The organism is Kineosporia rhizophila (assembly GCF_021277265.1).
GTDB classification, from domain to species: domain Bacteria; phylum Actinomycetota; class Actinomycetes; order Actinomycetales; family Kineosporiaceae; genus Kineosporia; species Kineosporia rhizophila.
The window spans coordinates 1-110,673 of the sequence record NZ_JAJSOH010000019.1; the positions used below are offsets into that span (position 1 = coordinate 1).

Here is a 110,673-nt window from a genome sequence, read left to right on the forward strand (position 1 = left end):
CGGCTCGGCTCGGCTCGGCTCGGCTCGGCTCGGCTCGGCTCGGCTCGGGCGACCGAACCAGGCGATCCTGTGCGGTTCGGGTGCGCGGCCAGGATCACGGTGACACCGGTGTCGCGCAGGTCCGAACCAAAGGGCGAGGGTGGCCCGGACCCGCTATTTTCGGCAGATAGACGGGCGGGTCCAGCTCGCGCCTCCGAGGTCCACCACAGTCAGGTATCACGATGCTGAACCAGCTACCGCATTCGGCCTCGATCAGCCCGGCCACCCTGAGCAGCAGGCCAACGCCAACCGGCAGCGACGCGGCACTGCTCCGGCGACGGGTTGCCCCGGCGCCCGGGTTCTCGGTCACCGGTTGCCCTGCCGTGAACTGGAACCACGGGTGATCGATGCCGGTGGGGACAAGGGTGGGGACGGTCTGCGCGAATCGGAGTTGCCGTTCGAGGAGGGGGTCGGCAGTGATCGGGTGCGCTCAGCAGCCATGCATCAGCTGCCGTGGTACGTCATTGTCTACGAAGGTCCTGAGCACCGGGTCGCGGCTCTCAACAGGGAGTTCCTGAGCATCCTGGACGGGTTCAATCCCACAGGTATGCGCGCTGTCGACTACCTGGGCGGCAGCGAGGCGCAGGGAATCATCGAGATCTTCGACCGCGCCTACGCCGGCGAGCAGGCTGTGTTCCATCGGATGCGGATCGGGGTGGTGACACCGAACGGGCACCAGCAGGAGATTGTCCTGGACTTCGAGGTGAGCCCGTTCCGGGACCGGCACGGTCAGATCGTGGGTGTCCTCGGCGCCGGGCGCGACGTCACCGTCGCCGTGCGCCGAGAGAAGGCCGACGCCGCCGCAGCTCTGGAGCTGGGCCGACGCTACCGGCGCGCCACCGACGTGATCGCGGAGGTGCAGCACGCACTGCTGCCGACGCGGTTGCCCGTGCTGCCGGCCGTGCAGGTCGCGGCCAGCTACGTCGTCGGCGGCACCGAGCAGGCCGCCGGTGGGGACTGGTTCGACGTGCTACCCCGCCCGGACGGGCAGGTGGCCGCGGTCGTCGGGGACGTGGTCGGGCACGGGGTCGCGGCTGCGGCGGTGATGGCCCAGCTCCGCGCGGTCGCCCTGGAGCGCCTGAACGCCGGGGTCGGCCCGGCCCAGACGGTCGAAGCGCTCGACCGGTTCACCCGCGTCGTGCCGGCGGCCCGCTCGGCGACGGTGTGTGTGCTCGTGCTGGAACCGGGTGAGCGCACCGTGACGTACTGTGCCGCGGGCCATCCTCCTCCGCTGGTCCTCGACGGCCGAGGGGGCGCTCGCTTCCTGGACCCCAGCGGCGCCCCACCCCTGAGCCACACCGTCCAGGACGCCCACGGCAACGCCATCGTGCGCGGCGTCCTGAGCAGCACGCTGGGCCCTGGAGAACTGGTGCTGCTGTACACCGACGGCATCGTCGAACGCCCGGGCGTGCCCGCCACCACCGGCACTGTGGAGCTGTCCCAGACTGCGGCTGCGGCCGCTGCCGATGACCTGATGCCGGTGTTCACCCTGCCCTCGGCCGTCGATCGCGTCACTGCGCAGACGCTGGAACGGCTGACCCGCGCCACCGGCTCGGTCGACGACATCACGCTGCTGGCCATCCAGCCCACCGACGTGCTGCCCGACCTGCACGTGCACACCCAGCTGAACCGGGCCGGTATCCCGGCGGTACGCGCGCAGCTGCGGGGCTGGCTGGGCACCGACCGCGCTGCCGAGCACGCCGTGAACCAGCTCGACGAGATCCTCGGTGAGCTGCTGGAGAACGTCGTCGAACATGCCTACGGCGACTCGGGGGCCTCCACCGACGGCTACCCCCGCCCCGACGGTGGGGGCGCGGTCACCGTCCGGGCCCACCTCGACGAGCTCGGGACCATCACGCTGATCATCCGTGATGAGGGCTCCTGGGTGCCCCGGGGCGGTCATCCCGTCCCCGGCCGGGGTCTGGGACTGGCCATCGCCCAAGACTTCGCCGACCAGGTACAGGTCGACCACTCACCGGACGGCACCACGGTCACGGTCACTTTCACGCCCTGGAAGGACTCCCACGGCTCCACCGCCCAGTCCCCCCGGCCGGTGCCGGGCCTCTTCGACACCTACACCCAGCACCGCGACGAGCAGGCCATCATGACCGTGCTCGGACCGGTCGATGCGGCCTGTGTGCCGGAACTGGATGCGCAGCTGGCACTGAACATCGTGCCCGGCGTGGTGCCGTTGGTGGTGGACCTGCAACAGGTGACCGTGCTGTCCAGCGCCGCCATCCACGCCCTTCGGCGGCGCCTGGAACAGGCCGGGAAGGCCGGAGTCGCGGTGCAGGTGGTGAGCAGTCCCGGCACGGTCGCCCACCAGGTCCTGAGCCTGGTCGGTATCGACACGGCGGCGGGGCACTGACGGTTCCTGTCGGCGGACCTGGTCCCGACCTGCCGGCCGTGAAATCGGAAGGCGCCGCTTGGACGGAACGTCGAGGGCGGAGGAGCTGTACCGGCCGGTCCTCGAGAACGCTCCCGCCGGAGGTGCTGTGTATGCCGAGCAGGACCAGGGGTCACGTCCACGCTGGACATCCCCGCCTCCGGCCAGGCCACGCAGGATCTCCTGACGTGATGCCCGACGCGGCCAGGACTGCTCGGGAACCTACGCGAGGCAGAAGTCTGGTCTGACTCTCAAGAATTTACTGATGGCTTGGGGGGTCGTTCGCTAGGACCTGTCTGAGGACGACAGCACGGCGCATCCACGCAGCGTCAACTCAGCCAGGTGATTTGAATGATGATGATCCGCTCCCCACGGATGTCAGTGAGGTAGGTGAGCATCAGACGGCCCCGGCTCTCGATTTGTAAACCTGGGCCCGTACCGGTGTAAGCGGCGCCGTCCTGGTAAACCATCGAGTCGCGAACGGCGATCTCACCGACGAGCCGTTCCACTTCGTGGCGCACGGCGTCTTCAAGGTCGTCGAGGAGGTCTTTCGGGTCGCAGTCCCAATGCCAGTCAGCCACCGGCTACCACACGGTGAGCAGCCCGGACGATCTCCCCCGCCTCCCTGATGGCCTGAGCGCGGATCTCCGGGTCCGGGTCGTCGATCGCGTGTTCGGCAGCATGAAGCCGAGCAGCAGTGTCAGGGTTTCGCTCGATTTCGATCACGACGCCCCACTGGCGATAGAACATGCGGATCGGAACCACACTGTCCTCCTCGCCGGCCCGAACAAAGGCCGCCTGCATGTTCTCGAAGAACTCAGGCAGGCGGGAGGGGACCAGGGTTGCGACCGCTTGCCGGAGAGCAGGCAGAGACAGCTCGGGAAACGGTATGAGCGGTCCGCCGCTGGCGGCGTGCGACATGGTCATCGACTGCATCCCTTCCGAGCGCTCTTCAACATTTGGCCGGCGCCCGGTCTGTGTGGCACCGCAGCCTGAGTCTAGGCCAGTGTGGTAGTCCGGTCCGCCGCAAGGCCGCTTGTTCACAGCGGCAAGTTACGTATGCGACACAGTGGTTCATACCAACCACCGCAGCGCTGTCACGCTCCGCAGCGGGCTCTCTAGCCCCTTTCCCCAGCCATCCGTAAGGCCCGGCCAGACCGATCCCCGAGCTGAGCTCCCTCGACACCGGGGTGGCGATCCGACCAGGGATACTGGACTTGGCGCCCGGGTCTGCCGCGTGCCGGTTACGGCCAGGATGATGACGTCGCTCTCGGCACCCTTCTCAACCGCGGCCGCACCGGCCCAGATGTTGAGGACCTCGGGTGAGACGGCCTTCAGTCCACTGCGAGTGGCGATCAGCGAGCAGATATCGCCGCCGTCGCTCACCTGCCAGGGGTACATCGCCACAACCCACGAGTCCTCCGGGCAGCTCAGCGCGAAGGCAAGGCCCGCCCTCAGACCCGGGCCGGGACCTGCTGCTGCCCTCTGGGTCTCGAGCGCCCTCATGGCCCACAAGTCCTCCCGGACCGGCCTCAGGGAGTTGATCCGGACCGGTTGGGCGACCTGAGCAAGACGCACGCGATGCCCCTACCGTGACGGTCGTTCGGCGACCGCAAAAGGTTGCCCCGGACGCCGAGAAATTTCTGACTGAATTTTGTTAGCCCGTAGCAACATTCAGTGAGCAACCATGTCTTGCCGATGCCCGGAGGCCGTGGAACCATTCGCGTATTGCTTGCCCAACCTGCATGACTTCCATGCAGGTCGTCAAAGGAGACGACAACGGCCAAGAACGTGACTATGGCGAGAGTTGCCGCGGAAGCGGGCGTTTCTCCGGCCACGGTCTCTCGGGTACTGACTGGTTCGGCACAGGTGAGCGCCCTGACGCGGCAGCAGGTGTATGCGGCGGCCTCGCGCCTGGGATACCTGCGCCGTGGTGAGCGTCCCGGCGACAGCCGGCACCCGCCGGTCATCTCAGCGGTGATCTGCGAGCCCACCACCCGGCTGTTCAACGACCCCTTCTTCGTGCGTTTCGTCAGTGGGGCGGAGACTTTCCTGTCCGGGCGCGGGGTTCCGCTGCCGCTGATCTCAGCGCCGGGCCCGGTCTTCGCGTCGACGGAAAAGCACCTGCTCGGCGGGGGTTCGGACGGGGTCCTGCTGGTCTCCGTGCACGGCCGGCATCCGCTCGCCCTGACCCTGGCCGGAACCCGGTTGCCGATCCGCGCGGCGGGGCGTCCGGTCAAGGAGGTGCAGCTGCCCTTCGTCGACGTGGACAACCGCGGCGGGGCCCGGGCCGCGGTCGAGTTGTTGCTGAGGACCCGCAGACGGATTGCCATGATCGCCGGGCCTTCCGACCTCCCGGCCGCCCGGGACCGGCTCAACGGCTACCTCGAGGCCCTGGCTGCAGCGGGTCGGCTGCCGCTGGTCGCGGCCGGGGACTTCACTCCCCGGGGCGGCATGAACGCCATGCGGCTGCTGCTCGATCAGGCTCCCGGCCTGGACGCTGTCTTCGCCGCATCGGACCCAATGGCCATGGGCGCCATGACGGCCCTGCACCAGGCCGGCCGGCAGATCCCGGGGGACGTCGCGGTGATCGGCTTCGATGATGTGACAGCAGCCGTTTTCGCCGATCCACCGCTGACCACGGTTCGTCAGCCGGTCGAGCGGCTCGGGGCCCTGGCCGCCGAATTGCTCTTCGAACAGGTAGTTTCCGGTTCCGGCCCGGCCGACGACCAGATCCTCGACACCGAACTGGTCATCCGCTCTTCCACCTGAACCGCACCGGACACACGAAAACCCCGCCTCGACCGAGCTTCCGGTCGAGGCGGGGTTTCTTTCCGTGATTACAGCGCCGGCCAGGCGTTGGCCAGGAGCTGCCGGAACTGGGCCGAGAACCAGGCTCCGGAGACCGGAGCGTTGGGCAGGGCACCGCTCAGGCTGTTGCCGTTGCGGTCGTTACCGGTGTAGGTCGGGTCGCACATCCGGTCGAAGCCCTTGCCGCCCGGGTTGTTCGGACCGGTCGGCACCAGCGAGCTGGAGCCGTCGGACTCACCCGGAGGCTTGACCCAGGTGTAGGCGTCGATCCCGCTGGCCGGGGCCGCCTTGGGCCGTTCGCCCAGACCGGCACCGCTCTGGTTGCACCAGTTACCGGCGTGGATGCGCCGGTCGATGCGGGAGGCGTCGACGAAGGTGTTCAGGTCGGTCGAGGTGCTGGCCGCGGTCGGCCGGGCCGAGCCGCCCCAGCCGTTGCGGGAGGTGTCGATCAGCATCCCGATGTTGGAGTTGAAACCGGCCGAGACCAGCTGGTTACGGAAGGCCTGGGCGAAGGTCAGCTCGTCGGTGTACTGGTTCCAGTCCAGCCACTTCGACTGCCGCACGCTGGTGCCGTTCACACTGGTGTTGATCTTGACGAACGGCTCACTGAGGGCCGAGTAGTTGGCGGTGTTGGTGATGAAGCCGTCCACCGTGTTGACTCCGCCGGTGGCCTTCTTCGCGGTGTCGGCGAACAACTTGGCCGCCGGGGCGAAGTTGCTGTCCCAGCCCAGCCAGCCGTGGTGCGCGGCGTCGATGTAGTTGTAGGTGTTCGAGCCTGCGGCCCGCAGTTTCGAGAGGGCGTAGGCGATGCCGGTGCCGTAGTTGCCGTTGGCCAGCATGTCCCGGCAGGCCTGGGTGGAACCGGCGGAGCTGCCGGCGTTCGTGACCAGGTTCGGCAGCGAGTCGATCTCGACGATGTTGACGATCCGGATCGACTTGTACTTCGGGTCGGCCTGGATCGCGGCGATCGGGTCGATGTAGTCGCTCTTGTAGCGGTCGATCTCCGTCGGGCCGAGCTCACCGTTGGAGGCCAGGGCCGCGCAGTCCCGGCCGGGCAGGTTGTAGATCACGAACTGGGCCAGGGTCGCGTTCTGGGCCAGGGCGTTGTCCAGGTGCTTGCGCAGACTGGTGGTGTAGCCGGAACCGGCCGGGGCGTTGATCGCGGCGATGGTGTCGAGCCAGACGGCGGTCGGCTGGTTCGCGACCGCACTGCCGCCCGGCTCGGCGGCGGCCTTGGCCGACCAGTCCGGGTTCACGTACCACTTCGCACCCACGAAGGGGTTGTCGAGGTGCTCGCCCGGCTGCTGGGTGGGCTCCACCGTCGGCTCGACCGTGGGTTCGACGGTCGGTTCGACGGTCGCGGAGACCGTGGTGGTCGGCGTGGGGTTCGTGGTGCCGCCGTTACAGGCGACGCCGTTCAGGGTGAAGTCGGTGGGCTTGGTGTTGGTTCCCGAATAGGTGCCGTTGAAGCCGACGTTCGTCTTGGCGCCCGAGGCCAGGCTGCCGTTCCAGGCCGCGTTGACGATCTTCACGTGCTTGCCGGTCTGGGTCAGCGTCCCGCCCCAGGCCGAGCCGGCCGCCTGGTTGCCGGCGTAGTCGAACTCCAGCGCCCAGCTGGTGATCGGGTCACCGGAGTTGGTGATGTCGATGCTGGCGGTGAATCCGCTGCCCCAGGAGTTCGCCGTGTACGCGACCGAGCACCCGGGGGCGGCGGCGGCCGTCCCCATGGATACGAGCGACATTCCTGCGCCGGCCACTGCCACGGCCGCTGTGGCGGCCAGTACGCGTTGCGGGCGCAAATGTTTCACGCCCTGCTTGAACCTGTTCATACGATTCTCCTGATGGCTCGAACCACCGCAACGGCGAATGACCGCGTCCTGACTTCCGTTCGGCGGTACCGGGTGACGCTTGCTGTTGTGCGAGCGACAAGCGCTACGAGCAGGTTGCTGAGGCGTTTCACCCGTGTCAACGACGGAGTGCAACCGCTCGGCCACGTCCGGGAAAGCGTTACCCGCAGGAGTCCGGCTCACCCTCTCTGAGCTGGTACGAAACCCCAGCATCGCCCGGTGGGGGCCTGAATTCGGGCCCCCACCGAGTCGGATCTTCTGAAATTCATTCATCCCGTTCCGGCGCCCGGCGGGCTCGGATCACCTCAGCGGATCACCGCGACGCCCCCGGCACCGGGCCAGTGCGGCTCGGTCGCATCCAACATGGCCACCGCGACGGTGGCGCGGGAATTGGGACGGAACCACACGCGTCCTTCAATTTGATCTAACGGAACCACCCGGAGACTCCGGCTGACGGGGCCACCCGTGAGTGGCCCCGCGTGCACGACGGTGCCCCCAGCATCCAGAATGATCCGCTCAGCGTTCACCTTGTCCGGGATCTCTCTCCCGAGAGCCAGCTTCACCACGGCGCGGGAGGGCCGGTTGGCCTTGATCGCCGAGGCGCCGATCCCGAAACTGCCAAGCCAAATTGAAGGACGATTGGTGGCAGCGATCAGGGCAGTGGCCACCTTGGTCAGGAGGTCGGGTGGGCTGCCGGCGACCAGACCCACCGCCGAGACCACCACGTCCACTCCTTGGAGGGCCTTCTCCAGGGCGATCGGGTCGGTGGCGTCGGCGCCGACCGAGGCCGGATCCTCGGGGTCGGGGCGACGGGAGACGGCCACGACCTGATGGCCGCGGGCGCCTGCCTGGGCCACGAGCTCTCTCCCGGTGCGGCCGTTCGCGGCCAGGACTGCGATGCGCATGCCTCAGCCCAGCCGGGAGAGGGTGGCGACGGCCTCGGCGTGGATCTTCGGGGTCGAGGCCAGGAACCCGGTGCTGTCCAGGCTCCACGCCCGGCCGTCCAGATCGCTCACCGTGCCGCCGGCCTCGGCCACCAGCAGCGCCCCGGCCAGCAGACCGGACCGGACGGAGCTGTGCTGCCAGAACACATCCAGCCGGCCCGCCGCGAGCTGAACCAGCAGGAGGGTGGGCGGCACCGAGGCGCGGGTGACGCCGGAGACGCCCATCATGGCGGTCAGCGAGCGGCCGATCTTCTCCCAGGTTTCCGCGGTCTCCCGGGGGCTGGCCTGGCCGGTGGCGACGAAGGCTCCCCGCAGTTCGCTCTTGCCCGAGACGGTCAGCTTCCTACCGTTGAGGTAGGCACCCTCGCCGGCCACGGCCGTGTAGGTGACCTGTGCCAGCGGCAGGTGCACGACGGTGAGAACAGGCTGGTTGTCGCGCACCAGGGTGGCGGTGACGGCCCACTCGTCGATGCCGTGCACGTAGTTGATGGCGCCCTCGACCGGGTCGGTCAGCCACCACTCGCCGTCCGGCAGCGGGCCCTCCTCCAGTTCGTCCTCCACCCATCCGGCCTGCGGGCGGGCCTGCTCGAGCAGCGGGCGCAGGACGCTCAGCGAGCGCTGGTCGGCGGCTGCAATGGCGGCCACGACCTCGTCCCAGGTGGTGAGGTCGTGCTGGCCGGTGAAGGCGTCGGCCAGGTGGCGGCCGGTGGTTTCGACGGCGGTGCGGACCTGGTCCAAGAGGTTGACGTTCATTGGTTGCTATCTCCTTAGGTGGTGTGCTCCCAAGCTAGAAGCGATCAAGAGTTGTCAGCAATGACAACCTCGCTAAGAAGTCCTTACCACTGGTGTTAACTATGCGGCGTGGACCTGAACCTGCTGACCGCCCTCGATGCCCTGCTGAGCGAGGCAAGCGTGACCGGTGCCGCGCAGCGGCTCCAGGTTTCGGTGCCGGGCATGAGCCGCACACTGGCCCGGCTGCGCCGCACGACCGGCGACGAACTGCTGGTGCGGGCCGGGCGCGAGATGGTGCTCACCCCGCGCGCGCTGGCGATGCGCTCGCAGGTCACCGAGTTGTTGCGGCAGTCCCGCGCGGTGCTGTCCCCCGAGGCGGAGCTCGAACTCGCGGGGCTGGCCCGGACCTTCACCCTGCGCTGGCACGACGCCGTGATCACCGCCTATGCCGCAGACCTGACCGCCCGGGTCCACGCGCAAGCGCCCGGGGTGCGGCTGCGGTTCCTGGCCGAACCCGCCACCGACACCGGCGACGTCCGGCAGGGCGAGATCGATCTGCATGCCGGGGGTTCGGTGCCTGCGCTGGCCGACCTGGAGTCCGAACTGCTGGGCCGCGACGAGTTGGTGGTAGTCATGCGGGACGGGAACCCCCTTACTCAGGGCGATCTCACCCTGGAGCGCTTCGCCGCCGCGGAGCACGCCACCGTTTCGCGCCGGGGGCGGCTACGCGATCCGGTCGACGACGCACTCGAGGAGGCCGGCCTGACCCGGACGGTACTGGTGGCCGGGCCGACGAGTACGTCCGTGCTGCATCTGGTCTCGCGCAGCAACCTGCTCGCCGTGGTACCGCGGCACCTGACCGGGCCCGTCACCGACATGCTCGGCCTGGCGACCCGTCCCCTGCCGCTGCCCCTGCCCCCGGTTTCGCTGTTCCAGTTCTGGCACCGCCGCCACGAGCAGGATCCGGCTCACCGGTGGCTGCGCGAGACGGTCCGCGCGGTGGTCCAGGGCGTCGGATGAGCTCAGAGGGTAAGTGGGCGTGCTAGGCGACGGGTGGCCCCGGGTTTAGTAGGGTCTGTCTGGTCGCCGTCTGGGTGGCCAGGGAGGAAGTCGCATCTCATGGCCCGATACCGCAGAGTGTTGGTGAAGCTGAGCGGGGAAGCCCTCGCCGGTGATGCGGGGACCGGTGTAGACCCCGTCAGCCTGGCCAATCTGGCTCAGGAAATCCTGTCCGTTCATGACCTTGGGGTGCAGATCGCCGTCGTGGTCGGAGGCGGAAACTTCTTCCGGGGTCGGATGGCCGAGGGCTGGGGCATCGGGCGAGCCGAGGCCGACAACATCGGGATGCTCGGCACGATGATGAATGCGCTGATGATGCGCGGCGCGCTGACGGCCAGGACCGAGGCTGACGTCCGGGTCATGACGGCCGTGCCGATCCATAGCGTGGCTGAACCGTTCATCCGATTGCGTGCTCAGCGCCATCTGGCGCACAACGCCATCGTGGTGCTGGGCGGGGGCATCGGCCAGCCGTACGTCACCACCGACTATCCAGCGGTCCAGCGATCTTTGGAGCTGGAGGTAGACGCACTTCTGGTCGCCAAGCACGGGGTGGACGGCGTGTACGACAGCGACCCGAAGACGAATCCTGGTGCTCAGCGGTACGCGCGGCTGACCTACGACGAGGCACTGCAGGCCGGTCTGCGGGTCATGGACACCAGTGCCATGGTCCTGGCCAACGAGCAGAACCTGCGCATGCACGTGTTCGACGTGGCCGCGCCCGGCGTGATGCGCGACATCTGCTCCGGTTCTGACGTGGGAACGGTGCTCAACCGGAAAGCACCTTGATTCACCGATCGGGACAAACCGTGCGGCATGATCCAGCCATGTCACCGGTAGCCAAGACCCTTACGTATGACGCTGTTGCGCTCGCCCTGGCAGGCGTCGTCGTGGCATTCACTGATGGAGCGCCGCAGTACGTGGCCTGGGTAATCGGCGGCGGCACTCTCCTCAAGGCGCCTTACGACGTTTGGGAGGCACGACGCACGGGGATCGATTGATTTCCAGATCGAACGGGCGCCCCGCCCCACGGCCCGGACCGTAACGGAGGCACTGGAGTACTTTTCCTCTTCGTGGCGAATGATGCCCAAGACCGGAGCGACCGATGCCCACGCTGCCCATGACCGAGGATCACCTGGTGATCCGCACCGACTTCTCCGACCCGTCAGCGTGGGCCGCAGTTCAGGCGGACCTGGCCCAGAAGTGGGGCGAAGAGTTCGCGATCTACGTCGAGATCATCGACGACCCGGCCTACGACGGGCTCGGCCCGGAACAGTTCCTGAGCATGGCCCCGGCAGACTACCCGCACACGATCGTGGTGCTCGCCGACTCGGTGACGATGACCACGCCCGACCGTCTGTTACTGGTGGTCAGCCTGGAGGAGAGCGACGAGGAGTGGGAAGCATCCCTCCGCAGACTGGGCCAGTGGGACGAGGAGACCGCCGCCGGAGGTCGCGGCTGGGAGAACGGGTGGCCCCAGCGAGGCGGGGTTTTCCGGTCCACCGCACCCGGCATTGGGGCGATCACAGCCAACCTGTCCGTCGCGAACATGGACCTCTGGGAGTACGCCGCCGCGGTCGACGGTCAGGGTGTCTTCCGCAATTTCGAGGACAAGTGAGGCACCCGCTCCTGTCCTTGCAGGCAGTGTGCCGAACTACCTCGGCGGTGGAGAGCGCGGGCGGAACAAGGGACGCGTTCGTCCCGACTCCGTCATCCTGACGTGGGTCGGCGCAGGACCCGGGTGCTGGTGGTTGGCAGCACCCGCTTCTTCTGGACCTTGAGTCACCGGCACGACCCTTGCCGCGAGGTGGTGCGGCTGCGCCGAGACGGCTCGCCGGGGTATTTGCTGGTCGTCTTCACTACCGGCTAGGACCACTACGTCGCCGACGGCCTGCTTCACGTGGGCGCGGTCCAGCACGCAGACGGGCGAGGGCTGAATCTGAACCAACCGGGTGCCGTCCGCGCGCTGCTCGATGCTGCCCTGGACCGCGGTTGGACGAGCGAATCTGCCGGACCTTACGAGCTGGACGGTTGGGCCTTGTTCGACTCAGCAGCGGATCCCCCGACCACTTAACCCTTCTTCCGTGTGACCGGCGCTGGCAATCGGCGCAGCGGCCGCCTGCCTCGCCAGCGGTGTCAGCGCAGCCACGAGGCCTTCCGTCCATGCGGTTGGCTTCGCGCAGCTGACCAGAGCTGCGTGGCTGCTGCTGTGAAGGTCACGGCCAGAACGGTGACCACGGCATGGCCGATGCGGCCCGTGGTGATGCCTGGGGAGCTGTCCAGGATGTAGTTGGCGTAGCCGTTGGCTGCCGAGTCGCTCACCAGGACGGCGCAGCCCAGCACGAGACCGACCTTTCGCTGCCGCAACAGCAGGACGGCGGCAAGGGGATCCAGCACGGTCAGGGAGACGAAGTAGACCGCCAGCCAGTTCGGCAGTGACGGGTAGGGGTCCCAACCTCCAGCAGCCAACTGGGCGAGGTGCACGAGGGTGCCGTACATCAGGGCGACAGCGCCGACGAGGGCTATCGCCCGGGCCGGGCGTGCGGCGCCGGGCCACCAGAAGTCCACAGCACCAGCCTGCCAGACCGACATTCGGCGACGCCCAGGCGCTGCCGCCCTGTGGCTGCTCGGGAGGGAAACCATTGGCGGCCCAGAGGATTGACATCAGCGGCGTGGCCAAGGCTGGGTCTTGCATGAGGCGACGGCGCCCGAGGTTCGTCAGGTCGCCACCATTGCCCTGGCGTCAGCGGGGGTCACCTCGGCGATCGGGGCGACCCGTTGCGTGCCCATGAGGCGTGTAACGCAGCCCACTTTGCCTTTTAGACAGGTCCGTCTAATACTCGTCCTTAGACAGACCTGTCTAAACGAGGAGTGGTGTCATGAGCGAACTGACCGGCAAGACCGCCCTGATCACCGGTTCCACCACGGGCATCGGCCGGGCCACGGCCTACGCGCTGGCCGCGCGAGGGGCCGACGTCGTGGTGACCGGCCGCGACGCCCAGCGTGGGGCCGAGGTGGTGCAGAAGATCCAGGCCGACGGCGGTTCGGCCCGCTTCGTCGCCGCCGATCTGACGAACCGCGACGACGTGGTCCGGCTGGCCGAGCAGGCCGGGGAGGTGGACGTGCTGGTGAACAACGCCGGGCTGGGCAGTTTCGGCCCCAGCGCCACCATCACCGGCGAGCAGTACGACGCCATGCTGGAGGGCAACCTGCGGGCGGTCTTCGTTCTGACCAATGCCCTTGCGCCGAAGATGGCCGAGCGGGGCAGCGGCAGCGTGATCAACGTCAGCAGCGGGGCTGCCAGGATCTCGGGCGACTACAACGCGGTCTACGGCGCCACCAAGGCCGCGGTGGAGTCGTTGACCCGGGCCTGGGCTGCCGAGTACGGGCCCGCCGGCGTGCGGGTCAACGCCGTCGCTCCGGGCCCGGTCCTGACCAGCGTCCCGGCCGAGTTCTACCAGGGCTACATCCCGGTGACCCCGCTGCGGCGCATCGCCCAGGCCGAGGACATCAGCCGGGTGATCGCCTTCCTGGCCGGCCCGGACAGCGCGTTCGTGACCGGGGCCACCATCCCGGTGGACGGTGGCCTCAGTGCCGTGGAGCCCCGGCTTCCGGACTGAACATAGGATGCAGACATGACATCGGCGGCCGGTCCGGGCAGACGCTCAGCCCGTGAGCGCCTGCTCGAGACGGCCGACCGGCTCTTCTACTACGAGGGCATCCACGCGGTCGGCATCGACCGGATCCTCGAGGAGTCCGGCGTGGCCAAGGGCTCGCTGTACTACAACTTCAGCGGCAAGGACGATCTGGTCCGCGAGTTCCTGCTGCGCCAGCACGACCGGTGGGTGACCGCGATCGACGCGCGCGCGGCGCAGGAGAGCGATCCGCACGCCCGGATCCTGGCGGTGTTCGAGGCGCTGGGCGAGATCTTCGCCGATCCGGGGTACGCCGGCTGCGTGTTCCACCACACCGGGGTCGTCCAGCCCGGGAGTACCGAGGAACTGGGCATCCGGAAGTTCCGCGCCTGGCTGCACGAACTGTTCACCGTGCCGGTGCAGCAGGGCGGCTACCGGAATCCGGAACGGCTGGTCAATCAGCTGGTCCAGCTCTATGACGGGGCCAACCTGGCCGCCCAGTCCGGTGCCGGCCCCTCGGCCGCCGAGGACGCCCGCGCCACCGCGGAAGTCCTGCTCGCGGCCTCGGCCTGATCGGCGCACTGCCGACATTCCGAAAAGGACGACTTACTCTCTAGGGACGCCATTTGTTGGTGTCATTCAGAGAGGACACTTTTGAGGATCGTCTACAACAGCTGGTACGGCCGTTACTCGGACAACCCCAAGGCGATCTACGAGGCGCTGCTGCGCCGGGGCGAATCCCACGAGCACACGTGGCTGGCCGACCCGGGGCGAGAAGGCGGTTTCCCCGCCGGCACGAACACGGTGGCCATCGACTCCCCCGCCGCGATCGAGGTGCTGGAGTCGGCCGACCTGGTGGTCTCCGACGTCCACATCGAACTGGAGTGGACCAAGAAGCCCGGCGCCACCTATGTGCAGACCTGGCACGGCACCCCGCTGAAACGGGTGCACCATGACGTGCTGCTGGCCCCGGACGGCCTGCTGGACTGGCTGTCGCTCGACGTGGACCGCTGGGACGTGCTGCTCTCCCCCAACGCCTACAGCACCGAGATGCTGCGGCGGGCCTTCCGGTGGGAGGGCACGGTGCTGGAGACCGGATACCCGCGAAATGACGTGTTGTTGTCGCCGGATGCGGAGACGATCCGTACGCGGGTACGGCGTGCGCTGGGTATCGAAGAGGGGCGCCTGGCCGTGCTTTACGCGCCGACCTGGCGTGACGACACCTATTTCGAGAACGGGGCGGACGCCTCGGTCGGGGTGGCGCTGGACGGGCAGGTGGCCGAGGCGCTCGACTGCGTGTTCCTGGTCCGGCTGCACGGCAAGATCCTGGGCGGGCTGGCCGGGGCGCAGCAGGGCTGGATCGATGTGACCAGCTACCCGGACATCGCCGAGCTGTACCTGGCGGCCGACGTGATGGTCACCGACTACTCCTCCGCCATGTTCGATTTCGCGGTGACCGGTAAGCCGCTCGCCCTGTACGCCTACGACCTGGAGCGCTACGCGGCCGAGGTACGGGGTTTCTACTTCGACCTGTCCCTCGACCCGCCCGGCCCGATGGTCAGCACCCAGGACGAGCTGATCAAGCAGCTGAGCGACCTGGACCGGATGCGCAAGCAGTACGGCGAGGCGTACGAGCGGTTCCAGCAGAAGTTCTGTTACCTGGAAGACGGCCACGCGGCTGAGCGGCTCCTGGAACGTCTGGTTCCGCTCCCGGACTGATCAGCGCGCAACTGAGGCACTGCCCCAGAATTCTGGGGCAGTGCCTCAGCGAAACGAAACAATCAGCAGGGGCCGAGGTCTCGCCACTGCGCGGTCAGGCCGGGCTCGGAGCCCTGGGTCCACCAGTTCGCCTGCCACAGGTGCCCGTTGTGCTTGACCCGGTCACCCGACAGGTACACCTGCGACCAGGCCCAGGCCCGGGCCGAGGTGCAGTTGGCCGGGGTGCCGGGGGTGGTCGGGGTCACCGTCGGTGTGGCGGACGGAGTGACCGGGGGCGTGACCGGCGGGGTGGTCGGCGGGTTCGAGCAGGTCCCGGTGCCCAGCGTGTCCTCGAAGGTCTTGCCGCCGCTGCGGTAGCCGGCGGTCGCCGAGGCCACCTGGGCGGGCGTGAGCACCGTGTCCTTGCTGTGGAAGAACCAGTCCACCTGCTCCTGGTAGACGCTGTTCCCGCCGGTGTGAGCGGCCGTGTCGATGAACCACAGGTTGAAGTTCACCGACATCGACGCCCGCGGCCAGACCGGGTAGGTGCCGGTCGCGTCGTCGTAGGACTGGTCACCCACCAGCGTGCCGTCGATGTAGTACTTCACGTGCTCGCCGGACACCGTGGCCATGATGTCGTGCCATCCGGCGATGCTGGTGCGCTGCTGGTCGTGGGCGTTGCGGGCCACCCAGGGGTCGTCCTGGTAGCCGTTCCAGCTGGTCTGGTAGTTGATCGGCCCCTGTTCGCCCCAGCCGCCGTTGGGCAGGTACTCGGAGAAGTCGAGTTCGGAGTACAGCGGGTCGAAGGTCTGGGTCTGGGCCGGGCCGATGGCGAAGAACGTCTCGTTGACGTGATCGCCGTCCGGGCCGGAGACCGGGGCGTCGTGGAACTTGATCCGCGCCGCGTACGTGCCCTCCTTGAATCTGCGCTCGGCGGTGAGGAACTCGGACTGCACAGTGCCGGCCGCGGTGCCGTCGGTGCTGCTCTCCAACTGGGCCACCTTCTGCCCGTCGACGGTCGGGAAGGTGATGTTCGAGGCCTTCCAGGTGGCGCCGGGTACTCCCGGACCGCCCGCGTTGCTGCGGGCCACCCAGCCGTTGCCGGTGAACTTCGCGTCGGTCGAGGAGGCGTAGCTGAAGTCGTCGAACAGGACACCGCAGGTGCTGGCGGCCGCGTTGGCGGCGCCGCCACCACCGATCACGGCGGTCAGCACACCACCGGCCAGCAGCGCCGCACCCATCGCGGCCGCGCCGAATCTGGTTCTTCTCCAGGCACTTCCAGTCATCACAGATCTCCTTCAGGGGGCAGGGATCGTGCTCTGAGCCGGGCCGGATGCGCCCGGCGAATCGGACGAACCACTCAAACGGTGAGCTAACCACTGGTAAATGTCAAGAGCCCTTACTTTTCCTGAGCTGGAGTGATGAGTTGACCACTGGTCAGGTACGGCATGATGGGTCCCAGGAGGTGGGGATGAAACGGATCTGGGTCCGCGACCAGCTGCGCCAGCTGATCGAGGACAACCCCTCGGGGGCACTCATCCCGTCCGAGCGCGACCTCAGCGAGCAGTTCGGCGTCTCCCGGCCCACCCTGCGCGCGGCCATCGAGGAGCTGGCCCGCGACGGCCTGCTGGTGAGGCATCCCGGCCGGGGTACCTTCACCACGGCCCGGCCGGTGTCGCAGCCACTGGCGGGCCTGGACGGGTCGTCCGGGTTCGCGGTCCCACCGGCCGACGGCGCCTGGCTGAGCCGCGTCGAGCAGTTCCAGATCGCCCCGGCCGGGCCGAGACTGGGCGCCCGGCTGCACATCTCGCCCGCCACCGAGGTCCTGACCGTGCTGCGGCTACGGATCACCGACGACGAGCCGATGGCGATCGAGCACATCGCTCTGCCGGCCGGGCTGGTCCCGGGCATAGCCCCGGCGGACTTCGAGGCCGGCTCGCTGTACCAGGTGCTGCGCGAGCGTTTCGACGTCCACGTCGCCACCGCGGTCCAGACCACCGAGGCCACGGTGACCGACGTGAACGAGTCGGCCCTGCTGGGGGTTCCGGTGCACGCCCCGGCCCTGCTGTTCGCGCGCACCACGAAAGACGCCGAGGCGCGCACGGTGGAGTACACGCGCTCGATCTACCGCGGCGACCGCTACCGGATCACTGCCCAGTTGCGCTTCGACGACTCCAGTGGCTGATTGAGGACGTTTGTGAGGACGGACGGCGACCGGCTCACCTACCGGCGCGGCCGGTTACGTCAGAACCCGGCCACAGGAGTGCACAGGCCCCCAGCACGAGCGGAATCAGCAGCAGGACCCCGCAGAACAGCAGAACGACCGCTGTGAAGGTGATCCCCGCCAGGGCGCCGTACCAGGTGAGAGTGCGGGAGGGCAGCAGGCGCAGAGCCGCCGCCATTCCGGCGCAGGAGACAGCGGCCAGGCAGGCAGACGTGGTCCGCATGAGAGTGTCCAGCTCGATCTTCATGACGGTGGTGACCAGTACCGCGATGAGGCAGAACAGGAGCTGAGCGCTCAGGCTGCGCCGGGGTACGTCGCCCACGCCGCCACCTTTGGCCAGGGCCCGGGGCATTCCGCCGTCACGCCCCAGCGCCGCCCCCAGGCGTGCACCGCCGGCCAGGTAGGTGTTCACGGCGACGAAACTGAGGACGACTGCTGCGCCGGCTGCGATGGTATGCCCGGCCGGCCCGAAAGCCACCTCCAGCAGAAGACTCAGTGGGACCGACGTGGTGGCGGCCGTGTTTCCCAGCACCGCAATGGTCAGGACGGCCAAGGACAGGTAGAGCACGCTAACCAGAGCCAGGGTGAGTCCGGTGGCGAGCGGCAGTTGCCGTCGTGGGTCGCGGAACTCGGCCGACAGGTGACTGGCTGCCTCCCAGCCGGAGAAGGCGAAGAACAGGACGGCAGCGGCGGTTCCGACGGCCGCCCAGCCGTGTGGTGCGAACGGGGTGAAGTGCGCCGAGCGGCCGGCGGGTGCAGCGACGACGACCGTGAGCAGCAGGAGGACGGCCAGGGCGACGACCAGGAGGAGTTGGACCCGGCCCGACAGGCGCAGTCCCGCGTAGTTGGTGGCGAATGCGGTTGCCAGGATGGCTATCGCGATCGACCGCGCCACGGCTGGCCCGCCGCCGAGGGACGCCGCCAGGTACTCCCCTCCCACCAGGGCACCGGACAGCACCCCGACGGGTACGGCTGCGAAGAACCACCAGCCGACCGGAACGGCCCAGCGGGGCCCGAACGCCCGGGTGACGAACGTGGCCACCCCGCCGCTGTCGGGATGCCGCGCTCCCAGGGCGGCGAACGTACTGGCTATGGGCACGCTGAAGAGCAGCATCAGGATCCAGGCCACGAGCGAGGCGGGGCCGGCTGCGCCGGCGGCCAGCGCCGGCAGCACCATCACCCCGGGTCCCAGCACAGCCCCGGTGCAGAGAGCGGTTCCAGCCAGGAGCCCGAGCTGGGGTGTACCGGTCGCGGCGTGTTCCTGTGATGACTGCTGGTGTTCAGCCGAAGTAGACACAGCCGTGAAAGTAGGTCCGCACAGCGGCTTTACCCGTTCCGCTGAACAACATTCGTGAACACGGTATCCCGGACGGCCTTCGCCGAACTTTGTTCGGCTCGATGCCCGGGTGGGCGATCAATCGCTGTCGTCCAGCTGGGCCGGCTGCACGGCATGGTTCGCGGTGTGCTCGTAGACCAGTGAGGTGCGGAAGGTGATGACCTCCCGGCGCGCACTGAACCGGTCGACGAGCATGGTGTGCATGGCGTCCACGCTGGGCACGGCCACGTGCATCAGGAAGTCGTCACCACCGGCCACCACGTAGACGGCCAGCACCTCGGGCTGCTGCAGGGCGAACGCCTTGAAGTTCTGGATCACCTCCCGGCTGAGCGGCCGGATCTGGAACCCGATCATGGCCTGGACGCCCCGGCCGATCCGGTTCAGGTCGACGCGTGCGTGGTAGCCGGCCAGGACACCCGACTGCTCCAGGGCCCGGGTGCGCACGAGGGTGCTGGAGGGCGCCAGGCCCACGCGGGAGGCCAGTTGGCGGTTGGTCAGTCGGGCCTCCTTCTGCAGTTCGGTGAGGATCGCGGCATCCCGTTCGTCCATGAGCCGAACCTACGGGACGCCGGCGGCGCCTCGCTTGCCCGGCGACCACTCCTGACGTACGTTTGTTATTGGTCAGTCACAAACACAGGAGCAGTCGATGTCCCCTACCACTCAGCCCTCCCCCGCCCAGCACGCCCTGTCCGAGCACCTCCGGCTGGTCTCGGCCGGCCAGATCGACGAGTGGGTCGAGCTGTACACCCCCGAAGGCGTCATCGAGTTCCCCTTCGCGCCCACCGGCGTCCCCACCCGGGTCCAGGGCCGTCAGGCCCTGCTGGAGCACATGCGCTCGTTCCCGCAGACCTTCGACGTGCGCTTCGTCGATCTGGTCTTCCACGACCTGACCGACCCGCACACCGCGATCGCCGAGTTCCGCTCCACCGGCACCGCGATCCCCACCGGCAAGCCCTACGAGCAGACCGTCGTGGCCGTGGTCCGCACCGACGGCGAGGGGCGGATCACCCGCTTCGTCGATTACTGGAACCCGCTGGTGGCGATCGAGGCCCTCACCCCCGCCGACCAGCCCGCCGTGTAGAGCACCCGCCCGTAGCGGCTGACCGGACCCGAGCCCGGCCGTGATTGACTGCAGCCATGCCCGCCCCTGGCTCCAGCGACAAGAGCGACCAACGACGACAGGTCGTCCTGCAAGCGGCCGTGACCTGCTTCGCCCGTAAAGGGTTCTACGGCACCACCACAGCGGAGATCGCCGAGCGGGCCGGCATCTCCCAGCCGTACATCTACCGGCTGTTCGCGGACAAGGCGACATTGTTCGCCGGCGCCGTCCTGCACGTCTCCGACCTGATCACGGCCGCCCTCAGTACCGGGGCCGAGGACGGGCCCCGGACACCGCAGGCCGCCATGCAGGCGGCCCGCTCGGGCTACCGCGAACTCATCCAGAACCGTGACGTGATGCGTTTTCTCATGCACGCCAACTGCGCGGCCGAGGAACCCCTGATCGCCGAGGCCGTGCGGTCCTGCTACGCCAGGCAGGTGACCCTGGCCCGCGATCTGCTGGGTGACGACGAGGCCGTACGCCAGTGGCTGGGGGCCGGCATGCTCGAGAACGTCACGGTGATGCTGAATCTGGCCGACGTCGAGGAGTCCTGGGCCCGCACGATGACGCCACGGCAGGAACAGCCGCTCTGATTCGGCCCGGGTGCTCCAGGGCGCACCCGGGCCGGCCGCAACTACACGGGTTTCAGCAGGTCTGCGAAGCCGAGGTTGCGGTAGAAGTCGCGCCGCACCCGGTCCCCGATCCGGAACACCTCCTCGGCCCCGTCCTGGGCCGGATCGATGTACAGCCGGAACGGCCGCGAGCCCTTGGGAAGCGCGACCACCCGCGCGATCTCCCGGGCCACCTCGCCCGGATCGGCGTCGGCCGGCGACTGCTGCGCCTGGCGCTGCAGCAGCGTCTGGATGTCGTCGCCGTACTCCGCCTCGTAGGCCGCCCGGACCTCACCGTCGTCCGGCTGGGCCGCGTGCGCGTAGTGGTTGGTGCCCGAGGTGAACGAGCCCGGCACCACGATCACCGAATCGATCCCGAAGCGCGACACCTCGGCCGCCATGCTCACCGCCAGCGCGTCCTCCGCCGCCTTGGCCGCGAAGTAGGGGCCCAGATAAGGAGGTGTGCCACCCCGGGCACTGGACGATCCGACCCAGACCAGCAGCCCGTCACGTTGCGCACGCAGCACCGGCAGGACAGCCCGGTTCAGGCGATGGGTGGACAGCACGTTGGTGTCGTAGATCGAGGCCACCTGCTCGACGGTGAAGGCCTCGGCCGGACCCAGGGTCATGTGGCCGGCATTGTGCACCACCACGTCGATCCGCCCTGCCTCGGACACGACCCGCGCCACCGCCGCATCCACCGACTCCTGTGACGACACATCCATCTCGACCGTGACCGCGTTCTCGGACAGCTTCTCGAAGTCGGCCGCAGCGGCTGCGTTACGGCCGGCCACGTCACGCATGCCGGCGTAGACGGTGTGCCCGGTCTTGAGCAGTTCCTGGGCAGTCATGGCCCCGAACCCGCTCGAGGCCCCGGTCACGATGACGACGCCCATCAGGCAATGCCTCCGTTCACGTAGACGACCTGTCCGTTGACCCACCGCGCCGGGCCGGCCAGGAACGAGACGGCCTCGGCGATGTCGGCCGGCTCGCCCAGCCGCTCCAGCGGCGGTTGAGCGGCCATCCGGTCGACCACCTCCTGCGGCTTGCCGTTCAGGAAGAGCGGGGTGGCCGTGGGCCCGGGGGCGACCGCGTTCACCGTGATGTCACGACCCCGCACTTCCTGGGCGAGGATCCGGGTGATGCCGTCCACCGCTGCCTTGCTGGCCACGTAGACCGAGTACGTGGGCAGGGCGAGCTTCACCACCGAAGAGGAGAAGTTGATCAGCGCCCCACCCGGCCGGAGCCGTTTCACCGCAGCCTGACTCACCACGAACGTGCCACGCACGTTGACCTGGTACGTGCGGTCCAGATCCTCCAGGGACAGCTCCGCCAGTGGTGACAACAACATGATCCCGGCGGTGTTCACCACCACGTCCACTCCGCCGAACTCGGCCTCGGCCGTGTCGAAGAGCGAGCCCACCTCGTCCGGCCGGGCCACGTCGGCCCGGGCGGCGACCGCCGAGCCACCCTTGTCCGTGATCGACCTGACCACTTCGTCAGCCCGTTCCGGCCCACCCGAATAGGCGACCAGCACGCTCATCCCGTCGGCGGCCAGACGCTCCGACACCGATTGCCCGATCCCGCCGGACCCGCCGGTGACGATCGCAACCCGATTCTGCATCCGCCCATCACTCCTCGAAGATCTCCGCGGTTCCTGGAGTTCCCGAGCACAGTGCGAACGCCCTTCTCCCGCAAGCCGGGAACGGCCCAACATCCCGTTCTTGCTCCGTTATCGCCCGCTATTGCGCTACCGCCCGGGCCGGGCCCGGTACGCCCTGGGGGTGCAGCCGTACTCCCGGCGAAAGGCCGCTGCGAACTGCCCCGGGCTGCGGTAGCCGCACGAGGCGGCAATTGCCGCCACCGGCCGGTCGGAGCTGCGAAGGAGCCGGGCCCCCTGCCGCAGTCGCAGTCTGCCCAGGTAACGGGCCGGCGTGTGTCCGGTGGCGCCTCGGAACACCCGCAGGAAGTGGAACTTGCTCAGCCCCAGCAGTTCGGCCAGCTGCTCCAAGGAGATGTCATCAGCCAGGTGCGCGTGCATGAACTCCACGACCAGGTCCACCTCCCCGGCGCTGAGCACTGCCCGGCCCGGCCTGACCCGGGGAAGCGAGGTGGGTGCCACGCGGTACACCACGTGCGCCGCCAGAGCAGCCGCGACGGAGTCTGCATAGACCGCCGGGGCCTCGTCGTCCAGAGCGGACACCAGAGTCTGCAGCGAAGCTTGTACGTAGGCGTCGTCCAAGGTCAGCGCATCAGGGAAGGTGACGCCGGCCGGGACCAGCGACGGAGCCAGGTGCAGGTGCTGCGAGCGCATCCGGGCCGGGGCGGTGGCCTGCCAGCGCAGGACGTTCTCCTTACCGGGGGCGGTGATCCCGATGGACCCCGGCCGGTAGTCGTCACTGGTCCAGCGGCGCCCGTTCCGGCTGGCGATGCGATAGCGGCCACTGGACACCCGAACCAGCGTCAGGGACGGCGACCGCGTGGCGAAAGGCTCCGCGACGAAAGGGTCCTCGTACTCGTCCAGTCGGACCGCGGTCCAGCCGAGCCGCGAACTGGAACGCACGATACGGAAGGGCAGACCGGGTCGTGTCATGCATCCATGATCGAATACGACGGCGCCGGCCGCACCACTACCGTCCGGCGCGAAGGTGTTGCATCAGAACGAAGGGCGGAGATGGGGGTACAGCGCTCCGGGTTTGCTTGAGTGAGGCAGGTCGCGGCAGCAGCATGATCACCCTCACAGGTCTTCGATCGGAGGCAACGGAATGCTCACCCGACTCAGATCCCTCTCCCTGGCCGCAGCCGGCGCTCTGGCGTTCGCCGGGCTCGGTGTCGGCACCGCCAACTCGGCCCAGGCCGTCACCTGGGTGTGCGGGGCGGAGGTGCACTCGTCCTGGGGCGGCGGGCAGCTGTGCGTCGGCGCCGGGGTCGGCTGGAAGGTCCGCACCCGCGACGAGGCCTCCGACGGCTACTGCGTGCAGGCCAAGTACTACTCCGAAGACTCCAACAGCTGGAAGAACACCTCGCCCAGCTCCCAGGAGTGCAACGGCGTCTGGAAGACCACCGTGATCGGAACGCAGCCGTACTCGGACGGGGTTCGCCTGTACCGCAACGACGGACGGTACCTGACGCTTCCGCGATAGGGGCCCACCGCCGTCCATAGTTTGAAAGCCCTTCCCGACGAGCAGAACCGATGGACGTCGGGGAGGGCTTTCGTGGGTCTGTACGCGCGGGATCGAAAATTCCTCAGATGCGCGGCCCTCCTGCCGAAGGGGGTGGGATGGACGACGTCCAAGAGTCTCGTTCCCTGGCCTCCCGCCGCGCCGACGTGGCGACCGGGCTGTTGCTGACCGGCGCCGCACTCGCCATCGGGGTCGCCGGTATCACCTGGATGGCCCAGCGCACTCACCGCTTCTGGCTCGCGTCCGAGGACATCAGCTCTTTCGAGATGTACTCGCTGCCCCTGCACACCGCGTCGATGACCGGAATCGGGCTGATTGCGGTCATGGTGGCGAGCGTTCTGGTGGTGCGCGGGCGGGCCGCCATGGCCGCCCCGACGCTGATCGGCGCGGCCATCGGACCCATGGCGCTCGTCGCCGTGCCGGTGTCCGAACAACTGGCCCTGGGCAACGGCGTCGACACCGTGTTCTGGTGGCGGGCGCTGGTCGCAGGCATCGTGCTGGCCATCCTGGGCACGGGCACCTGGTGGGCGACGCGTCACCTCGACTCCATCGGCGTCCTGGCCGATCCGGACCCACCTGAGTGCAGGCGGCCGCTGATGTCCGGCACCGCCCTGTACATCCTCGCCACGGGCGTGTCCCTGGCCGCGCAGGTGCCCATGATGATGAACGCGAATGCGCCTCAGCCGATGGGCATGCTGGGCTGGGCGCTTCTGGTGGGCGGATGTGCAGTGGCCGGGACGGCACTGACCGCGCGGCAGGTGGCGGTGGCCACCATGGGATGCGGTGCCGTCCTGCTGCTGATGGCCACCGCCTACCTCCGCGACGGCGGCTGGCCGGGGGTGGCGGGCTGGGAACTGCACGCGCAGTCGCCGATCATCCTCACCTGGGTGGCCGCCCTGGCGTTCGCGGCGAGCCCCTTCGCCGGGTTCCTCACCTTCCTCGTGCGCCTGCCCGCGGTGCACTCCTCGCTGGAACCAGCCCGCACGGACGGTTGATCAACGGCTGAGAGTGTCGAACGAGCTGTGGATGGTCGCCACCCACAGCTCGTTCTGGTTTTGACTGAGCTGCCTCAGACGTGTGCAGCCCTCTGGTCGGCGGTCAGTTCTGGTAGAGCTTCCAGGCCACCCCGCCCGGATTGCCCTGCTGGTCGAAACCAGCCAGGTTGGTCGCAGTGACCACAATCTTGTTCTTGCCCGGCAGCAGGGTCACCGGAGTGGTGAACGAGCTGTTCCAGTTGGCGCCGCTGAGCACCTCGGTGCCGTTCAGCTGCACCGTGAACGAGTCGTCGGCCCAGCCCGCGACCACTCCGGGCTGGGCGGCCTGCGCGGCGCTCAGCGTGAAGGTCTTGGTGAACGTGAGCACGTTCTGCCCGTCTCGGGTCAGGTCGTGGCTCCAGATCTTGGGCACGCCCAGCGGATCGGGCCACGAACCGCCCTGGCAGACCCCCAGAGGCGAGGTGGTGGAGCAGCCGAGGTGTCCCCTGCTCAGGTGTGCCCGGCCGGCCTCGCCGTCGTCGGCGATGAAACGGTCGCCCGGCTGGGACGAGGCGAGGACCTTGTTGCCCAGAGGCGCCGTCACGTAGGCGTGGATCTCCTTGCCCACCACCGCGCCGGTGCTGGTGGTGGCGCAGGCCACGAGCACGTGGTGGCCGACGTCGAGGGCCACGTCACCGCTGGACCACAGGCGGATGCGGGTCGAGCCCTGCTTGCGGGCTTTCAGGACGGCCTGCCCCACCGACGTCCCGTTGGCGAAGAGTTCCACGCCCGTGACCTTCTGGCTGAGCTTGCCGGTGACCCGGCCGTTGACGGCGAGCCCGGTGGCGGCGTGGTCGGTGGACGAGTGGGCCTTCGGACTGGCGAATTTCACCCACAGTTGCGAGTTCGGAGCGGTCGAGCAGGGCGCGGCCACGTCGGCCCGGGCCGCGTCACTCACGACGAGGGCCGGTGCGGCGAGCAGGGCCGCCCCCAGCAGCCCGGCGAACAGACGTCTCATGGTTCCCCCCAGATGTCGGCGACTCCGGACGGGTCGCTGTCACGCGAAGCGTGGCAGCGAAGATCAGCGCGTCGGCGGCGGGAAACGCTGGCCGTTGGGAAAATCCACCGTTGGGTTGAGCCGGCTGCTGCTCAGCGGAGCCCGGCCATCCAGCGGGCGGTGCGGACGAAGGTCTTGCGGGCTCCCTGCCGGTCGTCGAGAAAGCTCCCGACCAGCAACGAGTCTCGCAGCATGGCGAGGGCGGAGGCCTTGAGCTCGACGTCTTCGCGGCCGGCCTCGGTGAGCATGGTCAGCAGATCGTGATGGAACCAGGCCCGGTGCTGGGTGACGACCTGCCGGACCGGGCCGGCCGGGTCGGGGAACTCACCGGCGGCCTTGATGAACGGGCAGCCCAGGGTGTGGCGCAGCATGGCGTCGTCGGCGATGCCCTCGATGGCCAGCTCGAGCTTGTGATCGGCCGAGACCGCCTGGGCGAGTGCCTCGTCCCAGATCTGGTGCATGGTCACGTCCTCGCGCTTGAGGTAGGCCACGACCAGCTCCTCCTTGCCACTGAAGTGGCGGTACATCGAGGCCCGGGTGACGTTGGCCTGCTGGAGTACCCGATCCACCCCGACCGCGTTGATGCCCTCTGCGTAGAAGAGCCGGCTCGCGGCTTCCAGCAGCCGTTCTCTCGGGCCGACCGCGGTTGCTCCAGTCGTCATCGCGTCACTGTACCGCGGTAACGATCGTTACGCCACCAGTCGGCCAGAACCGCATTGCTGCTTGCAAACTTTCAGAGGAGCGTGCTTTTGTTGAAGCCAAGCGGGAACGATCGTTACCGCTCTTCAGTGAAAGGTCTCCTTCGTGTCCAAGCCCCACCGCCCCCTGCTCGTCCTGGCCGCCGTCGCCGCTCTGAGCGGCGCGGCCGCCGCCGTGCCGGCCACCGCACAAGCCAGTGCCGGACCCAGTGCCAGTGCCGGTGCCAAGCCCACCGTCGTGCTGGTACACGGCGCCTGGGCCGATGCCTCGAGCTTCGCCCCCGTCACCCAGCGCCTGCAGCACGACGGCTACCAGGTCCTGAACGCACCGAACCCGCTGCGCGGTCTGGCCGCTGATGCGGCTTCGGTGGCGGCCTTCGTCAACCAGGCCACCGAGGGCCCGGTCGTGCTGGTGGGTCACTCCTACGGCGGAGCGGTCATCACCAACGCCGCCACCCAGGCGCCCCGGGTACGGGCGCTCGCCTACATCGACGCCTTCGCCCCGGCCGCCGGCGAGACCATCGTCCAGCTCACCGGCGCCAAGCCCGGTTCCGCCCTGGCGGCGCCGGTCGAGACGGTGTTCGACGTCGTGCAGGATCCGGCGATGCCCGCCGGTGACGTCGACCTGTACGTCAAGCGGTCCCGGTTCCGCGAGATCTTCGCCGCCCACCTGCCCGCCAAGAGCGCCAAGGCCCTGGCCGCCGCGCAGTCGCCGATCGCCGCCGGGGCACTGCAGGAGCCCTCAGGTGAACCGGCCTGGAAGACGCTGCCCAGCGAGTTCGTGGTCGGCACCGGCGACCGGGTGATCCCGGCCGCCGAACAGCTCGCCATGGCGCAGCGGGCGCACGGGCACGTCACCCAGGTGAGCGCCGACCACCTGTCCATGCTGCAGAAGCCCGCCGTGGTCACCGCCGCGATCGAACGGGCGGCCCGGAGGTGAGGCGCAGCGTCCTGTTCATCCCCGGTCTGTGGATCCACTCCTCGGCCTGGACGCCCTGGCTGGAGGCATTCGGGGCGGCCGGTTACGACGCCTGGACCCTGGGCTGGCCGGGCGAGGCCGCGACCGCCCCGGCGACCCGGCAGGATCCTGAGCGCCTGGCCGGCACCGGTATCCAGGAACTGACCGACCACTACGCCGCCCACCTGAAGGGCCGCGACGAGCCGCCGATCGTGGTCGGTCACTCCTTCGGCGGTCTGGTCGCCGAGAAGCTGCTGGCCGCGGGCCTGGCCGAGGCGGCCGTGGCGATCGACCCGGCCCCGGTGCGGGGCGTGCGGGCGCTACCGATCCCCCAGATCCGCAGCGCCCTGCCGGTGCTGCGGCGCCGCTCCAACCTGGACAAGGCAGTTCAGCTGAGCCGCCGGCAGTTCCGCTACGGCTTCGCCAACGCGCTCAGCCGCGCGGAGGCCGACGAGCTGTACGGCCGCTACGCCATCCCCGGCCCGGGCAAGCCGATCTTTCAGCTCACCGCGGCGAAGAAGGACCCGGCCTCACCGAGCGCGGTGGACCTGGACGACAGCCGCCGCGGATCGCTGCTGATCATCGGCGGCGGCCGGGACCACACCGTCCCCGCGGTGGTGGCCCGCCAGGCCGCCGACCTGTACCGGCCCGGCCTGAACACCCAGTACCGCGAACTGCCCGGCAAGGGCCACTCGCTGGTCTTCGACAGCGGCTGGCGTGAGGTCTGCGACCTCGTTCTCACCCATCTGAAGGAAATGTCATGATCACCCCTCCCCCGTTCGACGCCGAGCTGAAGACCGTGCTCGACGTGGTCAACCAGTCGATCACCCCGACCCTGCGCCCCGAGCACCTGCAGGCCCTGCGCGGCCCGGGGTTCACCCCCTCCCTGGAGCAGTTGCTGGAAGGCCGGGCGATCGTCCACGAGGAACACACCGTGCCCGGGCCGGAAGGCGCCCCCGACGTGCTGGTCTCGGTGTTCCGGCCGCGCACCCGCCAGGGCGCCGGGCCGGGCTTCTTCTTCACCCACGTCGGCGGCATGATCTTCGGTGACCGCTTCGTCGGGGTCGCCCCGGTGGTGGACTACGTGGAGCGGTTCAACGCCGTGGTGGTCACCGTGGAGTACCGACTGGCGCCCGAGAACCCCGCCCCGGCCGCTCTGGAGGACTCCTACGCCGCGCTGGTGTGGACGGCCAAGCACGCCGCCGAACTGGGCATCGACCCCGAGCGCCTGATCACCATCGGCGGCAGCGCCGGCGGCGGGCTGACCGCCGGGATCACCATGATGGCGCGCGACCGCGGCTTCCCCGCCCTGGCCGGGCAGGTGCTCATGTACGCCATGCTCGACGAGCGCAACGACAGTGTCTCGGCCCGGCAGATCGACGGCATCGGCATCTGGGACCGCACCAGCAACGACACCGGCTGGAACTTCTACCTCGGCGACCGGCGCGGCGGCGAGGAGATCACCGCGTACGAGTCCGCCCTGCGGGCAACCGACTTCACCGGGCTGCCCGCCACCTACGTCGAGGCGGGCTCGGCCGAGGTCTTCCGCGACGAGGACGTGGCCTACGCCTCGGCCGTGTGGGCGGCCGGCGGCGAGGCCGAACTGCACATCTGGCCCGGCGGATACCACCTGTTCGAGCTGCTGGCCCCCGAGGCGGCCCTGTCCGTGGCCGCCCGCGAGACCCGGGCCGCGTGGATCGCCCGTCTGCTCACCCGCTGAGTCAGCCCGAGTCTGCCCAGGCCGCCGACCCGACCTGGGCAGGCCGTCCCCCTGAGAAAGGATTTTCATGAGCCGCCGATTCCTCATCACCGGCGCCACCGGCAAGACCGGCCTCACGAGCGTCCGGTTGCTGCGCGAGATGGGTCATGCGGTGACCGCGTTCGTGCACCGCGACGACGAACGCTCCCGTGCCCTGGCCGATCTGGGAGCCGACGTGGTCGTGGGTGACCTGCGCGACGTCGCGGTGGTGGCCGACGCCGCCCGCGGCGCCGAGGGCCTGTACTTCTGCTATCCCGTCGCTCCGGGCCTGATCGAGGCCACGGCCGCTGTGGCCCAGGCCGCCGCCGAGGCCGGTGTGGCCACCGTGGTGAACATGTCGCAGGTCTCGGCCCGCCGGAACGCCACCAGCAACGCAGCCCGCCAGCACTGGCTCAGCGAATGCCTGCTGGATCGTGGGCCGTTCGCCGTCACGCACCTGCAGCCCACCTTCTTCGCCGACTGGCTGGCCTGGGGCTGGTACGAGCAGGGCGAGGAGGGCGTGATCGGCCTGCCGTTCGGTCAGGGCCGTCACGCCCCGATCACCGGGGACGACCAGGCCCGGGTGATCGCCGCGGTGCTGGAAGACCCCCGGCCGCATGCGGGCCGCACCTACCGGCTGTACGGCCGGGAAGAGCTGGACCACACCCAGATCGCGGCCGTCGTGGGCCGGGTCCTGGGCCGGCCGGTGCGCTACGACCCGATCGACATCGAGACCTACCGCACGGGTCTGCTCGCGGGCGGCGTCTCCGAGCACACCGTGCAGCACTTCGCCAACGTGGCCCTCGACTACCGCAACGGGATCTTCGCCGGCACGAACGACGCCGTGCAGCAGATCACCGGCCACGAACCGACCAGCGTCGCGGACTTCGTCGCCGCGAACCGCAACGCCTTCCACGGAACCGGCCTGTTCGCCGTCCCCACTTCTGTTCAGGAGTCCTGATGCGCTACACCACCTACGGCACCCGCACCGGGTTACGTGTTTCCGAGTACGCGCTCGGCAGTGCCTCTTTCGGCACCAACTGGGGCGGGGCCGACCTCGGGCACTCCCGCCGCATCCTCGACCGTTTCGCCGAGGCCGGCGGAACCCTGATCGACACCGCCGACGTGTACGGCTTCGGCCAGGCCGAGGAGGTGCTGGGCGAACTGCTCGGCGCCGACCGCGACTCCTTCGTGCTGGCCGGGAAGTACACCCTGGGCACGCACCCCGATCTGGGCGTCAGCCGCACCGGCAACAACCGCAAGTCGATGAAGTACGCCCTGCACGGCACCCTGAAGCGGCTGGGCACCGACCACCTGGACGTCTACCTGGTGCACCAGCCCGACTCGGTCACCCCGACCGAGGAGATCGTCGGCGCACTGGACGACCTGGTCCGAGCCGGCGACATCCGCCACGGTGGGCTCTCGAACTTCCCCGCCTGGCGAACGGCCTACGCCGCCTCACTGGCCGACCGCCTGAACCGCTCGGCCACCCTGGCCGGTCTGCAGATCGAGTACAACCTGCTCGACCGCGGCGGCGACCGGGAGATCCTGCCCGCAGCACAGGCTTTCGGCCTGGGCGTCATGCTCTACTCGCCCCTCGGCGGAGGCCTGCTCACCGGCAAGTACCGCACCGGTGAGCAGGGGCGCCTGTCCGGACCCGTCGCCATCGGGCAGAAGGAGGACACACCGCAGAAGCGGGCGACCCTGGACGCCCTGCTCAAGGTCTCCGCCGACACCGGCGAGAAGCCGGCCCGGATCGCCATGGCGTGGCTGCGTCACCGTGCCCGCCAGTGGGCCACCCCGCTGATCCCGGTCATCGGCCCCCGCAGCCTGGAGCAGCTCGAGGACTACCTGGCGGCCCTCGACCTCACCGTCTCGCAGGAGCACCTGGAGGCCCTGGACGCGGTGAGCGCACCGGCCGTGGAGTACCCCGAGACCTCTCTGCGCAGCTACGCCGATGCTGTCCTCGGGGGCGTCTCGGACCGCTTCGACCGGGTTCGGCCGGTCGCCTGAGCCGGGCACGTCCTCGCCCGTCGGGCCGGCCCGTGTATCAGACCGGCTGCACGCTCAGCCTTTACGGTCGGCCCGATAGGCCGTCGTCGTTCCGTGCAGACAAGGGGGTCCGCGCAGACAAGGGCTTCCGGCCCGTCTGCACCAGCCCGGCCGCAACCAGCCGGGAGATCTCCTCGGCATCGGCGAAGGCCGAGCCGATGGCCACACCACGGCACCCGGCCTGCAGGAACTCTTCGGCGTTCCCGGCCCCGATCCCTCCGGTGGCCACAAACCGCGCCTGAGGGAACGGGGCCAACTGGGCCTTGACCCAGTCCGGCCCCAGAACGGACGCAGGGAAGGCCTTCAGCCAGAGCAGGCCAAGCTTCAGCGCCGTGTGGATCTCGGTGGACGTGGCCACGCCCGGCAGGTGCGGAACCCCCAGTTCCTTCGACAGATGGACGATGTCGGCGTCCAGGCCCGGAGCCACCGTGAAATGTGCCCCCAGGCGCGCCACCCGGTGCAGTTGCCCGGTCTCGCGCACCGTCCCGGCCCCCACGTACCGGTTGTGCCGGCGCCCGGCCTCGACGGCCGCCTCCAGGGCCTCGAACCCGGCCTCGTCCTGTACCGGCACCTCCACAGCCTGCGCACCCGCACCCCAGGCGGCCTCGCAGATCGCCACGGTCGCCTCCGGGGTCATCCCCCGGAAAATGCCCATGACCTTGGACAGGGAGAAGACCTCGTCGAAGAACTCGGTGTCGTTCATGATGCTCCTCCGTTCCGGGCCCGCCTGCGCCTCGGCTTGGTCCTCCCCGTCCGGCGCGACGAGGATGGCTCATACGCCGAATGGTGAGCCTTACACGCAACTGGGAGCAGATCGTATGACCGCGAGCGACAGCGTGTGGCGGATCGTCAGCAGTACGCCGCACGAGCTGGGAGAAGGGTTGCGCCGCGTGGACGGCCTCGTGCAGTGGGTGGATCTGCTGCAGGGGCACGCCTACAGCTGGGACCCGGCCTCGGCCGAGCCCGGCCGCCTCAAGCACAGTGCAGGGCGGCCCCTGGGGGTTGTGGAACCGGGCCCGGATGGTCGCGTTCTGGCCGCGGTGGGCACCGGGCTGGCCCATCTGAGCCCGGCCGGGGAATTCGTCACGGTGGCCGACACGGGCCTGGACCCGGCCCGGCACCGGGTCAACGATGGCGCCTTCGCCCCGGACGGCTCGTTCTGGTTCGGCACGATGGTCCACGACGACAGCACGCCGCAGGGCGCTCAGTGGCGCTGGGATCCGTTGTCCGGGAGGCTGTCTCAGCTTCGATCCGGCATCGACATCCCGAACGGGCCGACGTTCCTTCAGGACGGCCAGACGGCGCTGGTCGCCGACACCTCGGCTCGCCGGATCTTGAGGACGTCGGTCAGGGCCCCGCACGAATGGGAGACTTTCGCTGTGGTCACCGGCGGTTCGCCGGACGGGATGTTCACCGACGATCAGAACCAGGTCTGGAACGCGGTGTGGGGCGCGTCCCGCCTCGACGTCTATTCGTCCGACGGGGCCTTGCTGAAACGTGTCCCGCTGCCGGTCTCGCAGCCGACCAGTGTGCTGCACATGCCCGGCCCCGATCCGCTGGTGGTGATCACCAGCGCCGCCGTCGGGCTCGACGCGCGGGGTGGCCTGGACGGGCACACCTTGGCCGCCCCGCTGTCCCATCTCTAGAACAGGCCGAGGCGGTCAACATCACGATCGGCCTGCCGGTGGTGCGGGTCTCGGTCGACCACGGCACCGCCTTCGACATCGCCGGCCAGGGAATCGCCCGGGAGGCCAGCCTGGTGCTGGCCTGTGAACGGGCCGCGGCGCTGGCGCCGGGCTGGGACGACGCGTGGCGGGCGGCCTCGGCGGGGGTTGCCTCGCCGGCCTGACCAACAGCCCGAAGGGTTGCCCCGCATCGGCGGGGCAACCCTTCTGCGTTTGGCCAGCATCCGGCCGACGAGCGAACCGTTCAGCGCTGCAAAAGTCGCAAATGTTCACGCTAACATCGCCGCTGTCCTCCGTTTGACCAGCCAAAAGACCCTGTCAAGGAGGCTTTGGCGCCAAGTGGCATGTCTTGACCGGCCGAGAAGTGAACGAGAACATCGACGAGCGTTGGTCCGTAATGCGTAGTTCACACCCTGACAGCTGACCGCTCCGGATCCTCCGTCTCTGTTCTGGTCCCCCCGGCCGTGGACCAGGGCGGCGTCGGCGACCCCACCAGTCGTGACCCGCTCTCATCGAAGGACAGCCATGGCAATTTCGCTTCTGCCTGCCCGGATTTCCAGGCGGCGACTCCTCACCCTGCTCACCGCACTCGCGCTGGTCTCGAGCGCCGCGGCGGCGACCGCCGGGCCCTCGGACGCCGCCCCGCACAGCGCCGTCCCGGTCTCGCGCGTGGCCGCCACCCCGACCGTCGCGCCGGCCGCCTACCCCAACCCGGGCTACGTCACCGGGGACACCGGCGTGCACGACCCGACGATCGTGCGCAGGCCCAACAACGGCGGCTACCTCCTGGCCCACACCGGGCCCAACCTCACGCTCAAGACGTCCACCGACCGCATCACCTTCCGCAACGCGGGCTCGGTGTTCCCCGACGGCGCCCCCTGGACCAGTACGTACACCAACGGCAGCCGGGACCTGTGGGCGCCCGACCTCACCTACCGCAACGGCACCTACTACTTGTACTACTCCGCCTCGACTTTCGGCTCCAACCGCTCGGCGATCTTCCTGGCCACCAGCACCACCGGCGCCGCCGGGTCGTGGACCAACCGGGGCCTGGTGATCGAGACCCGCACCTCCGACACCTACAACGCCATCGACCCGAACCTGTTCGTCGACAGCGACGGCAAGTGGTGGCTGAGCTTCGGCTCGTTCTGGTCGGGGATCAAGCTGATCCAGCTCAACCCCTCCACCGGGCTGCGCACCGACAGCACCCTCCGCAGCGTCGCCGGACGCAACGGCGGCGCGATCGAGGCCCCGGTCATCGTCAAACGCGGCTCCTACTACTACCTCTGGACGTCGTTCGACCGCTGCTGCGCGGGCGCCTCGAGCACCTACCGGGTGATGGTCGGGCGTTCCACCAGCGTCACCGGCCCCTACACCGACCGCAACGGCGTCGCCCTGAACTCCGGCGGCGGCACACAGGTGCTGGCCGGGCACGGCAGCATCCACGGCCCGGGACACCAGGCCGTCCTGGCCGACAGCGACGGTGACGTCCTCGTCTACCACTACTACGCCGACAACGGCACCTCCCTGCTGGGCATCAACCTCCTCGGATACGACTCCGCCGGCTGGCCTTTCGTCTACTGAAACTGAAGGAGCCCCACGTGCGAACAACGAAGTTGCGCGCCCTCCTGGCCGCGAGCCTGACCAGCGTCCTGGTCACCATCGGCCTGGTCGCCACCGGCACCGAGGCCTCCGCCGCCACCGTGCAACCAGGAACCGCCTACGTCCTGATCAACCGCAACAGCAACAAGGCACTGGACGTGTTCAACCTGGCCACCACCGACGGCGCGGCGATCAACCAGTTCTCCCGTAACGACGGCGCCTGGCAGCAGTGGAAGTTCCTGGACTCCGGCGGCGGCTGGTACCGCGTGCAGTCCGTGCACAGCGGCAAGGTCCTCGACCTGCCCACCACCGCCGACGGCATCCAGCTGGTGCAGAACGCCGACCGCAACGACGCCCGTCAGCAGTTCCGGCTGGCCGACTCCGCCGACGGCCACGTGCGCCTGATCAACCGCAACAGCGGCAAGGCCCTGGACGTGTGGGAGCACTCCACCGCCGACGGCGCCAAGGTCTCGCAGTTCCAGGACCTGGGCGGCGCCAACCAGCAGTGGCTGCTGGTGCCCACACCGCCTGCGCCCAAGACGTTCAACAACCCGATCAAACGCAACGGCCCGGACCCGTGGCTGCAGTACCACAACGGCTACTACTACCTGGCCACCACGACCTGGAACTCCACCGTCACCATGCGCCGCTCGGCCACCCTGGCCGGTCTGGCCACCGCCACCGACCAGGTGGTCTTCAACCTGGCCGGCCGCGCGAACGGCTGCTGCAACATGTGGGCCCCCGAGTTCCACCTGATCAACGGCCGCTGGTACCTCTACTACACCGCCGGCCAGAACGTCTCGGACTACAACCCCACCCAGCGCCTGCACGTGCTGGAGTCCGCGGGCACCGACCCGATGGGCCCCTACACGTTCAAGGCCGACCTCGGCAGCGACTGGGCCCTGGACGCCAGCGTGCTCAAGGTGGGCAGCAACCTGTACCTGATGGGCACCTACGGCGGTGACGGCGCCGGGCAGAGCAACTTCATCCAGCGGCTGAGCAACCCGTGGACGCTGACCGGCACCCGCACCCGGCTCAGCTCCCCCACCCTGGCCTGGGAACGGCAGACCGGCGCGGTCAACGAGGGCCCAGAACCCCTGTACCGCAACGGGAAGGTGATGGTCGTCTACTCGGCCAGCGCCTGCTGGGGACCGGACTACAAGCTGGGCCTGCTCACCCTGACTGGCACCGACCCGCTCAACCCGGCGCACTGGACCAAGAAGTCGACCCCGGTGTTCCAGCGCAACGACGCCAACAGCGTCTTCGCCCCCGGGCACAACGGCTTCTTCAAGAGCCCGGACGGCAAGGAGGACTGGATCGTGTACCACGCCAACGACTCCGCGGCCGGCGGCTGCGACATGAACCGCTCCACCCGCGCCCAGAAGTTCACCTGGAACGCCGACGACACCCCCAACTTCGGTACGCCGGTCCGCCTGGGCGTGACCCTGACCGCACCCTCGGGAGAATGATGCTCACCCGACGCACCCTGATCGCCTCCGGCCTGGCCGCAGCCGCCGGTGTCGCCGTCGCCCGGCCCGCCCTCGCCGCCACCTACGCCGGTTACGTCATGGGGTATTTCACTGAATCCCCCAGCCAGCTCGGTGCCGACTACGGCCTGCACCTGGCCGTCAGCTCCGACGGCCTGAACTGGACACCGCTGAATCAGAACAACCCCGTCGTCACCCCCACCGCCGGCACCGGAGGCTTACGCGACCCGTACCTCCTGCGTAAGCAGGACGGCACCTTCGTCGTCCTGGCCACCGACCTGACCGGCACCGACTTCACCCAGCCGAACCAGTACATCCACTGCTGGGACTCGGCCGACCTGCGCAGCTTCACCGGTTACCGGCGGCTGCGGATGCACACCATGAACACCCACACCTGGGCCCCGGAAGCGTTCTGGGACGCCACCCGCGGCCAGTACGGCATCATCTACTCGGCCAACAACGGCGGCCGCGACGGGTTCTGGGTGAACTACACCAGCGACTTCCGCACGGTCGGCCCGGCGCAGTTGTTCTTCGACCCAGGCTTCAACGTCCTGGACGCCACCACCCACGTCCACAACAACGTCCATTATCTGTACTACAAGAGCTTTGTGGACGGGCGCCTGTACGGCGCTCGCTCCAGCACCCTCAACCCGCGCAGCTTCGACAACGGCACCTACACCGCAGGGGTGGTCAACGGCGGCATCGAGGCGCCGATCGTGGTCAAGGCCAACGACCGCAACGAGTGGTGGCTGTGGGGCGACTCCTACTCCCCCAACAACGGCGAACTGTACGTCTGGCGCTCGGGCAACATCGGCCTGGACAGTTGGACGCCGCTGACCAAGGCCCAGTACACCCAGCCACTCAACGCCAAACACCCCACCATCACACCGATCACGGCCACCGAACAGTCGAACCTGCTCAGTCGCTGGGGCTCCCCGGCCTGGAACCGGATCAAGTCCTACAACTACCCCGACCACCTGATCCGGCACGCCAACTACGCCGCCCGCATCGACCCCTACCCCTTCGACCCCTACCCCGACTCCCAGTGGCGCCTGGTGCCCGGCCTGGCCGACTCCTCCGGGGTCTCGTTCCAGTCGGTCAACGTGGCCAACCACTACCTCCGCCACTCCGACTACACCCTGGCCCTGGCCCCCAACGACGGCACCAGCCTTTTCGCGGGCGACGCCACGTTCCACCGAACCCCAGGCCTGGCCGACAGCACCTGGACCTCGTTCCGCTCGCACAACGTGTCCACCCACTACATCCGGCACGCCGGCTTCGTGCTGCGACTCGACCCGCTGAGCAGCAGTTCGGCGGCCGGTGACCGGCAGGACGCGACCTTCAGGATCGGCTCCTAGCCCGAAAGCGCGGGTCGGCGGCCCTCATCAGGGCCGCCGACCCGTGACCCGTGCCAGCGCCGAGGCGGTCAGGTCCAGTACAGGGTGCGGGCCTGCGGCAGGTGCTCGGCCAGCAGGTCTTCCAGGCCTGAGCGCAGTTCGCTCATGGTCTCTTTGGTGTACACGTGTTTGACCCCGCCGAACTTGGAACGCTTCTCGCGCCGGCTCGCCTCGTCCATCTCCAGACTGGTGGCCGGGTACCAGCCGAGCAGGGTCTGCTTGCTGCCGGGCGTGAACCGGTGGGTGATGCACTCCACGGTCAGGTCCAGCCCAGGCACCCCCGACAACGCCTCCGCGGCCTGAGACAGCAGCTGCGCGTAGCCCTCTCGCCAGCCGGGAATCGGCATGATCGGGGCGATCACCAGCCCCACCGGATAGCCCGCCTCGGCCAGCCGCTGGGCACCGGCCAGCCGGGCCCCCACCCCTGCGGTGCCGCCCTCGAACCGCTCGCTGACCGCGCCGGTGTTCACCGAGACCCGCACCCGTGTGCGTCCGCCGTGATCGACCGTCAGCAAGGGCTCGACCTGGTCGTACTTGGTGGTGAAACGCAACTGCACGCGGCCGGGCCAGTCGTGGGCGCCGAAGTGCGCCACCGCCGCGGACAGCGAGCCGGTAACGTGCTCGATGCCGAGCGGATCGGTGTAGCAGGACGCCTCGAACGTGGTGCCTTCGGCGCTGCGCGCGGCTGTCCCGGAGGTGACGGAGCCCTGCCCCACCGCGGCGTCCAGCCCGGCCAGGATCTCCTCGAGGTTGGCGTAGGCCCGCGTGATCGGCGGGCCGGTCAGCGAACCAGCCAGGTAGCAGTACTGGCAGTGCGCCGGGCAGCCCTCGGCCAGGTCGAAACGCCAGTCGGCGCTGGGGGCGATCGGTTGCAGGCGACGCTTGCTCGGCGGGGCCACGGTCACCGCCAGCGTCTGCTTGGCCGCGGCGTAGGTGGTGCGCTCGTCGCCGGTTTTCAGAGACGGCAGGCGGTCGCCCTTGAGCAGCTCGATCTGCGCGACCCCGGCGGCCTCGCACCGGGCCACGATGGCGCGGCCGTGCTCGTGTTCCAGGGCCGAGCGGGTGACCAGGACGCGGCGCGCCGTCCACAACGGGGCCCTTCGGGCGCTTCGGTCACGTCCGGCGCGGGCTGTCGGTGTCGTGTTCATCTGCAGGTTGGCAACAGCCGCGGCAGCGCGATTAGTGGCTCATCCCAATCGGGGGTGTAGGAGTTGGGGTCTGAAGCCGCCGGTCTCGAGCAGGCTTCGGGCGATGTAGTTGGTCAGGTTGCGGAACCCGAGTGCGGAGCCGCGCAGGTGTTCGAGCCGTCCGTTGAGCGCCTCGGTCGGCCCGTTGCTGGTGCCGGGTCGTTCGAAGTAGGCGAGCACGTCAGCGGCTCGCTTCTTCAGGGTCCGGCCCAGGGTGGTGAGCTCGGTGAGCACCTTGGGGACGCCGGCGCTGAGGTCGGTGATCAGCTTCTCCATGAGCTCGCGGCCACGTTGCCGGTCCTCGTGGCGATAGGCGGCGATCATGCGCTGGTAGACACCCCAGGTCGCCTCGACCTCGACGTGAGCGTCATCAACGAACAGCGCGCGTAGCCTGTCGCTCTGCTTGTCGGTGAGCAGGTCCGCGCCGGTGTGCAGCGTGCGCCGCGACTTGTAGAGCGGGTCGTCCCTGAACCCACGGTGCCCGTGGATCGCGAGTTGGACCCGGCGCCGGCACCTGTCGAGGGCGTCACCGGCCAGGCGCACGACGTGGAAGGGATCCATCACCGTGACCGCGTCCGGGATCTCCTCTGCAGCGGCGGTCTTGAACCCGGTGAAGCCGTCCATCGCGACCACCTCGACCGCGTCACGGAAGGCGTCGTCGCGGTCGGCGAGCCAGGTCTTGAACGCCGCCTTCGACCGGCCCTCGACCATGTCCAGCAGCCTTGCTGGGCCGGCGCCATCGCGGACCGGGGTGAGGTCGATGATCACGGTGACGTACTTGTCGCCACGCCTGGTGTGGGCGCCAGACGTGCTCATCGACGCCAATGACCTTCACGCCCTCAAACCGCGTGGGGTCGTTGATCAGCAGCCGCTTGCCTTCAGCCAGGACCGCGTTGTTGGCGGTGTCCCACGCGACCCTGAGTCCCTCGGCGACACGGGCGACGGTGAGGTGTGCGACCACGATCCCTTCCAGCGCCCACCGCAGCCCGGTGCGCGAGAGCTTCGCGCGTGGCTCCGCCGCGGCGCTGGTGTCTTGGCGCCACACGTGTCCGCAGTCGGCACAGCGGTAGCGGCGCACTACAACTTCCAGCACGGTCGGTCGCCAGCCCAGCGGCTCGTGGGCCAACCGCCGGATCACGGTGTCACGAGCAGCGCCTTCGCTGCCGCACCGTCGGCACCACTGATCTGGTTCCACCACGCGGCACGCGAGGACCGCACGATCCGGTTCAAGTCGTTGTCCGGTCACGCTCAGACCGAGGCCGTCGAGTCGAGCGAAGGCGGTCAGGTCAGGGCAGCCGAAGCCGGCCGGCGGGGTAGCGTCGGACACGTCGAGGTCTTTCGGATGGATGGCGTAGGAACCTCCGTCGTCGGGAGACCTCGACGTCTATCTGCGGACCGACGCGCCCGGCCGACCTACACCCTCATCTGAGAAGACCCCTGAAACGTCTTCGACGACGACGGGACCGGCGAGGAGGAGGGCGCGGTGAGCTAAAGGAATGGAGCTTGCTCGGCTTCGACGCCGCCGCAAGCTCCGGTGAAACGGTCGGTACTGGTCGGTCGTCGTCGGTCACCACCGGATGGCGGCGTCCCCCACGCTCGGCGTTTGCGCAGGTCAGCGGCTCGTTCGCCCAGTGGGCACATCAAGCGATAGACGCAAAGCCGACGTGATTAGGTCGTCGGTTCGATTCCGACAGGCGGCTCCGGCGAACAGCCCCTGACCTGCGGAAACGCAGGGCAGGGGCGGTTCGGTTCTGGTGGTCGCGCGATGCGCTGGCCTCACGGCTCTGCCCGACACCGACGTCGCTCTCCTCTGCGACGGACCCCTCGCCGGCTGAGCGCTCGCGGCCGGCATCCTGTCCGTGTGCCGATAGGCCTCGCACCGCTCGGCAACGCAGCGTGGCGTTGCGTCGCGACCTGGCGACGGCTCGGCGGGGCGCGATCGTCTCGTGCGTTGGCGGACTACGGGAGCTTGGACGCGAGGACGTCGGCCGCCAGGATCTCGGGTGCTGCGCCGAGGAGGTGCTGGTTGGCCATCAGGGCTGCGACGATGGCGCCGTTGGCGTGGGCGTCGCGAGCGGCCTCGTCGGGGAATGCATCGAAGATCCAGAAGGTGTCGGCGTGGGTCCTGACCGCGAACCAGACAATCGTTCCTACTTCTTCGTTGGCGAGCGCGACAGCGCCGGCGAGCAGATCGGCGAGCGCGTCGTGCTGTCCATCGGCCGCGACGATCTTGGCGACGAAGGCATACGGAAGTGATGCGGGTGTGGACATGAGGGGTTCTCCTAGGTGTCGAGGTTTCTTGGTGAAGCGAGTTCAGCGTATGACGAGCAAGGGCATGTTTGTTCGCGCCATGCGTATCGGACTGATCGCGATCGACGGCTGCTTCGGTTCGGCTGTCGCGTCGGTCATCGACATCGTGCGGGTGGCCGACGGAGCCCGCGGCGATGTCGACCCGCGGATCGACCCGATCGAACTCGCCATCCTCGGACCGAAACGGAGAGTGACCACGACGGCATCGATGACCCTGTCGGTGGACCACCCGCTGTCGGAGTCCGCAGAGTTCGACGTGGTCGTCGTCCCTGCGCTTGGAACCCTCACGGCCGCCGCTACCAACGACGCCCTCCAGAGCCGAGATGCTCGTTCGGTCATCGCCTCGCTCGGGCGCCTCGACGACGCGACCACCCGGATCGCCGCGGCGTGCACCGGCGTGTTCGCTGTCGCCGAGACCGGACGGATGCATCATCGGCGGGCGACGACCAGCTGGTTCATGGGGCCGGAGTTCCTGAAGCGCTATCCGACCGTCGCCCTCGATCTCGACACCATGGTCGTGGTCGACGGGAACCTCGTCACCGCCGGCGCCGCGTTCGCCCACATCGACCTCGCGCTCTCACTCGTGCGATCGATCAGCCCCGACCTGGCCCAACATGTCGCCAAGCTCCTCATCATCGACGAGCGTCCGTCGCAGGCGGCCTTCGTCGCCTACGAACATCTCCGGCACGAGGACCCGATCGTCGTCGAGTTCGAACGCTTCGTGCGCGCCCGCCTGGACGAACCGTTCAACGTCGCCTTCGTCGCGCAGTCGCTCGGCACCAGCCGGCGCACCCTCGAACGACGAGTCCGTGCGGCGCTCAACCTCACTCCGCTCGGCTTCGTCCAACGGCTTCGCATCGAACGAGCTCGGCACCTCTCAGCAACCACGGACCTCACCTCCGCCGAGATCGCGCTACGGGTCGGCTACGCGAACGCCGAGACTCTGCGCTCCCTCCTGCGTAGGGAGCGACGCCGTTCCTGACCTATCGCCATGCCTGTAGCCGATGTCCTAGCGCTCGACTTGAACCGCCTCTCAGCACGTCGCGTCGACGCTCCTGCGTCGCCCCTGGACGACCCACTCGACACGCCCGCAGCACAGGCCATGTGACGTGCCCCGGCTTCCCGGACGGTCGGGGTTGGGTGGCTGTGATGTCGCTGCGTTCTCGTCGAGGGGGTCAGCAGACTCAATCAGGGTCGATTGGGATGAGACGCGAAGGCGGTCAGGTCAGGGCGGCCGAAGCCGGCCGGCGGGGTAGCGTCGGTCACGTCGAGGTCTTTCGGATGGATGGCGTAGGAACCTCCGTCGTCGGGAGACCTCGACGTCTACCTGCGGACCGACGCGCCCGGCCGACCTACACCCTCATCTGGGAAGACCCCGATTAGTTCTCGGTGGGCCTACAAAGAAACGTGAGGACGTCGGTGGGCACCTTCGCGCGAAGGTGCCCCACCGGCGTCCATTGTTGGGTTCAGACAGTCACTCAGGCGGCGGGCAGCTGCTTGGCGCCCTTCTGGACCTTGGTGGAGATCTTGATGCCGGAGTCGACCAGGCGGTGCCCGAAAATGTCGGTGATCCGGATCTTCTTGCCGCAGCCGACGCCCTTGGGCGACTCGAAGTAGTTGTACTCCTTGCGAGCCAGGTTGACCCAGCCACTGGCCGTCTTCAGTTCGAGCTTCTTGATCGGGTTGCGGTGGTTGCGCACCTGCACCCCGCACCACCACTTGGTCGAGCCGTCCTTGTACACGTAGCTCACCGGGCCGGCCGGCTTGGGCGTGACCAGCTTCCAGGTCACGTTGATCTGACCGGTCACCGGATCGGCGAGCTTGGCGAACGCCTCACGGGAGAGGTCGAGCTGGTGCAGGCGGCAGTCGCCGGGGCACAGGTCGACGATCTTGACCCGGATGCTGTTGCCCTTGGGGCCGGTCACCTTCAGGAAGGCCCCGCACATCTGCGAGTTCTGGTACTCGCTGGTGTTGAGCGCGGCCACCATCATGTTCTTGGACTTGGGATAGCTGCAGGCGCCGGTTCCGTCGGCGTCGTAGTGCGTGGCCACACCCTTGTACTTCTTGGTCGGCGACACGGCCTGCTGGGTGAGGGTGCCGGCCTTACTGGTCGTGCTGGTCGTGCCGGTCGTACTCGTGGTGCTGGTCGTGCTGGCGGCGGTGGGGTTGGCCGCGGAGCTGGACTGGGCCACGTACACCCCGGAGCCGACGACGAGGGCGAGCGCGGCCGCAGCGACGGCGGCCTGGATCTTCATTCGGGACACGGTCGGGATTTTGGCGCATGTTGCCTCAGGTGGGCGTTCTGTCCCGGTTAAGAACAAACCTGATTGTGGACGTCGGTGGCGGGCTCGCGCGGTTCTCGTGCGTTGCGCGAGCTACCGGAGTCACTACACACGGATCGACTGGCTCAGCAGGGCCAGCCTCCCAGCCAGGAACGGGTGACCGCCAGCAGCGCCCGCACGGCGAACGGCACGGCCTGTTCGGGATCGGGGGCGAAGTGCGGCGAGTGCCCGGACCGGGCCTGCGGGGAGGTCACGGCGGGCGCGGTGGCGATGCCGAAGAGCCAGAAGGCGGAGGGGATGCCGTAGTGGGCGGCGAGGTTGCCGAAGTCCTCGGAGCCGAGCATGGGCGGCATTTCTTCGTAGGTGCCGAACTCCTGCTCGAGCACCGCCTGCACTCGGGCGAGCGTGGCCTCGTCGTTGACGTTCAGGGGGAAGGGGTTGAACACCTCGATCTCGTGCTCCAGGCGCTCGGTGGCGGCGACGCCTGCGGTGATGCGGCGTACGGCTGCGTCGATGGTGTCCAGCGTCTGGCTGGAGAAGGCCCGGGAGCACACGGTCACGGTCAGTTCGGCCGGGATGGCGTTGGTGGCCTGGCCGGCGTGGACGGTGGTCGGGGTGATGACGGCCCGCTCCCCCGCTGGAAGCTCAAAGCCTGTTATCGCCTGGATGCGCAGGATCAGCTGGGCCGCGGCGGTCAGCGGGTTGGCGCTCTCGTGCGGCACCGAGGCGTGGCCGCCCGGTCCGCGCAGGGTGATCCGCCAGTTGCGCTGGCCGGCCATCAGCACGCCCGCCCGCGAACGCACGGTGCCGGCGTCGAAGTTGCCCACGTGCTGGCCGAGCAGCACCGACGGGGTGGGGTGTTCATCGAGCAGTCCGCTGGCGGCCAGCCGGGAGGCACCGGTGCCGGTCTCCTCGGCGGGCTGGGCGATCAGGACGAGCGTGCCGGACCAGTCCTGGCGGGTGGCGGCCAGCAGCCGGGCTACTCCCAGCAGGGCGGTGGTGTGCAGGTCGTGACCGCAGGCGTGCTTGGCGCCCAGCTCGGGCGGGGCGGCGTAGGGCAGGCCGGTCTGCTCAACGATCGGCAGCGCATCGAGGTCGGCACGCAGGCCCACCACCGGGCCCGCGCCGTTCTCCAGCGAGGCCACCAGCCCGGTGACCTCGGCCGAGGTGGTGACCCGGTAACCCAGCCCGGACAGCTCCTGTGCCACCCGCCGGGTGGTGCGGACCTCCTCGAAGGCGATCTCGGGGTGGGCGTGCAGGTCCCGGTAGAAGTCCAGGAGGCCGGGCAGGATGTCGGCGAGTTGCCCGTCTTCAGTTGGGTTCGCAGGTGTCCTCAACGGTCGGTGAGCCGGTCGATGGCCCCGGCCGGGCCGCTGCGGGTGAACCACTCGACCCCGTAGGCCGAGTGCAGGCCGTCCTGCTGCAGGTGAGCGGCGTCGATCTGGCTCGAGTGCTGGCGCATGGCGGCCACTTTGGCGGCGAAGTCGCTCTCCCCGGCCTGGTAGTGCGCGCCGATGCGGGCCTTCGGCACGCCCACCGGGCCGCTGGCCCGCCCGGTGCGCCGCACCGCGTCGTTGGCGCCCAGGACCAGGTGCCGCACGTTCTGCCGGTCGAGGGTCTCGGCGTCGACGGTGGCCTCGTAGTAGCTGAGGCCTTGCTGGTTCCGGGCCACCTGGGCGGCGATCCGGTGCACGGCGACGTGGTCGGGGTGGGGGTAGATGCCGCCCTCGTCGTAGCCGACCAGGGTGTCGGCGCCGACGCGCTGCACGATCTCGCCGACCTGTTCGGCCACGGCCTGCACCGGCTGCTCGGACAGGGCCTGCCCGGGCCGGGTGGTGCCGAGCCCGGAGTCACCCCAGCCCAGGGTGACCAGCTCGTGGACGCCGAGCACGCTCGCCGCCCGCTGGAGTTCACCGGCCCGGACCCGGCCGACGTGCCGCCCCTCCCCGGCCAGATCCTGACCGGCGTGGCCGTCGGTGGCGACCACGAGCGTCACCCGGGCGCCGGCCCGGGCCAGGGCGTGCATCACTGCCCCGGTGAAGATGGCCTCGTCATCGGGGTGGGCGTGCACGAAGACGACCGAGTGCTCGCTCAGCGAGCGGGCGGGGGCAGGAACGACAGGGACGAGCGGGGCGAGCACAGCAGACATGAGGAGGTACTCCGGCGGCGAGAAGGGTCGGTGGGCGAAGGTTCAGCCCCGACAACACCGCTCTGCACAGCAGAGGGTGACCACGGTCGTCGCCTGGTGGAGCACGCGGGCCTCCGGCTGCTCGGGGTGCGCCGCCGCACCCGTCATCTCTACTAGGTCGGTAGACTTTATCAGAACTTCCTAGGAACGCTCCGGTTCCAGCGCAGCCTCGGCGTCGCCGCAGGTCACGCCGTAGGCGAGCATGGTCACCGGCGAGTCGTAGCCAACGTTGCCCAGATCGGTTTCCTTGCCGTTGTCGGCCCGGGCGCCTTTCTCGCTGAGGTCGATCCGGGTGCGGATCACCCGGTCGCTGCTGTCGGCGTCGTCCTGCTTGGCGTTGAACCCGGCCAGGTAACGCTTCTTGCCCTTGGCCGGGCAGGCCACCCCGGTGCCGCGGCCGTTCATGCCCAGGTCGAAGGTGTACTGGTTGCCCTGAAGGTTGATGCTCGGCACGATCTTGCAGTCGATCACCGCGTAGAGCGCTGCGCTGTAGGCGGTGGCCAGCAGGATGATCGCGGTGCCGTCGCCCAGCCGGTTGCCGACGGCCGAGGCCTGGGCGTTCTCCACCTGGTCGGCGGTGAAACTGGTGGCGAAACTGGCCCCACTGGCGGTGCGCACACCGAGCAGCCGCTTGTCCCCCTTCAGGCCCAGCCACACCTGGTCGTCCTGCCCGTCCCCGTCCAGGTCACCGGCCAGGCCCACCCCGGCGTCGGCCGGGATGTCCACGCCGCCCACCTTGCAGCCGGCCTTGGGCTGAGCCTCGGTCTGGGTCGGGGCCTCGGCGGACGGGGAGACATCGACCGGGGCGGCCGTGGCATCGGACACCTGCTTCACCGTGGGCTCACCGGCGCATGCGCCCAGCGCGAGCAGCCCCGCCAGGGCAACGGCGGTCACGGCGCCTGGGCGGCAAGGGCAGAGCATGAGGTGTCCTTCCAACGTCCGACGGTTGCGTCTGATGACGTTAGACGGTTCATGGGCAGAGGTGCCCAAAAGGGTCGAACACGCAATACCCGGCCTCGCCTACTCAGGGTCGATGGGATGTGCCGTCGTCAGTTGCGGGGCCCAGTCCCGACCGCAACCCCCTGCTCGATGAGCCGTCGGTACAGATCCAGATGCGCGGTCGCCGCAGCTTCCCAGGTGTGGGCCGTCGCCAGGGCGTGCCCTCTTTCGAGTCTCTCCGGGTCGGCCGGGCCGGCCAGGTCGGTCAGCAGCGCCTCGGCCAGCGCGGAGGTACCGGTCGCGAAGCGGACGGCATCGCCGAACACCTCCCGAAGGACGGGAAGGTCGCGCACGACGACCGGACGCCGGGCCGCCAGAGCTTCCATCGCCGCCAGACCGAACCCTTCAGCGGTGCTGGGGAAGGCGAAGACCGCACACGAGGCGACCAGTTCCGGTAGATCGGGGTCCGGGACGGGGCCCAGCACATCCACTCGTACCCCCAGCGAGGAGATCAGCGCCTCCACGGTTGCCCGATAGTCCCGGTAGTCGAACAGGGTCTCCCCGCCGGCGATCAGCAGCCCCACGTCCGGCCGTTCGGACTGGACCGTGGCCATGGCTCGCACCAGGTCGGCCGTACCCTTGCGCGGCTCGATACCGCCGACGGCGAGGACGAAGTCTCCGTACTTCGACTTCCACGAACCGTCCGGCTCGGCCCCGGAGAAGCGTGCGGTGTCGACACCGTTGGGAATGACCGTTGCCTCGATGCCCCAGCCGGCCGCCAGCTCACCGGCCACCGACGACGAGACGCAGACGTGCGCGGCGGGCTGCGTGATCGCCCGCTCGTGGCAGGCAACCAGTTCCGGTGTGGTGAACGTGTCGAGGTGATGCACGGTGCGCAGGTGGCCCGGTACCGCATTGGCGCTGATGCAGTCCTGGGCGTGCACGATGTCGTAGGTGCCCTCGAAGGCCTGGCCCAGGACTGCGATGGACCGCAGGATCCGTTGCCCCACCGACTCACCGTCACGAGCCGGGAACGGCACGGCCCGCACCTCGACCGCCGGGTCGACAGCCCGGAAGAACGTCTCGTCGCCGCCGCGGGCCAACGTCCACACCGTGACGTCCTGCCCTGACCGGGCCAGCGCCTCGGCCAGCGCCAGGGTGTGCACCACGCCCCCACGCGGGCGGGTGGAGTACGTGAGCAGGCTGATGCGCATCGCACCAGGATGCGGCCCAAATGCGTTCTGCTGCAAATCTTGTCGCTATCAGGCGACAGACAGCAGAACGTAACGCTCGTCATCCAGAAGTGTTCCGGAGGAAACACTCCGGCAATTTATGCGCCCTTGACTGTTCGACATGAAGGCACATGACGACCTCGCGGGGCACCTCCTCGCAGGTGGCCTGGACGGCCGGCACGTTCCGGTCGCGGTCATCGGTGGCGGCCAGGCCGGCCTCGCCGCCAGCTACTGCCTCTCGGCCGCCCAGGTCGAGCACGTCGTCCTCGAACGCCACCAGGTCGGTTTCGAATGGTCCGAAAGGCGCTGGGACAGCTTCTCTCTGGTGACGCCGAACTACCAGTGCCTGCTACCCGGGCACGAGTACTCAGCCGGCGACCCGGACGGGTTCATGGTTCGCGACGAGATCGTCGACTACCTGCGGGACTACGCCGCCAAGACCACCCCTCCCCTGCACCAGGGGGTCGAGGTCACGCGACTGTCGCACAACGGTCACCGCTTCGAGCTGCGCACCAGCCGCGGGCGCCTCTTCGCCTCCCAGGTCGTCATCGCGACCGGCGCCTACCACCTTCCGCGAATCCCCAGGTTCGCCGAGCGTCTGCCCAGCGACATCGTGCAGATCCACTCCGCCGACTACAAGAACCCGGCCCAACTGCCCGACGGGGCGACCCTGGTCGTCGGCACCGGTCAGTCCGGGTGCCAGATCGCCGAAGATCTGCACCTGGCAGGCCGTGTCGTGCACCTGGCCACCGGGAACGCCCCTCGTGTGGCACGCTCCTACCGTGGCCGCGACTGCATGACCTGGCTCGACGAGATCGGCCACTACACCAAGGGCATCACCGAGTTCGCCGACCAGGAGAGCACCCGCCACAAGGTCAACCACTACGTGACCGGTCGCGACGGAGGCCGTGACCTCGACCTTCGTGTCTTCGCCCGCGACGGCATGCGCCTGCACGGGCGCCTGCGCGACATCACCGGGTCGACGGCCCATTTCGCCCAAGATCTGAAGCAGAACCTGGACGGCGCCGACGCGGTGATGGAAGGCATCAAGGACCTCATCGACGCGTACATCGAGCGCGCGGGTCTGAACCAGCCGACGGAACAGCGTTACACGCCGGTCTGGGAGCCAGAAGCTCAGATGACCCAGCAGGTCGACCTGATCGACAGCGGCATCACTTCGGTGGTGTGGTCCACCGGGTTCGACGCCGACTACCGCTGGGTGAACCTGCCCGTCTTCGACGGCCGGGGCTATCCCACCCACCATCGCGGCGTCACCAGCATGCCGGGACTGTACGTCCTGGGTCTTCCCTGGCAGTGGACCTGGGGGTCCGGGCGCTTCCGCGGGGTCGGCGAGGACGCCCGGTACCTCACCGAGCAGATCCTGCGCACCGCCCAGAGCACCCTGCAGGTGGCATGAACCACTGCGACGCGCACCGTCACCTCGGGGTACTGCCGGCGTTCCCCTTCTACGGTGGTCCCCCGATCCGCGCCGACGTCACTGCACGGTCCACCATCCAGCAACTCATCGCAGATCTCGACGCCGAGAAGACCGAGCGGGCTCTGGTGATCCCCAACTACGGGGTCCCGCAGGCCGATCTCGCCTTCGGCTTCAACGAACTCGTGGTCGAGGCCGCCCAGACCGACGACCGCATCCGGGCCGGGCTCTGGGTGTCGGCCAAGCCGCAGGACGCCGCCCTCACCGCCCAGGCCCTCGCACTCGCCGGCGAAGAGGGCGTCCGGGCGCTCAAGCTCAGTTTCCTGCTGGGCGGCCGGGTCGGTGACGACGACGTCCGGCCGGGTCTGGACGCGGTCTTCGCCGCCGCCCGGGCCCACGACCTGGTGGTGCACGTGCACACCAGTCCGGGCGGAGGCAGCGACGTCGACGAGATCGGCCGTCTCGTCGAGGACTACGCCGACGAGGTGAAACTGCACCTGGTGCATCTCGGCGGCGGGATGAGCGGGCACATGAAGCTCATCGGAGGAAGGTTCTTCGACTGGATCGAGCAGGGTAAGCAGGTCTACACCGACCTGTCCTGGGCGATCGGGTTCGCACCGCGCTGGCTGGCCCAGGAGATCGAGCGGCGCGGTGTCGGCCACGACCGGGTGCTGTTCGCCAGCGACCAGCCCTGGGGTGACTTCGAAGGTGAGTACGCCCGTCTGAAATCAGGTTTCGGGGACGGCGAGCTGGCCGACCTCGCGCTCCACGCAACGTTCACCGAGCTCTACGAGTGAAAGGCACGACCATGACCGAACTCACCGACCTCGAGCAGCAGTCGCTCAACGAGATCCCGCACCCCTCTCTGCCCGAGGGGTCCAGCATCTACGGCGGCACCAAGGTCTTTCCCGACTACCAGGCCGAGAACGGCGAGTCGTACTTCACCCTGGTGCACGGCATCGCCCACGAGTCGTCCGTCAGCTTCGTGGCGATCCTGCAGGCCACCCGCGCCCTGCGCAAGGGCTTCGAGTCGGCCATCTACTTCTACGGCCCGGGTTCGCTCAACGCCCTCGCCACGCGTGGCTTCCCGACCACCGGCACCAGCGCCTTCCCCGGTGAGCACAACATCAACTCCTCGCTGGCCACGTTCATCAAGGAGGGTGGCAAGGTCTACTGCTGCCGCTTCGGCCTGTCCCTGCACGGCGCCCGGGAAGAGGACCTGATCGAGGGCGTCATCCCCACCCACCCCCTGGACGTGCAGGACGCGCTGATCCACTACGCGCGCAAGGGCGCCATCATCAACTCGACCTACATGATCTGAGGATCTCGTCATGGACACCGTCACGAGAGTGAACCTCGCGGTGCACGGCGTGCGCGTCGACGCTCCGGTGCGGCGCAGCAAGGGCGCCGGGCCGAGCGACGACGGGCACCTGGTTCTCGACGGCGAGAACGCGGCCCTGCCCATCGTTGCCGACAGCCCCTACGTGATCCGCCAGGGCCGGGTCTACGAGGGCCGCATCGATCTCGGCCTGAGCGTGAACACCGTGCAGCGGCCGAAGTTCTACGATCTGCGCACCGCCGACGGTGTCCCCTACGAGAAGATCGCTCTGCTGCACGGCCAGGACGTACTGGCCACCACCGTGGTGCAGACCTGCATCCGCTACGCCGAGGCGGAGCGCTGCCGGTTCTGCGCCATCGAGGAGTCGCTCACCCGGGGTGCGACGATCGCCGCGAAGACGCCCGCGCAGCTGGCCGAGGTGGCCGAGGCGGCGGTGCGCCTGGACGGGGTGCGTCAGATGGTGATGACCACCGGCACCACCACCGGCCCGGACCGCGGCGCACGCAATCTGGTGCGCTCGGTCCGGGCGGTGCGGCAGGCCGTGCCCGGGCTGCCGATCCAGGTCCAGATCGAGCCACCGAAGACCCTGTCGGTGATCCAGGACCTGAAGGACGCCGGGGCCGAGGCGATCGGCATCCACGTCGAGAGCATGGACGACGAGCTGCGCCGCAAGTGGATGCCCGGCAAGGGCAGTGTGCCGATGGCCGAGTACGAGGCGGCCTGGGACGAGGCCGTGCGGGTCTTCGGGCGCAACAAGGTCTCCACCTACCTGCTGATCGGCCTGGGCGAGACCCCCGACGAGCTCGTCGCCGGGGCGAGGTCGCTGATCGAGCGGGGCGTGTACCCGTTCGTCGTGCCGATGCGCCCGATGCTGGGCACGCTGGCCCGTCGGGACGGCGCCACCACGGCACCGGCGTCCGTCGTCGCCGAGATCACCGTCCGCGTCGGCGCCCTGCTGCGCGAGGCCGGCATGTCGGGCGACGACCAGGGGGCCGGCTGTGCCGCCTGCGGTGCCTGCAGCGCACTGAAGGCAGCAGGCGGATGAGCCTGCTTCTCGGCGACTCCGGCGAACTGGGCGCGGCCCTGCTGCACGATCTCGCCGGACGCGAGCGTCCTCGCCACTTCGTCATCGAGGACGCGGACAGGACCAGCCTTGCGGCCTACCACCGGCTGCGCCGGGAGCAGTTCGTGGTCGAACAGGGCCTGTTCGAGAACAGTGACCTCGACGAGCACGACGCCGACGAGCGGACGGTGGTCCTGGTGGCCCGCTCCGGCGACGGCACGGTGATCGGCGGGGTCCGGCTCGGCCCGGTCCTGCCCGGCCGCGACGTGGGTTGGTGGCAGGGCGGGCGGCTGGTCACCAAGGGCAGCGCCGGCGCCGGTGCCGCACTCGTGCGGGCCGCCTGTGCCCGGGCCGAGGCCGAGGGCGTCCTGCGTTTCGACGCGACGGTGCAGGCCCGCTATCGCTCATTCTTCGCCAAGCTCGGCTGGGACCACCTGCGCACCATCGACCTCCACGGTCGTCCGCACGAGCTGATGCGCTGGCCGGTCGGACGGATCCAGGCCCTGGCCGAGGCCACCAAGAAGGACCTGGGCGGGCTCTTGGCGCCGTTCGTGGGAACCGGCCTCGGTGGGCCGGGGTTCCTGGGCGACGACGGGGCCCCGGTGCCGGGCTCCGACCTGGTCGCCGCCTGTGACGCCATCCTGCCCTCCATGGTCGAACGTGACCCCGAGTGGGCCGGCTGGTGCTCGGTCCTGGTGAACATCAACGACCTGTCCGCGATGGGCGCGTCACCGGTGGCGCTGCTGGACGCCGTCGGGGCCCGTGACGCCTCGTTCGCCGCGCGGATCCTGCACGGTCTACGGCGGGCCGCCCAGGCCTACGGAGTCCCCCTGATCGGCGGGCACACCCAGCTCGGGGTCCCGGCCGCCCTGAGCGTGACCGCGCTGGGACGCACCGATCATCCGGTGCCCGGTAGCGGCGGCCGCCCCGGCCATCGCATCCGGCTCACGACCGACATCGGTGGAGCCTGGCGCCCGGGGTACCGCGGACGCCAGTGGGACTCCTCCTCACATCGCACCACCACCGAACTGCGGGCCATGACCGCCATGGTGGCCCGGACCCGTCCCGCCGCGGCCAAGGACGTCTCGATGGCCGGTGTCGCGGGCACACTGGGGATGCTGGCCGAGGCCAGCGGGTGCGCGGCCGTTCTCGACGTCGGCCAGGTCCCTCGTCCCCTGGCCGCCAGCGCCGGGGACTGGCTCACCTGCTTCCCCGGATTCGGCATGCTCACCGCCGAGGACCGGGCCGCGGGCGATCCCGGGGCCGGCCCGGCCGTGAGCGCTCACTGCGGTGAACTCGTCGAGGGTTCCGGAGTGCAGCTGCGCTGGCCCGACGGGGAACTCACCACCGTGATCACCGGTGGTGTGACCGGGCTGGGCTCTTCGACAAGCATGGGAGACACGACATGAGCACCGTCACGCTGGGCGTCGTCTCAGCACCCTTCGACCGCGACCTGGAGGGCGACTTCGCCCGCATCGCGGCCCTGATCGAGCAGGCCCGCGGTCAGGGGGTGCACCTGCTGGCCCTGCCCGAGGCCGCACTCGGCGGTTATCTGAGCGACCTGCGGGGAAGTGCCCCGCCGCCGCCTGCCTTCCGCGTCGACGGACCGGAGATCGCCCGGCTCGCAGCCCTGGCCGGCGACATGGTGGTCTGCGCCGGGTACTGCGAAGAGGGCGAGGACGGCAAGGTCTACAACAGCGTGGTGTGCGTGGACGGCTCGGGAGTGCTCGGCAACCATCGCAAGGTGCACCAGCCGCTGCGTGAAGACGCGCACTACACCGCCGGATCCGGCTTCCGGGCCTTCGACACCCCGGTCGGCCGGATCGGGATGGTCATCTGCTACGACAAGGCCTTCCCGGAGTCGGCCCGGGCCCTGGCCCTGGACGGCGCCCAGATCGTGGTGTGCGTCTCGGCCTGGCCGGGCAGCCGCACGAATGCTCCCGAGCGCATCGAGGACGACCGCTGGAAGCAGCGTTTCGACCTCTTCGACGCTGCGCGTGCCCTGGAGAACCAGATCGTCTGGCTCTCGGCCAACCAGAGCGGCAGCTTCGGCTCACTGCGGTTCGTGGCCAGTTCGAAGATCGTCGGCCCCGGTGGGGACGTGCTGTCAGGCACCGGAGTCGGCGAGGGGATGGCGGTGACCACCTTGGACGTCGAGGACACGCTGGCCTCTGCGCGCCGGGCGATGGGACACCTGCGCGACCGGCGGCCGGCCGCCTACGCCTCGCTCGAGCCCGTCGGCTGAACCATGAGCACGGGGGTGACCATCGCGGCCGCAGCCGCCAGTTTCGGCCGGGACCTGGATTTCGACCTGGCCCGGGTACGCACACTCATCGAGCAGGCCCGGAAGTCGGGCGCAGACCTGCTCGTGCTGCCCGACGCCGCCCTCGGCGGATACCTGGCCGACCTGCGTGACCCCGACATGGACCGGCTGCCCCCGGCCCTGGAACCCGATCACGAACTACTGGGCGCAGTCGCCGCGGCTGCGGCCCGCATGGTCGTGTGCGTCGGCTACCGCGAGTCGGGCGACGACGGGACCTCCTACAACAGCGCCGTGTGCGTCAGCGGGGACGGGGTGCTCGGCCGCCACCGCAAGGTGCACCTGCCCCGCGGCGAGGAGAAGGTCTACACGCCCGGGGACTCCTTCGACGCCTTCGACACCCCGGTCGGGCGGATGGGCATGCTCATCGACTACGACAAGACCTTTCCGGAGTCGGCGCGTTCCCTCGCGCTCGACGGGGCGGGCATAGTCGCCTGCCTGTCGGCCTGGCCCACGAACATCAGCAACCGGGCCCCGCGCATGAACCAGGACCGGCAGTCCCGGCTGTTCGACCTCTACGACCGTTCCCGGGCTGCGGAGAACCAGGTGGTGCTGGCGTCCGCGAACCAGACCGGAGCTCTGGGCGGGATGCGCTTCCTGGGGCAGGCCAAGGTGGTCGGCCCGGGCGGCGACATCCTGGCCCGCACCTGGGCGAAGGCCGGTCTGGCGGTCGCCACCCTCGACGTCGAGACCGAGATCGCCGCGGCCCGCCGGGTCCTCGACCACCTGAACGAACGCCGCCCGGACACCTACCGATAGGTCAGACCCATGCCCGAGATGTACTTCACCGTGACCTGGCCCGACGGCCGCACCCAGAGCTGCTATTCACCGTCCCTGGTGATCGAGGGCTTTCTGACGCCCGGCAACCGTTACCCGGTGGCTGATTTCGTGCAGCGCTGCGACCAGGCCCTGACCATCGCCTCGGACCGGGTGCGGGCGAAATACGGGTTCGCCTGCACCAGTGCCGCCGCGACCCTCGATGCGATCACCGATCGGGCGGCCGGTTTCAGCGAGGGACACGTCGTCGTGACCGGATTCGAACGCCCCTGATCGACTCACGGCACTGCAGGAGCGCAGACCCGCACTTTCACACTCTTGGCCGCAAAGGGTGCACGGTCGTAATGTCCCGTTAATATAGGTTTGGCCGAGCCGGGGGGAACGGGTCGGCGCGTCGCGAGGGGGCTCCTGTCGTCGTCGAGCTCACCAGCTCCCTGTGGCATTGCAGGGCATCGCACCGTGACTTCGCGAGGGGGAATGCAGGTGAGCACTGCCTCTACCACCAAGGACGTCCATTTTTCGCTGCTCGGACCACTGCGGCTGAGCGTCGCCGGCCGGCCGCAGCGCCTGCCCAAGGGAAAGCAACGCTCTCTGCTGGCGGCCCTGCTGGTCCACGCGAACCAGGACGTGGCCGTCGACCGGCTGACCGAGTACGTCTGGGAAGACGACCCGCCGCGCCGCCCCCGGGCGGTGCTGCAGACCTACGTCACCCGTCTTCGGCACACGCTGGCCGCCGCCCACCCGGGCCTGTGCACCGCCGTGGAGACCACCGCCGACGGGTACCGGCTCGCCCCGCCGTCCGAATCCGTTGACCTGCTGCGTTTCCGGGCCCTGGTCGCGCAGGCGCGCCGGCACAACCAGAACCAGGATCTGGCCGCCGAGGCCGAGGTGCTCACCCGGGCCTTGAGCCTGCGCAGCGGGCCGTTCCTCAGTGACGTGCGCTCGGCCTACATCCAGGACACGGTCGTCCCGGCTCTGACCGAGGAATGGCTCAGCGCGCTCGAACGGCGCAGTGAACTCGACGTGGTCACCGCGGCACCCACCACCGAACTGATCGCTGACCTGCGCGGCGCGACCAGCACGCATCCCTACCGCGAGCGGTTCATCCTGCTGCTCATGCGGGCGCTGGCCGATCGCGGCCGGCGGGTGGAGGCGCTGGACGTGTACGCCAGTGCACGGCAGCGTTTCCGGGCCGCGTTCGGTCTGGAACCGGGTCCGGAACTGCGGCAGTTGCAGGTGCAGATCATGCGCGGAGAACCACCGCGTTGAGGCGGTGCACGGGGGTCCGCCCGACCGGGCCCCCATGCACCGCCTCAACCCCACAACTGCGTCCAACAATGGACGTCGGTCGCGCCTCGGTCGCGGAGTGCGGCTTTCGCGGTCACAGAGGACGGCGGAAGCCGCGCACCGCCACCGCCATGCAGATGCCGCAGGCCGTGATGCTGACGGTCAGGGCCGCGAGCGTGGCGCCGATGTGCGGCTCTCCCAGGGTCAGGCCCCGGGCGGCGTCGATGCCGTAGGTCAGGGGGTTGACCTTGGCGATGGTGGCCAGCCAGGTGGGCAGGGAGTCGACCGGGACGAAGGCGCTGGAGGCGAACAGCAGCGGCAGCAGCAGGAAGGCGGCCATGTCCTGCATGAGGTCGGCGTTGCGCAGCCAGGAGGCCAGGGCGATCGAGATCCAGCCCATGCCGCCGCCGACCACGATGGCCACGGCCAGCGCGAGGGTGGTGCCGGTGAAGCCGCCGGGCGGTGAGAAGCCGAAACCGACGGTGGCCAGCAGCAGCAGGATGACCAGTTGCAGCAGGCTGCGGGTGAGGTGGGCCAGGCTGCGGGCCACCAGGACCGAGCCGAGCCAGATGGGCATGGCCCGGAAGCGGGCCACGATGCCGTTGCGCATCTCCTCGGTGAGGGTGCTTCCGGCCTGCAGCCCGGACTGCATGGCGGTGTTCACCATGATCGCCGGCAGCAGGTACTCCAGGTAGGAGCCGCCCTGGGGCAGGATCGAGGTGGAGGCGGCCATGGTGGCGAAGATCTGGCTGAAGGCCAGCAGCATCAGCAGCGGCATCAGCAGGCTGAGCAGGATGGCCCGCGGGTCCAGGACCAGGGCGCGCACCGAGCGGCTGGTCAGCAGCAGGATCTGCCGGGCGGTGCCGGTGCCGCGGGAGTGGGCCGGTGGCCGGTGGTGGCCGGGCTGCTGGGGGGCCGGGGTGTCCAGGTCGACGGTGGTCATGGGGTCCTCCCCCGGCCGGTGCGGGTGTAGGCGATGAACACGTCGTCCAGGCTCGGTTCGCGCAGGGTCAGCTCGTCCACCTCGACCCCGGCCTCGTCCAGGGCACGCACCACTGTGGCGGTGTCGCGGGGGGACTGCAGGGGCACGGTGACGGTGCGGGCGGGCAGGTCGGCGGCCGGGGCCAGCCCGGCCCGGTCGAGGGCGGCGACGGCGCGCGGGCCGTCGTGAGGGCTGGGCACGGTGACCTGCACGGTGCGCCGGCCCACGCGTTCCTTGAGGTTCTGCGGGGTGCCGGAGGCGACGACGACGCCGTCCGACATCACCACGACGGAGTCGGCCAGCCGGTCGGCCTCGTCCAGGTACTGGGTGGTGAGCAGGACGGTGGTGCCCTGAGCGACCAGGCTCCGCACGATCTGCCACACGCCCATCCGGGCGGCCGGGTCGAGGCCGGTGGTGGGCTCGTCGAGGAACAGCAGGCCGGGTGAGCCGAGCAGGCTGGCCGCCACGTCGAGGCGCCGGCGCATCCCGCCCGAGTAGGTGCGCACCAGGCGCCGGGCGGCCTCGGTCAGCTCGAACATCTCCAGCAGCTCGTGGGCCCGGGCGTGGGCCTGGCGGCGGCCGGCGCCCAGCAGCCGGGCGATCAGCACCAGGTTCTCCAGGCCCGGCAGCTGCTCGTCGACCGCCGCGAACTGGCCGGTCAGGCCGATGGTCTGGCGCACCTGGTGAGGCTGGCGGACCACGTCGTAACCGGCCACGAACGCCTGCCCGGAGCTGGGGTGCGCGAGGGTGGCCAGGATGTTGACCAGGGTGGTCTTACCGGCCCCGTTGTGCCCCAGGATGCTGAGCACCGAACCGGTGGGCACGCTCACGTTCACCTCGGACAGCGCCTGGACCCGCCCGTACGTCTTGCTCAGGTCACGGGTCTGCACCATGGTCTCGTTCATGACCGGTCAGCTCCCGCCGGGACCGGCGGGCGGGGCGGGGCCAGGCGCACCAGAAGCATCTCGGCGAGGCTGTCGTAGTAGCGCACCATGGCCAGGGCCAGCCCGACGCCGACGGCTGCGGCGGCCAGCGAGCCCGGCCAGGCGAAGGCCGGCTGGTCGAGGCCGTGCAACAACCCGTGCACCAGGCCGGGGAGGGCGGCCGCGATGAGGATGCCGTTGCGGATCAGCATCGGGTAGCTCATCGCCGCCCCGGAGCCGCCGAAGCAGCGGCACTCGGCCAGCACCCCGGCCCGTACGGCCCGGGCGATCACCCCCAGGAAGAGGGTGAGCAGGGCGGTCGCCAGCAGCAGGCCCCACCAGGCGGTGGTCGCGAACAGCAGGAGCCCGGTGGCAATGCCCTCCAGGAGGACGACCGTGGCGGCGACCGGGCGGGCCGTGCGTTCGGTGGTGCCGCTGAGCCGGACCACCGAGACCACGAAGCCACGGAAACGTTGCAGGCTGCGCGCCTTTCCGATGAAGGCGATGCCGAAGACGGCGGCCAGCAGGAACCGGGCGCCGATCAGGATCTGGTCTTCCATGATCTACCTCCCTCAGTCACCTCGTGCCAGTGGTGGATGCCTGCTCCGGCCGCGTTCCGGGGTGCCGGACCGTGATGACCGGGCGGAAGAACGGTGCCTCCGGTCCCTCACCGACCGGTCGCCGCTCGACCTCCACCCAGGCGTGGGCCCGGAAGGGTTCGGTGCGCACGCCGGTGCACCAGTCCGGCCAGGTCCCGGCCAGGCGGCACAGCAGCACCGTGGCCACCGAGCGCTGCAGGCAGCCCTGCCCGGCGCAGCGCACGCTGACCGAGACCACCGCGGCGCGGGCGGCCAGGGCCTGCTCCAGGGTGGCGGGCCGGGTGCGGCGACTGAGCAGCGTGAGCACCTGGCGCAGGTGGCCGGGCGAGAGCCGGATCAGTTGCCGGGCCACCCCGACCGCCAGCTGGGCGGTGGTGCGCCGGCGCCAGGGCAGGTGTTCGGACGTCTCCAGGCTGACCGACATGCTCATGGCCGGACCACCCCGGCGGCCTGCAGGTTGTCCACGAAGGCGCGCACGTCGACGGCGATCCGGTCGGCGGCCTCGGGCCGGGACCGGGCCAGCTCGTCGATCGCCTCCTGCACGCTGGCGCCCTGCTTCAGGCGTTGCAGCACGGTGGCGCCGGTGGAGTTCAGCTGCCAGTAGCGGCCGGCCCGTTCGTCCAGCAGCACCATGCCCTGGTCGGTCTCGGTCAGGATCATCGTCGTGGAGAGCTTCACGACGCCACCTCCGTCAGTTTCGGGGAGCGCTGCTGCGCGGCAGTCAGCGATCGCAGCCAGGCCTCGGCGGCCAGGGTGCCGTCGAGGACGATCAGGGTGCGTGACGAGGTGTGCAGGCCCAGCACGGCCGCCCGCAGCGCCTCGGCGTCGATCAGGCCCCGGCGCGCCAGTTCGGAGTCCTCGCACAGCTGCAGCAGTTCGGGGCGGTGCTTGCGGAAGCCGGCGTAGGCGTCGGCGCTGAACTCGGCCTTCGTGGCCCGGCCGAGCAGCCGGTCCGGCACGATCCCCCGCATCGCCGCGGCCAGGGCCGGCTTGTACAGGTGCGGGTCGGCCCGCTCGTCGAATCGGATCGCCAGGGCGGCCTCCAGCACCCGGTCGTCGTAGAACGGCGAGTGCCAGGAGACTCCGTGACGGGAGCTGAGCAGGTTGGTGCGCCGGGCCGTCTCGGCGCCGGAGCGCACGTCCTGCAGGGACCCGTGCTGGGCCCGCAGGTCCGACAGTGGTTCCTGGCCGGAGGCGGCGACCTGGAGCATGGCGGCTCGGGCCGCCTCGACGGCGGCGCCGGTGGCCCACGGCGGCATGATCGGGCTGGCGCCCCAGCCGAAGTCCAGCCGGTTGCCGACCTTGTCGGCGGGTGTGCGCAGGCCCTGCGCCGACTGGGCGAACCATTCGCCGAACGACGGCGACGGCAGCAGCCCGCCGACCATGTTCCGGGTGGAGGCGCGGGTCATGGCCTGGTAGGAGCGTAGGTGCGCGATGGAGCGGAAGGGCTTGCGCCGCACCAGGGTGTGCAGGTAGTTCGGGGTGAGGAAGAACAGTTCGTCGCCGCCGTCGCCGGACAGGTGGCGCGTCGATCCGCGCTCGGCCATCTGGCGCACCAGGTACTCCACCTGGCTGCGGGCCCGGGTCCAGGCGTAGGGCCCGTCCAGGTCCGCGTCGTCGTTGGTCAGACCGGCGTACCAGCGCGGTAGTTCGCGCCCGGGCAGCACCAGGTGCTCGGCCTGCGGCAGGCCTTCGGCGGCGACCTCACCCCAGTGACTGTCGTCGCCCGCCGCGTCCTCGGACACCCAGCGCAGTGTCAGCAGCCGGGCCTCGGAGCGGGCGGCCAGGTACGACAGGCTGGTGGAGTCCATGCCCCCGGACAGGTCGGCGCTGATGCGCTCCATGTTGCGGGTGCGGGCGTCCACCGACTCCAGCAGGGCTTCGCGTAGCGCCAGAGTGCCTTCGACGAGGGAGGTCTCGGGGGCCGGCGGGTTCCACCAGCGCACCGGCCGGGCGCTGCCGTCGGGGCTGATGTCCAGGTACTCGCCCATGCCCAGCGGGGTGATGCCCCGCCAGACCGAGCGTTCGTTCAGGGGCCAGGGGCGGCTGGGGGAAAGCAGTTGGAGGGCCAGGTTCTCGTCGGCGACCTCGGCGCCGGTGACCTCGGCCAGCAGCCGGGAGCCGGTGGCGGCCAGGACGGTTCCACCGGCGCGCGCGTAGAACACCTTGTGGAAACCGGAGATGCTGCCCTGGAAACGAATGCGCCCGCCCAGGCTGGCGACCAGGTGGAAGCTGCCGTGCAACCTGCGGACCACACGATCGAGGTCACGCAGGTCCTTGACCGGGGCGAGCACATCGGTCAGGGCAGCGCGGTCGCTGCCGCAGAAGCCGACCACCGCGACCCGCAGGTCTCCGAGCGTGACCTGTACGAGAACGTCCTCGGACCACTGGCCCACGATCCAGGGCCGGCCCGAGGCGTGGCGCAGAACATGGCGCCGGTCCTGAAGATTGTGGGGATCCAGGGCATTCAGGGCTTCGAGGGCCTGACCGGCGCCTTCACGGTCAGGCAGAACAACGAATTCCACAGTCATCACCATTGTCCCAAGCGTTGGTGGACCACGCGTGTCAGGCGCAGCGAGGGCGAGGGGCCTGTGGCCGCGCCGGCGAACCGGCGCGGCCACAGGGGCGAATTACTCGCAGTTCCAGATGACGCACTGGTCCTTGCTGTCGAAACCCCAGACGGGGCGGCCCAGGGTCACCCGGGCGAAGTCGCCGATCTCGGCGATGGCGGGCGCTTCGTAAACGTCGTGCTGCATGGTCGTTCTCCTTCTGACGAAATGGCTGAACCGGTCGCATCCCTCCAAGCGGAGGGACTACGACGTCGTCACTGGCAGTTGAAGATGACGCACTGGTCCTTGCTGTCGAAGCCCCAGACCGGGCGGCCCAGGGTCACCCGGGCGAAGTCGCCGATCTCGGCGATGGCGGGCGCCTCGTACACGGTGGTGTCCTTCATGTCGCAACTCCTTCTGAGATGGATGCTGGACCACCGGAAAACCGTTGTTCGCCGTGGCTTGTCCGGTGCAACAACACTCCCCCGCCGCGCTTTCACTTCGCCTTCGCCCCGCTGTACGGACTGCCCACGGGTGAGCACTCAGAGGCGTGCGACCACGCACGACCGTCGCGAAGAGTGAAGGCTGACGGGCTCAGGAACGCCCGGGCGAAGCGATGAGGGTGAGGGCGAACCGGGCTGCGCCGAGCAGTTCGTCCCGACCGGCTCCCAGGTCCGAGCGGACCGAAAGGCCCTGCCAGAGAGCCTGTACCAGCTCGGTCAGCACGATCGGGTCGGTGGCTGCCGGGAGGTCGCCGTCGGCCCGGGCCTGCTCGATCCGGGTGCACAGGAGCGCCTCGTCGGCCCGTTGCAGATCAGCGACATAGGTGCGCACGTCGAGGGTGGCCGAGGTGTCGGCCATGACGGCACTGCTGGTCAGGCAGCCGGGGTGCCCCTGCTCGACGCGGCTGAACTCCTCGACGGAGTCGATCAGCACCCGTTCGAGAACCCGGGCGAGGGAGGGCTCGGCCACGGCGCGTTCGTAGATGGCGCTGTAGCGCAGCGCGTAGGTGCGCACCGCCTCGTCGAACAGCCCGGCCTTGCTGCCGAAGGCAGCGTAGAGGCTGGAACTGGAGACACCCAGGGCCTCGCTCAGCATCCGGGTGGAGGTGCCGGAGAAGCCGTGGCGCCAGAACAGGACCGCGGCCTGGCGCAGCGCGTCGGCACGGTCGAAGGACCGGGGACGTCCGGCGGTGCGGCGCGTGGGGGCGGTCATGTTGACGATTCTAGTGCGATCGTTCCAGAATCCAATTATGGAGCAGATGATCCAGAAAGAGATCCAGGTCAACGGCAGCTGGATCCAGGTAGACGTGTACGGAGCCCCGGACGGGCCGGCCATCGTCGTGATCCCCGGCGTCATGGCCGATGCCGCCGCCTGGGGCCCCGTGGCCCAGCACCTGGAGGGCTGGCCATCGATCGCCGTGGTGAACCGACGCGGCCGGGTTCCTTCCGGCCCGTTGACCAGCACCTACACCCTCGAGACGGAGATCGAGGACGCCACGGCCGTCCTGCGCAGCTTCTGCAACATTCAGACCGTTCTCGGGTGGAGCTACGGCGGGCTGATCGCCCTGCACCTGGCCGACCGGGTCCCGGTCGCGCACCTGATCGCCTATGAGCCGATCATGGCTCCGTTCGGAGCCCCGGCCCTGCCCGATCTGAAGGCCGCCGACGACGCGCAGGACCTCGACCAGGTCGCCGAGGTGGCACTCAGGCAGGTCGCCGCCATGCCCAGTGAGGTCGTCGGGGCACTCCGGTCCGACTCCGGCGCCTGGTCGGCTCTGCGCGAGCTCAGCGCACCGCTCTACCAGGAGACGCTGGCCATCAACCAGGCCCCGCTGCCCACCCTGCTCGCCCGTAGAGCCGACCGGATCGACCTCGTGGTGGGCGAACGCAACCGGGGTCAGGCACCCTACGGCACGACCTTCGACGACATCGTCCGTCGCGTCCCCACCGCCGCAGTGCACGAACTCGCCGGGCAGGCCCACCTGGCCCATCTCGAGGCCCCGGACCACCTCGCCGCGCTGGTGAACCGGCTGAGGGAGCCCCGGCGGACGGGTAGCTGACAATGCGTGGTCACGCCGCCGCTGGTTGCCTGGGTCCACGCACGAGCAGCTGAGGAGCAAAGATGAGCAACGTCCTGGCCATGATCAAGAGCTTTCCGGCCACCAGTGACATCAACCCCGACCTGCTGGCCGCCGCGATCGAGCAGGCCCTGGCCTGCTCACAGACCTGCACGGCCTGCGCCGACGCCTGCCTGGGCGACGGGATGCTCGACTGCATCCGGGTGGACAACGACTGCGCCGACATCTGCGCCACCACCGCGCGGGTGCTAAGCCGGCAGAGCGGGCACAACACAGCCGTGATCCGCGCCCAGCTCGAGGTCTGCATCGCGGCCTGCCGCTCGTGCGGCGACGAGTGCGAGCGCCACGCCGACATGCACGAGCACTGCCGGATCTGCGCCGAGGTGTGCCGGGCCTGCGAGAGCGCCTGCCGCGAGCTGCTGGCCTCGATGAGCTGAGGTCTCCCGGCCGCGGGCGCAGCGATGTCGGCCGGGTTAACAGTGTGTACAAATGCCTGCACACCTGGAGACTTGCCGCGCCTGGGCAGGCAGGATGACCAGCGAAGTGCTGGCCGAAGGTGCCCCGCCCGCCGGGTGCGCCGATGCGTCCGACGACACGCTCATCGTGCTCGGAGGTCGGCTCCCCCATGTCTTCTCTCAGCCCTTCAGCCAGCCCTTCCGTCAGTGTGGTCATCCCCTGCCGCGACGCGGCGCACACCCTGGCCGCGCAGCTCGAGGCGCTGGCCGGGCAGACGTACCGTGGCAGCTGGGAAGTCCTGGTCAGTGACAACGGCTCCATCGATGACACCCGGCAGGTCGCCGCGCAGTACACCGACCGCCTGCCGGGTCTGCGCATCATCGACGCGGGCGCGTACCCGGGCGCCGGGTACGCCCGCAACGTCGCCGCCGCCACGTCCACGGCCGACTTCCTGGTGTTCTGTGATGCGGACGACGAGGTCGCTCCGGACTGGCTGGAGCAGATGATGCTTGCTCTGCAACGGACCCCGTTCGTCGCCGGGCGGCTCGACGCGACTCAGCTCAACTCGTCCAAAGTTATTCGTTCACGCACGCTTCCCCAGAACGACGGCCTGCAGGAGTCCGCGTTCGGGCCGGGCCTTCCTCACGCCAGCGCCGAGAACCTGGGTATCCGGCGCAGTGTCTTCGTCTCGGTGGGTGGGTTCGACCCTGAGGTGCGGATTCTGGAGGACACGGACCTGAGCTGGCGGGTTCAGGCTGCGGGCACGCCGCTGGTGTTCGCCCCGGACGCCGTGGTGCACGTGCGTCTTCGCTCCACCTTCTGGGGAATGTGGCAGCAGGGAAAGGGTTACGGGCGGGCTCAGGCCCTGCTGGAGAAGCGTTTCAGTACGGCCCAGACCGCGCCCCGAGGGGGCGGTTCTCGCCTCGCCGGCCTGGGCCGTCTGCTGCGCCGGCACCCCTCACCCGAGGCGCTGGTGTGGGTGCTGGGATGGCACGTGGGTTACCGGCAGCAGCCCGAGGTCGTCGGGCATGACACACGGGTACCGGCGGGGCGCTGAGGCTCTACCCGCCGCCCCGCCAGCGGGAGGTGTTACCGGTAGTTGTAGTTCAGGCTGCGCAGGTAGGGCCAGGTGGCCGGGCCGACCTTGCCGTCCACGGTCAGTCCGGCGCCGTACCGTGAGTTCGCCTTGCGCTGGAGGGCTTTGGCGGCGTTCTGCGAGTTGGTGCCGAAGACGCCGTCGATCGTGCCCGGGCTGAAACCGCGGTACTGCAGCAGGCACTGCGCCTCGATACCCGCCTGCGACAGGCCGGTAGAGGATGGCTGGGTCGTGTTACCCGCGTAGTAGCCGGCGTAGGCGTTGTTGCGGGCATCCTGGTCGAAGGTGCAGTTGTACGCCGCGAACGCCGGGCTGGCCGGGCCCACGAGAAGTGCACCACCGGTCAGGGCCAGAGTGGTTGCGGCAACAGCAAAGTACTTGCGCAGGGTCATGCCATCTCCTTGACGTTACACAGCTGCAGACCGCCGTGACAGCGACCGACCCACACCCTAAATCACCACATAAACGAAGAACAGGTCTGTTTCGCCCGGGCATCGCTGGGGTATCGTCGCAGCTACGCCGCTCCCCCCTGCGGCGAGCGTGACCACGGCAGACCTCGGGCACCCAGCCTCCGCTGGTTCAGGGCCGGCCGGACCGCCAGCGGTAGGCCAGCCAGACCACGTAGCCGGTGCCCATGATCTCGATGACGCTGTAGAACGCGTAGTAGATCGTCACCGTGCCCCACGTCAATGTGGCCGCCTGAACCGCGGTCAGGAAGGCCCCCGCGACCAGGTTCGCCCGCCGGTTGGCCCGCTCCGGCAGCAGCCGGGACAGCAGCGCCATCACGAACGAGATCTCCACCAGCGCCCCGGCCGCCAGCAGGAACGGCTGCGTGACCTGGACCCCGCTGATCTCACCGGCCAGATAGTCCTGGAGCACCTGGCGGTCCATGTGCCCGAGCACGTCGCAGTAGATGTAGTTGAGTGAGACGAACACCCACAGCAGGGAGATTTTCGCTGGGGTGCTGAGTGTTTCGCTGGTCGTGGTCGGCATGGGAGGGCCTCGGTCTCCTCGGGCCGGGCCGCCTCGTGCCGCCCGGCGAGCTCTTCTCAGAGTCGTCCGGGCGGCAGCGGGTTCGGGATCCGTGGCGTCCCTGAGGCATCCCTGGGGCTCGGCCACCGGAAGAAGGAGGCATCGTGAGTCTCATCCGGCCGATCGGCTGAGCCCCTCACCGTTCGGGAGGTTCCTGCGGGTCGCCCACATCAGTGTCTGTGAGCGAGCCGTTCAGCTGTGAGCGCCGGGCCGTGACCGAGTCCCGGCTCAGGCTGTGCGGAGCACCGCTGCGAGAACGCCGACAAGCAGGACGACGCCGTCAGCCACCAGGCCGGCCGGCTGTGCGACTCCCAGCGCCCGCAACCTCGTGACGATCGCCCCGATCATGAGGACCACCACGCCGATCGCCCCCACCACGGTGGCCGCCGGGAGGAAGGCCCCCAGGATCAGGGCCACGACGAGTACCAGCTCGAAGAGGCCGATGGCCCGCCACAACGACGGCGGTACCGTCAGAGAATCCCGGATACCTTGCGAGGACGACGTATTCAGTACTTTTCCGCTGCCGGTGAGCGCGAGGAGCGCGGCCAGCAGCAAGCTCAGGACGACACCGGTGACCACCATGGCCGCGCTCCTCCTTCAGATCCAGCAGATTTCGGCTCAGCCCTGGGCCTGCCGGGAGACCTCGCTCCACTCGTCCCAGGTCTGCAGCCGCTGGGCGTACACGTACTTCACGATGTCCAACGGCTGGGAGCCGAACAGCACGCGCAGCGGCGGGTTCTCGGCGTCGACGATCTTCAGCAGCGCCGGGCCGGCCGCGTTCGGGTCGCCGTACTGGGCGTCGCCACTACGTTCGGACATGGCCTGGCGGATTCCGTCGTAGACCGGGTTCGGCTCGGCGTGCGCGGCCGAGTTGCCCGCCCAGTCGGTGGCGTACCCGCCCGGCTCGACCAGCGTGACCTTGATGCCCTGGCCGGCGACCTCCTGGGCCAGCGACTCCGACAGTCCCTCCAGCGCCCACTTGGATGCGTGGTAGCCACCCAGGGAGGGGAAGGCGCCGATGCCGCCGATGGTGGAGATCTGCACGATGTGCCCGGCCCCCTGCTCGCGCAGGATGGGCAGCACCGCCTGGGTCACGAAGAACGCCCCGAACAGGTTCGTCTCCAGCTGCTCGCGCAGCTGCTGCTCGGTGATCTCCTCGACCATCCCGAACAGGCCGTAGCCGGCGTTGTTGACCACCACGTCCAGTCGGCCGAACCGCTCGTGCGCGGCCTGCACCGCCGCGATGACCGCCGACTTGTCGGTGACGTCGAGCGCGAGCGGCAGCACCGCCTCGCCGTACCTGGCCACCAGGTCGTCCAGGCTGCTGAGGTTGCGGGCGGTCGCCGCCACCCGGTCCCCCCGTTCCAGGGCGGACTCGGCGAAGGAACGGCCGAAGCCGCGGGACGTGCCGGTGATGAACCAGACCTTACTCATGACTCACTCCTCAAGATTGGACGCGTCTAACTATAGACACGTCCAGAGAGTACACTCGTCCACGATGAATCTCAGGGAGCGCAAGAAGCTTGCCGCCTGGCGCGGCATCCGCGCCGCCGCGCTGCGGCTGTTCGAGGAACAGGGCTACGAGGGCACGACCGTCGAGCAGATCGCCGAAGCCGCCGACGTGTCCCGGGCCACGTTCTTCAACTACTTCGCGGGCAAGGAAGCCGTGGTCTTCGACCAGGACCCGCAAGAACGCGAGAACTGGCGCGCCCTGATGAGCGAGCGCCCCGCCGACGAGCCGCTGTGGGACTCTCTCAGCGCGATCATGCTCGGGTTCAACGAGACCCTGCGCGACCGGATGCCCCTGCAGCGCCGGCTGAAGGCCGCCTCCCCCGCCCTCGCCCAGCGCACCCAGGCCTTCGGGGCACAGTTCCGCACCGACCTGGTCGAATGGGCGGTTCAGCAACACGGCGACGGGCTGAGCACCACCCTGCAGCTCAATCTTCTCCAGGCCGCGGCCGGCACGGCCTACCAGACCTGGGCCCCCGAGGAGTCGTTCGACGACTACCTGGGCCGCCTGCAGCGCTGCCTCGACCAAGCACGCCCGGCCGCAGGAACCACCCATTCGGTCTGATCACCCAGGTAGGCGTGCTGCCCTCCCGGTCCACCGGCGCGCATCCCGGCAGGCCACCTCGATGAAGACCGATCCACCCCACCCAATGGCCATAGATAGGCCCCTGCCGACAGGCCACGGAGGGGATGCGGTGCGCATCTCGGGAGTGCACGGGGATCCGGGGAAACGTCAGGCCGGGGCGGACCGTGCAGCAGACCTGCGAACTCATGGGCACGCAGTGGCAGGCCGCCCTCCAGGCCGGCTTCACGACGCCGTCCCCCAGCCTGGAGGTCGAGGTCGGCTACTCCTCCGAACTGCGGGAAGACGGCCGTCAAGGGCCGGTCGGCATGGGCCTGCAGGACGAGCCGTAGGAGAGCGGTACACGTTCACCGATGACGAGGCGCACTGGGTTGTCGTGGACGGGAACGGCCAACCGCTCGCTCCTCTTCGCCCCACCGACTCCCACTGCGTCCCAATGGATGTCGACTGAACGACGGCCCTACGCAGCAACCGATCCGATCGAGTGCCCGGGAACATCATCACCATTGTCCGATCGGCAACAGCGGCTTGGTAACCGGACGGCACCTCTCACGTCATCAGGTCGCGGGAGAAGAGTTACAGACGGCGATAGGTGGTTGGGCGCCCTCGCCCGCCCTGCTGCGTCACCAGGTTCGAGTTGACCAGGACCCGCAGGGCTTTCCGAAGAGTTGCCCCCGTCAGCCCAAGAACGTCCTCCAGATCCCTCACCGTGGAGTCGCGCTCCAATGCGTCATAAACCCGCCGCTGAGTGGAGGTCAGCGACGCTCGGCTCCGCTGAGGGCCATCGGAGCGATTGAGAATGGCAGTGAAACGGATCGCCGCATCGATGAACTTGGCCGGGGGCAGGCCGGCCTCGGCCAGGGAGGAACCCACGATGGGGATACCGCTGGCCAGTGCCTCAATCACCCGCGCTCCGGTGTCCGGCGTGCGCACGTGCTGGCAGATCGCGACCAGCCTCGCGTTCCGCGCCGACGTGACACCTTCCCGGCCCAACCGATCCGTCGTAATCCCGTACAGGCCGCCGGGGTTACTGACAACGAGCCGGTCGCGCCGCAGGCGCACCTCAACCGACAGTCCTTCGGACCAGTTGTCCAGGTCACGGTGCACCAGGGCGTTGGCGACGAGTTCCCGAAAAGCCACGAGGGGGTACTCAGGCTCGTCCACCACCATGCCCCCGGCCTCGGTGACGATGACACTGTCGAACGTTCGGCGCGCCCACGCCATGGCTTCGTCCAGCATGCGCGGGATGGGGCCGGTGATCGTCATCTGGTTCCGGGCCCGGACCCCGGCAGGATCACCGGGCCTGGACTCCGCCGCAGCCTGGATCACGTAACGAGGGAAGAACTGCTGCGGATAGACGCCCAGTGCCAGGAGGCCGGCCACGCTGGGCTGTCCACCGTCCAGAATCACCCCCGCCCGGCGCAAGAGCTCCTCATCAGACCTGAAACGCCCCAGTCCTCCTGGGTCTCGGTCTTTCACCGCGCGAATGAACGAGAAGACGAGCTCCTCGTCCAGGTCCTCACGGGCAGCCCCCTCGACGGGACGCCGATCAAAATGAGGGGAAGTTCGAGCCGCAAGAAACCCCTGCTCCTCCACCTGCGACAGCTCGAAATCACCGTCATAGCTGCGCAGGTAAGCCTTGCCGCTGGTGGCTGCCCGACATGGCTTGGCCGACGGGTCACACTCGTGCACCCGGGCAATCACCACCGGCTCCCCGTCTACAGTGCCGTCACTGATGTCGAGCCGGACCGGCGGCACGAAGGACCGCGACTTATTCGCAAGCCCTTGCTTGAGCTGCTGAGCCGAGCTCAGGTCCTCCACCACCCGGCAAATGTAACCGAGCCCCGGTTACATTTGACCGTTTCCAGTCACATTTCGCTGGAGCCGTCCGGACGGACCGCAGGGCGGTCACCTTCCAGCATTGCCGAGCCAAATTGCGGCATCCCTCGGTGGCGTCCGGGGAACGCGGCCACCCGCTGGGAGTCGTCCAGGACATTGTGTCCTCGCCCCCTCCTTCTCCGCTCTCCACGAACTACTCTTGAATGAGATGATCCGAGCTCGTACTATCTCGTCATGGTCATCGAGCAGTCCTCCTTCTGGTCCAGTTCGCTGCCCCAGGCCCGTCCGCCGGCGGACATGGCGCTCTACCGCTTACCGACCGGCACGTACGCCACGCGGGCCAAGTTCGCCGTCACGGGTGGGTCTTTCCGGGACATGAGGCACTTCGCGGCAACGGCTGTGCTGGTCAGTCATCCCCGGGGTGACCTGCTGATCGATGCGGGCTTCGGGGAGAACGTGGCCGCCCACATCAAGATGCTCGCGCGACTGGAGCGGGCCCCCTACGAGCAGGGCGAGACGGTCGCGCAGCAACTTGCCGCCGCGGGATACGACCAGTCACGGCTGCTGGGGGTGCTGGTCACCCATGTGCACTGGGATCACGTCAGCGGACTGGACTCGCTGCGCGTACCGGTGTGGATCAACAAGGACGAACTCCAGTACGCAGCCGACGACCCGCACGGCTCCGTGTTCCGCTCCGTGTCCCAGGGCCTGCCCATTCGCGAGTACGCCCTCACCGGTCCGGAGTACCTGGGCTTTCCAGCAAGTTTCGATGTGCACGGCGACGGCTCCCTGGTCGTCGCCCTGGCCGCGGGGCACACGTCCGGGTCCGTCGTGGTGTTCGTGACCCTGCCTTCTGGCAAGCGGTACGCATTCATCGGGGACCTCACGTGGCAGATGGACGGCATCACCCGGGGCGCCGAGCGTCCCTGGCTGATGCGCCGCCTCGCCGACGTCGACCCCGCCACCGTCCGGCTGGGCCTACAGCGCAGCATCGCCCTCAGCCGAGCATTTCAGGTAGTGCCCGCCCACGACGTGCGTGCCTACGACGGCATCCCGCTCCTGCCCCGGCAATTCGCGAACTCCGTGGAATGAGAAAGTGCCCCATGGACTCCTCGCCGGCCGCGCACCAAGCTCCGCACCCCACTCTGGGACCGGGGCCCGACTCCGAGCTGACCTGGCTCCTGCACCGCGCAGCGCAACGCATGCACGCCCTCGTGGGTTCGGAGGCCGCCCGCCACGGCATCACCCTGCGCGATCACATCGTGCTCAGTGCTCTTCACAAGACGAAGAATCTCACCCAGATCGAGCTCGGACAGGCACTGGGCATGGACAAGACGACGCTGACGGCCGAGATCGACCGTCTGGAGAAGGCGGGATTCGTCTCCCGGCTGGTCGACCCGCGTGACCGCCGAGCTCGCATCCCAGCCATCACACCGGAAGGCGACCGGATCCGTGCCGCCGTCGCGCAGCGCACCGAAGCTGCCGAGGAAGCAGCCGTGCAGGCCCTCGCCCCCACTCAGGTCGCGCTGCTGCGTGAGGCTCTCTATCTCATCATCGGAACAACGGACGACCCGGGATCGTGCATCTGAGCAGGCATCCGTAGCAATTCCAGGGCCGGCGCGTCGGGGTCATGCTTCGGCGCCCGACGGACAAGGGGCGCGGGTGTGCAGGTTGAACGAGGCGCCACTGATCACGGATTCGAGCTCGGCCCGCGTCTGAACGAGGTCGGCGATGCGCTGATCGAGGTCGTCTCGTTCGACGACCAGGCGCTGGACGAGTTCGGGGGTGGCCTGACCGTCGATGACGCGCGGCGTCAGTTCGGCGATGGTCCTGCTGCTCAGCCCGGCGGCGTACAGCCGGCGAATGAGATGGATCCGCTCGACCGCATCTTCTGCGTAGTGGCGCTGTCCGCTGTGACTGCGCTCGGAGGTGAGCAGGTTCTGCTGTTCGTAGTACCGCAGAGCCCGGGTGGTCACCCCCGTACGGCGCGCGAGTTCACCGATCCGCATCCTGCCTCACCTCTGTTCATGTGCCGGGCATCACACGCACTTGCCTTTGACGCCAGCGTCAACTTTTACCGTAGCTCCTACGTCCGCGACGGTGAAACTCCACGCTGCGACGCCAGACCCCCTGAAAGGCAGATGCATTCATGACCGCGTTCCCCACGACCCGCGCGTCCGGTCCCGCCGCCAGCGCGACTCTGTCACTCAAGCCCCTCGTGCTGAGTGCACCACTGCGCGGTACCGACCTGCACGTGCGCGTCATTGCCCCCACGACCGGAACCGAACTTCCGGTCGTCCTTTTCGCTCACGGCTTCGGTTCGGACCTGGACGGCTACGCCCCGCTGGTCGACCACTGGGCATCCGGCGGCTTCGCCGTGATCCAGGCCACCCACCTCGATTCCCAGCGGATGCGCCTTCCCGCCGACGACCCCCGCCGGCCGCACCTGTGGTGCCATCGCGTGCAGGACATGCGGCGCATCCTCGACGAACTCGCCGCCCTGGAGGCAGCCGTGCCGGGCCTGTCCGGGCGCCTGGACCGCGGCCGCATCGTGGCGGCCGGGCACTCCTTCGGAGGTCAGACCGCCGGCCTACTGGTCGGTCTGCGCGTCACCGATCCGCAGACCGGCGTTGCCGAAGACCTTTCCGACGACCGGGTTATGGCCAGTATCCAGTTGGCCACCGCGGGTCAGGGTGGTGACGAACTGACGCCCTTCGCCCATGAGCACCTTCCCTGGCTGCGCGATCAGGACTTCTCCCACATCACAGCCCCCGGCCTGGTCGTCGCCGGAGACCAGGACGACCTTCCGCTCACCACCCGGGGCCCGGCCTGGACGGCTGACCCCTACACCCTCAGCCGCGGCGACAAGAGCCTGCTCACCGTGCGCGGCGGGGAACACTTCCTGGGTGGCATCTCCGGGTACAGGTCGGCGGAGACCACCGACGAGAACCCCGACCGTGTCGCCCTCGTCCAACAGGTCACCCTGGCCTATCTACGCCATGTCACCGGGATCGACTCCGCCGCCTGGATCACCGCTCAGACCGTTCTCACGAGCAGTCATCCGCTGGGGCACCTCGCTTCGAAACGGCCTCTGCTGACGGGTCTGTAAGCCCGCTGAACGGGTCAGGCCCCGGCTCCGGCCTTCGCCCGGCGACGTGAGGTCGGCGAAGGTGAGAACCTCAAGCGCGTCGCCGCCTGATGTCGTACTGTCCCCCCTTACTGCAAGCTGACCTGCTCGGGACGCACCACGTAGACCACGCGATGCTGCGCGTCCCCGACCGGTCCCTGCATCGTCATGCCGTACCGCTCGGCCAGCACCGCGAAGAACGCCCCATCCGGATCCGGTTCAATGCTGGTCACCGTGCCCCGCACCTCCAGATAGCGGTACGGCTCGTCCGGGTCGACCACCGACAACGCCACCTGCGGATGGGCCGTGACGTTGCGGTACTTGTGCCGGGTGGTGGTGTTGGTCAGCTTCAGGTGCTCACCGTCCCAGAGGAACCACATCGGATTCACCTGGGGCCGCCCCTCCGGGCGGATGGTGGCCAGATGCCCGAACAGGGGCCGGGTCAGCAAATCTAAATGGGTCTGCGGAATCACACGTCACTCCTTCGCTGTTCGACTGCCACTGCCGCGTCCACCAGCCGGCCCTCGCAGTCCAGGCCGGAGGCGATCAGCGACCGGTAGTGAACCGCCTTGCCCTGCAGTACTTCCAGACCCTGCTCCAGCTCCGCCATCTGGGCGCGGATGCGGGCCTCGTGCCGTTCCAGCAGGGCCAGCCTGCGCCCATGCGTGGGCGCGCCCCCGGCCAGCAGGATCGAGAAGGTGCGCATCTCCTCCGTCGGCATGCCGGTGGCGCGCAGCCGCGCCAGCAGCACCACCAGCTGGGCCTCAGCTTCGCTGTAGCGTCGACGCCGGTCAGACCCGCGCCGCACCCGCGGAAGCAGTCCCTCGCGCTCGTACCAGCGCAGGGTCGGCGCGCTGAGTCCGGTCAGCCGCGAGACGTCGGCGATGCTGAGCCAGGTCTCGACATCAGGGTCGGTGGCGGTCACCCGTCCACTATCACCGTTGAAGCGCACTTCAACGCAAGCGTTTCTCGGCCCTCACCGACGAACGCATGCCGTCAGATCGTGAAGCTTCGCCAGTCCGGCGAGCACCTGGCCGCGGTTGTCTGCGGCCTTCATCCACAGGGGCAGCCGGGAGAACATGCTGGAGTTCGCGCGAGTCTCACCGCGTTCCCGCAGGCCGGCAGCGACGTACGCGCGCAGGTCTTCGACATGCTGCCCGTTGTACGCCCACAGGACATGCCCGGCGCAGGGAGTCTGCAGCCACAGGGGGTGGCCGAAGAACGGATCGCTGGTGCCACCGGACACACAGACGCCGAACCCGACCTTGCCTTCCCTGCGCATGCTCCAGCCCGCGACGGCGGCGCAGCGCGTGCAGGTGAGCCGACGCGGGTGAAAGACGGCGTCGTAGTGGCTTTCCTGGTCGTACGGGGTGCCTGGGGTGGGCAGGATCAGCGCCTGGCCCGAGCAGTTCGGGCAGGTGACGAGCAGGCGACCGAAGTAGTGGGTCAGGTCATGGCCGGTGTCGTGGTGGCGGATCGTTTCCGGCGGCATGACGTCATGGTGGCAGAGACCCGTTCTGCGTACGCCTGATTATTCGGCGGCCTTCCGGCCCGCCGCCGCAGGGCCCAGTTCCTCGAAGGTACCCAGGCGCTGCGGATCGGCCAGCACCTCGATGCCGTCGATCTGGTCGTCGACGATCTGGAAGGCCATCAGCGAGACCACCCGCCCGTTCATCACCGCGGCCAGGCCGGGAAGCCCACCGACGAGCAGGGGCACCGACCGCTCGGCCAGGCGCCCGAACAGCACGGCCTGCTGCGAGATGGCATCGGCGCCCTCGAGCACCTCTTGATGCTCGCCGAAGTCGGCACGCAGCACCGCCTGCTCGCTCAGCAACGACACCAGCGCGCCCAGATCGCCGGTCCGTACCGCTGCCAGCCAGGCGTCGACGATCAGCCGCTCGTCGCGGCGGCTGGCAACGGCGGGCCGCCCCACCTGCCGGACCCGCCGCCGGGCCCGGGAGGCCAGTTGACGGGTGGCCGGGCCGGAGCGCCCGAGAACCTGGGCGACCTCCTCGAAGGAGTAGCCGAACACGTCGTGCAGGACCAGGGCGATCCGCTCGGCCGGCTGCAGGATCTCCAGGACCAACAGCAGCGCGGCACCAGCCCTATCGGCCTCGGCGACCAGGTCGGCCGGGTTCGGCTCCGGATCCACCGGATCGGCGTTGGTGTTCGCCTCACCTGGCCAGGCCTCTACCAACCAGGCTGAGGCGGTCGAGCGACGACGGCTGCGCAGGATGTCCAGGCTGACCCGGGAGACCACAGTGGTCAGCCAGCCCTGGAGATTCTGGATGTCCTGCGCCCGGGATCGTTCCAGGCGCAGCCACGTCTCCTGGACGGCGTCCTCGGCGTCGGCGGCGGAGCCCAGCAGGTGCGTGGCCACGGCCCACAGCCGGGGTCGTTCCTGCTCGAAGTGCCCGGCCAGGTCGTCGAGATCGGTCATGTCACATCCTCCAGCGCTCGTACGTCACCCCTGTGACGAGCGCCGAGCCGCGCATGTGACATGAGGGAGATGCCGTTCATGACCCATCCCGTCCTGGTGACCGGTGGCACCGGAACCATCGGCAGCCGCGTCGTCCCCCTGCTGGTCCAAGCCGACCACGACGTACGGGTGCTGAGTCGCAAACCCGGCACCGATCGTCCTCAAATTCAGTATGTCGCCGGCAACACGGTCAAGGGCCGGGGACTGACCGAGGCCCTGGAGGGGGTCTCGACCGTGCTGCACCTGGCCGGCGGGGCCAAGGGCGACGACGTGGCGGCCGAGAACCTGGTCGAAGCCGCCCGGCGGGCCAGGACCGAGCATCTGGTGCTGATCTCGGTGGTCGGCGCCGACCGGATGCCGATCGGTTACTTCAGGGCGAAGGCCAGGGCCGAGCAGACGTTCGAGCGTTCCGGGGTTCCGTTCAGCATCGTCCGGGTGTCTCAGCTGCACGAGTTCGTGCTGCCGGTGGCCAAGTTCCTCACCCGGCTGCCGCTAGCCCTGGCCCCGCGAGGGCTGCGCTTTGAACCGGTGGATGTGGACGCCGTGGCGCAACGCCTGACCGAGCTCACGCTGGGCAGGCCGGCCGGGCGGGTGGCGGATCTGGCCGGGCCTGAGGTGTTGGACATGCGGCAGATCCTCGGCCAGTACCTTGCCGCTCAGGGGCGTAGCCGTCGGCTGGTCGGGACGGGGATTCCCGGTGGCGTGGGGCGCGCCTACCGGGCCGGGGAGAATCTGGCCGGGCCGGGGGTTCTGCGGGCGGGTAGGACCTGGGAGGCGTTCCTTTTCCTGCCGGGAGATGACTCCTCATCTGTTCGCCCTCAGTTTCGACGCGCGTGAGCCGCAGCGCCTAACCCGCTTCTGGGCGCAGTTCCTGGGCCACGAGATGGTGGAGGAACCCAGACGGAGGAGTAATGCTTGCGGCTGGGGTGGCCGCGGGGAGCCGGGGGTGGGGCCGGGCGTCACCCTGGCCGGCCCGGTCTGAAGTCATTGACCACCGCGAGCCCGGGCGACCAGGCGTTCCAGGTTGGCCAGATAGGCGTTGAAGGCGGCGCGACCGGTGTCAGTCAGGCGCACGGTGGTCTGCCGGCGCATCGCCCGCTCCTTGCGCACCTCTACGTAGCCGACCTGCTCCAGGGCTGTCACCTGCTTGGACAGGGCCGAGTCGCTGGTGCCGATGGTGTCGCGCAGGAAGGAGAACTGGACCCAGTCGGCCGGGGCCAGCAGCGAGCAGATGTTCAGCCGGGCCGGGGTGTGCAGGAACTCGTCGATGGCGATGTCGTTGGGGTTGGCGTGGGGGTCGGTGACGATGCCGGTGGGTTCGGGGTCGGCGGTGCTCATGGGCGCATGCTCCGGACCATGGAGGCCTGCACCGGCTTGGTCACCCCGACGAACACCAGGACGACGCCGATCATGCCGATCGTGTTCGGCATGGGCCAGTCCAGCCCTCGTGCAACGGCCTGGAACAGGATATTGACCAGTACGGCCAGGACCAAGGTCGCGCCATAGGCCATCTGCCACCGCAAGGACGGCCGCACCCCCTTCAGGGTGACCCCGCGCTGGTACCCGAACCCGACCCCCATCACCATCAGCAGGACCCACAGCCAGATCATGTCGACGTCGACCAGCACGCCGAGGGCGAGCGCGCTGGAACACAGGCTCCACGTGGCCCTCCAGCTCCAAGGAGCGGTGCCCTCGTCGATGGCCTGCTGTCGTCGCTGAGCGACCTGGTCCAGGGTCTGCTGCGCTTCGTGGGCATCCATCGGATCGTCCTCTCAGTCGGAAGCTTTCTTGCCTAACAGGAAAGTTAGCGCCGTCTTTCTCCTGAGGCAAGTGTTGCCCGACGAGCAACTAAGCGTCGACCAGGCAAGTCCGCGGCGACGGCTACGCCCGGAGCACGACACGAGCCCTGCTTCGGTCGGGGCCGTCGGGCCGGGCGGCTGATCCCGGCCGTCCAGCCTGGCAGTGCTGCCGGGGCAGCACTGCCAGCGTCTGCAGGTGGCCGCTCGCCTGCTCACCAGGTGCCCCGGCCCTTTCAGCACGCGGCCTGCTAGCCAGCGGCCAGCTCCACGTTCAGCACCTTCGGAAGGGCCGGGTCGTCCGGGGCGACCTTGGGGCCGAAACGCGCGACCGGCCGTCCGTCCCTGGAGATCACGAACCTCTCGAAGCTCCACAGGACGTCCGGATCCTCGGTGGGGTTCAGGCCGTGCCCCCGCAGGTCTTCGCGGAACTGCTGGTTGTCCTGGCCCACCGGCACGGCCATGGTCAGCGCGCCGTAGAGCGGATGCTGCTGCGTGCCCAGCACACTGATCTTCGACATCACAGGGAAGGTCACCGCGTAAGTGCGCGAGCAGATGGCGCGCCGGGACGCACCAGATTTGTCGAGACCATGGGTCAGGAGAACGAAGAGATCCTGCGGATGACGTTCGCAGGCAGGACACTGACGTAGGACGCCCTGGTGGCCTCCCGCGCAACGGGAGGCCACCGGCGGCCCCAACTTGGGTGAGACCCCACCCCTCCCTGACGGAGGCTGGGCACACCCTATGGTTCAGAACGTCGAGAGCTGTGCCTTCTCGTGGTCGTCGCCCAACGTACTGCCTCGGTCGTGTCGAGGCAGTACCCGGGCTCGGCTGGTGGCCACCACGCCCAGGAGCAGCAGGTCGACCAGGAGGCCGATGACCGCGGCGAACTGGGACGCCGCGAACAGGAAGACCTGTGTGAGCAGGAGACTTGTCAGGGCCGAGCGCTGGAACCAGTCCAGGGCGCAGCGTTTGCTGTTCATCCGCCACATCCGTACTCCCAGCGCGGCGAAGACCAGTGAGGCGCTCGTGCCGATCAGTACCCCACAGATGGTGACTGCGTAGGAGTCGCCGGTCTGCCAGAGACCCACCGCCACCAGCGCGGCCCCGATCGCCTGAAATGCGAACAGCACAGCCAGCAGGGGCGCGGCGAACCGGGACTGGGCCACGCGGTCGAAGGCTTCAGCGACCGTTCCCCACAGTCTTTCGAAGCGCTGGGGTAGCGTCGGCGGCCTCGGCTCGACCATCGTCAGCAGTTCGCGCAGTTCCGGGGCCCCGCGCACGTGCCCCAGAGCATCCAGCGTGGCCACCACCTCACGGCGACGGGAGTCCGGCAGCCGTCCGGCCAGTCCGTCCACCAGCACGTGGGCGGCGTTGGCGACCTTCTCCTGGTCGCTGAGGGGCCGGTGCCGGCGCCAGGTGTGCGCGGCGACCACCAGTCCCGCGAAGACCGCGTACATGATCGCGGCTGCCGGTTCGAAGAAGTAGTCGTTGTCGGCCGTGACGAACTTGCCCACCTCGTCGATGAAGAGCCCGAAGCCCACCCCGCCCAGTAGGGCCGCGACCGGCCGCGGCCCACGGCCGATGTAGGCGAACCCCAGGACGAGAGCAAGCATCATGAGCAGCCCGCCCGGCAGCACATGAGCCACGTGCAGGCCGGTGTCGCCGCCGATCTGTGGATAGCCGGTCAGGGCGAGGTAGGCGCGGGTGATGAGGATCGTGGAAACGCCCGCGACGACGAACGTGGTCAGGTGGACGATCGCCTTCTCCGAGCGGACCAGGTCCATGCGAAAGACATGGCTCACACGTTCGAGATGCAGGCTGAGAGTGGATCTGGACACGACTCACCGTAGGCGCCTGCTCGGCGGGCGGCGAGTCAGGCGTCCGGGCGGGGAAGACCCCTTGTCCTCACGGTCCGCCGCAAATCGCTGAGAGGCGCTGAAGGGGTCCGCGCGGACGCTACGACGTTCCGTCGGGGCGCTTGTAGATTCCGGGACCGATCGACCCGTGAACTCGATCGACGCTGAGAACCAATACAGGTCGGCGGGCGCCACACGGCGCTCGAACGGAGGGAGCGTTGTGAAGCCGACCGATGAGAGGCCCGGTGTGGCCCAGGCCGAAGGCCCACCCCGTGACGAGGTGATGACAGGGGATGCGGCCCTGGTGGCCGGGTCCCTGTCCGAGCCTGAGGTGTTCTCCTTGGTCTACGAGCGGCACGCGCTGGCGTTGTACCGCTTCGCGCACCGGCGGCTGGGACCGGATCTGGAGCAGGACGCGATGTCCGATGCCATCCTGCAAGCCTTCCGCGGGCGGCACCGCTATGACCAGCCCCGTGCTGACGCGCGTCGATGCCGACCTGGATAAGCGAGCCTTCGACTTGTGAAGCGCGATACTGCTGCACAAGGTCTTCCCGGCCCAGGCCGAGATCGCCACCGCTCATGACTGGGCGTCAGCACGGGCTGCGCCGATCCTGCCCTCAGGCGAGCCCCTCGGGCGCGGTCCCCCTCTGTCGTTCCGGGCAGGTGATCTGGTTGGTGACCACCACGCCGCCGCAGTCGGCCCAAATGACTGCCGCGCTTCCGGCGTCATGCAGGTTCCGACAGAGAAAGGCTGAGGCGCCATCGTTTTCGCCGGAGCCTCGGCCCGCACCCATTGCGACGAAGTGTCGTAAGGGGTGCGGGCCGGACTGCTCAGTCGGTGACGGTGAACTCGGTGTGCAGGTCGGCGGTCGAGCTGCTGCCCACCCAGACGTCGAAGCTGGTTGCGTCGAGGACCCAGTCACGGGTCGCCGCGCTCCAGTAGCGCCGTTCCTCTGCTGTAACGGCGAATTCGACCCGTTCGGTCTGGCCGGCCCGCAGGTGCAGACGGCGGAAACCCTTCAGCAGCCGGACCGGTCGTGACGCCGTGCCGTAACGCTGGTGCAGGTAGAGCTGGGCCACCTCGTTCCCGTCCCGGCCCGAGGTGTTGGTGACGTCCACGCTGACGGTGACCACACCGTCCACAGGTGTGCTCGGACTGCTGACGGCAAGGTTGCTGTAGGCGAACTTCGCGTAGCTGAGGCCGAACCCGAACGGGTACAGCGGGGTGCTCTCCTCGTCCCAGTAGCGGCGGCCCTGCTTGCTCGGGTCGTGGGATCGGGTGTGGGCGTAGTGCATCGGCACCTGCCCCACGTGGCGCGGCCAGGTGAAGGGCAGCTTGCCGCCGGGAACCGCCTGCCCGAACAGCAGATTGGCCACAGCCTCACCGCCCCGCGTCCCGGGGTACCAGACCTGCAGAATGGCGGGGGTGTTGGCCTCGGCCCAGCGCAGGTCCAGCGGACGGCCGCTCATCAGGACCACGACGGTGGGCGTACCGGTGGCCACCACGGCCTGAAGCAGGGCCAGCTGCTCGCCAGGCAGGTCAAGGGTGGAACGGGAGGCGGTTTCACCGATCATGTCCTGACGCTCGCCGACCACCACAACCGCGACGTCGGCAGCCGTCGCGATCTCGACCGCACGGCTGAGCTCAGCCTCGCTGTCGAAGTTTTCGCCGGTCTTGCTGCCGTCGCCCCACATGTCGAACATCGACGGGAAGAGCCGGACGGGCGAGGGCACCCCCGGCGCATAGGTGACCTCGACGGGCGTCTCGAGCCCGGCGGCGTGGGCGCGGATCCCCTCCAGGACGGTGACGGTCTCTTCGAGGTCGTAGTCGAAGATCCACGGCCCGAGGGTGTCGCGCTTGGAGTTTGCCATCTGGCCCAGCACGGCGACCGATCCGATCCCGGTCAACGGCAGCAGATCGTTCTCGTTGCGCAGGAGAACCGCGCTCTCCTCGGCCGCTTTCCGGGCTGTTTCGCGGTGGGCCGGGTCGTTCAGCACGGTCTGCGCGGCCTGCTCGTCCACGAACGGGTCGTCCAGCAGACCGAGCGCCTCCTTGGCCGACAGCAGGCGGCGGACGCTGGTGTCGATCCGTTCGATGTCGACCTGGCCGTTCTCCAGCGCCTCGTCCAGGTGTTCGAAGGCCGGGTCGAGGATGGCCATCTCGAGGTCCAGGCCGGCGTTCAGGGCCCGGGCCCCGGCATCGGTGAGGTCGGCCGCGTAGTGGTGGGCCGCCAGGTCACGGGCGGAGTTGGCGTCCGAGACCACGAAACCCTCGAAGCCCAGTGCCTCGCGCAGGATGTCGTTCAGCAGCCAGCGGTTGCCGGTGGCGGGTACGCCGTTCAGGTCCATGTACGCCGACATCACGTTGCCCGCGCCCGCGTCGATCGCCGCCTTGAACGGGGGCAGGTAGGTGTTCCAGAGCTCCTGGTCGGACAGGTCGACCTCGTCGTAGTCGCGCCCGCCGAGCGCGGCGCCGTAACCGGCGAAGTGCTTGGGGCCGGCGATGATGTGCTCGTCGGCGCCGAGGTGCGGGCCCTGGAAGCCGCGCACCTGGGCGGCGGCGACCACCGAGCCCAGGTACGGGTCCTCACCGGCGCCCTCGATGATCCGGCCCCAGCGAGGATCCCGGGCGATGTCCAGCATCGGGGCGAAGGCCCAGTGGATGCCGACGGCCCGGGCCTCCCGGGCGGCGACCGCCTGGGACTGCTCGATCAGCTCGGGGTTCCACGACGCGGCCAGGGCGATCGGCACCGGGAAGATGGTGCGCAGGCCGTGGATGACGTCGAAACCGAACAGCACCGGGATGCCGTGCCGGTTGCCGGCGATCGCCTGCCGCTGCAGGCGGTTCGACGTCGCCGGGTCGGTGACGAACAGCAGCGAACCGGCCCGGCCTGCGGCCAGCGCAGCCTCGACCGCCTCCACCTGCCCGGGCGGCACCATGCTCGGGTCGCCGCGCTCGGGGAGCCGGAAGTAGAAGTACTGGATGAGCTGACCGATCTTCTCGGCCGGCGTCATGCTCTGCAGCAGTTTCTCGACCCGGGCGGAGCTCATCGGGCCACCCCTTCACCGAGGTAGCGGGCCTTGTTCCTGCGCTCGTCCACCTGAGCACCCCTTTGCGCTCGCCAGTCGGCCGTCCGTCCGGACAGCTCGCGGTGCGAAGGTACATGAATTTCGACCAAGTGTTAATAATTAGCTGGACCGGCCGAGTGCTCCGTGTCAGCGACGCGCTCGAACCAGGCGGCCTCGGCCTGGTCCAGGATCGCCAGGTCTTCCATGAACGAGCCGGGCAAGGCGCCGTGGCACTCCAACACGCTGGGCCAGACCTCTACTGCCCCCCGGCCGTGGTCGCCTCGTGAGGGCCGACCCTGCATACCTGAAGGTTCAGCACCATGGCGGGCCGTTGCCTGGTGAGCATCCGGATCGCCGAGTCCGGCAGCGGCGAGGCGGCCAGCATGATCCCTTCGACCGTCGACATCGTGCGTTCCAGTGCCTCGCGCTCGCGCAGCCCGAACTCCTGGGCGTCGGCCAGGCACGTCGGCCGCCTCTACACGCAGTTGCAGGGGCGGCCGACGTATGACATCGCCTACGACTCCGACCAGGACTGAGGACGGTCTCAGGTCGGCACCGACGCCGGGTAGAGACTGCAGACCTGGTCCAAGTCGTCGGGCTGCAGTTCCCGGAGCACGTAGTGATGGCGGACCCGTGGGTACATCACCGCCCCCGGGACCTGGGTGTGGGCGAGTCCGAGCAGATGGCCGAACTCGTGCAGAGCCACCGTTTCCACGTCGAAGGCGCCGCGGATCGCCCCGTCCGCCCAGATGCTCTCGTCGTCGTCGAAATGCAGGGGCTTGGGCGGGGTTTCGGTGATCGTCCAGCACGGTCCCGGGAAGTCGGCGTGGGCCACCACGGTTCCGACCATGCTGTGGTCCGGGTCCTGGGCCGGACGCCATTCCACCATCACGTCCGGCTCCTGCGTACTCTCCACCCGGCGAAGGACGAAGGGCAGCACCCCCGCCCAGGTCGAGGCGGCCCGTTCGACCGCCTCGAAGGCGCCCTCGTAATTGGTACACGGCGCCCCGAACGCGTACCGCAGTTCCGGTCCGTCCCAGGGGCAGAGCGCCTTCAGGGCCAGCCCGTTGACCAGGTCCGGCATTCCGCAGCGAGCCGCCTCGAGCTCGGACCGGGTGTCTGCGTCGACCCGGCCGGTGACCGGGACGTTCATCCGGTCCTGGAACCGGGCCAGCGCGTGGGCGACGGTGTCCACGTCGAGATCCGGTCCGGCCGCCCCGGGCGGCAGATACCCGTAGCGCTCGAGGTAGCTCAGGGTGGACAGGTCCGGGAGTTCGGCCGGCATCAGCTGAACAGACCTGCAATCGCGTCCACAAGACTGCCGATACCCCCGACGGCGTCGACCAGTTCGCCGATGAACTGGACGATGTCGTCGATCGTTTCCCCGACCGAGTCCACCGGGCCGGCCGAGGACGCCTGGAGAGCGATGGCGGCCCGAATGGCGTTGTACGGCGCGGAACCGGCCCGGCCTTCCGGGAACGGAATCGGCGCGAGTTCGACGAACCCCTCGGCGCCGGTGATCATCCGCCACACCGCGGCCGCCTGCTCGGCACTGAAGTAGCCGGAGGCCACCAGGAAGGCCAGGCTCTGCCACAGCAGGTCGGGGTCGGAGCCGTACTTCTCGAGGTTGCTCTTGGCGTCCACCGGCGAGGCGCCGTGCAGTTCCCGGCGCACCCGGTACAGCTCGGCGGCGCTCTCGAAACTGATCTTCGTAGACGTATCAGTTGCGGTCATTGCTGGCTCCCCTGGTCGGTGGCCGCGGGCTGCGGCCGACGTCTACGACGGTAGGAAGCCCTGGACCGTGGTTGACGAAACCTGACGAAAACTGACGAAGACCGCCGCCGTACCCCTCACCCTGACCTCCGGACCACGCCGATCCCCCCGACCCCGGGAGATCTCCGATGGGGACACTGACCCGGCCGGACCTGCCTCCCGGCGACCTGCGCACCCTTTCCGACGCCCTGCACGAGGCGCACCACCGGGCCGGCCGGCCGAGCCTGCGCGATCTGGCCCGCGAGGTGGGCTGCAGCCGGACCACGGTGTCGGCCATGTTCTCGGAACCGCGTCCCCCTCGCTGGGGCCTGCTCGAACTCGTGGTGGAGGCGCTCGGGGCGGACCTCGCGCCGTTCCACCGGATGTGGCTGCAGGCCACCCAGGATCCGACCGGACCGGCCCACAGCAACCCAGCCACCGCAAGCTCACCGGACACCGGCCCGCCCTCCGGCCCCTGGGTACCGGGCCCCGCCGCCCCCGACGACTCCGTCCAGACGTCCGCCCTGGGCCCGGCCGCCCTTCCCCCGACCGCCCAGCTGCGACAGATGCCGGCCGCCGTGGCCGGTTTCATCGGCCGGACCGATCTGCTGGCCGGGCTGGACGCCCTCCTCCTCGCGGCCCCGGGCAACTCGGTGCCGATCGGGCTCCTGACCGGCACCGCGGGCGTCGGCAAGACCGCGCTGGCCCGACAATGGGCACACCGCTGCGCGAACCGGTATCCGGGTGGCACGCTCTATGTGGACCTGCACGGCTACCATCCGGGCCCGGCGGTGTCGGCGCACGAGGTGCTGGCCGAGTTCGTCCGGGCCCTCCGGCCGGGGACGACTCCCGTCCCCGAGGGCACCCGTGAGCGCGCCGCGCTGTTCCGGTCGCTCGCGGCCGGCCGGCGGATCCTGGTGCTGCTCGACAACGCCGGTACCTTCGGTCAGGTCGAGGATCTGCTGCCCGGCGATCCCGGCTGCGCCGCGCTGGTCACCAGCCGCGACGCGCTGAGCGGGCTGGTGGTCCGCTACGGCGCCACCCGGTTCGGGGTCGGCCTGATGAGCGGACCGGAAGCCCGGGCGCTGATGTCGTCCGTGGCGGGAGCGCGGGTGACGACCGAACCCGGGCCGGTCGACGTCCTGGTCAGGCGGTGCGCCCGGCTGCCCCTGGCCCTGCGGGTGGCGGCCGAGCTGATCACCTCCCGGCCCGAGGAGTCGATCGCCGACCTGGTCGAGGAACTCCAGGCGCCGGACCTGCTGGATGTCCTGGATCCCGGGGACGGCTGGTCCGGGGTGCGCACAGTGTTCTCCTGGTCCTACGAGCACCTGACTGAACTGCCCGCCCGGCTGTTCCGGAGGATCGGCCTGCACCCGGGGCCGGACTACCACCTGGCCGGTTTCGCGGCTCTGGCCGACTGCGACCGGCGCGCGGCCCGCGCCGCGGCCGACGAGCTGACCCGCAGCCATCTCCTGGAAAGACTTCCGGGGGACCGGTTCCGGATGCACGACCTGTTGCGGGCCTATGCCGCCGAGCTTGTCGCGGCCGACCCGGCGGACGAGAACGAGGCCGCTCGCACCCGGCTGTTCGACAGCGCCTGCGCCGATGCCCGGGCCGCTGCCGCCAGCGCCTTCCCCTCCGGGGTGAGCACGGGGGTGAACCCGAAGAACATCGGCCTGCAATGGCTCACTACCCAGCGGGCCGCCCTCCTGGCGATCGGGCAGGTCTCCGGACCGCACGCCGGGCAGCTGTCCGAGATCCTCGCACCGTTCCTCGACGCCGGGGCGCACTACGACGATGCCGAGACGCTGCACCGGCGGGCCCTGGCCACCGCGGACAACGATCAGGCCCGGGCCCGGGCCCTGAACCGACTGGGCACCATCCACCGCCGCCGGGGTGCCTTCGACCAGGCTCTGCACGAGTACCAGCGGTCCGCCGAGCTCTTCCGGGCCGCCGGGGACGACGCCGGGCTCGGCCAGGCGCTGCAGAACAGCGGGATCATCCGCTGGCGGCGCGGCGACTATCCGGGCGGCCGGGCCGCCCTGGAGCAGGCGCTGGCCCTGCACCGGGCCGTGGGCGCGCGCAGTGGGGAGGGTACGACCCTCTACAGCCTGGGCATCGTGCACCGCCGGCTGGGTGACTACCGTCTGGCCGCCCAATGCCACCGGGCGGCGGTGACGTTGCTGGAGGAGATCGGTGACCTGGTCGGTCTCGGCAAGGCCCTGAACAACCTGGCCGTGCTGCAGGTGTACCGGGGCGAGCCGGAACGGGCGCTGGTGTCGCTGGAGCGGACACTGGCGATCCAGCGCCGCCTCGGCGACCGGGCCGGGGAGAACGCCGTGCTGTCGAACCTCGGCCTGGCCCAGGAACGTCTCGGTCGGCTGGCCGAGGCCGAGGCATCGCTGCGGCTGGCCCTGCGCATCGCCGACGAGATCGCCTACCCGGTCGGCCGCATCGATGCCCTGCGCGGGCTCGGGGTGGTTCTGGCCCGAAGCGCCCACCAGGACCAGGCGGTCGCGTACCTGCGCGAGGCACTGGCCCTGGCGGAGCAACTGGGCGAGGGTGGATCCCGCACCGCCGCCACCCGCGAACTCGGCGAGGTGCTGCTGTCCGTGGGCCCCTCGAAGGAAGCATCGGCGACCCTCACCGCCGCCCTGCGGATGGCCGTCGACACCGGTGACCGGTACGAGCAGGCGATGACGTTGCTGGCCCTGGCCCGGCTGCCGGGAGCCGCCCCGGAGAACCGCCAGATGGCCGCCCGGCTCCTGGGCGACTTGGGACTCAGGTCGGACGCCGGGCCCGCACCAGAAACGTGACCCGGGCAGCGACTTCACCGGTAGGTTGCGCTCGAGGCGGACGACCGCGCTCAGGGCGGTGCCGCAGAGCCGGGTTTCCCCGGCAGCAATGGCTGCGCGACTTCACCTTCGCCTCCAACCCGAACATCGAAGCCGCCATGATCCACAATCTCCCCGGGCGGCCGCAAGGACGGCAGAGGCGACCGTGGCGTGCAGGTTTGGGCGCTTCAGGTCAGCACCCTAGGAGACGTACCGGTGCGGTTTGCAGGTCGGGCACGGTCTGGGCATGCCGGTCTCGGGATCGTCCGGCAGCCACCCCGAAGCGCACTCGGCACAGCCCAGAACGGGGCGTGGCCCTGGCGCTGCGGCGCGTTCGGCCGCGCGCGCCAGCCAGCCCAGGAGGGCTGCGGCGGGGTTGCGCAATTCGGTGTCGGCGTTGTGGATCAGGAAGTTGCGTAGTTCCACCTCGAGGTTGGCGGCACCGACGGCGCTGCGCCACAACGGGATCAGATCCTCGACCGCGGTCTCACGCGGCCCGTCACCGAACAGGCGACGAAGGACGAGTTTGGTCAGGGAATGGTTTGGGGGTGGGTGAGGGACGTGGACTGGGGGTTGAACGACGGGCGAAGCAGGTGCTTCGTTTCTGCTTCGCGATTGGTTCCGGCGGCTGGCGCCCGAGGCTCGGCCGCCGCCTTTCCGGCGGCGGCTTTTCGTTTGCGTTCGTTGAGGATCTGGGCGCGTGAGCGCTGCCATTCGTACCAGTCGTGGAAGACCAGGCCGCGCTGGTCGGGAATGCCGGGGCACCGGGTGGCGGCGTGCATGCAGACGGACGTCTCGTCGTGCCAGAGGCCGGATTCGACGAGGGCTTTGATGTGGGTGGTGCGCCCGCCCTTCTCGAGGACGAGGTCGTTGGTGAGGCGTCCGTCGGTCATCTGCCGTGAGGCCCAGATCCCCGACATCGTCCAGAGCCCGACTGCGTTCAGGCGGGCTGTTCTGGGGATGGACAGGGTCTTGGGGTGTTCGGTGAAGCCGTCGTCGACCATGAACCAGACCACGATGGAGCTCCCTTCCTGGCGAAGGCGTGCGTGACGAGACAACCGCTGAGGCGGCGGCTTACAGTGCTCGTATGCATGGGTGGTGAGTCGAGGCGCCCGGCGCCGGTCTAGGGGCCGGTGAAGGTTGTGCGGCGCAGCCGCGTCAGGCGGTTCAGGGTCGGCGGCGGCAGATCGTTCTCGGTCTCGGCGTCGTGGATCTGCAGCAGCTGGCGGAGCCAGGCGCCGGCCTGGGCCGGGTGACCGGATGCTTCGGCGGCCGCGATGAGGTCGAGGTAGGTGGTGTCGTCGCCGCTGCCCGCGGTAAGGGCGACCTTGGCGGCGCTGGTGGCCAGGTCGGGGCGTGCATGGGTGAGCCAGTGCTCGGCGAGTGCATGGGCGATGTCCGAGACCAGGGCGGTGAGTTCGGCCTCCAGCAGGGTGTCCAGCAGCCACAGGTAGCCGGCGGGGCGGCGTTCGTCGAGCACCGGCCCGGTGACCAGGTCCAGGGCTGCCTGCAGGTCCTGGATGTTGGGTGGCTGGGTGCTGGTGGCGCGCTGGTAGAGCCGGCTGGCCAGGTCGGCGTCGGTGAGGAGGTGGTTGATGCGGTAGCGGGCGTCGGCGTCGCGGGGAGGCAGCTTGGGCAGGTAGTGCTGGCCGGTGTCCGGGTCGATGCCGAGCCAGTGCCGTACACCGCTGATGGCCTGGCGCGGCATGGCCGAGGCGGCCTTGCGGTCGGCGTCGTGGGGCCACATCTTGTCGGTGAACTCGCCCATGGTGAGCCCGTGGGGGTAGGCGTGGAAGAGGGCGACGATCTCGGTCTGCCAGGGGATGCGGTCGCCGGGACGGGGTTTTCCGGCGGCCCGGACCTCGACGGGTCCGAGCAGACGCAGACGCGGGCGGGTGGTGTCGTCGGCGTACCAGAGGCGTAGATCGGCGTCGAGGGCGGCGTCGCTCCCCTGCCCGGGTGCTGGCCCAGGGTCTTCAGTAGCGGGGGCGCTGGCTGGTGCCGCGTTGAGCGCCTCGATCGAGGCAGCCGTTGGGGTTGTGTCGTCTCCGGCTGGGGACGGCAGGCTGTACGGGTTCGGCGCACTGCGCAGGGCGGGCTGGGGGCGTTCGTCCTGCCCGATGGCCCATGGGGCCCGCCGGGACGCGCCGGCGTGGGTGGCGCTCAGGAGCGGACTGATCCAGTCGATGTCCCTGCGGGTGATCAGCGCCGAGGTGATGGGCGGCTTGGTGAAGCTGAGGTGCAGGCTGCCGGTGCGGTCGATGACCAGACGTACGTTCTCGTCGCGGATGGCACCGAGGTCGTCGGTCAGGACGATGGTGGTCGCGCCGACTGCCGCTGCGACCGGTGAAGGCGGTGCGCCGACCGGGCGACGGCGCTGGTCCACGACGATAAGTGCGCTGGAGGGTTGGTGGGTGGCCGGGGCAGTGTCGGCATCGATGAGGTGGCCCAGTTCGGTCAGGTCGTGGGCGTCGGTGTGGATGGTGACCGTGTGGGCCGGGCCGGTTGACGCGGCAGGCACTTGGGGTGCCTGTGAGAGCAGGATGGCGCGGGCGAGGTCGGCTGTCTGGTCCGGTTCGCCGAAGATCCTGATGCTGGCGGCCGCGGTGAGGTTCAGCAACCAGACATCGGTCTCGTCGGGGACACTGGGGCGTTGCTGGTGAGCTGTCGGCGTGCTGGAGCCGATCCAGGCCCAGCGGTGGCCGTGGTTGGCCGGCTGCGTCGCGCTCAGGCGGCCGTGGTGTTCCTCTAGGACGGCACCGTCCTTGAGGATCCAGTGTCCGCTGTCAGGGTCGACGTCCCAGGGTGGCGGCGGCGGTTCCGTCATAGGACGGGTCGGGACCAGTTCGGTGCGTTCGGCGTCGAGGCGGGCGGCCAGGAACACCACGCTCTCACGGCCCTCCGCCCGTAGTGCGGTGTCGAGGTGGTGCAGGGCGGCGGCCAGCCGTTCACGCAGGGCCTGGGCGAGCCAGGCACTGGTGACCAGGTGGCGTTCGACGCGGGTGGCATCGGGTGTGGGTAGATCCGGTAGGCGCCCCGGCTGACGGGCGGCCCGCTCCTGGCGCCGCCGGCGCACCACGATCGTGTGCAGGCCGGCGGCGGCCAGGCTGACGCCGATGCCGGAGGCGGTGCCCAGGAGGTACGCCTGTGCCGGGGACGATTGCTGCGGAGAGGACGCCGGGTGCGAGCGGACGACGGGCGCGCGGGTGTCAGCGCCAGTATCAGCAGGGGTGTCGGCGCGTGGGGTCTGTCGGCTGATCGGGGCCGCTTGCAGGTGCGTCGCTTGCCGGTGCGTGGAGTCGTGGTGTTCGGGCGAGGCGTGGTGGGCGGCCTGGCCGGTTGTGGTGCCGGGTCGGGCGGGGTCGCCCGAATCGGGGAGGATGCCGGGCTGGTGGATGGCGGTGGCGGTCACGGCCAGGGTGGGTGCGGCCAGCAGCAGGGCGGCGAGCAGGGAGCGGGTGAAGTCCTGCTGGCCGGGCAGGACCGGCAGTGCGGGCGCTGGCCGTTCCAGGGCGTGGGCGCGGGCCTCGACCACGACGGTGAGGACCAGGGAGGCCCAGCCGATCCAGGCGATCGTGGCCAGGATGTGCAGCAGGACGTCGTCGGAGAAGTCCCCGACCTGCAGGGCGTCCCAGGCCGGCAGCGGGTTGCCGATGAGTGCCCACAGCAGGACGGGCGTGCCGAACAGCATCAGCGCCAGGACGGCGGCGGCGCCCAGTGCCCGCAGGTACAGCCGCAACGCCCTCACGACGTGCTCCCCGGTGTGTTCGGCGGGGACGCGGCGATGGGACGGCCGTCCTCGCCTGCGGCGCCGAATAGGAGGGTGGCGCTCGCGGTGGCCGGCCGGGACAGGTCGTCATACCCGAGGACCTTCAACAGGGTGGCCGGGCAGGGCACGCGGGCGGTCACGGTGACGACGGTGTTGCCCTCCCCCACCTCGATGCGGCCGGTGGCCCCGGCTTCGGCGAGCCAGTCTTGGCCTGCGGCGCGGGCCGCGCCGGGGTCGATGCGCAACTGGGTGGGGTCGCCGGTGCGCAGGGACTCCTGGGTGACCTGGTCAGCAGCGGCCCGGGCGGCCTGTGAGGCGACTTCCAGGGACGCTCCGCGGGCCTGCAGGGAGCGACTGACGTCCACGAAGAACGCCGTGAGCAGGAAGGTCAGGCCGACGAGGGTAATGACGAAGATGCTGCCCTGACCGCTGTCGTCCCGAGACAAGTTTCGGCCTGCCCGACGGCCCGCGGTGCGCCGGGTTTCGCGCTCGCCCGGTCGGTGACGGGGCATGGGACGCCGGAGCGTGGTGGCGGTCATGGGCTGTCCTGGTAGGAGCGGTGTCGTTCCAGGGGTGCACCGGCGCTGGCGCTGAGGGTGCGGTGGGCGGGGAAGCCGGCGATGGCCACCGGTGTCAGGTCGACACGGCAGTTGACCTGTACGTCGACGCGCCCGCCGGGGCGGAACTGGCTGGTGTCGACGTCCACGTCGGGGATGCAGGTGGTGCCGGAGTCGGTGAGGACCTGCTGGGCGCTGGCGCGGGCTACCGCAGCGGCCGCTGCGGGATGGTTCTGCTGGCTGGCGGCCCGGGCAGCGGCCGCGGCGGCCGCGCTGACGCGGCCGTCGGCCAGGACCAGGGTTCCAGCGCCGATGCCCAGGCACAGGGCGGTAGCGACAACGACAGCGAGGATGACCATCTCGACGCTCAGGGACCCCTCATCGGTCCGGCGACCACATTCCTTACCGGGGCGACGGGCCTGCAGGACGCCGGGGCTGCCGAGGACGGCGGTCATGGTGTTCACCGCCCGGCCGTGAACTGCTCGATCGGCCCGTGGGCGTGCACGGTGAAGCTGCGTAGTTTCAGGGCGGGCAGGGGGATCTGGCGGGGGCGGGCCGTGATGGTCACGGTGACGGTGTCCTCGCTGCGGGAGACCGTCACCGAGGGTTTCTGGACGAGAGGCCCGGCGACCTCCTTCAGGTACGCGTCGACCTGGCGGCGCCCGTCGGCGTCGGTACCCCCGTACAGGGCGGCGTGGTGAGCGCCGTAACGGGCCGCGCCTTGGGCTGTTTCCCTGGCCCAGACGTACCCGAAGACCTGGAGGACCATGACGACCAGCAGGAGGAGCGCGGGAAACCACACCAGCAGCTCCACCGTGCTGGCCCCGGCGTCCCTATGCACACGCGTTCCTACGCCGGTGTCAGACGGGCCGCACTGGCGTCGCGGGCCATCCGCCGCAGGGCAGGCGCACTCCCCTGCCGTGCGATCGGTTTCGGTGAGGGCAGCGGCCGGAGCGTGCGGGGCGCTCACAGGTTCATCACCGCGATGACGCCGGGGTACAGCAGGAGCAGGATGACGCCGGCGGCGATGACGAGCACGGCCAGGCGCATGGACTCGTCGCGTTGCCCGGCCTGGCCGAGCGAGGAGGCCAGGGCGCGGCGGCGCATGCTGGCGGCCCGTTCGATCAGGGTGTCCCTGACCTGGGCGCCCTCGTGGCTGACCAGCTGGGACAGGCGTCCCAGCTGGGCCAGGTCCTCCACGCCGATACGCTGGCCCAGGCTCATCAGGGCCGGCCAGTGCGGTTCGCGGGCCCGCACCGCCCGGTAGAGCGTGTTGCGCACCACGTGCATCGGCCAGGTCGTGCCCGCCTCGGCCGCGGTGACCAGGGCCTCCTGCGGGGCGGCGGAACCGGCCATCTCCAGGGCCACCAGGTCACACCACACCGGCAGGGCCTGCTCGAACTCGTGACGGCGGGCCCGGGCCCGGCTGCGCACGACCGCATCGGGCAGCAGGTAGGCGGCCGCGCCGAACAGCAGGGCCAGCAGCAGCACCCCGACCCCCGGAAGACCAAGTGCGAAAACCCGATTGAGGACGACTCCACTGGCCAGGGCGCTCACGGCGGCTGCCGTGGTGGTCAGGATCTTGGCGGTCAGCACGTCGTCGTGCTCATAGCCGCTGATGGCCAGGTCGTGCGGTGTCACCCGGATCCCGGCGCCACGCCGCGCCGCCCACCGGCCCAGCCCACCCGGATAGGGAACCCCGGAGGCCGACAGGGCATCGGAGACCGACGACACGACCGCCCTACCCGCCCCTGCCCTCCTGGCCGGGTCTGCGCTGGACCCGGCGGTGCGTCCACCACCGCGAACCGCTCCGGCGCTGCGGGCGTGGACGTCGGCCCGGTCCCCGGAGGGCTCACCGGGACGGCCGCCAGGAAGGGTCCGGGCCGGCCAGAGGGCCGTGGCCAGGGCGGTGACGGCAGCGGCACCGGCCGCCGCCAGGACGATGGTGCTCACCATGGCCGCACCTGCTGCGGGTAGGCCGCCTCGTCGGCGTCCACGCCGCTACTGAACGACGTGGCCGGGTAGGCGACAGCAGCGGACGAGGTGACCCCGACGGTTGGCGAGGGGAGGGGTGTGGCGGCCGGTGGCCGGGCGAGGCTGTCGATGATGCGGTGCTGGCGGACGCTCAGCTCCGAGTCGCTCAGGAATCCGGGACCGGTGCTGGTGGCGTCCAGGCGCAGCAGCCAGATGAAGCCCGCTGACAGGATGGCGATGACGACAGCGAGCACCCCCTGGCCGGAGAGACTGTCGTAGGGGGCCATGTAGGCGGCGCCCACCGTCGCCATCCACGCCAGGATCCCCGCCGTGACGGCCATGATGATCTGCACGCTGCGGTGAATACCCGCCCGGGCCGCCATGATCTGCCGCCGCTGTGCGACCTCGTGCGCGGACGTGGCCACGATCCCCGACAGCACGTCGGGCAGCCGGTCACCCCGGCGGCGGGCCGCCAGGATCAGCGCTGCCACCACGAAGTCGGCGCCGGGAACGCCCTGCAGGGGCCGCAGCGCACTGTCCAGGGGCTGACGCAGCATCATGCGACTGCGGACCTGCTCCAGGCCGGGCCGCAGCACCGGCGGGGCGCCCTCGACGCTGACCCCGATCGCCTGTTCCAGGCTCGCGCCACCACCCACGGTGTCGCGCAGGCCCTGGGTCCAGGTGACGATCGCCTCCAGCACATCGATGTCACGACGCTCGGCGCGACGGCCACTCGTCAGGACCGGCCACGCCACCACCAGTGCCGCGCAGGCCACCGCCGCGACCGGCCACCCGGTCGCCCAGCCGACCAGCACCGCCACGGCCCCCGCCGCGACCAAGCGGACCACGAACGACGTCCACCCTCGTCCCTGGCCGGCACCTGCCCCGTCCAGCACCGACCCGCCCTGCCGCCAGGAGCCACCATGGCTCCCGGCGTCCTTGTCGGCAGGTGAGGAGTCGGCGCGGGCGGCACGCATCTCGGTGATCAGGAGATTCAGGGCCGCGAGCGCGGACAGGGCCAGCAGGGCGCTCAGCAGCAGGACGGACGGGGTGAGGGTCATCGCTGGCTCCTCGGCAGACCCAGGCGTTTCCACTCCGGCACGTCGTCTTCTGCATCAGGCCCCGGTCCGGCCTGTGCCCCGTGGCCGGGTAGGTCCGCAGCTGCGACCAACGACGCCGGTTCGGCCGGCCACGGCTCGGTGGGTCCGTGTTCCCCGGCCCGTCCCTCGTCGCGGTAGCTGGCGGTGCTGTCGAGTACGCCGGATCCTGCTGCCTCGGGCGCGGTTACGGATGCCGTGTGGGGTGGCGCGGGCGGCCGGGCACGCCTGCCACGGCGGGTCGGATATGCAGAGGGCCAGCCGGTCCCTGAAACGGAACTGTCCGTTGCCTCCTCAGCCCCCGCTTCCTCGACGTCGGCGGCGACGGTGGCCACGGACGTCCCCTTGTAGTGATCGTTCTCGCCCGGCACCAGCAGGGGCGCCTCGGCGGAAGAGCTGGCCTGCGTGGCGCTTCGCCGACGTGCGCCCATATCGATGATCGGGCTGATAGCACGCGTACTCGGCCCAGCCAAGACTCCTGGCGCGTCATGGACCTCGCTGACCAAGTCGTCGTCGTTCAGGGCTGCTGCTTCGTCTTGGCCGGCGACAGGTGCCGGGGCCAGTGGCTCGGGCCTGCGACGGTGGATGATGGGTTCACCGCCACCACGCCCGTCGTCAGGTAGATCCAGGCTCGAGCGGACGAGACCGTCGACCGTGACGCGCTCGGCCAGGGCATCGAATCCATCACCCGGCGCCAGGCCGTCGAAAGACGCTGCGAGGAAAGCCGGGTCAGTCGGATCGGCTGCGCTCACCGTGTCTTGCAGTAAGAGTTCAGGAATCCCCGCCGGGTCGACGTGGCCGCCAGGAGCTTCGAAAGCGCTCCCCTCCGGATGTACCGAACCCAGAGGCTCCACGGGCTCAGCCGGCCCGGCTGCGCTGGCGCTGGTCACCGGGTGGGCGGACGGCGTGAGATCCGCCCACGGCCGAGCACGTTCCGGCTCAGGCACGGGCAGTCGGTGACTGCCGGACCGGTCACCGGGGACCTGACGGTTGCGGCGTCGCTCCGACCGGGTGCCCTCAGCGTTGAGCCGCTCCCCCAGCTCATCGGTGTAACCGTGCTGGGCCAGCAAGCCCGCGCGCCGCAGCGGGATCCGCGTGTCCCGGCGCGCTGGCGTGTAGCTCTCGCCGGGGGCCTCGACCCGTCCAGAGACGTGCGGCTGCTCGCCGGGCTCCGGCGAGACGAAGATGGTCGCGTACGAGACGCTCTCGCCCTGGTGGCCGGAAATCTCCAAGATCTCGGTCACGACCCGGCGCGATCCGGCAACGTGCCGGACGTAGACGACGAAATCGATGGCTTGCCCGATGAGCGCTGCCGCCGTCGAGGGCTGGACCGGCTCCCGCAACGAGCCCAGACCGATGATCAGCCGGGCGATCGCGCCATAGGCGTTGCGGGAGTGGATGGTCGACATCGACCCGTCACCGCCCTGCAGCATTGCCTCCAGCATGGCGCGGGCCTCGGCACCGGCCAGGACCTCCCCAAAGATCAGCCGGTCGGGATTCATGCGCTTGGACCGGCGCACCAGATCTGCGCCGTCCAGGCCGCCCTTGTGGTCGGCCGACGGCAGCACCGTCTCCAGCTCCACCACGTCGGCGTGCAGCGCGGCCTCACGCCCCAGCCGCAGCTCCCGGGCCTGCTCGATCGTGATGATCCGCTCGCCCGGCGGGATGGCGTTCGCCATCGCCCGCAACAACGTGGTCTTGCCCGCGTCCGTGGCCCCCGCGATCAGGATGTTCGCGCGAGCCCGCACCGCCGCGCCCAGGAACGCCGCGCACTGGCGGTCCATCGTCCCCAGCTCCACCAAAGAGATGGCATCCGCGTAACGGCGCGGCGGTACGTCCAGGAACGCCTGCGGCCCCAGCCGGTCACGCCGGATCGACACTTGCGGACGCGCCGAGGCCGCCAGCAGACCCGAGACCCGCACCCCGCCCGGCAGACCAAGGTCCAGCTGCGGGTGCACCGTGCTCCACGGGCGGGCCACCGGACCGGCGTAACTGGCCAGCGAGCGGAGGATGTCGATCAGATCCTGATCCGAGTCACCGATAGGCGGCAGCCGCACCCGGCCCCGGGAGGCGTACGTCGCCCACACCTCGTCGTACCCGTTGAGGTCCAGGTTCTCCAGGTCCTCGTCCTCCAGCAGCGGTTGCAGCGGGCCGGCCCCGAACATGGCCGCCTCCACCGCCCACGCCAGCTGCCCGTCGCTGACCCCGTCCGGCGCCCCGCGGCCCTCCGCCACGTGCGTGGCTGCCAGGTCCCTCACAGCCTCAGCGATCAGGGCCAGAGCGAGCTGCCGCTCCTCGCCCGTGCCCAGCTCGCCCTGACCGGCCTGCGCCCGGACGCTGCGGGCCGTGGTCATCCGCTGAGCGACCTGCGCGCGCAGTTCCCGCACCAGCGCGTAACTCACGGCCCCCGTCATGCCCTGCTCCTCATCTGAAAACCCCCGTCACGAAGCGCACGCCGCGCCCCCTCGACCCGCCAGAGCGCGCTCATGCCCCGCCCACCCGGATCAGACCGACCTGACCCCAGCTACTGGCCACCAGGAGCGGCCCCGAAACGTCCGTCGGCACCCGCACCGTGATCACCAGGTTCCCCGCGCTCGTGGGCTCCTCGGACACGGCAGTGATCAGAGCGCCGTCCGCCACCACCGTTCCCGGCGAAAGACCCGCCAGTGTCTGGTCGTTCGAGGCGTTCTCAGGCTCGGGGATCTGCATCACCCGGACCGTGTCCCCAGCCCGCAGCCCTTCCGGCACCAACCCCACGGGCACGCTGATACCAACGCTCGACTGGCCGGCATTGGCCGCGTCCTGCCCGATCAATGACGTCGGTTGCAGCAACGTGCCGGCCTCCATCGTGAACGCCGCATGCTGACCCAGCACCTGCTCCAACTGGTCCACCGAGATCGCCGAAACGCCGCCAGATAGATCGGTGCTCGTCAGATCGGCCCGGGTGATCTCCTGAGCCTGCACAACACGCTGTGCCAGCACCAGCACCTGTGTCTTCGCACCCGCCCGCTCGATCACGAACCCGATCACAAGCATCACGACCACAAACAGCAGCAAGGTCAGGACAAGTCGCACGGGGCTACGCCGCCGTCGCACGGGCGGACGCTCGCGGGCCGCGACCGGCACCCCGAATGGCCCGGCAGTCATGACCGCGCCACCGCCGCAGCCTCCAGAACCGTAACCGACTGCGTCGCTGTCGTCGTGAGCACGCCCAGATCGCCGCCGGAGCCATCGGATCCGGTCCATGACACCTCGTACGGAACCGTGACCGTCACGTCAATCCCTTTCCCCGACTCCGAGAACATGAGCGCGCAGCCACCTTTGGACGGGGCACCGGCGCCGTCGGCCGGCGTCCATGCCCTTCCTGGGCCCGGGCACGAGACGCTCTGCGATCCTGCGGTGACACGCATCTTCTTGGGCTTGGCGGTGACCGTGGCCCAGGAAGCACCCGCGCGGGCCGTGGCTTCCTTTTCTTTCCAGGCGCTCTCCAACCACACCCAGGTGTACTCGTTGACCCAGGACGAATTGGCTGGCGACCGGGCCAACCTGGGTTTCGGCAGGCGCATACTGCTCCTTGCCTGCTCGGCCAGGAGTATGGGATCGACGACTAGCACCTCGGCTTCCGCCTCTGGCGGTGCCCAATAGGTAGTCATCACGGGCACGCGGTCCTTTGTCATCGGACAAGTCCTCGTGTAGATGGCTCCGTCAGAGTTGCCTCGCCAGACAGGATCTGAAGCGGGGGGTTGCGGCACCGCTAGCGCGATCTCGTAGAGGTCGCTCATCGTGTTCCGTGTTGAGCGACGTGATTCAGGCGCCCCCGACGTCTCCCCTCCGCTACTCAGTTGCTCTCCCCCGGTTTCTTCGCATTCCTGAGTTAGAGCAATACAAACGCGACCCTTGTAGTTGCACAGCCCGTCAGTTTTCTTACCTGGACAGGAAGCGTGTGCTGGCGTCGAACTGAAACTGAGGGCAAGAACGAACAGCCCGGCCAAGGCGTACGTCCTCAGGGTTCGCATGTTCCCTCTTGTTGCACCTCAAGGGACCGGACCCCCCAGCGGTCGTCCACCTTGACGACCTCGATCATCGAGAGGTAGGGCTCCTCGAGATTGGCGCCACCCGTCAAGCGCAGGGGTTTTCCGGTCTTCCGGTTGAACGGCACATACTCACCACGGGGAACCAGACAGTCGGTCAGCTTCACCAGCGGGTAAGGAGATGCTGCAAGATCGGAACTTTCAACATCTACGTGCGACTCGGGCGCGTTTCCTCGGTACTCAGCGTTGTAAGTGTCCAAGACATGGATGTCGACCAGCGTCTGGGCCCGAGCCGGGTCGAAGGACCAACGTTCAAAGTCGGCTTCCTTCGGGAGTTTCTCTCCCTTGCCAACCGGGTTCTCCTGAGCCTTGTTAGACGCCGCACTGTAGGCCAAGTACGCATCCACAGCCTTCTGCACTTCGGGATCGACTGTCGGGGACGGCTCTGCCGTACTGGGCGCAACAGAGGCTGAGGGCTCCGCTGTCGAATCGCCTCCCGAGTCCGAGCAAGCCACCAGCGCGGCGAGCGCCACACCCATCGTCAATGCGGCGCTGATCCGCCTGTTCACCTGTGGTCTCCCGTGGCCGTCTGCACACTGCTTCTTCAGTGCAACCATTCGTTTACTCTCCGCCATCTTTCAATGTCAAGACAATCGGGGCATATGTAACTCGTTCTTGTTTCGCGAAAATCCCAAACTTAGGGTCTAACCTGCGGGTTTCACCTTTGGTCGGGCGCGGCCGCTCCTTGGAACATCCGGTAGCCCGCCTTGTAGGCCTCGGCGGATCCCGGCTGCGGGACTGCCTGGGGCTGGGCGGCCTTCCCGGGGGCGATGAGCCAGCGGCGTTCGTTCCAGACCATGGCCTCGCAGTGTGCGAAGGAGTGAGCCGACCGGTCTGGACTCTGACGGCGCTCGCTCGCGTCTTGCACCTGCAGCAGGACGCAGACGTCGAAGCGGTTGAGTGTGGCGGTGCGCCCGATGCGGGCCATCACCGGCATCACCTCGGGGCGGTGGCCGCGCTGCTGGAGTACCTCGTTGATGAGCGCCTCGATGCTCCAGCCCGGTTGCGCGTTGCCGTGGGACCAATCGCGCAGGGCGTCGCCGGCCGCGTCCAGGGATGCCCTGAGCACCGCGACGTCAATGGCGGCCAGCTGGGCGACGGCGCCCTCTGCCGTTTGCGGGTAGCCGGTGGCGACGCCGTGAATGCCAGCCGTGGTGGAACCCGGAATGACGATGGGCGCTCGCGCGGCGGGTGGCGTGGTTGGCGTCTCCGCGCCGAATGAGCTGGGCTGGGCCACCTGGATGGTGGGGCGTCCCGTGGTGTCGGATGCTTCGTCCTTTGATCCGGCTCCCAGGGCGGCCGCGATGGAGAGCACGAGCCCGGTGATCAGGACGGCGAGGATGCCTCCGGCTCCCACCACGAGCGCGAGGATGCGCCGCCGTGGTGTCCGTTGTCCGTCACGGCTGCGGGGGTGGGAGTGGCGGTGATGAAGCATCGAGGGCTCCTGCCTGGAGGGTTCTGGGACGTTGTCGGCTCCCGTAGACCACCGGTCATCTGTTCCAGACCTACGTCTAGTGGGCGCTGAGCTGCGGGTTTACGTCGCCCGACGTGCTTGTTCCTCCTGGGCGTGGAGCGTGGGCGGCGCGTGAAAGGGCGCGCCTGCGTCCCCTACTGGCCTCTGCAAACGTCCTTCAATTGGGGCTTGGACCCCCGTCGGGTGCCGCGACGAGAAGCTGGAAGGGAACATCCCTGCTCGTTCCGCCTGAGGTCCTGGCGAACGGCACGCCCTCCTACGACCGGCGCGACGGCGTGGCGGGATTGTTCGGTTCACCCCAGTGATTCCGGGCCAGCTCTGCCGTCTATCACGGGTCGGGCCAGGCCGAGCCAGACACCGTGGCGCCGGTAACGATTCGGCCGTAAACCAACCCAAGCGGACATAACCCCACTAACTTGACGTTCCCTGTTCCCCATCGTCTTTGGAGTGCCCATGCGGGGCGGCTGGCCTCTGCTGTCCCGAGCACCGGGGCGCCTGCTGCGCAGCGGTTCGCTCGCTCTCATGCTGACGATCAGCGTCGCCCTGCTGGCCGGGCTGGTCGCCGCGGGGCCGCTCTTCGGCCGGGCAACGTCCGCTGGTTCACTGGAGCGCAAGCTCGCCACGGTGCCGGCCAACACCCAGCTCGCCCGTCAGCCGGCCCTGGGACTGGTGCTGCCGGGCCGACTCTGGGAGAGCACCAGGACCGATGTCGTCGAGATGCTGGGGGACGTGCCCTGGCTGGGTCCGGTGACCACCGCGGTCTGGTCAGCGTCCTGGCAGCTCGAAAGGAACAACCCAATTCCTTTTCTGGGGGTCGGCGACCAGCGCCGGGTGGCCGCGCTCTTCCACCGCACCGGCGCGGTCGAGGCACTCGACGTGGTCCGGGGCGAGCGCGGGGCCACGGGCCTGTGGCTGCCCGAGAAGGTGGCCGACGAACTCGGCCTCGAGCCGGGCGAGCAGTTCGAGGTCGGCAAGACACTGGAGGCAGGGCCGAATCTGGTGACCTGCCGGGGAGCGGGCTCCGCCGCTCCCCCGGGCCCAGAGTCGGACGTGCCGCTGACCCAGGCGTCCACGGTGACCATGGCCGGCACATACCGCACCGCCGCCGACGGACGCCTGCCAACCGGCTCCTACTTCTCCTCCATCGCCGGACGGTTGCCCAGTGACCCGTCCGGTTGCCCACTGACGGCCCTGCTGATGATCGGGGACGAGGCAACCGTGGTGGCGGCCCTGGAAGCCGCCCAGGAGATGCCGAGCTGGACCTACTCGGCCGAACTGACCGAGGCAGGGCGCTCCCTGGACCGTCTGGGACAGGCAGCGGCCGCTGCCCAGGAGCTGCGGCTGGCCGAGGCCGACCCGACCAGCGATCTGAAGGTGCTGGTAGCCGGTCAGGGTGTGACGCCCCAGGTCGAGACCGGGCTGACGGTGCTGCACACCGAGGCCGAGGCCGACGCGCGCACCGCGGCGCAGCAGGGGCGGGGTATCGCTCTGGCCGGGGCGGCCCTGGGGCTGGCAGCGGTGATCATCGCGCTGCGGGCCCTGGCCCAGCGTCGCCGGCGCGAAACCGAACTGCTGGTCGGTCTGGGCACTCCTGCGCCGATGGTGGTTCTGGCCGGTGTGCTGGAACTCCTGCTCCCGACTCTGGCCGGAGCGGTCACCGGAGCTGCGGCGGCCTACCTGGGGTTCGAGATCTTCGGCCCGCAGAGCCGTCTGGGGCCGGGCGCGATCACTGCCACCCTTGCGGCCGCGACGCTGGTCGCGCTGGTCACCCTCATTGGCAACGCCGTCGTCACGCTGGTGCAGACCCGCTCGATCGGGAGCCGTCTAGCCGGGCGTGAGTCGTCACGGGGCCGTTCGGGCGGGCCCTGGCTGCCTCTGCTGACCGGGGCCACCGTGCTGGCCGTCGCCTCCGTACTGGCCCGCGACGGCCGGGCCTCGTACACCGACCCGCTGTCGGCCGTCCTGCCGATCCTGGTCCTGGCCAGTGGCAGTCTGCTGCTGGTGCGGCTGGCCACCTTCGTGGCCCGGACCCCGCGCCGGAAGCGGGTGCGTACCGGTACGAGTGTCGATCGGCTGGTCCTGCGTGGATTACGGGACACCGGGGTGGCGGTGACCGATCTGGTGGTGGTCCTGGCGATCGGAGTGGGTGTCCTGGCCTACGGCCTGGTGTCGGCCAGCGCTGTGCGCGGCTCGGTCCAGGACAAGACGGCGGTCCTGGCCGGAGCCGTCAGCACCGCGCGTATCCCCAACTCCTACGACCTGGGGGGGCCGGTGAGGGCCCGACCCCACGCCTGAGCGAGGACCTGTCAGTGGTCTGGACCGCCCGGGCCCAACTGCAGCCCGATTACACGGACGTCGACATCCTGGTGGTGAATCCGCAAACCCTTCCCTCGGTGGCTCTCTGGGGACAGGGGACTGACCTGGCCGAGGCCCGCCGGGCCCTGCAGCAGTTCAAGGATCCCGCGGCCGGGCTCGTCCCGGCGCTCCTGGTCGGTGTACCCGACCGCGAACCCGGACGAGGGGGAACCGTCTCCATCGGGTCCCAGGAGATCCAGCTGATCGCCAAGGCCGACCTCACCGCCTTCCCGGGCGCAACCCGTCCCACAGTCGTCTTCGACGCCCGTTCGCTGTTCCACCATCTCGACACCCTGGAAAAGCCCTTGAACCCGTCGGTCCAGGGCCCGGGCCGCAGCGCCCAGGGAACGTACGGCACCTGGCTCTGGTCAACCCGTTCGCCCAGTGCCCTGCAGGCCTACCTCGACGGGCAGCGGATCAGCCCCACCTCGACGACCTCGCTCGAGCAGGCCGCGGCCACGCCGGTGCTGACCTCCAGCGGCTGGGCCGCCGTCTACCAGATCGTGCTCGGGGTGGCCGCTCTCGCGCTGGCCGGGCTCTCGGTGGTGGTGGCCGTGGACCGGCGGGTGGCCCGGGCCGCCCCGGTGGATCTCGTCCTGCGCCGGTTCGGGGTCCGGCCCGCCCGCCTGGTCGGGCTGCGGGCCACCGAACTGGCCCTGACCGGCCTGGCCGCGCTCGCCGTGCTGGTGGTGCCGTTCGGCCTGGTGACGGCCCTTCTGCCGCGGCTGGTCGAGCCCGGGCCCGGTCTCTCCCCGGCGATGGGCTGGTCGCTACCGCTGGTGCCCCTGCTGCTCAGCGCTGCGGCTGCGGTGGTCGTGACCGGCGTCGCGGTCTGGGTGGCGGCCCGCCGCTCGGCCACGCTCAATCCTGCGGAGGTGCTGCGCGATGACCAGTGAGACCGATGCCGTGAGCACTGCCGGGCTGAGCAACGTGGTCCGCATCTATCACGCGGTCGCCGGTGAGGTGCACGCTCTGCGCGGGGTCGACGTCGACTTCCCGGCCGGTGGGGTCACCGCCATTGCCGGCCCGTCCGGTGGGGGTAAGAGCACACTGCTGTCGATCCTGGCCCTGCGCGACCGGGCCAGCGCCGGAACCGTCACCCTGTTCGGCACCGACGTTACCCAGGCCCGGGGACCGGTTCTGAAGTCGTTGCGCCGCAACCGCATTGCCTGGGTTCCGCAACGCCCGGCCCACGGCCTGTTCCCGCACCTGAGCGCCATCGAGAACCTGCAGCAGGCGGCACTCATCCGGGGGCGGCGGGCCGGCGGCCTGGAACCAGCCGCGGCCCTGGACCTGCTGGGCCTGTCGCACCGAGCCGAGGCGCAGCCGGGCCGGCTTTCCGGAGGTGAGCAGCAGCGACTGGCCGTCGCCGCGGCCCTGACGCACGCCCCGGCCCTGGTGGTCGCCGACGAGCCCACCGCCGAACTGGATGACGAGAACGCCGAGCGGGTGCTGTCGGCCCTGGCGACGGTGGCGGCCGAGGGCACGACCTGCGTGGTCTCCAGCCACGACCCTCGCGCCCTGCGCCGGCTGTCGCGGGTGCTGCACCTGCGGCACGGAGTGCTCTCCGCCGAACGTTCCGGAGCCGAACTGCTCCGCACCCGCGAGGCCGACGCAGTGATCGACTCGGCGGGCCGGCTCCAACTGCCGCCCGAGGCACTGAAGCTGTTCCCGGAACGGCGTGCTCGGGTGCAGATCGTCGAGGGTCAGGTGGTGCTGCGCGTGCCGGAGGGAAACCGATGAGTCCACTGCTGGCCGTCAGCGCCGTGAGTCACGGTGTGCTGAGCGACGTGGACCTGAGCGCCGACGACGGCGGGCTCGTTGCCCTGACCGGTCACTCCGGCTCCGGCAAGTCCACCCTGTGCCACCTGATGGCCGGGTTCGAACGGCCGGCACAGGGCACGGTGACGCTGGCGGGCCGGCCCACCGCCGAGATCACCGACTGGTCGCAGATAGCAGTGATGCCGCAACGGTTGGCCTTGCTGGAACAGCTCACGGCAGTGGAGAACCTCCTGCTGCCCGCACTGGCGGCCGGCCACGCGGTCGAAAACAGCCAGGCGGAGAACGTTCTGGATCAGCTGGGGGTGAACGTACTGGCTGCCCGCCCGGTGGGGCTGGGCTCGATCGGCGAGCAGCAGCGGGTCGCCGTCGCCCGGGCGCTGCTGCTCGGCTCCCGCCTGGTGGTGCTCGACGAGCCGACTGCTCACCAGGACGACGACAACGCCCACCGCGTCATTGATGCCGTACTCGCGGCCGTGGCCGCGGGGGCTCTGGTCGTGGCCTCCACCCATGACCCCCGGTTGCTGGCCCGTGCGACCTGTGTGGTGCCCCTGGGGACTGGCCTCTGATCTGTTCCAGGCGGAAGCGAGGCCACCCAGTGAACCGCCCTGGGATGTCCGAAAGGCTCTCCTTCTCCTGACAATGAGTCCGCAGGGAACGTCGCGAGGAGCGACTCGGGCGCTTGAGGGGGCGCCCCCTCATCTCAACTGATGAGCGAGCACGGACACTGACTCCGCCCCACCTGCTGGTGCATATGTTGCTGCCGTGACAGATGCGAGATGGCGTACGGCGAGTGCTGGCGTTGCGGTCCTGCTGACGATGACCGGCCTGGCGGTACTGACCTCCGGCGCGGCATCTCCTTCCGCAGGCGCCGAGGCAGTCGCTAAGGCTCCCGTCGTCCAGGGGCTCACAGCCAGACAGGGTCTGGCCGTGCTCAAGGTCAAGGGCAGGGCACCCAAGACCGGGTACGCCCGGGATCAGTTCGGTCCCGCCTGGAGCGACGTCGACGGCAACACCTGCGACACCCGCAACGACGTCCTACGCCGCGACCTCGCCGATATCACCGTCGCCGACGACTGGTGCATCGTGCTCACCGGCGTCCTCACCGATCCGTACGGACGCGAGATGATCAGTTTCCGGCGAGGCACCAAGACCTCCGCCGCCGTCCAGGTGGACCACGTGGTGGCGCTGGCCGACGCCTGGACGAAGGGGGCGCAGACCCTGTCCAGGACGGCTCGCCTGCGCTTCGCCAACGACCCGTTGAACCTGCTGGCCACGTCCGGCGTCCTGAACCGCAAGAAGCAGGCCGGCGACGCAGCCACCTGGCTGCCACCGCGTAAGTCCTTCCGGTGCGAGTACGTGGCCCGCCAGATCGCGGTCAAGCGCATCTACCGCCTCTGGGTCACGAAGGCCGAGCACCGCGCGATGGTCTCTGTCCTCGCCGACTGCCCGGACGAACCGCTGCCGAGCCGGGACCAGGTCTCCGTGCCACCCCTTCAGGAACCGGAACCTGAACCAGGGCCGACGTCCGACGCCCCGACACCACCTGAGCCCACGTCCGAACCGTCCTCCTCGGTCCCGGCCACGACGACCACAGAGCCCGACCCATCGACGACGACAAACTCCAGCACGCCGACCGCCACGCCCACCACCCAGGCCGGCAGCGATCCCCGCTTCAGCACCTGCGCCGCGGCCAAGAGAGCCGGGTACGGGCCCTACGTCCGCGGACGCGACGCTGAATACGACTGGTACCGGGATGCCGACAGCGATGGCGTGGTCTGCGAGTAACTACGCCGCTCCAGGCTGCAAGTGGCCCTCGACCTCCGAGTCCATCGAATGGGACAGCACGGTGGATGCAACCGTCCTGCATGAACCACCCCGGGATGTTCGGAGTGATGTGCCCTTCGGACACTCCGGGGGGGTTCAGCGGACCACAGGAAGATTCATGCGGCTGGCCGCTGGCTTCACTCTGATCTTCGTGCCCGGCTTCGGACGCAGGGTGTATTCGAAGTCGGTGGAGATCACGACCAGTCCGATACGGTGTCCGGTGGCGAAAACGTAGTCCTGGGGCTGGAGCCCGAACTTCAGATCGTAGAAACGGCCCTTGACCAGCGGTTTGCTGTCACGGGTCGAGGTCCGGTTCTGCGGGTCGGTCCAGCCGCGGCTGACAATTCTTGCCTTGCCGGACGGGGCGTAGTCCACCAGAAGTGCGGTGACGTTGGCATCGCGCCGGTTGTTGACGGACAGCTTCAGTCTGACCTGGGGTGTACCAGAGATCCTGGTGGCTCCCGTCAGTTTGCGGCTCCGGTAGACGAGACGGTTCGGGTTGGCCTTCGCCGGTGCCGTCACCAGTTTCTGCGCCGATTTCTTCGAGCCGGCGTCGACGAAGGACTGGACGCGGCGCGTACCGCCCATTGCGGCCAAGGAGTAGCTACGGTTGCGGGCCCGCTTGTCCGGCCAACTGCGGTAGGTGCGGTACGTGCGGTTCTCCCGCTGGATGATCGCCCGCGGCTCCTTCTCGATCCCGTTGTCGACGCCGTAGAGCCAATGGTCCATCCAGCGGTTCACGGCGTCGTCAAAGGTGGCGGTCTTTCCGTTCGGCAGGGTGTAGGTGTCGTCGTCGGACGGTCCACCGTGGCCGTCCTGGTGCCACCAGATCTTGCGGGGCACGTCCTTGCGATTCAGCACGTCCCAGAACTGCTGCACATGCTGGGTTTTGACGTTCCAGTCCTTGAGGCCGTGGACGACGAACACGCTCGCCTTGATCTTACCGGCCGATCGCACGTAGTCACGGTCCTGCCAGAACCGGCTCCAGTCACCGGTGACCCGGTCCTGCTTGCGTTCCATCGCCCTGATCATGGGCTCGCAGATCTTCTTCTGGCGGTCAGATACGACCAGCCGCGCCAGGATGTCTGTGTCCTCGCCCTGATAGGTGCGTGGCGCCACCACCAGACCATTGGCCCGGTAGTAGTCGTACCAGCTGCTGATCGCCGAGACCGGCACGATCGTCTTCAGGCCGTCGACGCCGGTGGTGGCCGCCTGCTGGGCGAGGGTCCCGTTGTAGGACGTGCCGATCATGCCCACCTTGCCGGTGCTCCAGGTGGCTTTGGCCGGGGTGCCGTCCTTGTGGAAGCCACGACCCCGACCGGCCAGCCAGTCGATCACCGCGGTCACCGCCAGCGTCTCGTTGTGGTCGCCGCTGGTCGGGCAGCCGTCCGAGTCGGCCGTCCCGATCGTCTGGGCATGCACGGAGGCGTAGCCGCGCGAGACGTAGCGGTCCTCGGTCCTGGCGGCCGCGCGGTTGGCCTGCGTGGCCTGGAGCTTCACCGCTGAACTGAGGCTCATCCCTTTGCCGTCACCGATCCGCTCCTGAGGCAACCGGGGAACGTCCACCGGGTGCTTGACGACGTCCTGGCAGCATTCCCAGTAGGGGGAAGCCTCCAGGATGCTGGCCACTCGCCCTCTGGCGGCAGGGCGTTCGATGTCGATCACGACCCGGTCGTGACGACCGTCGGCATCGGTGTCGACAGCGGTCTCGACCCAGATCCGTTCCTTGATCACCCGGGTGGCTTCGAAGACCGGCTGAGTCATCCCGCCCGCCACGACCAGCCCGTCGGGGCGGGTGACCGTGGTGGTGTCGTCCAGGGGCTTTTCGGACGCCGTCGCGGCGGTTGCTGATGGGAGAGCGATCAGCGAAAGGCCGGCCACCAGTCCGGCCGATACGAGCGTCAGCGCGAGGGCCAGAGGGGACCGGTGGATGCTCGGCTTCATGGTCCTGAGTGCATCACAGCTGCCGGTGCGGGACGAGACATATCAGAATTCAGGGACTCAAAGCGTGCTCAGCAGCCGTCACCTCGAACCCCTGCCGTCCTGAGCAAGGTGGCCACGGCGCAGGCACCCTCCTGGCCACGGCCCTGCAGGAAGGCCTGCGGCCGGGGTCGATCAGGGCCGCATTAGATCGGTGTTCTGAGGCTATGAATCCTCCATCAGCCGTGTACCGGAACGGGTCTGCTGCTGAGACCTGTCAGTGCACCGGCCTTTTGTGACCAACGCCTGTAGCGCTCAGTGTCTCGCCCCCCGCTGTTGCGTGAGCGTCCCAAGCCACCAGGTGCGCCGTGACGTCGGCCTTCAGAAGCTTGCCTGTTGCGGCTCGTCCCGGACAGCCTGCCGGGCCCGACGGATCTCGTTCTTCATGGCCGTCTCCCCCACCCCGTAAGCCTCCATTCCGGCCTCGATCATTGCTTTCCATCGCTGCCCCTCCGCCAGCCACCGCTCCACCGCCTCCGAGCGCCCCTCCCCCGGACGCACCACCGGCTTCAAGGACGTCACCGCCGAGACGCTCGCCAACGGCGTGGGCCCCACCGGGGGCCCGGGCTTGTCGGGCTCGGTGCTCGTCACCTTGGCCCTGGCCGGGCGCGGCGTCCTCGTCGGGCGCGGCGGGGAGGGCATCTTCCAGGTCCGGCTCTCGGCGATGGCCACGACGGACAGGAACGACAGCGGCGGCACCACGGCGAAGGCGTCGGCCCACGGCAGCCGGGCGGCCCAGGTGTCGTCCTCGGCGGCGGCGAGGTTGGCCAGGATGATGAAGGCCAGCGAGGCCAGGAGCACCAGTGCGGGGATGGCCCGGTTCCATCCGCGGCGCTGGCGTGCTTCCCAGGCGGCGTAGGCGGCCAGGGCTTCGAGGCTGCCGGCGACACTCCAGACCAGCCAGCCGGTTACGTCGACGTGGGGGTAGGCGCCCACGTGCAGGATGTGCGTGGCCGAGCCGGCGAAGGCGATGGAGCCCAGGGCCAGGCAGACGGCGGCGGAGAAGCTGTTGCGCGGGTCGGTGCGCACCCGCGTCCATAGACTTGAAAGCCACGGCCGGGGCGTGTCGGTCGAGGGTGTGCTCGGCTGGGTCATCAGGGGTTCTCCGGGGACCGGTGGGAGTTGGCCTGGTCGGGGCGGTGTTGTCGTGGCGGGCCGAGGCTGGCCTCGGCCTGGTCGGCTTGGGCGATGAGAGCTGCTGCTTCCTCGGGTTTCTCGTTTTGAATGAGGGCGGCCAGGGCGCGTTTGGCTTTGGCTCGCTGCCGGCTCAGGTGGGTGCGGTGGGGTGTGAGCCAGGGGTAGCGGGTGCCGTCGTCGGCGAGGTGCCCGCTCTGGGCGGCGATGGCCCGGCGCAGGTGTTGTTCGCGGTGCTCGGGGTCGCTCTCGGCGCGGGCGAGGGCACGAGTGAACGTCCACAGGTCGACGTCGAGGTCGGGGCGCAGCCGGTAGTGGCCGCGCTCGGCGGGGACGGCGTCGTAGCTGAGGTTGTCGCTGCCGGCGGCGGCACGGATGACGCGGCGCAGGTTGGAGATCTCGGTGGAGAAACGCTTCTTGGCGCTGTTGAGGGTGGCGTCGGGCCAGAGGACTTCTTGCAGGGTGCTGGTGGAGGCACCTTCCGGATGCAGGGCCAGGTAGAGCAGCAACGCGAGCGCCTGACGGCGGAGGTTGGAGACGGGGGTGCCGTTGCTGTCGAGAATGGCGGGGGCGCCGAACAGACGGATGTGCAGGTTCGAGGAACCGGCTGCGGTGTGGTTCTTGGGCGGCTTCGTTTCCCAGTCCGCGTCTGGTGGTGAGGTCGCTTCCCGGTCGCCGAGAACTGCATCGGTCTGCGGGGTCTCGGTTTTGGGTGTCTGGTCGGGTGTCGCGTGGGGCTGATCCGATCGAGGACGGATGGGGTCGGGTGGCGAAGTTTGCGCAGGGCTCGGGTGCGCGGACGGTTGTGGGGCAGTTTCGCTTTCGCTGGTGGTGCGGGGTGGTTCGGCGCGGTGTCGTGGTCGCCGGGGCCGATGCTCGGCCTGCTCCTGCTGGGCCGACTGCGGCCGGGGTTTGTCGTGCAGCTGAGTGTCCTGCTGATGGCCGTTGATGAGTGGCAGGGTTCCGGGATCCGAGGACGGTGCCGTGGGATAAGCGTTGAGGTGGATGGGATTCGCGTCGGGCGGGATCGAATCTGCTGACCGGACGGCAGTTGGCTTTGGCGACATTCGCGGCACGGCGCCATTGCGCGGACGGCCGGGAGCGTTCTTGACGACGTAGACACGGCGATTCGGAGCGACACTGCCCTCCTGCTCGGTCTCTGTCGAATTGGTCTGCACCTGAACTACTTCAGGGCTCGGTATTGCAGACGGCTCGCGGGCGGCGGAACGGACGGGAGCAGCCGCCGGCACGTTCTGGGCCATCTGGTGAATGGCTGCCCGCGCCTGGTCGATCGCGGGACGCCGAACGGCTGCGGCGGTCTTCGGCAGTAGCCGGGGCCCGCCGTCCCGGTCCGTGTCGTCCCAGGGCTCCTCATCGTCGGTGTCGGCCAACTCGAGCCCGTCCCGGTCCGTGCTCCGGCGGTGCTTGCTGTCTGTGCGTTCAGGAACGTAGTCGTCTGGGCGCTGTCTCCGTCGTCGCAGAAGGAGAACGGCCATGGCGGCACCGCCCAGGCCGAGAGCCCACTGCCAGACGTCGCCGAGCAAGGGACCGGTGCCGGCGGGGGTGTCCACCGCGTGCTCGGCGACGCTGCCAGGGGATCCGGAGTTCGTCGACGCGGTCGGTGAAGCGTGCGTTGTCTCGTAAGAGCTCGAACCTGGGGACGTCGGTTGCGGCGTTGGCTGGTTCGGTCGCGTTGGTGTGCCGGTCGCCTCGGCGGAGGGCGCAGGCCGGGGCGCCGTTGTGGCCGCATCGTCAGGCTCCCGATGTCCGTTGGGCGCGTCTTGATCCACCTCCCGGCTGGCTGGTGTCGTATCGGATCGCTGCGCCAGGGGGCTCGTGCCGCGCGCGTGAGGCCTGCTGCCCCGGTCGCGGACTTCGCTGGGCAGCCTGATCTGGTCGCCGGTCTCGATGTGGTTGGCGTCCGGGATGCTGCGCCGGTTGAGGTCCTGAAGCCGGGTGTACTGCTCGGGTTCGCCCAGGTAGCGGCTGGCGATGTCGGCCAGGCGATCGCCCGAGGCGACGGTATAGCTCCCGCCTGCCGCGGGTGCCTGTCGGGCGGCCTGTTTGGCGTCGGACGGATGCTGGGGAGTCTCGGGGACGAGCACCGTCCAGCCAGGACGCAGGAACGACGGACTGCGCATCACGGTGCCGTCCTGCTGGCGGCGCCCCTCGTTCAGGGACCAGATCTCGCCCCAGCGAGTGCCGTCCCCCAGGTGCGTCTCGGCCAGACCCCACAGCGTGGAGTCCTGCCCCCACGACTGCACCGTGACCGCTCGGGTCGCAGCCTTGGCCGGCGCGGGCATCTGCGCGGCGTCTCGAACAGACTTGGGTTCGGCCTCCTGAGGTTGGGGATCGGTACGGGCAGGGGGCGCCGCAGTTCCGCCCTTGCCTGCCGATGGCGAATTGGCGTTGTCCACGGGGCCGGCAACGAGCGCCCGCCCGACCGCAGTCGGTGGGACAGCCGC

112 protein-coding genes and 2 pseudogenes (1 of these 114 only partly in view) are annotated in these 110,673 nt (G+C 69.4%); 50 read left to right on the forward strand and 64 right to left on the reverse strand.

Annotated elements, in window-relative coordinates; translation table 11 throughout:
• Positions 1-379: 379 nt before the first annotated feature.
• Positions 380-2,407: a SpoIIE family protein phosphatase gene (locus LWF15_RS23790; protein WP_232813131.1), complete on the forward strand. Its 2,028-nt coding sequence runs from the start codon at positions 380-382 to the stop codon at positions 2,405-2,407.
• Between the two features lie 347 nt (positions 2,408-2,754).
• On the opposite strand, the gene LWF15_RS23795 is transcribed toward LWF15_RS23790, so the two are convergent.
• Together LWF15_RS23795 and LWF15_RS23800 are read right to left on the reverse strand one after the other, a co-directional pair.
• Positions 2,755-3,006, reverse strand: a complete 252-nt coding sequence (locus LWF15_RS23795; RefSeq protein WP_232813132.1) for a hypothetical protein — start codon at positions 3,004-3,006, stop codon at positions 2,755-2,757.
• Positions 2,999-3,352 carry an endonuclease V gene (locus LWF15_RS23800; protein ID WP_232813133.1) on the reverse strand — a complete coding sequence of 118 codons (354 nt, stop codon included), beginning with the start codon at positions 3,350-3,352 and terminating at the stop codon, positions 2,999-3,001. Before LWF15_RS23800 ends, LWF15_RS23795 begins: the two co-directional genes overlap by 8 nt.
• A gap of 870 nt (positions 3,353-4,222) precedes the next feature.
• On the opposite strand from LWF15_RS23800, the gene LWF15_RS23805 reads away from it, so the two are divergent.
• A complete protein-coding gene (locus tag LWF15_RS23805) occupies positions 4,223-5,197 on the forward strand; it encodes a LacI family DNA-binding transcriptional regulator (RefSeq protein WP_269810741.1) in 975 nt (324 codons plus the stop codon).
• A 68-nt stretch (positions 5,198-5,265) separates the two neighbouring features.
• Here LWF15_RS23805 and LWF15_RS23810 read toward each other — a convergent pair whose 3' ends face one another.
• From LWF15_RS23810 to LWF15_RS23820, 3 genes are all read right to left on the reverse strand, one after another.
• Complete coding sequence (locus LWF15_RS23810; protein ID WP_269810742.1) at positions 5,266-7,065, reverse strand: glycoside hydrolase family 6 protein; 1,800 nt, start codon at positions 7,063-7,065, stop codon at positions 5,266-5,268.
• A 323-nt stretch (positions 7,066-7,388) separates the two neighbouring features.
• Complete coding sequence (locus LWF15_RS23815; protein WP_232813135.1) at positions 7,389-7,988, reverse strand: NAD(P)-dependent oxidoreductase; 600 nt, start codon at positions 7,986-7,988, stop codon at positions 7,389-7,391.
• A 3-nt stretch (positions 7,989-7,991) separates the two neighbouring features.
• Positions 7,992-8,780 carry an inositol monophosphatase family protein gene (locus tag LWF15_RS23820; RefSeq protein WP_232813136.1) on the reverse strand — a complete coding sequence of 263 codons (789 nt, stop codon included), beginning with the start codon at positions 8,778-8,780 and terminating at the stop codon, positions 7,992-7,994.
• 108 nt (positions 8,781-8,888) lie between these two features.
• Here LWF15_RS23820 and LWF15_RS23825 point away from each other — a divergent pair, with 108 nt between their 5' ends.
• The 3 genes from LWF15_RS23825 to LWF15_RS23835 all read left to right on the forward strand — a co-directional run bounded on the left by LWF15_RS23825 (position 8,889) and on the right by LWF15_RS23835 (position 11,433).
• The gene (locus LWF15_RS23825; protein WP_232813137.1) at positions 8,889-9,779 is read left to right on the forward strand and encodes a LysR family transcriptional regulator; all 891 of its coding nucleotides are present in this window, start codon (positions 8,889-8,891) and stop codon (positions 9,777-9,779) included.
• Between the two features lie 99 nt (positions 9,780-9,878).
• Entirely contained in the window at positions 9,879-10,604 is a 726-nt protein-coding gene (gene pyrH, locus LWF15_RS23830) for a UMP kinase (RefSeq protein ID WP_285627452.1), read from the forward strand.
• Positions 10,605-10,920: 316 nt separating this feature from the next.
• The gene (locus tag LWF15_RS23835; RefSeq protein ID WP_232813138.1) at positions 10,921-11,433 is read left to right on the forward strand and encodes a DUF6924 domain-containing protein; all 513 of its coding nucleotides are present in this window, start codon (positions 10,921-10,923) and stop codon (positions 11,431-11,433) included.
• 518 nt (positions 11,434-11,951) lie between these two features.
• Here LWF15_RS23835 and LWF15_RS23840 read toward each other — a convergent pair.
• Positions 11,952-12,383, reverse strand: coding sequence for a hypothetical protein (locus tag LWF15_RS23840; RefSeq protein ID WP_232813139.1), 432 nt, complete (start codon positions 12,381-12,383; stop codon positions 11,952-11,954).
• 311 nt (positions 12,384-12,694) lie between these two features.
• Here LWF15_RS23840 and LWF15_RS23845 point away from each other — a divergent pair, with 311 nt between their 5' ends.
• The 3 genes from LWF15_RS23845 to LWF15_RS23855 all read left to right on the forward strand — a co-directional run bounded on the left by LWF15_RS23845 (position 12,695) and on the right by LWF15_RS23855 (position 15,169).
• Positions 12,695-13,435, forward strand: coding sequence for an SDR family NAD(P)-dependent oxidoreductase (locus tag LWF15_RS23845; protein WP_232813140.1), 741 nt, complete (start codon positions 12,695-12,697; stop codon positions 13,433-13,435).
• A 15-nt stretch (positions 13,436-13,450) separates the two neighbouring features.
• Positions 13,451-14,023, forward strand: a complete 573-nt coding sequence (locus tag LWF15_RS23850) for a TetR/AcrR family transcriptional regulator (RefSeq protein WP_232813141.1) — start codon at positions 13,451-13,453, stop codon at positions 14,021-14,023.
• Positions 14,024-14,104: 81 nt separating this feature from the next.
• A complete protein-coding gene (locus tag LWF15_RS23855; protein WP_232813142.1) occupies positions 14,105-15,169 on the forward strand; it encodes a CDP-glycerol glycerophosphotransferase family protein in 1,065 nt (354 codons plus the stop codon).
• Between the two features lie 62 nt (positions 15,170-15,231).
• Here LWF15_RS23855 and LWF15_RS23860 read toward each other — a convergent pair whose 3' ends face one another.
• Positions 15,232-16,434 carry a carbohydrate-binding protein gene (locus LWF15_RS23860; RefSeq protein WP_232813143.1) on the reverse strand — a complete coding sequence of 401 codons (1,203 nt, stop codon included), beginning with the start codon at positions 16,432-16,434 and terminating at the stop codon, positions 15,232-15,234.
• Between the two features lie 185 nt (positions 16,435-16,619).
• Between LWF15_RS23860 and LWF15_RS23865 the strand changes: the two genes are divergently transcribed.
• A complete protein-coding gene (locus tag LWF15_RS23865; RefSeq protein ID WP_232813144.1) occupies positions 16,620-17,333 on the forward strand; it encodes a GntR family transcriptional regulator in 714 nt (237 codons plus the stop codon).
• Positions 17,334-17,367: 34 nt separating this feature from the next.
• Here LWF15_RS23865 and LWF15_RS23870 read toward each other — a convergent pair whose 3' ends face one another.
• Both LWF15_RS23870 and LWF15_RS23875 read right to left on the reverse strand, forming a co-directional pair.
• Positions 17,368-18,669 carry an APC family permease gene (locus LWF15_RS23870; protein WP_232813145.1) on the reverse strand — a complete coding sequence of 434 codons (1,302 nt, stop codon included), beginning with the start codon at positions 18,667-18,669 and terminating at the stop codon, positions 17,368-17,370.
• 117 nt (positions 18,670-18,786) lie between these two features.
• Positions 18,787-19,257, reverse strand: coding sequence for an Lrp/AsnC family transcriptional regulator (locus LWF15_RS23875; protein WP_232813146.1), 471 nt, complete (start codon positions 19,255-19,257; stop codon positions 18,787-18,789).
• Positions 19,258-19,354: 97 nt separating this feature from the next.
• Here LWF15_RS23875 and LWF15_RS23880 point away from each other — a divergent pair, with 97 nt between their 5' ends.
• Positions 19,355-19,789, forward strand: coding sequence for a nuclear transport factor 2 family protein (locus tag LWF15_RS23880; RefSeq protein WP_232813147.1), 435 nt, complete (start codon positions 19,355-19,357; stop codon positions 19,787-19,789).
• Between the two features lie 56 nt (positions 19,790-19,845).
• The gene (locus tag LWF15_RS23885; protein WP_232813148.1) at positions 19,846-20,400 is read left to right on the forward strand and encodes a TetR/AcrR family transcriptional regulator; all 555 of its coding nucleotides are present in this window, start codon (positions 19,846-19,848) and stop codon (positions 20,398-20,400) included.
• 41 nt (positions 20,401-20,441) lie between these two features.
• On the opposite strand, the gene LWF15_RS23890 is transcribed toward LWF15_RS23885, so the two are convergent.
• From LWF15_RS23890 to LWF15_RS23900, 3 genes are all read right to left on the reverse strand, one after another.
• Entirely contained in the window at positions 20,442-21,317 is an 876-nt protein-coding gene (locus LWF15_RS23890; protein ID WP_408623919.1) for an SDR family oxidoreductase, read from the reverse strand.
• On the reverse strand, positions 21,314-22,042 hold the full coding sequence (locus LWF15_RS23895; protein ID WP_232813150.1) for an SDR family oxidoreductase: 729 nt from the start codon (positions 22,040-22,042) through the stop codon (positions 21,314-21,316). Before LWF15_RS23895 ends, LWF15_RS23890 begins: the two co-directional genes overlap by 4 nt.
• A 126-nt stretch (positions 22,043-22,168) precedes the next feature.
• Positions 22,169-23,011, reverse strand: a complete 843-nt coding sequence (locus LWF15_RS23900; protein ID WP_232813151.1) for a helix-turn-helix domain-containing protein — start codon at positions 23,009-23,011, stop codon at positions 22,169-22,171.
• A 172-nt stretch (positions 23,012-23,183) separates the two neighbouring features.
• On the opposite strand from LWF15_RS23900, the gene LWF15_RS23905 reads away from it, so the two are divergent.
• Positions 23,184-23,561, forward strand: coding sequence for a hypothetical protein (locus LWF15_RS23905; RefSeq protein WP_232813152.1), 378 nt, complete (start codon positions 23,184-23,186; stop codon positions 23,559-23,561).
• A gap of 137 nt (positions 23,562-23,698) precedes the next feature.
• Positions 23,699-24,595, forward strand: a complete 897-nt coding sequence (locus LWF15_RS23910) for a hypothetical protein (protein WP_232813153.1) — start codon at positions 23,699-23,701, stop codon at positions 24,593-24,595.
• A 103-nt stretch (positions 24,596-24,698) separates the two neighbouring features.
• Here the strand turns inward: LWF15_RS23910 and LWF15_RS23915 are convergent, their stop codons facing one another.
• Positions 24,699-25,592, reverse strand: coding sequence for a hypothetical protein (locus tag LWF15_RS23915; protein WP_232813154.1), 894 nt, complete (start codon positions 25,590-25,592; stop codon positions 24,699-24,701).
• 131 nt (positions 25,593-25,723) lie between these two features.
• Positions 25,724-26,293 carry a TetR/AcrR family transcriptional regulator gene (locus tag LWF15_RS23920; protein ID WP_232813155.1) on the reverse strand — a complete coding sequence of 190 codons (570 nt, stop codon included), beginning with the start codon at positions 26,291-26,293 and terminating at the stop codon, positions 25,724-25,726.
• Positions 26,294-26,435: 142 nt separating this feature from the next.
• On the opposite strand from LWF15_RS23920, the gene LWF15_RS23925 reads away from it, so the two are divergent.
• The 5 genes from LWF15_RS23925 to LWF15_RS23945 all read left to right on the forward strand — a co-directional run bounded on the left by LWF15_RS23925 (position 26,436) and on the right by LWF15_RS23945 (position 31,038).
• Positions 26,436-27,269 carry an alpha/beta fold hydrolase gene (locus LWF15_RS23925; protein WP_232813156.1) on the forward strand — a complete coding sequence of 278 codons (834 nt, stop codon included), beginning with the start codon at positions 26,436-26,438 and terminating at the stop codon, positions 27,267-27,269.
• On the forward strand, positions 27,266-28,051 hold the full coding sequence (locus LWF15_RS23930) for an alpha/beta hydrolase (RefSeq protein WP_232813157.1): 786 nt from the start codon (positions 27,266-27,268) through the stop codon (positions 28,049-28,051). The genes LWF15_RS23925 and LWF15_RS23930 overlap by 4 nt, the downstream gene beginning before the upstream one ends.
• The gene (locus tag LWF15_RS23935; RefSeq protein WP_232813158.1) at positions 28,048-29,007 is read left to right on the forward strand and encodes an alpha/beta hydrolase; all 960 of its coding nucleotides are present in this window, start codon (positions 28,048-28,050) and stop codon (positions 29,005-29,007) included. Before LWF15_RS23930 ends, LWF15_RS23935 begins: the two co-directional genes overlap by 4 nt.
• Before the next feature lie 67 nt (positions 29,008-29,074).
• Positions 29,075-29,986 (forward strand): NmrA family NAD(P)-binding protein, encoded by a 912-nt coding sequence (locus tag LWF15_RS23940; RefSeq protein ID WP_232813159.1) that lies wholly within the window; start codon positions 29,075-29,077, stop codon positions 29,984-29,986.
• Complete coding sequence (locus tag LWF15_RS23945; protein ID WP_232813160.1) at positions 29,986-31,038, forward strand: aldo/keto reductase; 1,053 nt, start codon at positions 29,986-29,988, stop codon at positions 31,036-31,038. The genes LWF15_RS23940 and LWF15_RS23945 overlap by 1 nt, the downstream gene beginning before the upstream one ends.
• Before the next feature lie 61 nt (positions 31,039-31,099).
• On the opposite strand, the gene LWF15_RS23950 is transcribed toward LWF15_RS23945, so the two are convergent.
• The gene (locus LWF15_RS23950) at positions 31,100-31,780 is read right to left on the reverse strand and encodes a bifunctional 4-hydroxy-2-oxoglutarate aldolase/2-dehydro-3-deoxy-phosphogluconate aldolase (RefSeq protein ID WP_232813161.1); all 681 of its coding nucleotides are present in this window, start codon (positions 31,778-31,780) and stop codon (positions 31,100-31,102) included.
• A gap of 115 nt (positions 31,781-31,895) precedes the next feature.
• Here LWF15_RS23950 and LWF15_RS23955 point away from each other — a divergent pair, with 115 nt between their 5' ends.
• From LWF15_RS23955 to LWF15_RS23975, 5 genes and pseudogenes are all read left to right on the forward strand, one after another.
• Entirely contained in the window at positions 31,896-32,723 is an 828-nt protein-coding gene (locus LWF15_RS23955; RefSeq protein ID WP_232813162.1) for an SMP-30/gluconolactonase/LRE family protein, read from the forward strand.
• An 8-nt stretch (positions 32,724-32,731) separates the two neighbouring features.
• Positions 32,732-32,926 (forward strand): annotated as a pseudogene (locus LWF15_RS23960) (4-hydroxythreonine-4-phosphate dehydrogenase PdxA); the annotation flags it as partial.
• A 361-nt stretch (positions 32,927-33,287) separates the two neighbouring features.
• Positions 33,288-34,346, forward strand: a complete 1,059-nt coding sequence (locus tag LWF15_RS23965; RefSeq protein WP_232813163.1) for an arabinan endo-1,5-alpha-L-arabinosidase — start codon at positions 33,288-33,290, stop codon at positions 34,344-34,346.
• Between the two features lie 17 nt (positions 34,347-34,363).
• Positions 34,364-35,833, forward strand: coding sequence for a family 43 glycosylhydrolase (locus tag LWF15_RS23970; protein WP_232813164.1), 1,470 nt, complete (start codon positions 34,364-34,366; stop codon positions 35,831-35,833).
• A complete protein-coding gene (locus LWF15_RS23975; RefSeq protein ID WP_232813165.1) occupies positions 35,830-37,209 on the forward strand; it encodes a glycoside hydrolase family 43 protein in 1,380 nt (459 codons plus the stop codon). The genes LWF15_RS23970 and LWF15_RS23975 overlap by 4 nt, the downstream gene beginning before the upstream one ends.
• A gap of 68 nt (positions 37,210-37,277) precedes the next feature.
• Here the strand turns inward: LWF15_RS23975 and LWF15_RS23980 are convergent, their stop codons facing one another.
• The 3 genes and pseudogenes from LWF15_RS23980 to LWF15_RS23990 form a co-directional block, all read right to left on the reverse strand.
• Positions 37,278-38,339 (reverse strand): SPL family radical SAM protein, encoded by a 1,062-nt coding sequence (locus LWF15_RS23980; protein ID WP_232813166.1) that lies wholly within the window; start codon positions 38,337-38,339, stop codon positions 37,278-37,280.
• A gap of 96 nt (positions 38,340-38,435) precedes the next feature.
• Positions 38,436-39,762, reverse strand: a pseudogene (locus LWF15_RS23985) (ISL3-like element ISPfr2 family transposase).
• Between the two features lie 632 nt (positions 39,763-40,394).
• Positions 40,395-40,706, reverse strand: a complete 312-nt coding sequence (locus LWF15_RS23990) for a putative quinol monooxygenase (RefSeq protein ID WP_003941073.1) — start codon at positions 40,704-40,706, stop codon at positions 40,395-40,397.
• Positions 40,707-40,785: 79 nt separating this feature from the next.
• Here LWF15_RS23990 and LWF15_RS23995 point away from each other — a divergent pair, with 79 nt between their 5' ends.
• Entirely contained in the window at positions 40,786-41,727 is a 942-nt protein-coding gene (locus LWF15_RS23995; RefSeq protein WP_232813255.1) for a GlxA family transcriptional regulator, read from the forward strand.
• Between the two features lie 496 nt (positions 41,728-42,223).
• On the opposite strand, the gene LWF15_RS24000 is transcribed toward LWF15_RS23995, so the two are convergent.
• From LWF15_RS24000 to LWF15_RS24020, 5 genes are all read right to left on the reverse strand, one after another.
• On the reverse strand, positions 42,224-43,000 hold the full coding sequence (locus tag LWF15_RS24000) for an expansin EXLX1 family cellulose-binding protein (protein ID WP_232813167.1): 777 nt from the start codon (positions 42,998-43,000) through the stop codon (positions 42,224-42,226).
• A 152-nt stretch (positions 43,001-43,152) separates the two neighbouring features.
• Positions 43,153-44,364 (reverse strand): M20 metallopeptidase family protein, encoded by a 1,212-nt coding sequence (locus tag LWF15_RS24005; RefSeq protein ID WP_232813168.1) that lies wholly within the window; start codon positions 44,362-44,364, stop codon positions 43,153-43,155.
• On the reverse strand, positions 44,361-45,176 hold the full coding sequence (locus tag LWF15_RS24010; RefSeq protein ID WP_232813169.1) for a PIG-L deacetylase family protein: 816 nt from the start codon (positions 45,174-45,176) through the stop codon (positions 44,361-44,363). Before LWF15_RS24010 ends, LWF15_RS24005 begins: the two co-directional genes overlap by 4 nt.
• Before the next feature lie 180 nt (positions 45,177-45,356).
• Positions 45,357-46,109, reverse strand: coding sequence for a hypothetical protein (locus LWF15_RS24015; protein WP_232813170.1), 753 nt, complete (start codon positions 46,107-46,109; stop codon positions 45,357-45,359).
• 155 nt (positions 46,110-46,264) lie between these two features.
• Positions 46,265-47,368 carry an MSMEG_0565 family glycosyltransferase gene (locus LWF15_RS24020; RefSeq protein ID WP_232813171.1) on the reverse strand — a complete coding sequence of 368 codons (1,104 nt, stop codon included), beginning with the start codon at positions 47,366-47,368 and terminating at the stop codon, positions 46,265-46,267.
• 139 nt (positions 47,369-47,507) lie between these two features.
• Between LWF15_RS24020 and LWF15_RS24025 the strand changes: the two genes are divergently transcribed.
• From LWF15_RS24025 to LWF15_RS24065, 9 genes are all read left to right on the forward strand, one after another.
• Positions 47,508-48,803, forward strand: a complete 1,296-nt coding sequence (locus tag LWF15_RS24025) for an MSMEG_0569 family flavin-dependent oxidoreductase (RefSeq protein WP_232813172.1) — start codon at positions 47,508-47,510, stop codon at positions 48,801-48,803.
• Positions 48,800-49,618, forward strand: a complete 819-nt coding sequence (locus tag LWF15_RS24030) for an amidohydrolase family protein (protein ID WP_232813173.1) — start codon at positions 48,800-48,802, stop codon at positions 49,616-49,618. Before LWF15_RS24025 ends, LWF15_RS24030 begins: the two co-directional genes overlap by 4 nt.
• A gap of 11 nt (positions 49,619-49,629) precedes the next feature.
• On the forward strand, positions 49,630-50,142 hold the full coding sequence (locus tag LWF15_RS24035; RefSeq protein WP_232813174.1) for an MSMEG_0572/Sll0783 family nitrogen starvation response protein: 513 nt from the start codon (positions 49,630-49,632) through the stop codon (positions 50,140-50,142).
• 10 nt (positions 50,143-50,152) lie between these two features.
• A complete protein-coding gene (locus tag LWF15_RS24040; RefSeq protein WP_232813175.1) occupies positions 50,153-51,205 on the forward strand; it encodes an MSMEG_0568 family radical SAM protein in 1,053 nt (350 codons plus the stop codon).
• Positions 51,202-52,632: an MSMEG_0567/sll0787 family protein gene (locus tag LWF15_RS24045; protein ID WP_232813176.1), complete on the forward strand. Its 1,431-nt coding sequence runs from the start codon at positions 51,202-51,204 to the stop codon at positions 52,630-52,632. Before LWF15_RS24040 ends, LWF15_RS24045 begins: the two co-directional genes overlap by 4 nt.
• Positions 52,629-53,468 (forward strand): carbon-nitrogen hydrolase family protein, encoded by an 840-nt coding sequence (locus LWF15_RS24050; RefSeq protein WP_232813177.1) that lies wholly within the window; start codon positions 52,629-52,631, stop codon positions 53,466-53,468. The genes LWF15_RS24045 and LWF15_RS24050 overlap by 4 nt, the downstream gene beginning before the upstream one ends.
• A gap of 3 nt (positions 53,469-53,471) precedes the next feature.
• Positions 53,472-54,302, forward strand: a complete 831-nt coding sequence (locus LWF15_RS24055; RefSeq protein WP_232813178.1) for a carbon-nitrogen hydrolase family protein — start codon at positions 53,472-53,474, stop codon at positions 54,300-54,302.
• 9 nt (positions 54,303-54,311) lie between these two features.
• Positions 54,312-54,593 (forward strand): MSMEG_0570 family nitrogen starvation response protein, encoded by a 282-nt coding sequence (locus tag LWF15_RS24060; RefSeq protein WP_232813179.1) that lies wholly within the window; start codon positions 54,312-54,314, stop codon positions 54,591-54,593.
• A 210-nt stretch (positions 54,594-54,803) separates the two neighbouring features.
• Positions 54,804-55,589 (forward strand): AfsR/SARP family transcriptional regulator, encoded by a 786-nt coding sequence (locus LWF15_RS24065; RefSeq protein WP_232813180.1) that lies wholly within the window; start codon positions 54,804-54,806, stop codon positions 55,587-55,589.
• A 112-nt stretch (positions 55,590-55,701) separates the two neighbouring features.
• Here LWF15_RS24065 and LWF15_RS24070 read toward each other — a convergent pair whose 3' ends face one another.
• The 9 genes from LWF15_RS24070 to LWF15_RS24110 all read right to left on the reverse strand — a co-directional run bounded on the left by LWF15_RS24070 (position 55,702) and on the right by LWF15_RS24110 (position 61,875).
• Positions 55,702-56,550, reverse strand: a complete 849-nt coding sequence (locus tag LWF15_RS24070) for an ABC transporter permease (protein WP_232813181.1) — start codon at positions 56,548-56,550, stop codon at positions 55,702-55,704.
• On the reverse strand, positions 56,547-57,494 hold the full coding sequence (locus LWF15_RS24075) for an ATP-binding cassette domain-containing protein (protein WP_232813182.1): 948 nt from the start codon (positions 57,492-57,494) through the stop codon (positions 56,547-56,549). The genes LWF15_RS24070 and LWF15_RS24075 overlap by 4 nt, the downstream gene beginning before the upstream one ends.
• A complete protein-coding gene (locus LWF15_RS24080) occupies positions 57,491-58,072 on the reverse strand; it encodes a MauE/DoxX family redox-associated membrane protein (protein ID WP_232813183.1) in 582 nt (193 codons plus the stop codon). Before LWF15_RS24080 ends, LWF15_RS24075 begins: the two co-directional genes overlap by 4 nt.
• A gap of 16 nt (positions 58,073-58,088) precedes the next feature.
• Complete coding sequence (locus LWF15_RS24085; RefSeq protein ID WP_232813184.1) at positions 58,089-58,541, reverse strand: lasso peptide biosynthesis B2 protein; 453 nt, start codon at positions 58,539-58,541, stop codon at positions 58,089-58,091.
• Positions 58,538-58,789, reverse strand: coding sequence for a lasso peptide biosynthesis PqqD family chaperone (locus LWF15_RS24090; protein ID WP_232813185.1), 252 nt, complete (start codon positions 58,787-58,789; stop codon positions 58,538-58,540). Before LWF15_RS24090 ends, LWF15_RS24085 begins: the two co-directional genes overlap by 4 nt.
• Positions 58,786-60,636, reverse strand: a complete 1,851-nt coding sequence (locus tag LWF15_RS24095) for an asparagine synthase-related protein (protein ID WP_232813186.1) — start codon at positions 60,634-60,636, stop codon at positions 58,786-58,788. Before LWF15_RS24095 ends, LWF15_RS24090 begins: the two co-directional genes overlap by 4 nt.
• A gap of 105 nt (positions 60,637-60,741) precedes the next feature.
• Positions 60,742-60,867 carry a lasso RiPP family leader peptide-containing protein gene (locus tag LWF15_RS24100; protein ID WP_232813187.1) on the reverse strand — a complete coding sequence of 42 codons (126 nt, stop codon included), beginning with the start codon at positions 60,865-60,867 and terminating at the stop codon, positions 60,742-60,744.
• Positions 60,868-60,935: 68 nt separating this feature from the next.
• Positions 60,936-61,064: a lasso RiPP family leader peptide-containing protein gene (locus tag LWF15_RS24105; protein ID WP_232813188.1), complete on the reverse strand. Its 129-nt coding sequence runs from the start codon at positions 61,062-61,064 to the stop codon at positions 60,936-60,938.
• Positions 61,065-61,254: 190 nt separating this feature from the next.
• On the reverse strand, positions 61,255-61,875 hold the full coding sequence (locus LWF15_RS24110; RefSeq protein ID WP_232813189.1) for a TetR/AcrR family transcriptional regulator: 621 nt from the start codon (positions 61,873-61,875) through the stop codon (positions 61,255-61,257).
• Between the two features lie 37 nt (positions 61,876-61,912).
• Between LWF15_RS24110 and LWF15_RS24115 the strand changes: the two genes are divergently transcribed.
• The 3 genes from LWF15_RS24115 (at position 61,913) to LWF15_RS24125 (ending at position 64,253) form a co-directional block, all read left to right on the forward strand.
• On the forward strand, positions 61,913-62,722 hold the full coding sequence (locus tag LWF15_RS24115) for an alpha/beta fold hydrolase (protein ID WP_232813190.1): 810 nt from the start codon (positions 61,913-61,915) through the stop codon (positions 62,720-62,722).
• A gap of 62 nt (positions 62,723-62,784) precedes the next feature.
• Positions 62,785-63,177 (forward strand): hypothetical protein, encoded by a 393-nt coding sequence (locus LWF15_RS24120; RefSeq protein WP_232813191.1) that lies wholly within the window; start codon positions 62,785-62,787, stop codon positions 63,175-63,177.
• 188 nt (positions 63,178-63,365) lie between these two features.
• Complete coding sequence (locus LWF15_RS24125; protein WP_232813192.1) at positions 63,366-64,253, forward strand: glycosyltransferase; 888 nt, start codon at positions 63,366-63,368, stop codon at positions 64,251-64,253.
• A gap of 32 nt (positions 64,254-64,285) precedes the next feature.
• Here the strand turns inward: LWF15_RS24125 and LWF15_RS24130 are convergent, their stop codons facing one another.
• The 4 genes from LWF15_RS24130 to LWF15_RS24145 form a co-directional block, all read right to left on the reverse strand.
• The gene (locus LWF15_RS24130) at positions 64,286-64,684 is read right to left on the reverse strand and encodes a peptidoglycan-binding domain-containing protein (RefSeq protein ID WP_232813193.1); all 399 of its coding nucleotides are present in this window, start codon (positions 64,682-64,684) and stop codon (positions 64,286-64,288) included.
• A 187-nt stretch (positions 64,685-64,871) separates the two neighbouring features.
• A complete protein-coding gene (locus LWF15_RS24135) occupies positions 64,872-65,285 on the reverse strand; it encodes a DUF6326 family protein (protein WP_232813194.1) in 414 nt (137 codons plus the stop codon).
• A 267-nt stretch (positions 65,286-65,552) separates the two neighbouring features.
• On the reverse strand, positions 65,553-65,906 hold the full coding sequence (locus LWF15_RS24140; RefSeq protein WP_232813195.1) for a DoxX family protein: 354 nt from the start codon (positions 65,904-65,906) through the stop codon (positions 65,553-65,555).
• Positions 65,907-65,942: 36 nt separating this feature from the next.
• Entirely contained in the window at positions 65,943-66,758 is an 816-nt protein-coding gene (locus LWF15_RS24145) for an SDR family oxidoreductase (protein ID WP_232813196.1), read from the reverse strand.
• 64 nt (positions 66,759-66,822) lie between these two features.
• On the opposite strand from LWF15_RS24145, the gene LWF15_RS24150 reads away from it, so the two are divergent.
• Together LWF15_RS24150 and LWF15_RS24155 are read left to right on the forward strand one after the other, a co-directional pair.
• Positions 66,823-67,398 carry a TetR/AcrR family transcriptional regulator gene (locus LWF15_RS24150; RefSeq protein ID WP_232813197.1) on the forward strand — a complete coding sequence of 192 codons (576 nt, stop codon included), beginning with the start codon at positions 66,823-66,825 and terminating at the stop codon, positions 67,396-67,398.
• Positions 67,399-67,583: 185 nt separating this feature from the next.
• Complete coding sequence (locus LWF15_RS24155; protein ID WP_232813198.1) at positions 67,584-67,748, forward strand: hypothetical protein; 165 nt, start codon at positions 67,584-67,586, stop codon at positions 67,746-67,748.
• A gap of 244 nt (positions 67,749-67,992) precedes the next feature.
• Here the strand turns inward: LWF15_RS24155 and LWF15_RS37790 are convergent, their stop codons facing one another.
• A complete protein-coding gene (locus LWF15_RS37790) occupies positions 67,993-69,240 on the reverse strand; it encodes an ATP-binding protein (protein ID WP_232813199.1) in 1,248 nt (415 codons plus the stop codon).
• Positions 69,241-69,489: 249 nt separating this feature from the next.
• On the opposite strand from LWF15_RS37790, the gene LWF15_RS24165 reads away from it, so the two are divergent.
• Complete coding sequence (locus LWF15_RS24165; RefSeq protein WP_232813200.1) at positions 69,490-70,347, forward strand: MBL fold metallo-hydrolase; 858 nt, start codon at positions 69,490-69,492, stop codon at positions 70,345-70,347.
• A 110-nt stretch (positions 70,348-70,457) separates the two neighbouring features.
• Positions 70,458-70,844 carry a MarR family winged helix-turn-helix transcriptional regulator gene (locus LWF15_RS24170; RefSeq protein WP_232813201.1) on the forward strand — a complete coding sequence of 129 codons (387 nt, stop codon included), beginning with the start codon at positions 70,458-70,460 and terminating at the stop codon, positions 70,842-70,844.
• Between the two features lie 39 nt (positions 70,845-70,883).
• Here LWF15_RS24170 and LWF15_RS24175 read toward each other — a convergent pair whose 3' ends face one another.
• A complete protein-coding gene (locus LWF15_RS24175) occupies positions 70,884-71,264 on the reverse strand; it encodes a MerR family transcriptional regulator (RefSeq protein ID WP_232813202.1) in 381 nt (126 codons plus the stop codon).
• A gap of 140 nt (positions 71,265-71,404) precedes the next feature.
• On the opposite strand from LWF15_RS24175, the gene LWF15_RS24180 reads away from it, so the two are divergent.
• Entirely contained in the window at positions 71,405-72,364 is a 960-nt protein-coding gene (locus LWF15_RS24180; RefSeq protein WP_232813203.1) for an alpha/beta hydrolase family protein, read from the forward strand.
• A gap of 107 nt (positions 72,365-72,471) precedes the next feature.
• Here LWF15_RS24180 and LWF15_RS24185 read toward each other — a convergent pair whose 3' ends face one another.
• Genes LWF15_RS24185 through LWF15_RS24200 form a run of 4 tightly spaced genes read right to left on the reverse strand, consistent with a single transcriptional unit; the run spans position 72,472 to position 74,822 of the window.
• A complete protein-coding gene (locus LWF15_RS24185; RefSeq protein ID WP_232813204.1) occupies positions 72,472-72,855 on the reverse strand; it encodes a PPOX class F420-dependent oxidoreductase in 384 nt (127 codons plus the stop codon).
• A complete protein-coding gene (locus LWF15_RS24190; protein ID WP_232813205.1) occupies positions 72,852-73,307 on the reverse strand; it encodes a MerR family transcriptional regulator in 456 nt (151 codons plus the stop codon). Before LWF15_RS24190 ends, LWF15_RS24185 begins: the two co-directional genes overlap by 4 nt.
• Before the next feature lie 51 nt (positions 73,308-73,358).
• Positions 73,359-73,874, reverse strand: a complete 516-nt coding sequence (locus LWF15_RS24195) for a hypothetical protein (protein ID WP_232813206.1) — start codon at positions 73,872-73,874, stop codon at positions 73,359-73,361.
• Positions 73,875-73,913: 39 nt separating this feature from the next.
• Positions 73,914-74,822, reverse strand: a complete 909-nt coding sequence (locus tag LWF15_RS24200; RefSeq protein WP_232813207.1) for a sigma-70 family RNA polymerase sigma factor — start codon at positions 74,820-74,822, stop codon at positions 73,914-73,916.
• Between the two features lie 78 nt (positions 74,823-74,900).
• Between LWF15_RS24200 and LWF15_RS24205 the strand changes: the two genes are divergently transcribed.
• Complete coding sequence (locus tag LWF15_RS24205; RefSeq protein WP_232813208.1) at positions 74,901-75,698, forward strand: SDR family oxidoreductase; 798 nt, start codon at positions 74,901-74,903, stop codon at positions 75,696-75,698.
• A 147-nt stretch (positions 75,699-75,845) separates the two neighbouring features.
• Here the strand turns inward: LWF15_RS24205 and LWF15_RS24210 are convergent, their stop codons facing one another.
• The 4 genes from LWF15_RS24210 to LWF15_RS24225 form a co-directional block, all read right to left on the reverse strand.
• Positions 75,846-76,199 (reverse strand): winged helix-turn-helix domain-containing protein, encoded by a 354-nt coding sequence (locus LWF15_RS24210; RefSeq protein ID WP_232813209.1) that lies wholly within the window; start codon positions 76,197-76,199, stop codon positions 75,846-75,848.
• A complete protein-coding gene (locus LWF15_RS24215) occupies positions 76,196-76,621 on the reverse strand; it encodes a hypothetical protein (RefSeq protein ID WP_232813210.1) in 426 nt (141 codons plus the stop codon). Before LWF15_RS24215 ends, LWF15_RS24210 begins: the two co-directional genes overlap by 4 nt.
• A 287-nt stretch (positions 76,622-76,908) precedes the next feature.
• Entirely contained in the window at positions 76,909-77,178 is a 270-nt protein-coding gene (locus LWF15_RS24220) for a thioredoxin domain-containing protein (protein WP_232813211.1), read from the reverse strand.
• 228 nt (positions 77,179-77,406) lie between these two features.
• Positions 77,407-78,444 (reverse strand): hypothetical protein, encoded by a 1,038-nt coding sequence (locus LWF15_RS24225; protein WP_232813212.1) that lies wholly within the window; start codon positions 78,442-78,444, stop codon positions 77,407-77,409.
• A gap of 220 nt (positions 78,445-78,664) precedes the next feature.
• On the opposite strand from LWF15_RS24225, the gene LWF15_RS24230 reads away from it, so the two are divergent.
• A complete protein-coding gene (locus tag LWF15_RS24230) occupies positions 78,665-79,021 on the forward strand; it encodes an RNA polymerase sigma factor (RefSeq protein WP_232813213.1) in 357 nt (118 codons plus the stop codon).
• A 326-nt stretch (positions 79,022-79,347) separates the two neighbouring features.
• Here the strand turns inward: LWF15_RS24230 and LWF15_RS24235 are convergent, their stop codons facing one another.
• Entirely contained in the window at positions 79,348-81,567 is a 2,220-nt protein-coding gene (locus LWF15_RS24235) for a glycoside hydrolase family 3 N-terminal domain-containing protein (protein WP_232813214.1), read from the reverse strand.
• 338 nt (positions 81,568-81,905) lie between these two features.
• On the opposite strand from LWF15_RS24235, the gene LWF15_RS24240 reads away from it, so the two are divergent.
• Positions 81,906-82,121, forward strand: coding sequence for a hypothetical protein (locus tag LWF15_RS24240; RefSeq protein WP_232813215.1), 216 nt, complete (start codon positions 81,906-81,908; stop codon positions 82,119-82,121).
• 8 nt (positions 82,122-82,129) lie between these two features.
• Here LWF15_RS24240 and LWF15_RS24245 read toward each other — a convergent pair whose 3' ends face one another.
• Positions 82,130-82,870, reverse strand: a complete 741-nt coding sequence (locus LWF15_RS24245) for a matrixin family metalloprotease (RefSeq protein WP_232813216.1) — start codon at positions 82,868-82,870, stop codon at positions 82,130-82,132.
• A complete protein-coding gene (locus tag LWF15_RS24250; RefSeq protein WP_232813217.1) occupies positions 82,870-83,319 on the reverse strand; it encodes a hypothetical protein in 450 nt (149 codons plus the stop codon). Before LWF15_RS24250 ends, LWF15_RS24245 begins: the two co-directional genes overlap by 1 nt.
• 167 nt (positions 83,320-83,486) lie before the next feature.
• Here LWF15_RS24250 and LWF15_RS36800 point away from each other — a divergent pair, with 167 nt between their 5' ends.
• Complete coding sequence (locus LWF15_RS36800) at positions 83,487-86,153, forward strand: ATP-binding protein (RefSeq protein WP_269810745.1); 2,667 nt, start codon at positions 83,487-83,489, stop codon at positions 86,151-86,153.
• Between the two features lie 548 nt (positions 86,154-86,701).
• On the opposite strand, the gene LWF15_RS24265 is transcribed toward LWF15_RS36800, so the two are convergent.
• From LWF15_RS24265 to LWF15_RS24320, 12 genes are all read right to left on the reverse strand, one after another.
• Positions 86,702-87,175 (reverse strand): hypothetical protein, encoded by a 474-nt coding sequence (locus LWF15_RS24265; RefSeq protein ID WP_232813258.1) that lies wholly within the window; start codon positions 87,173-87,175, stop codon positions 86,702-86,704.
• Positions 87,176-87,294: 119 nt separating this feature from the next.
• Positions 87,295-89,919, reverse strand: a complete 2,625-nt coding sequence (locus tag LWF15_RS24270) for a hypothetical protein (RefSeq protein WP_232813218.1) — start codon at positions 89,917-89,919, stop codon at positions 87,295-87,297.
• Positions 89,916-90,386, reverse strand: a complete 471-nt coding sequence (locus LWF15_RS24275) for a hypothetical protein (RefSeq protein ID WP_232813219.1) — start codon at positions 90,384-90,386, stop codon at positions 89,916-89,918. The genes LWF15_RS24270 and LWF15_RS24275 overlap by 4 nt, the downstream gene beginning before the upstream one ends.
• A gap of 89 nt (positions 90,387-90,475) precedes the next feature.
• A complete protein-coding gene (locus LWF15_RS24280) occupies positions 90,476-90,952 on the reverse strand; it encodes a hypothetical protein (RefSeq protein WP_232813220.1) in 477 nt (158 codons plus the stop codon).
• A gap of 5 nt (positions 90,953-90,957) precedes the next feature.
• Complete coding sequence (locus LWF15_RS24285) at positions 90,958-91,338, reverse strand: TadE/TadG family type IV pilus assembly protein (protein WP_232813221.1); 381 nt, start codon at positions 91,336-91,338, stop codon at positions 90,958-90,960.
• 125 nt (positions 91,339-91,463) lie between these two features.
• Entirely contained in the window at positions 91,464-92,453 is a 990-nt protein-coding gene (locus LWF15_RS24290; RefSeq protein WP_232813222.1) for a hypothetical protein, read from the reverse strand.
• Positions 92,447-93,532 carry a type II secretion system F family protein gene (locus tag LWF15_RS24295; protein ID WP_232813223.1) on the reverse strand — a complete coding sequence of 362 codons (1,086 nt, stop codon included), beginning with the start codon at positions 93,530-93,532 and terminating at the stop codon, positions 92,447-92,449. The genes LWF15_RS24290 and LWF15_RS24295 overlap by 7 nt, the downstream gene beginning before the upstream one ends.
• On the reverse strand, positions 93,529-95,982 hold the full coding sequence (locus tag LWF15_RS24300) for a CpaF family protein (protein ID WP_232813224.1): 2,454 nt from the start codon (positions 95,980-95,982) through the stop codon (positions 93,529-93,531). The genes LWF15_RS24295 and LWF15_RS24300 overlap by 4 nt, the downstream gene beginning before the upstream one ends.
• A gap of 70 nt (positions 95,983-96,052) precedes the next feature.
• Positions 96,053-96,643, reverse strand: coding sequence for a hypothetical protein (locus LWF15_RS24305; RefSeq protein ID WP_232813225.1), 591 nt, complete (start codon positions 96,641-96,643; stop codon positions 96,053-96,055).
• A 68-nt stretch (positions 96,644-96,711) separates the two neighbouring features.
• The gene (locus LWF15_RS24310) at positions 96,712-97,245 is read right to left on the reverse strand and encodes a hypothetical protein (protein ID WP_232813226.1); all 534 of its coding nucleotides are present in this window, start codon (positions 97,243-97,245) and stop codon (positions 96,712-96,714) included.
• Positions 97,246-97,571: 326 nt separating this feature from the next.
• Positions 97,572-98,216, reverse strand: coding sequence for a hypothetical protein (locus LWF15_RS24315; RefSeq protein ID WP_232813227.1), 645 nt, complete (start codon positions 98,214-98,216; stop codon positions 97,572-97,574).
• A 101-nt stretch (positions 98,217-98,317) separates the two neighbouring features.
• Entirely contained in the window at positions 98,318-99,094 is a 777-nt protein-coding gene (locus LWF15_RS24320; RefSeq protein WP_232813228.1) for a hypothetical protein, read from the reverse strand.
• A gap of 561 nt (positions 99,095-99,655) precedes the next feature.
• Between LWF15_RS24320 and LWF15_RS24325 the strand changes: the two genes are divergently transcribed.
• The 5 genes from LWF15_RS24325 to LWF15_RS24345 all read left to right on the forward strand — a co-directional run bounded on the left by LWF15_RS24325 (position 99,656) and on the right by LWF15_RS24345 (position 105,055).
• Positions 99,656-101,428, forward strand: coding sequence for a hypothetical protein (locus tag LWF15_RS24325; RefSeq protein WP_232813229.1), 1,773 nt, complete (start codon positions 99,656-99,658; stop codon positions 101,426-101,428).
• A 14-nt stretch (positions 101,429-101,442) separates the two neighbouring features.
• Positions 101,443-102,384, forward strand: a complete 942-nt coding sequence (locus LWF15_RS24330; protein ID WP_232813230.1) for an FtsX-like permease family protein — start codon at positions 101,443-101,445, stop codon at positions 102,382-102,384.
• On the forward strand, positions 102,374-103,231 hold the full coding sequence (locus tag LWF15_RS24335) for an ABC transporter ATP-binding protein (protein WP_232813231.1): 858 nt from the start codon (positions 102,374-102,376) through the stop codon (positions 103,229-103,231). Before LWF15_RS24330 ends, LWF15_RS24335 begins: the two co-directional genes overlap by 11 nt.
• Positions 103,228-103,836, forward strand: coding sequence for an ATP-binding cassette domain-containing protein (locus LWF15_RS24340; RefSeq protein ID WP_232813232.1), 609 nt, complete (start codon positions 103,228-103,230; stop codon positions 103,834-103,836). Before LWF15_RS24335 ends, LWF15_RS24340 begins: the two co-directional genes overlap by 4 nt.
• A 196-nt stretch (positions 103,837-104,032) precedes the next feature.
• The gene (locus tag LWF15_RS24345) at positions 104,033-105,055 is read left to right on the forward strand and encodes a GmrSD restriction endonuclease domain-containing protein (RefSeq protein ID WP_232813233.1); all 1,023 of its coding nucleotides are present in this window, start codon (positions 104,033-104,035) and stop codon (positions 105,053-105,055) included.
• A gap of 135 nt (positions 105,056-105,190) precedes the next feature.
• Here the strand turns inward: LWF15_RS24345 and LWF15_RS24350 are convergent, their stop codons facing one another.
• The 3 genes from LWF15_RS24350 to LWF15_RS24360 all read right to left on the reverse strand — a co-directional run.
• Positions 105,191-107,038 (reverse strand): Xaa-Pro dipeptidyl-peptidase, encoded by a 1,848-nt coding sequence (locus LWF15_RS24350; protein WP_232813234.1) that lies wholly within the window; start codon positions 107,036-107,038, stop codon positions 105,191-105,193.
• Between the two features lie 357 nt (positions 107,039-107,395).
• Entirely contained in the window at positions 107,396-108,103 is a 708-nt protein-coding gene (locus tag LWF15_RS24355) for a hypothetical protein (RefSeq protein WP_232813235.1), read from the reverse strand.
• Positions 108,104-108,168: 65 nt separating this feature from the next.
• A protein-coding gene (locus tag LWF15_RS24360; RefSeq protein WP_232813236.1) for a LysM peptidoglycan-binding domain-containing protein crosses the window boundary here: on the reverse strand, positions 108,169-110,673 show its 3' portion. It continues 504 nt past the right edge of the window; only the last 2,505 of its 3,009 coding nucleotides appear in the window; its start codon lies off the right edge, out of view; it ends in the stop codon at positions 108,169-108,171.

Excerpts from the sequence above, each read along its gene's own strand:
- LWF15_RS23905 (WP_232813152.1), top strand. The coding sequence starts at position 23,184 with ATGCTCACCCGACTCAGATCCCTCTCCCTGGCCGCAGCCGGCGCTCTG.
- LWF15_RS24180 (WP_232813203.1), top strand. The coding sequence starts at position 71,405 with ATGACCGCGTTCCCCACGACCCGCGCGTCCGGTCCCGCCGCCAGCGCG.
- LWF15_RS24170 (WP_232813201.1), top strand. The coding sequence starts at position 70,458 with ATGCACGCCCTCGTGGGTTCGGAGGCCGCCCGCCACGGCATCACCCTG.
- LWF15_RS24145 (WP_232813196.1), bottom strand. The coding sequence starts at position 66,758 with ATGAGTAAGGTCTGGTTCATCACCGGCACGTCCCGCGGCTTCGGCCGT.
- LWF15_RS24240 (WP_232813215.1), top strand. The coding sequence starts at position 81,906 with ATGGCGGGCCGTTGCCTGGTGAGCATCCGGATCGCCGAGTCCGGCAGC.
- LWF15_RS24320 (WP_232813228.1), bottom strand. The coding sequence starts at position 99,094 with ATGCTTCATCACCGCCACTCCCACCCCCGCAGCCGTGACGGACAACGG.
- LWF15_RS23800 (WP_232813133.1), bottom strand. The coding sequence starts at position 3,352 with ATGACCATGTCGCACGCCGCCAGCGGCGGACCGCTCATACCGTTTCCC.
- LWF15_RS24040 (WP_232813175.1), top strand. The coding sequence starts at position 50,153 with ATGGACACCGTCACGAGAGTGAACCTCGCGGTGCACGGCGTGCGCGTC.
- LWF15_RS23990 (WP_003941073.1), bottom strand. The coding sequence starts at position 40,706 with ATGTCCACACCCGCATCACTTCCGTATGCCTTCGTCGCCAAGATCGTC.
- LWF15_RS36800 (WP_269810745.1), top strand. The coding sequence starts at position 83,487 with ATGGGGACACTGACCCGGCCGGACCTGCCTCCCGGCGACCTGCGCACC.
- LWF15_RS24115 (WP_232813190.1), top strand. The coding sequence starts at position 61,913 with ATGGAGCAGATGATCCAGAAAGAGATCCAGGTCAACGGCAGCTGGATC.
- LWF15_RS23955 (WP_232813162.1), top strand. The coding sequence starts at position 31,896 with ATGACCGCGAGCGACAGCGTGTGGCGGATCGTCAGCAGTACGCCGCAC.
- LWF15_RS24340 (WP_232813232.1), top strand. The coding sequence starts at position 103,228 with ATGAGTCCACTGCTGGCCGTCAGCGCCGTGAGTCACGGTGTGCTGAGC.
- LWF15_RS24020 (WP_232813171.1), bottom strand. The coding sequence starts at position 47,368 with ATGCGCATCAGCCTGCTCACGTACTCCACCCGCCCGCGTGGGGGCGTG.
- LWF15_RS23820 (WP_232813136.1), bottom strand. The coding sequence starts at position 8,780 with ATGAACGTCAACCTCTTGGACCAGGTCCGCACCGCCGTCGAAACCACC.
- LWF15_RS24250 (WP_232813217.1), bottom strand. The coding sequence starts at position 83,319 with ATGACCGCAACTGATACGTCTACGAAGATCAGTTTCGAGAGCGCCGCC.
- LWF15_RS24265 (WP_232813258.1), bottom strand. The coding sequence starts at position 87,175 with ATGGTCGACGACGGCTTCACCGAACACCCCAAGACCCTGTCCATCCCC.
- LWF15_RS24045 (WP_232813176.1), top strand. The coding sequence starts at position 51,202 with ATGAGCCTGCTTCTCGGCGACTCCGGCGAACTGGGCGCGGCCCTGCTG.
- LWF15_RS24110 (WP_232813189.1), bottom strand. The coding sequence starts at position 61,875 with ATGACCGCCCCCACGCGCCGCACCGCCGGACGTCCCCGGTCCTTCGAC.
- pyrH (WP_285627452.1), top strand. The coding sequence starts at position 9,879 with ATGGCCCGATACCGCAGAGTGTTGGTGAAGCTGAGCGGGGAAGCCCTC.
- LWF15_RS23995 (WP_232813255.1), top strand. The coding sequence starts at position 40,786 with ATGCGTATCGGACTGATCGCGATCGACGGCTGCTTCGGTTCGGCTGTC.
- LWF15_RS24315 (WP_232813227.1), bottom strand. The coding sequence starts at position 98,216 with ATGGTTGCACTGAAGAAGCAGTGTGCAGACGGCCACGGGAGACCACAG.
- LWF15_RS23875 (WP_232813146.1), bottom strand. The coding sequence starts at position 19,257 with ATGGACGAACGGGATGCCGCGATCCTCACCGAACTGCAGAAGGAGGCC.
- LWF15_RS24130 (WP_232813193.1), bottom strand. The coding sequence starts at position 64,684 with ATGACCCTGCGCAAGTACTTTGCTGTTGCCGCAACCACTCTGGCCCTG.
- LWF15_RS24295 (WP_232813223.1), bottom strand. The coding sequence starts at position 93,532 with ATGACCCTCACCCCGTCCGTCCTGCTGCTGAGCGCCCTGCTGGCCCTG.
- LWF15_RS23940 (WP_232813159.1), top strand. The coding sequence starts at position 29,075 with ATGAGCCGCCGATTCCTCATCACCGGCGCCACCGGCAAGACCGGCCTC.
- LWF15_RS24280 (WP_232813220.1), bottom strand. The coding sequence starts at position 90,952 with ATGACCGCCGTCCTCGGCAGCCCCGGCGTCCTGCAGGCCCGTCGCCCC.
- LWF15_RS24055 (WP_232813178.1), top strand. The coding sequence starts at position 53,472 with ATGAGCACGGGGGTGACCATCGCGGCCGCAGCCGCCAGTTTCGGCCGG.
- LWF15_RS23815 (WP_232813135.1), bottom strand. The coding sequence starts at position 7,988 with ATGCGCATCGCAGTCCTGGCCGCGAACGGCCGCACCGGGAGAGAGCTC.
- LWF15_RS24000 (WP_232813167.1), bottom strand. The coding sequence starts at position 43,000 with ATGAAGATCCAGGCCGCCGTCGCTGCGGCCGCGCTCGCCCTCGTCGTC.
- LWF15_RS23915 (WP_232813154.1), bottom strand. The coding sequence starts at position 25,592 with ATGAGACGTCTGTTCGCCGGGCTGCTGGGGGCGGCCCTGCTCGCCGCA.
- LWF15_RS23975 (WP_232813165.1), top strand. The coding sequence starts at position 35,830 with ATGATGCTCACCCGACGCACCCTGATCGCCTCCGGCCTGGCCGCAGCC.
- LWF15_RS24215 (WP_232813210.1), bottom strand. The coding sequence starts at position 76,621 with ATGGATGCCCACGAAGCGCAGCAGACCCTGGACCAGGTCGCTCAGCGA.
- LWF15_RS24105 (WP_232813188.1), bottom strand. The coding sequence starts at position 61,064 with ATGAAGGACACCACCGTGTACGAGGCGCCCGCCATCGCCGAGATCGGC.
- LWF15_RS23835 (WP_232813138.1), top strand. The coding sequence starts at position 10,921 with ATGCCCACGCTGCCCATGACCGAGGATCACCTGGTGATCCGCACCGAC.
- LWF15_RS24245 (WP_232813216.1), bottom strand. The coding sequence starts at position 82,870 with ATGCCGGCCGAACTCCCGGACCTGTCCACCCTGAGCTACCTCGAGCGC.
- LWF15_RS24140 (WP_232813195.1), bottom strand. The coding sequence starts at position 65,906 with ATGGTGGTCACCGGTGTCGTCCTGAGCTTGCTGCTGGCCGCGCTCCTC.
- LWF15_RS24200 (WP_232813207.1), bottom strand. The coding sequence starts at position 74,822 with ATGACCGATCTCGACGACCTGGCCGGGCACTTCGAGCAGGAACGACCC.
- LWF15_RS23850 (WP_232813141.1), top strand. The coding sequence starts at position 13,451 with ATGACATCGGCGGCCGGTCCGGGCAGACGCTCAGCCCGTGAGCGCCTG.
- LWF15_RS24030 (WP_232813173.1), top strand. The coding sequence starts at position 48,800 with ATGAACCACTGCGACGCGCACCGTCACCTCGGGGTACTGCCGGCGTTC.
- LWF15_RS24205 (WP_232813208.1), top strand. The coding sequence starts at position 74,901 with ATGACCCATCCCGTCCTGGTGACCGGTGGCACCGGAACCATCGGCAGC.
- LWF15_RS23965 (WP_232813163.1), top strand. The coding sequence starts at position 33,288 with ATGGCAATTTCGCTTCTGCCTGCCCGGATTTCCAGGCGGCGACTCCTC.
- LWF15_RS24235 (WP_232813214.1), bottom strand. The coding sequence starts at position 81,567 with ATGAGCTCCGCCCGGGTCGAGAAACTGCTGCAGAGCATGACGCCGGCC.
- LWF15_RS23860 (WP_232813143.1), bottom strand. The coding sequence starts at position 16,434 with ATGACTGGAAGTGCCTGGAGAAGAACCAGATTCGGCGCGGCCGCGATG.
- LWF15_RS23910 (WP_232813153.1), top strand. The coding sequence starts at position 23,699 with ATGGACGACGTCCAAGAGTCTCGTTCCCTGGCCTCCCGCCGCGCCGAC.
- LWF15_RS24125 (WP_232813192.1), top strand. The coding sequence starts at position 63,366 with ATGTCTTCTCTCAGCCCTTCAGCCAGCCCTTCCGTCAGTGTGGTCATC.
- LWF15_RS24325 (WP_232813229.1), top strand. The coding sequence starts at position 99,656 with ATGCTGACGATCAGCGTCGCCCTGCTGGCCGGGCTGGTCGCCGCGGGG.
- LWF15_RS24100 (WP_232813187.1), bottom strand. The coding sequence starts at position 60,867 with ATGCAGCACGACGTTTACGAAGCGCCCGCCATCGCCGAGATCGGCGAC.
- LWF15_RS24050 (WP_232813177.1), top strand. The coding sequence starts at position 52,629 with ATGAGCACCGTCACGCTGGGCGTCGTCTCAGCACCCTTCGACCGCGAC.
- LWF15_RS24085 (WP_232813184.1), bottom strand. The coding sequence starts at position 58,541 with ATGAGCATGTCGGTCAGCCTGGAGACGTCCGAACACCTGCCCTGGCGC.
- LWF15_RS24220 (WP_232813211.1), bottom strand. The coding sequence starts at position 77,178 with ATGTCGAAGATCAGTGTGCTGGGCACGCAGCAGCATCCGCTCTACGGC.
- LWF15_RS24165 (WP_232813200.1), top strand. The coding sequence starts at position 69,490 with ATGGTCATCGAGCAGTCCTCCTTCTGGTCCAGTTCGCTGCCCCAGGCC.
- LWF15_RS23920 (WP_232813155.1), bottom strand. The coding sequence starts at position 26,293 with ATGACGACTGGAGCAACCGCGGTCGGCCCGAGAGAACGGCTGCTGGAA.
- LWF15_RS24150 (WP_232813197.1), top strand. The coding sequence starts at position 66,823 with ATGAATCTCAGGGAGCGCAAGAAGCTTGCCGCCTGGCGCGGCATCCGC.
- LWF15_RS24300 (WP_232813224.1), bottom strand. The coding sequence starts at position 95,982 with ATGACGGGGGCCGTGAGTTACGCGCTGGTGCGGGAACTGCGCGCGCAG.
- LWF15_RS23950 (WP_232813161.1), bottom strand. The coding sequence starts at position 31,780 with ATGAACGACACCGAGTTCTTCGACGAGGTCTTCTCCCTGTCCAAGGTC.
- LWF15_RS24175 (WP_232813202.1), bottom strand. The coding sequence starts at position 71,264 with ATGCGGATCGGTGAACTCGCGCGCCGTACGGGGGTGACCACCCGGGCT.
- LWF15_RS24035 (WP_232813174.1), top strand. The coding sequence starts at position 49,630 with ATGACCGAACTCACCGACCTCGAGCAGCAGTCGCTCAACGAGATCCCG.
- LWF15_RS23900 (WP_232813151.1), bottom strand. The coding sequence starts at position 23,011 with ATGACACGACCCGGTCTGCCCTTCCGTATCGTGCGTTCCAGTTCGCGG.
- LWF15_RS24025 (WP_232813172.1), top strand. The coding sequence starts at position 47,508 with ATGAAGGCACATGACGACCTCGCGGGGCACCTCCTCGCAGGTGGCCTG.
- LWF15_RS24290 (WP_232813222.1), bottom strand. The coding sequence starts at position 92,453 with ATGGTGAGCACCATCGTCCTGGCGGCGGCCGGTGCCGCTGCCGTCACC.
- LWF15_RS24075 (WP_232813182.1), bottom strand. The coding sequence starts at position 57,494 with ATGAACGAGACCATGGTGCAGACCCGTGACCTGAGCAAGACGTACGGG.
- LWF15_RS24135 (WP_232813194.1), bottom strand. The coding sequence starts at position 65,285 with ATGCCGACCACGACCAGCGAAACACTCAGCACCCCAGCGAAAATCTCC.
- LWF15_RS23885 (WP_232813148.1), top strand. The coding sequence starts at position 19,846 with ATGCCCGCCCCTGGCTCCAGCGACAAGAGCGACCAACGACGACAGGTC.
- LWF15_RS23810 (WP_269810742.1), bottom strand. The coding sequence starts at position 7,065 with ATGAACAGGTTCAAGCAGGGCGTGAAACATTTGCGCCCGCAACGCGTA.
- LWF15_RS24070 (WP_232813181.1), bottom strand. The coding sequence starts at position 56,550 with ATGACCACCGTCGACCTGGACACCCCGGCCCCCCAGCAGCCCGGCCAC.
- LWF15_RS24210 (WP_232813209.1), bottom strand. The coding sequence starts at position 76,199 with ATGAGCACCGCCGACCCCGAACCCACCGGCATCGTCACCGACCCCCAC.
- LWF15_RS24195 (WP_232813206.1), bottom strand. The coding sequence starts at position 73,874 with ATGCCGCCGGAAACGATCCGCCACCACGACACCGGCCATGACCTGACC.
- LWF15_RS24120 (WP_232813191.1), top strand. The coding sequence starts at position 62,785 with ATGAGCAACGTCCTGGCCATGATCAAGAGCTTTCCGGCCACCAGTGAC.
- LWF15_RS23895 (WP_232813150.1), bottom strand. The coding sequence starts at position 22,042 with ATGCAGAATCGGGTTGCGATCGTCACCGGCGGGTCCGGCGGGATCGGG.
- LWF15_RS23805 (WP_269810741.1), top strand. The coding sequence starts at position 4,223 with ATGGCGAGAGTTGCCGCGGAAGCGGGCGTTTCTCCGGCCACGGTCTCT.
- LWF15_RS23865 (WP_232813144.1), top strand. The coding sequence starts at position 16,620 with ATGAAACGGATCTGGGTCCGCGACCAGCTGCGCCAGCTGATCGAGGAC.
- LWF15_RS24310 (WP_232813226.1), bottom strand. The coding sequence starts at position 97,245 with ATGACAAAGGACCGCGTGCCCGTGATGACTACCTATTGGGCACCGCCA.
- LWF15_RS24335 (WP_232813231.1), top strand. The coding sequence starts at position 102,374 with ATGACCAGTGAGACCGATGCCGTGAGCACTGCCGGGCTGAGCAACGTG.
- LWF15_RS24060 (WP_232813179.1), top strand. The coding sequence starts at position 54,312 with ATGCCCGAGATGTACTTCACCGTGACCTGGCCCGACGGCCGCACCCAG.
- LWF15_RS24225 (WP_232813212.1), bottom strand. The coding sequence starts at position 78,444 with ATGGACCTGGTCCGCTCGGAGAAGGCGATCGTCCACCTGACCACGTTC.
- LWF15_RS24080 (WP_232813183.1), bottom strand. The coding sequence starts at position 58,072 with ATGGAAGACCAGATCCTGATCGGCGCCCGGTTCCTGCTGGCCGCCGTC.
- LWF15_RS24350 (WP_232813234.1), bottom strand. The coding sequence starts at position 107,038 with ATGAAGCCGAGCATCCACCGGTCCCCTCTGGCCCTCGCGCTGACGCTC.
- LWF15_RS23880 (WP_232813147.1), top strand. The coding sequence starts at position 19,355 with ATGTCCCCTACCACTCAGCCCTCCCCCGCCCAGCACGCCCTGTCCGAG.
- LWF15_RS24010 (WP_232813169.1), bottom strand. The coding sequence starts at position 45,176 with ATGTCTGCTGTGCTCGCCCCGCTCGTCCCTGTCGTTCCTGCCCCCGCC.
- LWF15_RS23845 (WP_232813140.1), top strand. The coding sequence starts at position 12,695 with ATGAGCGAACTGACCGGCAAGACCGCCCTGATCACCGGTTCCACCACG.
- LWF15_RS23945 (WP_232813160.1), top strand. The coding sequence starts at position 29,986 with ATGCGCTACACCACCTACGGCACCCGCACCGGGTTACGTGTTTCCGAG.
- LWF15_RS23935 (WP_232813158.1), top strand. The coding sequence starts at position 28,048 with ATGATCACCCCTCCCCCGTTCGACGCCGAGCTGAAGACCGTGCTCGAC.